A 112609-nucleotide genomic window follows, 5' to 3' on the forward strand; every position below is an offset into this window, starting at 1 on the left:
TGACTTTGTCATGTAAATAATTGACTCAGTCAATAAAACAGATAACCTGTCTCCGACCCATGCTGGAGGTGCCGTGCAGTGAACACGAATGGGTGGCCGACAGGCAACAATCAGGTCGATGCGATACGGGCGTTCAACCGCTTTTACACCCGCCAGCTCGGCTTGCTCGAGGAGAGGCTTCTCGCAAGCGAGTTTTCGTTGACCGAGGCGCGCGTGCTCTACGAGCTGGCACACCGAGAGGGACTGACGGCGGCCGACCTCGTTCGCGACCTTGGTATCGATCCGGGTTATCTGAGCCGCATCGTCAGGAAGTTCAGAACCGAGGGCATCGTCAGCACAAGGCCGGCGCCGTCGGACGGGCGCCAGTTGATCCTTTCGCTCACCGAGACGGGACGTCGTGCCTTCGCTCCCTTGGACCGGGCCTCCCAGGACGAAGTGCTTGCAATGATCGAGCCCCTCCATCCGGGCGACCGCGAGCAACTCGTCAAGGCGATGAAGACCATCATCCGGATCTTGGCGGGAGCGCAGGAAGAAAAGGTGCCTTACGTCCTGCGTCCTCCGGTGCCCGGCGATCTTGGCTGGATCACGCATCGGCAGGGGGTGCTCTATGCCCAGGAATATGGTTGGGACGAGACGTTCGAGGCCCTCGTTGCCGAGATCGCGAGCGAGTTCTTCAAGAAGTTCGATCCGAAGCGAGAACGGTGCTGGATCGCCGAGCGAGGCGGCGAGATCGTCGGCTCGGTGTTCCTGGCCGATGGTGGTGGTGAGACGGCCAAGCTGCGGCTGCTCTATGTCGAGCCCGCCGCGCGCGGCCTCGGCATCGGGAATAGGCTCGTCGCGGAGTGCATCGGCTTTGCACGGAGCCGCGGCTATCGTGAAATCACGCTTTGGACGAACAGCATCCTCACATCCGCCCGCAAGATCTACGAGGCTCACGGCTTTCGGCTGGCCAAGGAGGAGCCGCACCACTCCTTCGGCAAGGACCTCATCGGCCAGACCTGGGTCCTGAAGCTGTGAAGCTCAGCCGTGAGGCGCCGCAGCGATGCCGCGCAGACCCTGGGCGGCCTCTCCGACCGATCCTCTGAATGCCGTGGGGGTCACCCCATAGCGCAGCCTGAACATGCGGCTGAAATGGGCGCAGTCGGCAAAGCCCGCCGCAAGCGATATGGCGGTGACGCTCTGGCCGGTGTTCTTGAGCAGCGAAGCGCCGTAGCGGAGGCGCAGCTCGATGAAATAGGCGCCGGGCGCCATGCCGATGCTGTTCAGGAAGCACCGGTCCAGCTGCCGCAGGCTCAGCCCGACCTCATCGGCGATGTCGGCGATCGTGAGCGGCTGATTGAGCGACTGTTCCATCAGGGCGATGGCGTGACGGACCCGGTGGTCTCTCACATGGCCGAGGTCGTGATACATGTGCGGCTGCGGCGAGCCGGCCGGGCGGCTGGAGCTCAGGATCATGTGACGCACCGCCTGCTGCGCCAGCTCCGGCCCGCAGTGCCTCGCGATCAGGTGCAGGGCGAGGTCGGCCGCGCCGGCCGATCCGGCGCAGGTGATCCGCATGCCCGCATCGAGGAAGATGCGGTCCGAGCAGGCCTCGATGTCGGGGAACTGCTCCTGGAAGGCCTCGATGACGTTCCAGTGAACACAAGCCGGATAGCCGCTCAGCAATCCCGACCGGGCAATGTTGAAGGTGCCGGTGCAGATGCCGATCAACGGCACCTGCTGCTCGGCGGCCCTGTGGAGATAGGCATCGAGCCAGGCCGGATGGTTGGCCTCGAGGTAGCTGTTCCCGCCGCAGATCGCGATATAATGGAACTCCGCAGGATCGCGCAGCTGGCCGGTGAGATGCACCCTGAGGCCGCAGCTCGCGGTAACGTCGGCCGCGCCCATGATCTCCCACCCGCAATGGATCTGGCGCGAGCGCCCGCCGCGGTCGGCCGCCAGCCGCAAAGCGTCGATGAAGCCCGAGAAGGCATTCAGCGTAAATCTTTCCAGCAGCACGAACCCGACTCGGAGCTGCGGCTCGCGCCGCCCGGGGGCCGCGTTCGGGGATGCTGCCGACACTCTCTTGTCCATGGCCCTCACCAAAGGTCCGGATCTTACAAATCAGTGTCCGACTTATTCTAGAACCCCGCCGCGCGCCTTTCTAGGCTGATGCGCAACCGTGAAGAGAACTCGAAAAACAGGTGAGGGAGCGGCAGATGAAAAAGCTATCCAGTTGTATTGTCGCGCTGGCCGCATTGCTCGCAACGAGCGCCGCGGCGCCCGCGCAGGAAGTTTCGCTGCGGGCCGCCACCATCGGCGCGCCGGGCGGCATCCAGGACGTGGCGCTGCAGAAGTTCAAGGAGGTGGCCGAGGAGAGGTCCGGCGGCCGGATCGGCGTGACGATCTATACGGGCGGCGCGCTCGGTGATCAGGACGCCAATATGGAGGCCATGCAGTCGGGCACGCTCGACATCGCCACCATCGAGACGCCGATCACGGTGGTGGATCCGCTGCTCGGCGTGTTCGCGCTGCCCTACATGTTCGCGGATCGGGCCCATGTGGCCGCGGTGCTGAACGGCGAGATCGGCGAAGAGGTGCGCGAGCGTCTGGTGGAGCAAGGGCTGCGTCCCATCGGCTATTACGAAGCCGGGTTCCGGCAGATGACCAACAACGTTCGCCCCATCAACAAGCCGGAGGACCTGAAGGGCATCAAGATGCGCACCCCCGGCAGCAAGCTGCGCATCAAGATCTTCAATGCATGGGGCGCCAATGCCGCGCCGCTTCCCTTCCCGGAGCTCTATACGGCGCTCCAGACCGGCGCCTTCGACGGACAGGAGAACCCGCTGGTCGAGGTGCAGAGCAGCCGGTTCTACGAGGTGCAGAAATATCTCTCGCTGACCAATCACATCTATCAGCCGGGCTTCCTGCTGATGAGCGAGCAGCGCTACCAGCAGCTTCCCGAGGATCTGAAACAGGTCGTGGTTGAAGCCGCCAAGGAAGCGGGGGTGGCATCGGTCGCGTTCGGCGAGAAGGGCGATACGGAAATCGTCGCGCTCGTCCGCGAGAAGGGCATGGAGGTCAACGAGGCCGACATGGAGGCGTTCAAGGCGGCTTCCCAGCAGATCTGGGAAGAGGAGACGGCCGAGCTCGGCGAGGAAGCCGCCGATCTCATCAAGCGCATCCAGGCGGCGCGGCCTCAGTAGCGGCGGTCCGGGCTTAGCACCCCGTCTTTGCGCCAGGAGCCGGCACATGCTCAACCGCCTGCTGGAAGTCATCGTCGCCGTGCTGATGGCCGCTACCGTCGTCATCGGGTTCGCGGCGGTGGTGGCGCGCTATGTGGTGGGCCAGTCGCTGGGCTGGAGCTACGAGGCGATGCAGGCGCTGCTCGTCTACATGACCTTCGTGTCGGCCTATTTGGCGCTGAGACGCGGGGCGCATCTCAAGATCGATGTGCTGGTGCGCATGATGCCGATCTCCGGGCAGACGGTGCTGTTCCTGCTCAACCAGGCGATCATCGCCGCGGTCGGATTCGTGATGTTCTGGTGGGGCGGCGAGCAGGCCCTGCGCTTCTGGAGCCGCGAGACGCTGGTGCTTGAGCTGCCGCTCGGGCCGCTCTACGGCATCATTCCGCTTGCGGGGCTCGGCATCCTCATAGAGGCATTGATCGTGATCCCGGCCGGCTTACGGCGCGCGAGGGCCGGTGAGGCGCCGGACCAAGTTCCTGACGCGTTCGGGTCGGAAAGCGGGGGGTCCCTGTGACGCTCGCGCTCATCCTGCTGTTCCTGCTGGCCTCGATCGGCCTCGGCCTGCCGATCGCCTTCGCGCTGGCCGCCGTGTCCATCGTGGTGCTGCTGATCGGCGGGGTCGACCTGCTGGTGGTGGCGCAGCGGCTCTATGGCGGCGTCAATTCATTCCCGCTGCTGGCCGTTCCGCTGTTCATCCTGGCGGGTCAGATCATGAGCCGCAGCGGCATCTCAGCCCGGCTGGTCGAATTCGCCCGCGCCCTGGTCGGTGCCATGAAAGGCGGGCTTGCGGCCATCAACATCGTGACGTCCATGTTCTTCGCCGGCATGAGCGGCACGTCCATGTCGGATACGGCGGCGGTGGGCGGTGTGCTCATCCCGCAGATGATCAAGCGGGGCTATAGCCGCGCCTTCACCGGCGCGGTCACGGCCTCGTCCTCGACCATCGGCATCATCATCCCGCCTTCGGTGCCAATGGTCATTCTCGGCGCCTTCATGCAGGTCTCGACCGGTGCTCTGTTCGCAGCCGGCCTGCTTGCCGGCGTGCTGCTCGGGCTCGGCCTCATCGCCGTGGCCTGGGCCATTTCGGTAGTGAAGGACTATCCCGCCGAGGATCCGTTCAGCTTCCGCAAATGCGCCCGCACGTTCCTGAGCGCGGCCCCGGCGCTGGCCATGCCGGCGATCATCCTCGGCGGCATATTGGGCGGCGTGTTCACGCCGACGGAGGCCTCCGCCATCGCCGTCGTCTACGGCATCCTGGTGGCCATGCTGTGGTACCGCAGCCTGGATTTCCGCAATCTCTACCTGGCCTTCGCGGAGAGCGCCGTCATGACCGGCGCGGTCATGCTGGTCACCGCGACCGCCCATCTCCTGGGCTTCACCTTCACCTACGAAAACCTCGGCCGCACCGTTCTCGGGCCGATCGTGGATCTCGAGATGACGCCGGTCATCTTCCTGCTCGTGCTGAGCGGCATCCTGATCGTGGCCGGCACGTTCCTCGACGGCATCGCCATGATGTTCATCATCGTGCCGCTGTTCCTGCCCGCGGCCGCGGCGATCGGGGTCGACCCCCTGCAATTCGCCATGGTGGTCATCCTCTGTTGGGGCATAGGCCAGCAGACCCCGCCGGTGGGCGCCGCCCTGTTCATCACCAGCGCCATCGCCAAGGTCGATGTCCTGGCGCTCACCTGGTCGAACCTGCCCTTCATCGGCGTCATGGTGATCGTGCTGCTGCTCACCATCGCCTTTCCCGAAACCATCGTTCTCAGCATTCCCAGGCTGTTCGGCCTGTGACCCGCATCACTCCAGGAGGTTCCCGCCATGATGCGCAACACCCACTACGTCGACTGCATCTATACGCACACCGAGGGTGAGCCCACCTGCATCATCCATAGTGGCATCACCTATCCCGCCGGCCTCGACATTCTCGGCAAGCGCGAGTTCATCCGGAAGCATTACGACCATGTGCGCCTGGCCACCATGCGCGAGCCGCGCGGCCACAAGGACATGTTCGGCGTGTTCGTGACGCCGCCCTCGGAGGAGGATGCTGATGCGGGCATGCTGTGGATGGACAGCGAGCGCTTCGTCGAGATGTGCGGGCACGGCACCATCGCCCTGTCCATGGCGCTGGTCGCCCACCGCATGGTGCACCGGGTGGAAGAGCCTGTCACCACCATCCGCTACGAGACGCCGGCCGGCCGGGTGACGGCTGAGGTGGGGCTGGAGAACGGCGAACCGGCCTGGACCCGGTTCGAGAACGTGCCGGCATTCGTGCTGGCACAGGACGTGCCGGTTGAACTGCCGGGCTATGGCGAGCTCAAGGCCGATATCAGCTTCGGCGGAAACTTCTTCGCGATTGTGCGGTGGCCGGACAAGGAACGGCCGATCGCGCCGGAAAACGCCAAGCTGCTTTCCGAGATGGGGCTGCTGGTCAAGAAGCAGATCAATGAGAAGATGCTGGTGCAGCATCCGGTGAAGACCCATATCAGCGGCCTGCATTTCTGCACGTTCTGGCAGGATCCCGACCGGCCGGATTCCCTCTATCGCAATGTTCACGTCTATAGCGACGGCAAGCTCGACCGCTCGCCGGGGGGCACCGGCACCAGCGCAATGATGGCGCGGTTCGAAGCACGCGGCGAGATCAAGGTCGGCCAGACGATCAAGTCCGAAGGGCTGCTCGGCAGCGGGCAATTCGAGGGCAAGCTGGTGGGCGAAACGACGGTCGGCAACTACCGGGCGGTGGTTCCCACGGTCAAAGGCACCGCGTCGGTGATCGGCTATGCCAAGTGGCTGATCGACCCCAACGATCCCGTGGGCCTGGGCTTCGTGATCGGCTGAAGGCCCCGGCAGCCTTTAGCTCACAGTGAGCGGCGGGCGGCTGCCGGCCCTTTGCCCGCCGGCCTTGCATGCCGCCGGCTCGCGATGCGTTTGAGCGACGCCGCCCTCATGAGCTTCCGGAAGCTCGGGCATTCGAGGTGAGACGGGGCAGGGCAGTCGGCGACATGCCGAAGCGCATCCCGTAACACGCGAAGATCCGCGATTTGCCGCTGCAGAGCGTCCGCCCTGGCATGCAGATCGGCACGAGGAAGGTCGAGCTGGCCATCTTGGCCGAACATTCCAGCGATCTCGCTGAGGCTGAAGCCGGCCGATTTCCCGAGATTGATCAGCGAGAGCTTGAGAAGCACGTCGGCACCGAACTGCCGGCGCAGCCCATGCCTGCCATCGGAGCGGATCAGCCCGATCTCCTCATAGTAGCGCAATGTGGAAGGCGAGACGCCGGAGCGCTCGGCGACGTCGCCGATATCGAGCAGATACATGCTTGACCTCAAGTTGACTTGAAGTGGCAGTCTCTCCCGAGTTGATGGTTTCGGCAAGAGGCAATTCCATGGAAGGCTTGGAGATCGCGAGAAAAAGGGCGGTATGGCGGGATAGGCGGGCCATAGCCCTCCTGATGGCGGCAACGCTGACGACCATGGCGAATGCAACCATCAGTCCGGCCCTCCCGGGGCTCGAGCGCTTGTTCGCGGAAGACCCGAATGCGGCACTCTTGACCCGGCTGCTCGTGCCCGCGCCCTCACTGGCCGTCGCCCTCTGCGCCCCGCTCGCCGGGGTCGCTATGGATCGCTTCGGGCGGCGCCGGCTGCTGCTTGCGGGTGTCGTCCTGTTCGTGATCGCCGGAAGCGGTGGCCTCTTCCTGCCGGACCTCCCGACGATCTTCGTCAGCCGTCTGGTTCTCGGGCTTGCCGTCGGCCTCATCATGACCGCTCAGACCGCGCTGATCGGAGACTATTTCTCGGGCGCCAACCGGAGCGCAATGACCGCTTTGCAGATCTCGGCGCGAAACTTCGGAGGACTGCTCTTTATCGCGCTCGCCGGGTGGGTTGCGCTCGTCTCGCCTCGCATGCCTTTTGCGATCTATGGCCTGGCGGTCCTGTTCCTGCCCGTCATGTGGAAGGTCATCGTCGACACCGCGCGGCCTTCGCTGTCACCGGGAGCCGACGTGGCCGAAGGTGTCGAGGGCGCCCCCGGCTGGCGCCTGCTCTTTGCCGGGCTGGTGTTGCTCCAGGCGCTGACCAACATGTTCTTCTTCATTGTGCCGACCCAATTGCCGTTCTTCTTCGATGCGCATGGCCGTGACAGCGCCCTGATGACTGGAGCGGCGCTCGGCGCAGTCATGCTGGCCGGGGGCTGCTGCGCGCTCCTCTACCCGCGCGTGCGGCAGGCCATCGGCTATGTCGGCGTCTTCGTCCTCGGCTATGCCGCCATGGCTCTCGGTTTTGGCCTTCTGATCGTTTGGCCGGCCACGCCGCTGTCGTTCGTGGCAGTTGCGTCGATCGGTGCGGGCTATGCGATCGTCTCGCCCACCTTCGTCGCTCTCACCCTCGATCTCGCGCCTGCCCGGCGACGGGGGCTGGCCGGCGGTATTCTGACTGCTTCGGTATTCATCGGACAGTTCTGCTCGCCGCTCCTGAGCACCCCGATGATTTCGGCCTTCGGCTATGAAGGGCTGTTTCGGGGCACTGCCGTGCTCCTGGCGACAATGGCCCTCGCCGCAGCGGCATTGCGAGGGCTATGGGGCGGGCCCCGCTCCGCGGGCCGGGCGGCGGGCTCGGTGGGGTCGTGAGGAACCCACGCAGGAGGCTGACGTTTAGCCCTAGTGATGTTCGGCGGATCAGGCATGACATTCAACCGCTCGGAACAGCCGCGCACCGTCATCGTGACGGGGGCGGCAGCAGGAATAGGCCGGGCCATTGCCCACCGGTTCGCATCCGGGGGCGATCGCATAGGGCTCATCGCCCGTGATGCGGACGCCCTCGCAGCTGTCCGCCGCGAAATCCGATCGATGGGGGCGGAAGCCGAGTTCGCGGTGGCCGACGTGGCCGACGCGGAGGCCGTGTTCGCGGCGGCCGAGCAGCTGGAGCAGAAGCTGGGCGACACCGACATCTGGATCAACAATGCCATGGAGACGGTGTTCTCGACCGTGGCCGACATGAGTCCGGAAGAGTTCCGCCGGGTCACCGAGGTCACCTATCTCGGCTTTGTCCACGGGACCATGGCGGCGCTCAAGTCCATGCGCCCGCGGCGGAAGGGTCACATTATGCAGATGGGCTCCGCGCTGGCTTATCGGGGCATACCCCTGCAATCGGCCTATTGCGGCGCCAAGCATGCCATCCGCGGCTTTACGGACTCGCTCCGGGCCGAGCTGATCGCGGAAGACTCGAACATCAAGCTGACCGTGATCGACCTCCCGGCCGTGAACACCCCCCAGTTCGACTGGGCGCGCGCCCATATCGGGCGCCAGCCTCGCCCGATGGGGCGCCCTGTCCAGCCGGAAGTGGTGGCGGATGCGGTATTTCGTGCAGCCGAGGGCCGGTGGCGTGAATACTGGCTCGGCTTTTCCACCATGAAGATGGTGCTCGGCAGTTTCGTCGCACCGGGCTATGTCGACACATATCTCGCTCGCCATGCCTTTGCCGGGCAGCAGAGGCGAAAGCGCATCGCGCCGGACCGCGAGGACAATCTCGACCATCCCATCACCGAGCTCCACCGGACACGAGGGTCGTTCAGCTCGGAAGCGCGGGAATCCGCGCCGCTCATTGCCGGGGAGGTGGTTCGCGCCGGCGCCATCGCCGCGGGCGCGCTCTTCTTCTTCGGGCTCGGCGCAAGCCTCGGCGCCGGGTGGCGGTCTCGCCGGGACGCGTCTCATAGATGAGAAGATGCGGCGTGCACGAGCAGACACAGCGGCACGTCCCTCCGAAGACGCGAACAAGAGCTGCCAAGGTCAACGCCGCCGAGGAAGGCAAGGAGCGCCGCGGCCCATCCGGCCGTTCTGGCCAGTGGGCAGGTGGCGCTGCAACAATCGCGTCGAGCAGTGTGATCGGAGCCGCTCGAGCATCTTGATCTGAGACCGGGAAAGGGGTTTGATCACGGGCGGTCCGCGAGGCACGGACTCAGAGGGGGGTGCGCCTGTGCAAAGGTTCGGTACCCGGTATTCACTCAGGTCCGTTGGCCAAGCGAAATGGCTCAATGCCGCAAAGCTGGCGGTTTTGGCCTATTTCTTCTTCTTTTCTGTCCCTTATGCTGTTGCCGTCACGGAATTCCCGCCCCATGGCGGTCCCGGCGGAGGCGATTTCCGGGAGGAGTGTCCGTCCGGCGAATATTTGGTTGGCGCGCGGTATCGGTCGGGTTTGTGGCTGGATCAGATCTCGATAATTTGTGCCCCGATCGATGCGGCCGGCTTGACCGGCCAACATTCGCACGGTTCGCCTGTTGGTGGAAACGGCGGTGCCCCGGGTGAGAAATGGTGCAACCCCGGCCACACAATCGTTGGCGGGGGGATCTTGTTGCGTTCGGACAATCGCTATGTCCGGATGATCGACTTCAGATGCAAAGCGACCACAAGTGACGCAGGATACCTCTTGGCGAATGTCGGCGCACCCGCAAGCATATTTCCCGAACATCACCAGTCCTGCCCGACTGGAGAAGCGGTTGTCGGTATCCATGGCCGTGCCGGTGCGTTCGTGGATGCAATCGGCCTGATCTGCGGTGAAATCCCCCGGTTCGACCCTTCCCGTCCGGAGCCCCGTCCCGAGGCCTGTCTGGACATTGAGGAAGATCCCGTGCCGGAACAGTGGAAAGACATGCTGAACGCCCATAACGAGCGGCGGGTGACCCATTGCGTTGCGCCGCTCAGCTGGTCGAGAGAGCTTGCCGAGGCAGCCCAAGCCTATGCGGAAAAGTGTATCCTCGACACGCATGGCTCTGACGGCGAGAACATGGCGGATGCGTGGACCGTGAGAAACGGCAATCCCGTCCTGCCCGCGCTTTCCGACAGAGAGGCCTTCGAGAATACATGGTATTGCGAGGTGAACAACTACGACTTCCTCAACCCGCAGTTCCAAGGCGGGTTCACTGCAGGCTGCAGGAACGTCAACGGGCATTTTACCCAGATCGTGTGGAAGGACACATGTCAGCTCGGGTGCGGCAGGGCGACATGCGAGATGACCGACAGCAACGGTATCGTCCGGACCGGGACACATTGGGTGTGCAGGTATAAACCGGCCGGCAACATCAATGTCCACGACCCGGATGTCTTGAAGGAGCAGGTGCGCCCGCCTCTCTGTAAAGCGGACGAGTGAGAGTTTGGCCCGAGCAGCCCTCTAATCGTCCGCTGACAGGTCATAACCGAAACGCGCGGCGACGTCTTCGGTGCGAACACGGATTGTATCGCGATCGGCCCTGGAAAAGGCGGGATGGTAGTATGTAGGGCGGGCGATCATGGCGCGTGCAAGATCAGGAAGGCCTTGATGGTCCAGATCGCAATGATCGAGGATCATCGAAAGTATCGCTCCTGGATCTGCGCAGAGGTCTTCGTAACGGACGATGCGTGCGGCGCGACCAAGTTCGGCAGCTTGGATGCAATCTGCAATATGGCCATAGACCCCTGCCCATAGGGTGGCCCATCCCGCGATTTCTTCGCCATTCCGCCAGAGGCTGCCGATTTCCTCGGCCAGGCTTTGATCGCCGACATTGATCGGCCGGCGATCTAATCCAAACTCGAAATGCCCGCTGCGCCGCATCTGGCGGCGGACACGATCGTCCTCGGCCCCAGCCGCAGAAAACAACCTATGTTGCTTCATCAGGGAGGCGACGTGCCAGACGGGATGGCGGATGGGAATGAGGAAGCGCGCGTCCGGGAAGAGCTTCCTCAAATATCCGATGCGCGTGACGTTGTAATTTCCCTTGGCGAGATATCGCGAGCCGCCGCGCAATATCAGGAGCTTCCGGATGTGGTCTTGATAGAACCGCTCGAAATGAGGATTGCTGGTGCCCATATCCAGAACCGCACTTTTCGCGGGGTCGTGAAGACCCGGAAAGAAGACGCTCCAGATCACCTCTTCAAAAGCTTCTGGACTCTCCGGGGTTACGAGAATGCGGTCTCTATGCGCCCGCTCGGTGGCTTCGTGTTTTTTGCTGCCGGCGCGATCAACAAACCAATTCCAAGCCCAAGGCGTGAGGAGCATCGGAAAATCGCGGTAGCGGTGAGTTGCGGTCTCGGTATGGCGGGAGAGCAGCTCGAGCAGAATCGTGCTGCCTGAGCGCGCAAGCCCCGCGATGTAGATCGGCCGGTCGAGCTTGGCTTTCGCGACGCTCTCGCGCACGAGCCGTGTCTCCCAATCGCCAAGCCTTACCCATAGACGCGGATGCCGCTCGATGAGGCCGCCAAGCAGATCCGTCCATGGATCCACCTTCATGGTCTGTTTGCGAGCCGTCATTCGATGCGGCGAACGGTCTTCAAGATGAGCGCGAAGAGGACCAGGGTGGCAAAAAACGTAACCTCCCAACCCCGCATCCAGCCGGGACCGATTGAAAGAATTTCCTGGCGGGGCAGGGCGAATTCGACCCGGTCGATGGGTAGCGCATCTGCTAGGTAGCCGGCGGGATTGGCGACAAGCGCATTCCACCACCGCCGCTTATGGATGATCGAAACCGGTACGGGGACAGGCACTTCGGCGACAGCGGCGCCGTCCGGATCCAGAACTTCGGCCCTCGGCGGCGCGCCGGTCCCGTCGTCGACCCACCGTGCTTGGAACTCGCCGGGCACTTGCACGCTGATGGGCGTCCCCGGCGGCGGAAAGGTGCCGCCGTAGTTGGCATCGAGCCAGACGATGAAGATGAGCAGCGGCAGCGATGCAATCAGGGTTGCCGGGAGCACGGCCGCGACGCGGCGGAAGGCGAGCGAGAGCATCTGGCGCAGATGAGGCCAGGCCTCGTCCAATTCCCCGTTGAACTCGGCCACGCGCCGGCGCGCCTGATCCAGAGCGCCCTTGAGCTGGGCGATCTGCTTCTGCGGCGAGAGCAGCCGATACGATTCCATGGAGATGATGGCGGCAACCGCTGCCCAGAATACGAGCTTTGCGATTGGGGGCAGAAAATCGGTCATCCACCCGTCGATCCAGGTAAGAAGCGGCGACGGCAGGTCTAGAAGGCCCAACGTTCCCACCTCAGGTGCTGCGATTCTCGTGCGGCAGATCTGACCGGGTGCTCATGGCATCTGTTTGCCGGTCGCTCCCATCCAGCGCCCGGGCGGTACGTCGGCGATGCAGCATCCGGCGGATCGGCCAAGCTAGGACGAACATGAGCGCTGTTGCGATGGCCGCGATCAGAGCCCACAGGGCACCGAGCAGGCTCAGCCCGGCCCCGGGGCCGACATAGGCGAACGCCGCTGTGGGCGATACGAGAGCGGCCGCGATGAAAACGATGAAGAAAACGCGCTTCTGCATGAGGGTCTCTCCGGCTAATTTAGCCTCGGCTCTCGGTCTGGCTTCAGCAGCATAGGATCGAAGCGCGCGGCATCTAGCTTCTCCGCCCACGCGATGATCGGTATCTTGCTGCCTCCTTCGCCAGCGCGGATCGGGTTCATGAACTCCCATGCGATTGAGCCGTCTCGCGTGACCTCGACGATCCGGCCACCATCCGATTCAGTGATCAGCGTATTTCCGTTGGCCAGCCGCTGCTGATCCGAACGTATCCGGCTCTCGAGCGGAGCTTGCGGTGAACCGGTGTACTGCCAGACGATCGCCATTGTTCGCGGATCGAACTCAATCACCCTGGAGGTTCCTCCCGGTCCTTCATATTCGGCAAAATTGTCGAAAAGGAGAATGTTCCCATTCGGCAGGATGTCGGGATCATGTTGACCAATCCACGGACCGCGCGTAGCCCAGACGATATCCTCCTGTTCAAGATCGAGCACCACGATCGCGTGCGTTTCCCGGAACGACAGCAGGATCTGGCCTTCCTTCCCGAAGGGGAAATTGCGGCCATTCTCGCGATCGATATAAGTCACGGAATTGGCGTGCAACGGATCATCGAGCGCGAGGCCGGAGACGGTGTAGAGCATCTGCCGATACCTCGACTTTGCCAGGGAGGTGAGCAGCCGGACCTTCTGCAACTCCTGGCCATCGGGCGACAACACCACGAGGAAATCCTCCAGCCGGGGGCGCTTCAGATGCGGAAATCTGTCGACCTCGTCGTCGATGACCTCGTGGGTGAGAACGTATATCTTGCCGTCCGGACCAACGTCGAACTGATGATGGCTGCGCCCGGGATAGCGCCAGATCACCTCGGAGTTCTTGTCGAGCTTGACGAGGCCATAGCCGTAGGGCGTATCTCCGACCCCCTCATAGAGCGCAAGTAGATCGCCGTTCGGGAACGCATAGGCGTGACGGAAATAGATATGGGAGTCGGGCTGGGGCTTCTTGATAGTGGGATGCCCGGCGGGCCAAACTGTGCTGAATGGGCGTTGCCAGGTATGTAGCACCTGGCCGTCCATATCGATCAGGTAAGCCGCGGGGCCACTCCCCGAGGTATACAGCACCACGCCATCCTGCGCCTTGCCTGCGTCATTGACCGTTACGCCTTTCTCGGCCCGACGCGCGGCGGGCCACAGGTCGCTGGCATAGACGTCCTGAGCCTTGTACTTGTCGTAAAGCGCCTTGCCGCCGTGAACCGCACGGGCGATCTGCGGCCCAGGGAAAATCTCGCTTACGGTCGCAATGGACCCGGCGAGGAATAGGAGCAGGGCTATCGACGCGACGAAGGCTGCGCGAAAGAGGAGATCTGCACTGAAGCGCCGTTCATGGTCCGAACGGCTGCTCTTGCGGACTGCTTCACCCATGTTCGGTTATGGATCGGGACATATCTCGGGAAACTGGAGCGGCGCCGTGACTCCAACATAACGCCCTGGCGGTCCAAAGGTTCCCGAGTCCGAGACCTCTTGTTGCAGAGCCCGCCCGTCAGGGCTCGTAGCGGAACATCCGATAGAGATTCGTCGGGTCGGCGAAGACTTGCACGGCGTGCGAGAACCCGGCCCTGCGGCCCAGGTCGAGCCAGGTCTCGGCAGGCTCGGGCAGATCGCTCGTCTCGATGTGGTGCCAGATCTGCTTGAGCTCCTCAGGCGTCAGGCTGTTCCAACGGTTGGCAATGATTTGTCGGGTCCGATCGAGATAGTCCTTGCGATCCTCGCCTTCACCCAGGGTGGGCTCATAAAGGAGAAACACGCCGGCATCGCCGGTCACGCCGCGCACCTCCTCGATCAGGCGCAGCTTTTGATCGGTCGCCAGATGATGGAGCGAGAGGCCGCACCACACCGCATCTGCCTGCTCCGGCCGCTCGGCCATGGCGGCCACGAAGTCGCGGTGATCGAGATCGACCTCGTAAGGTTCGCCCGCAAGATTTGCCGCCGCGAGCTCAATGGCAGGTCCAGCGAGGTCGATTCCGTGGTAACGCCGGATCGGCGTGCCCGCAAGCGCCGCCTTCGCCAAGCTTGCATCGCCACAGGCGATGTCGAGGAAGCAGAACGGCACCGGAAAGCGCTCGCTCAGGACGCGGTGCAGTATCCGGCTGACTTCGCGATGGCTGAGAACGTCGGTGTCCACCAGCTTTTGGTAGATCGACCACTGCGCCTGGAACACGCGCAGGGCTTCGGCATCGACGACGTCACCGGTTGATGCGAAATGGTGTATATGGACGTTGACCATGCCGGTGCCTGCTGATTGCGCGCGGGTCCCGAAGGCGCGCACGACTTGCGGGGTCTGTCAAGATCTGCTGGCCGCCGGCGCCCCAACGCCGTCGTCCGATTGAACAACAGTTTGAGCACCGTCAAACTCGTTTTCGGGTTGTTGCTATGTTACTCAAAGTTTTTATGTCCTAGCCTCGCTCGAAAGCCAGCATCCGGATTATTCAGGAGGACTGGACGGCATGGAGGACTATTACGGCTGGCGGGCTAGGCTGGGGCTCATCTACATGGCCTCCAGCACGGTCATGGAGCCTGAATTCGCCGCGATGTGTCCACCCGGCGTCTCGTTTCACACCTCGCGGATCCATTTGCCCGCACCGACCGTGGCCGGGCTTGACCGGATGATGGCCGGCGACGAGGTCGAGCGCTGCACGCGGGAACTCGCGAGCGCGCCGCTGCATGCCATCGTGTTCGGCGGCACTAGCGCCACCTTCCTCCATGGCCTCGGCTGGGACCGCGAGGTCTGCAAGCGCATCGCCGCCGCGAGCGGCGGCATGGCGGCGACCACCACTTCGACGGCCAGCCTCAAGGCGCTGAGGGCATGCGGAGCCACGCGGATCGTCCTTGCGACGCCCTATGTGGATGAGGTCACGGCGCGCGGGCGGGCATTCTTCGAGGCCAATGGGCTGAACGTTCTGCACGCGGCCGGGATGGGGCTCGACGAGGACCACGCCATCGGCACCGTTTCGACCGAGCAGGTCTACGAATTCGTCCGCAACGCCGCCGTGCCCGATGCGGATGCGGTGTTCATCAGCTGCACCAATCTCCGCACGATCGGGGCCATTGCGCCGCTCGAGGAGGATTTGGGCATGCCAGTGGTGTCGGCGATCCAGGCCTCGTTCTGGGATGTGCTCCGCCTCGCTGGATGTGGAGCCAAGGTTCATGGGTTCGGGCGCCTGCTGACCCTGTAGGGCGGCGCAACGCTGGATCTCGACGGGCTCGAGGATCGGCCGCCCGCGGGGAAGGTCGGCCGGCCCGCTTCGGAAACGGGAGGGATCATCATGACCTTTAGGCGGATGAGGGCGGTAGCCAGCGCCGTATCGATGTCGATAGCGGCATTGTGGCTTTCGGGCCCGGCCAGCATGGCGCAGACCGTAGACCTGCGGGTCGCCACGGAAGTCGCTGCCGGCGGCGATGTCCACATACTGGTGGAGGCGTTCGGCGCGGCACTCCAGGAGCGCGTGCCGAATGCCAATGTCCGGATCTTTGCCGGCGGCGCGCTGGGCACTCAGCGCCAGCTGCAGGAGCAGGTCGAGCTCGGCACCATCGAGGCGATCGGGACGGCGTCCGATATCGTCGAAATGGCCGGTGAGTTCAGCATCTTCGATCTGCCGTTCCTGTTCACGGACAGCCAGCATGCGTTTCGGGCGATGGACGGCCGGCTGGGCGAGATGCTCAACGAGATCTTGGTCGAACGGCGTGGCGTGCGCGTGATCGGCTATGGGCAGCTCGGCTTCAGGCAGATCACCAACAACCTTCGTCCGATCGATAAGCCCGAGGACCTCGCCGGCCTCAAGATCCGCACGCCGTCAAATCCGCTCCGCATAGAAACCTTCAAGGCGCTCGGCGCGGCACCCACGCCGATCCCTTATTCGGAGCTTTACTCCGCCTTGCAGGCCGGGGTGGTCGACGGGCAGGAAAATCCGCTGCTCACGATCCAAGAGCAGTCGCTGTGGGAGGTCCAGCGCTACGTGGCAATGACCAATCACGTCTTCACACCCGCCTACCTCCTGGTGAACGAGGAATGGTGGCAGGGGCTTGACGACGGTACGCGCGCCGTCCTCGCGGAAGCTGGGCGGCAGGCGGCCCAGCGGCAGCGGCAGAAGATCGACGACACCACCGACTTGCTGATCGAGACGGTGCAGGCCAAGGGCATGCAGGTCACGAGGCCAAATCCTGCACCATTCATCGCGCTGACGCGGCCCTTGTGGGCAGGGTTCGAGCAGAAATATGGGTCTGCGCTCGTCGAGGCTGCAGTGTCCGCCCGCTGACCTCTTGAGAGTTGGTGCGCGCCATGCCGCAGATCGTTGACCGCGCATGCGAGGCCGTCATCGCGCTGCTGATGGCGGTGATCATCGGCCTGGTCGTGCTCGCGGTCGGTTTCCGCTATGTGCTGGCTTCGCCCATCGCCTGGGCCGAGGAGCTGGCCAGACTGTGCCTCGTCTGGGTGAGCTTTCTCGGCGTCTATATCGCGCATCGGCGGGCTCAGCATATCACGGTGACCGCGGTCTTCGCCGCCTTGCCGCCCAGCTTCCGTACTGCCGTCCGCATCCTGCTCGGCGGCCTCATGCTCCTCCTGATCGGCGCGCTGACATGGTTCGGCAGCCGCTTCGCGCTGCGCTTCATGGACAATGCGACCCCGCTCCTCGGCATTCCCACCGGGGTGACTTACGCCGCCATGCCGGTGTCCATGGCGCTCCTCCTGATCGATCTCGTGATCACCCTCGGACGCGATTGGGCACGCTTCCTTCGCGGCGAGGCGGATCAGGGGAAGCCTTCGTGATGGTGCTCGCGGTCGTCGCCACGCTGCTCCTGCTGATCGTCTATGGAATGCCGATCGCCTTCGCGATTGGCCTTTCCGCGCTCGGCTATATGTGGTTGAGCGACGTTCCGCTGATCATCTTCGCCCAGCGCGTCGCAACCGGGCCCGACAGCTGGGTGCTGCTCGCCATGCCCTCTTTCGTGCTGGCGGGTCTGCTCATGAACGACACGGGCATCTCGGACAGGCTGATCAAGTTTGCCGAGACGGCTTTCGGATATCTCCGGGGCGGGCTCGCCATGGTCAATGTCGCGGCGAGCATGCTGTTTGGCGGCATTTCGGGCTCATCGGTGGCGGACACGGCCGCGCTCGGCTCGGTTCTGATCCCGAGCATGAGCCGGCGGGGCTATTCGCCCGAGGTGAGCGCCGCCATCACCTCGAGCTCGGCCAGCATCGGCATTGTCATTCCGCCCTCGATTCCGATGATCCTGTTTGGCGCGGTGAGCAGCGTCTCCGTGGGCACGCTCTTCATCGCCGGAATCCTGCCCGGCATTCTCATCGGCCTCACGCAGATGCTGCTGATCGCCCTCCTGGCACGGCGGCACGGCTGGGGCGCGGTGCAGACATTCTCGCTGCGCCGGCTCGCCCGCACGGCCTTCGAGGCGCTGCCCGCCCTGATCATGCCGATCATCATCATTGGCGGCATCCTGACGGGCGTGTTCACACCCACCGAGGCGGGTGGGGTGGCCGTGCTCTACGGGCTCCTCGCCGCCCTCATATTCTATCGGCCGGTGCAGTGGCGGGCCATCTACCGGGCATTGGTCAATGCCGGCGTGCTCACCGCGGTCGTGATGATCATCATTTCGATGTCTTACGCGCTGGGCTGGGTGATGGCCCACGAGGAGATCCCGCAGCAGATCGCCGCCTGGGCCGGTCAGCTTGCGCTCGGCCCCACGGGCCTGCTGCTCCTGGTCAGCGCCATCTTGATCGTGCTGGGCGCCATCCTGCACGGCGATCCGCTCTTGCTCATCATGACGCCCATTCTGTTGCCCGCAGTCGTCGCAGCGGGCATCGACCCGCTGCAATTCGGCATCGTCATGGTTCTCTGCATCGCGATCGGGCAGCAGACCCCGCCGGTTGGCAGCACCCTGTTCGTGGTCAGCGCCATTGCCGGGCGGGACATCTTTGCCGTCTCCCGCGCCAATATCCCCTTCGTCATGACCTTGGTCTTCGTCCTGCTGGTGGTGATTTTCCTGCCGCAGATCGTGTTCTTCTTGCCCAGGCTGGCCGGCCTGCATTGAAAGCAAAGTCGGCCCGTTCTCTTCCCGGGACGTCGACTTTTGCGCCGCCAGACTGGTGCAACCGGCGGCAGCTTCATCATATAGTGCTCCGCGGAACGTGGCGGCTGGGGCTGCGTTCCTTTTGAGGCCGCGTCTCTCGCGCGGGATGGAGACACTATGATTGTTGCTGATGTGATGAGCCGCGGGATAGATCCCGTTTCACCGGAGGCGACCATCCAGCAGGCGGCCATTCGCATGGCAGAGGACGACGTGGGCGCCGTTCTGGTCGGCAGCGACGATCAGCTTGAGGGGATCCTCACGGATCGAGATATCATTCTGCGGGTGGTGGTGGACGGCCTCGACGTCACCTCGGTGCGCGTCCGTGACGTGATGTCGTCCACCCTGTTCACCTGCAACGAGATGGATCCGGTTGCGGACGCTCTGAAGGAAATGACCGAGCGGCAAGTGCGCAGACTGCCGGTGCTCGACAGCGAAGGCCGTCCGATCGGCCTCGTCACCCTCAGCGACCTTGGCAAGCGGGGCAGGGACCCCGGGCAGGCCACGGAAATTCTGCGCGAAATCGCCGAGCCGCACCGCCGCGAAGCGCGGCCCGACAAAGGCGAAGACGCCGGCACGCCCCAATCATGACGCTCGCCCAGGTTTTCGCCTTCGCCATTGTCATCGGCATGATGGCCCTGTTCGTATGGGGGCGGCTCCGCTACGACCTGGTGGCCCTGCTCGCGCTGCTTGCATCCATCGTCACGGGAATCGTAGCCCCCGAGCGTGCATTCACCGGGTTCAGCGATGAAATCGTGATCATCATCGCCAGTGCGCTGCTGGTGAGCGCGGCCGTTGCCCGCTCGGGCGTGGTTGAAACGGCGCTGCGCTGGCTGGGGCCTTATCTGGTCACGCCGCGGATGCAGATCCTGGTTCTGGTCACCGCGGTCACCGCGCTCGCGGCCTTTGTGAAGAACATCGGCGCGCTCGCCATGCTGATCCCCGTCGCGTTCCAGATCGCCCGGCGGAGCGGAACGCCCGCATCATACTTCCTGATGCCGATGGCCTTCGGGTCCCTGCTCGGCGGGCTCACCACCCTGGTGGGCACCTCGCCAAACATCATCGTCTCGCGCATGCGCGATGATCTCCTGGGCGAGCCTTTCAGGATGTTCGACTTCACGCCGGTCGGCCTCGGCATCGCCGCGACGGGCATCGTCTTTCTCGTGCTGGCCTATCGGCTCCTGCCCGTGCGCAAGGGCGCGGCCTCCATAGACGCTGCCTTCAATATCGAGGGCTATGTCACGGAGGCGCGTCTGCCGGCCGATTCGAGCCTGGTCGGCAAGACCGTTGCCGATCTGGAAGCGCTCAGCGAAGGCGAAGTCAATGTGACGGCCATCATCCGCGAGCGCTTCCGCCGCTACACCCCTGCCGATCACTGGACGCTGCAGGCCGACGACCTTCTCATCCTCGAGGGGGAACCGGCCGCGCTCGAGCAATTGGTGGCCCGGGCGAGGCTGAAGCTGGTGGAGGAGAAAGACGCGCCTGCTGCCGCAGGCGGAAACAGCAGCGACGAAATCGGGGTGATCGAGGCCGTCGTCACCGCGGAGTCTCCGCTCGTCGACCGCTCCCCGGCCCAGGTTCGCCTCGCCGAGCGCTACCAGCTGAAGCTCCTTGCCATCAGCCGCAGCGGCGCGCGGATCACCCATCGCCTGCGCTCGACCAAGTTCAGGCCCGGCGACGTGATCGTCCTGCAGGGCAACCTCAATGACCTGCCGGAGGCCTTGGGCGAGCTGCGCTGTTTGCCTCTGGCCGAGCGGGGCATACGTCTCGGCCGCGGCCGGCAGGGCATTTTGCCGGTGGTCGTCTTGGCCTGTGCCATGGTGCTGGTGGCTCTGCACCTGGTTCCGGTGTCCATCGCGTTCTTCGGTGCCGCGGTCCTGCTCATCCTCTTGGGCTCGCTCACCCTGCGCGAGGCCTACGAGGTGATCGATTGGCCGATTCTCATCCTGGTGGGCGCGCTCATTCCGGTCAGCGAGGCGGTGCGCACCACGGGTGGAACCGATCTGATCGCCGCGTGGCTCTCGGCAGCGGCAAGTGCCCTGCCGCCCATGGGCGCGCTCGCGCTGATCCTGGTTGCCGCCATGGCCGTCACGCCGTTCCTCAACAATGCCGCCACGGTCCTGGTCGTCGCGCCGATCGCCGCCAGCATGGCCACCAATCTCGGCTTCAACCCGGACCCGTTCCTGATGGCCGTCGCGCTCGGCGCCGGATGTGACTTCCTCACCCCCATAGGCCATCAATGCAACACTCTGGTCATGGGCCCGGGTGGATACCGTTTCGAGGATTATTGGCGGCTTGGCCTGCCCTTGTCGGCACTGGTCGTCATCGTCGGCGTGCCGCTGATTGCGCTGGTGTGGCCGATCTCGGGATGAAGCCTGCGCCTGTCGCGATCTTCCCTGAGCCAGCGGAACAGCTCCTTTCTCCGCGCCGCCGAAAGTTGGGCCCAGCTGTCCTTGGCGCGCTCGTGAATATAGGGGTCGGTGGCCGAGCGACTGCGCTCCCCCACGGCGGCCGGTGGCGAAGGCGACCGATCCAGGGTCGGCTGCAAAAAGCTGGCAAATTGGAACATCGTGTCCAGTCCGGCCAAATCGGCCGATTCGATCGGACCCGTAACGCCCAGCCGCCGGCCGATGCTGTTCTTCACGACGGCGTCGATCGCCTCCGCCGATGCCGCGCCGGACGCCCAGAGCGACCACGCTTCCCGCAGGATTGCGAATTGGATGCGATTGCCGATGAAGCCGGGAAGTTCGCGATCGATCACGACCGGCTCCTTGCCGGCCGCACGCAATTGTGCGCAGGTCCAGTCGATTGTCTCGGGCGAGGTTTCGGGCGCGCCGCAGACTTCGACCAGCGGCAGGAGTTGTGGTGGATACCAGAAATGGGTGGCGATCACGCGGCCCTTGTTCTTCACCCGTAGCGCCAGTTCGCTGGCGGGATGGCCGCTCGAGGACGCCAGCACGGCCTCCGGCCGGGTGATCTGATCCAGACGCTCGAAAATGGCGAGCTTGAGCGCCATGTCTTCCGGCACGGCCTCGATCACCAGCTCGGCGGCGGCCGCGTCGTCCAGTTCGGTGCTCGGCCGAATGCGCGTGATCGCCGCCGCAACGGCTCCGGCCTCCAGCAAGCCCTGCTGCACGAATTCTTCCAGGCTGTTCCTGATGCGATCGACGGCCCGCGCCAGGCTCTCCTTGCTGCGGCCGATGAGGATGGTGTCGGTCCCGGCCGATGAGAACACTTCTGCTATGCCATGGCCGATGATGCCGTTGCCGATCACGGCCAATGTCCGCAGGTTCAGATCCAAATGAGCCTCCCCTTCTACTGCTGCCGGAGCTGGATGGACCTGGCTCGCCACAGCCCGCCCGCTCCTGGCGTAACCCGAACGAGGGTGTTGGAAGAACCTTCGCTTGGCCTTGCGCCGCGCGTCAATCAAATCATGGAATGGCGCCGCAGTTGGCAGATCGGGGGGACCATACTATTGCTGATCTCGTGCGGATGAGTGTCGGCGCCCGGTGGGCGGAGAAGGCGGGATCGACGTGAGGGACAGCAAGGTCGGCAGAATCGAGAAGGAGATTGACACGCGCGAGCGTCTGCTCGATGCGGCCCTGCGCGTGTTTGCAGACCGGGGCATCGACGCGGCGACCTTGCGCGAGATCACCGAGGCGGCCGGTGCGAATATCGCGTCCGTAAACTACTACTTCCGCTCGAAGGACGAGTTGACCCGCAGCGTGCTGGAGAAATGCCTAAAGCCAGTCAACGACGCGCGTCTTGCCGCCTTGCAGCAGCGGCTCGCCGAGAGCAAGGGCGGCGCGGCTGCGCTCGAAGACATTGTCGAGGCCCTCGTCCGGCCGATGGTCGAGCACAGCGTCGACAGCCGGGGAGGGCGGGCGCCGGTGCGGCTCCTCCTCCAGGTCAGGGCCTTGCCGCGCCCGTTGACCAACACGATCCTCGCCGAGCAGTTCGATCGTATCCACCGTTCGTTCCTCGACGCATTCGCAAAAGCGCTTCCGGAGCTCAGCCCGGCGGAGATCGCGCTTCGCTACGATTTCGCGCGCGGCGCGATCATGCAGATCCTGGGCGATTTGGATCCGGCCTCGCGGCACCTGCCGGGCCTGACGGTAGGCCATTCCGGACTCGACGACGAGCACGTCATCCAGCACCTCACCCGCTTCATCAGCGAGGGCTTCCGCGCCCCCGCTCTTGAAGCCTGTGCCCATAATGGGGCGGCACGAGGCCGGCCATGAGCCAGCCGCACAAGCTCACGATGTCGTAGACCGGCAAGCCTGTGTGCTCGGCCAGTGACCTGGCATAGGGCGGCATGTTTGCGCATTCGAGCACGAGCGCGCCGACCGAAGGCGCCCGAACCAGCAGTCTCTCTGCTGCGTGCAGCACCTCGGCCTCGAGCACCTGCGCGTCCGTATTGCGGTTGTCGGCGATCATGGCCCAGAAAGCGCCGTCGCGCGGCAGTCCCTCCATCGGCACGTCGCCTTCTATGCCGACCGAGCGGAGGTGGCGAGCGGTCAGCTGCGCCGGGTCCATCGTGAGAACGCCGACCGTGCGCCCGGCCGGCAGGAGCCGCTGCAGAAGCGGAACCTGCAGCAGGCTGGACGTTCCCACCGGAACGGGCAGAGCCGCCGCGAGCTCCCGCTGGAAAATGGCCAGGAATCCGCAGGTCGTCGTGATGGCGCTCGCACCGTGGCGCACGAGGTCGCGGCCGGCGTCGATGAATGCATTCAGGAGGCCGTCGGCCTGCCTGTCGATGACGCGAAGGGGCCGCGCGCCGGCCACGATCCGGTATTGCACCGGAAAGGGCCAGGTCTCCAAATTGCCCGCATCGCCCGGAAAGCGGCGGAAGCCGGTTTCCAGCACCAGAACGCCGAGGCTTTTCCCGTAGACCGTTTGCCTGTCCACTTCACTCTCCATTGCCAAACGATTATTTAAAATATACGATTTACGCAAGACGACGGGGGATCGCATGTGCTCCCAGCTCTATAGCGTGATCGGCAATGGTCCGATACGACCGCCCGCCTTCGCGCCTTATCCGGACACGAAGCGCTTCGGCGGCACCGCATGAGCGACTACGATTACATCATCGTCGGTGGAGGCTCGGCCGGGTGCATTCTCGCCAACCGGCTTTCGGCCGATCCCCGCGCCCGGGTGCTGCTGGTCGAAGCCGGACGGGACACCCCGCCTGATGCGGTCGAAGAGGCCATTCTCGACAGCTATCCGCGCATCGCCTACTTCAATCCGAAGAATATCTGGCCCGATTTGCGCGTTCACTTGGGAACCGTCCCGCACAATCGCCCCGAGGCGGCCGCTCCGCGGCGCTACGAGCAGGCGCGCTTGATGGGCGGCGGTTCGAGCCTCAACGACATGCAGGCAAACCGCGGCACGCCGGCCGATTACGATGCTTGGGCGGCATCCGGGCTTGCCGGCTGGGACTGGGAGAGTGTCCTGCCGTATTTCTGCAGGATCGAGCGCGACGTGGATTTCGGCGGCCCGCTGCACGGCAAGTCCGGCCCGATTCCGATCCGCCGCATCTTTCCTGAGGCATGGCCGAAGTTTTCCCGCGCCGCCGCCGAGGCGTTCGCCGCGCAGGGCTTCCAGGCGCTGAAGGATCAGAACGCGGAGTTCGCCGACGGCTTCTTCCCGGTCGCCATCTCCAATATCTACGACCGGCGCGTTTCCTCGGCGATCGGCTATCTCGACAATGCCACACGGGCGCGCCCGAATCTAAAGATCCTGGCCAACGCCCAGGTCTGCGAGATCGTGATGAACGGCAGGCGCGCCGAAGGGGTGGTGGTCCGCCATGACGGGACGATGCGGCGGTTCGGTGCCCGGGAGGTCGTCCTTTCCGCCGGCGCTCTGCATTCGCCCGCGCTGCTCATGCGGGCCGGCATCGGCCCGGGTCCCGTCCTGCGCGACGCCGGCGTCGAGGTCGTTGCCGATCGCAGGGGCGTCGGCGAGAACCTGCAGGAGCACCCCACTATTTCGGTCTCCGCGCACATCCCGAAGGAGGCGCGCCTCGACCGGACCATGCTCAGGCGCCACATCCATGTCGCGCTCCGCTACAGTTCGGGCTTCGCCGAATGTCCGGTCAGCGACATGTACATGGTCGCGGTGACCAAGACCGGCTGGCATCCGGTCGGGTGCCAGATCGGCTCTCTGATGACCTGGGTCAACAAGGTCGCCTCCCGCGGCCATCTCCGCATCAAGGCGCCCTCGCCCGATCTGGAGCCGCACGTGGAGTTCGCGATGCTTTCGGATCACCGCGATGTCGAGCGTCTCAAGAGCGGCTTCCGCCTGCTTGCCAAGCTGTTCGACACGCCGGCCATGCGTGCGGTCGCCAATGATCCGTTTCCGACGAGCTACAGCGAGCGCATACGGGATCTCGGCATCGTCAGCCGCAAGAACCTGGTGCTGACCTCGGCACTGGCCACGCTGCTCGACGGACCTGGGTGGGTGCGCCGGCAGCTGTTGCGTCGCGTTGTGACCGAGGACGACCCGCTGGAGCGGCTGCTTGCCGACGACATGCTGCTTGAGCAGTTTGTGCGAACCAAGGTTCACGGCGTTTGGCACGCGGCCGGAACCTGCCGGATGGGCCTCGAGAACGATCCCCTGGCGGTCGTGTCCAGGAGCGGAAAGGTGATCGGCGTCGAAGGTCTGCGCGTCGTCGATGCATCGGTGATGCCGGACATACCCAGGGCCAACACCAACCTGCCGACGATGATGATCGCGGAACGGATGAGCGATCTCATCCTCGAAGAGGCGCGTTCCCCTGCGCGTGAGGCGGTCGTCCTGGAAGCATCCGATTGACGGCTCCCTAAGCGGCCGCCACCTTCATCCTTCCGCCCGACAATCCGTATTTCTTGTCGAGCCCGAGCGCACGGAAGATCCGCAGGCCGTTTTCGAGCGCGGGTCCTTCCAGATTGGTGAGCGGCCTTCTCAAATCGCCGCTCGGCAGGCCCACCGCCTTCATCAGCGATTTCACCGCAACCGGATTGATTGCCGAATAGGTATAATGCAGCAGAGGCAGAAGCCTGAGGTAGTTTTCCCGGAACGCCATCGCCGATTGATCGTCCGTCCACGGCTTCGACAGGTCGGCCATCTCCGCCGGCGCCAGGTTTCCCGTCATGTTCGCGGTTCCATGTCCGCCCAGCGCCATTGTCGGCACGACCAGGCCGAGATTGGGCGAGTCGCAGCACATCACCGAGACGTCGGGCTTGCCCGCAATCACCTGAGCCACCTGGCCGACACGGCCGGTGGATTCCTTGTGAACGACATAGTTGGGGTGGCGGAAGATCCGCAGCAGCGCTTCATGGCCGAGATCGGTCTTCACGCGAGGCGGATTGTTGTAGACGCCCAAGGGCAGCTCCACGGCGTCCGCCACCTCGAGGAAGAAGGATTCGATATCCGCTTCGGATGCGCAGATATAGGCAGGCGCCGCAAGGATCGCCCCGTCGCCGCCCTCGGCCTTGGCGAATTTCACCATGTCTATGGTGGCTGCGGTGTTTGCGCCTGTGCAGCCGTAGAAGAGCTTCATTTGGCCCTTCTTCATCCTGGCCGTGCGGGCGATGATCTCGCGGCGCTCCTCTTGGCTCAGCATCGAGACCTCGCCGGTCGAGCCCATGATCAGGACCGCATTGGTCCCGTTCGCCGCCTGGAAGCTCAAAAGCTCCTGGAATGCCTCGAAATCGGGCGAGCCGTCTCGATTGAACGGGGTGATCAAGGCGACGAAGGAGCCGTGAATGCGCATCTTTTCCGACATTGAAAAGACCCGAGGTTTGTCTGCCGCGTGCTTGGAAAACGCGTGATTAAACATATGTTTCAAAAATGTGTTTGTCAAACTGCCTTCGCCGCCTGCGGGGGCTCGCCGCCTCAGCCGCGGCTCCATTTGCCCATGGACGCGCTAATGGCGTAAGTTGGAGGTCCTTTTCATCCGGGAGCCAAGCCGATGGCGGGAAGCACGGAGAACGGTCAGAGGCAGCTTGGGCGCTCTTGGCGGGTAGCAGCCTGGACCAGTGCAGCGCTCCTCCTGCTGCTGCCGTTGGTGGCGATGCAGTTCACCGATGAAGTGAACTGGACCATGGCCGATTTCGCCTTCGCCGGCGCCCTGATCGTCGGCACGGGCCTCACTTTTGAGCTGGCAACGAGGATGACGGGCAGCAATGCGTATCGAGCCGCTGCTGGTGTTGCGCTCGCGGCGGCATTCCTGCTGGTCTGGATCAATGCTGCCGTTGGCATCATCGGGTCTGAGGACAACCCCGCCAATCTAATGTATGGCGGCGTGCTGGCCATCGCCGTCATCGGCGCCCTCATCGCCCGCTTCAAGCCGGACGGCATGGCGCGCGCGCTGTTTGCGACTGCGCTCGCTCAAGCCTTGGTCGGCGTCATCGCGTTGGCTGCGAGGTTTGGATCCACAGCGCCCAGCTTTCCGGAAGCGATCGTATTCCTGACTGGGTTCTTCGCCGCGTTGTGGCTCATCTCGGCTTGGCTGTTCCACAAGGCAGCGCGGCAGCAAACGTCCGCCGCCGACCGCCGCTTCCGCTGACGCTCGTTCGGGACATCAGGCATCCGCCATTCCGAGTCAGGCGCTCAGCACGTCTTCGATCCGGATCGGCAGTGCGCGCACCCGTCTACCCGTCGCGTGAAACACGGCATTCGCGATGGCGGGCGCCATGCCGACCAGCGCGATCTCGCCCAAGCCCTTTACGCCGAGAGGATTGACATGCTGGTCTACCTCGTCGACGCAATACGCCTCTAGGTGCGGAATGTCGAGATTGACCGGCACGAGATAGTCGGCCATATGCGCGTTGACCGGACGGCCGTCGCGCCGATCGAGCGTGGTGCGCTCCATCAGTGCCATGCCGATGCCACCGACCATCCCGCCGATGCATTGGCTTCTGGCGAGGTGGGGATTGATGACACGGCCGATTCCGTAGGCACCCAGGGCACGGCGCACCCGGATGGTGCCGACGTCGGGGTCGATGGCCACCTCCACCATCACGGCGCCGAAGGCATGCATGGAGAAGCGCCGCGCCGCCTCGGGATCGCGCGAAGCCGAGGCCTCCGCCTCGATCGATCGCCCGGCGCCCGCCACAAGATCTCCGTAAGCCTGCCCCGGGGCCGTATCGCCACGGCGGCGCAGGCGCCCCTCAGCCCATTCAACGCCATCGAGCGTGGCGCCGAAAACGGGTGAGCGCTGGTCGGCGATCGCCAGCTTGGCCGCTTCCTGCTGTGCCGCGATGCAGGCCGCGCGGACGGCAGTCCCAACCGAGGCCATGGTCCATGAGCCGCCATGGGACGGTGCTGGAGGATAATCCGAGCGGCCGAGCTGGAACCGCACCTGCTCGACCGGCAGCCCCAATGTCTCGGCGGCCACCTGGGTCATTGAGGTATAGGTGCCAGGCCCCATATCGCTTGCCGCGACCTCGACCTCGGCCGTGCCGTCGGGGTTCAGGCGCACCCGTGCGCTCGACTGTGCGTGATAGGCGGGATAGGTCGCCGAAGCGGCACCCATGCCGATGAGAAGCCGCCCATCGCGCATCGATCGCGGGCGCGGGTCGCGGTTGGACCAGCCGAAGCGCTCCGCCGCAAGGTCGTAGCACTGCATGAGCGAGCGGCTGGAGAAGGGCTTGCCTTCGGCCTCGTCGATCGCCGGCTCGTTGCGGCGGCGCAAGTCGATGGGGTCGATGCCGAGGGCGTAAGACAGTTCATCCATGGCGCATTCGAGCGCGAGAATGCCGCTTGCCTCGCCTGGGCCGCGCATATAGGTCGGGGTGCCGGTATCCAGCGGCTTCAGCCGATAGCGCGTGCGGACATTCGGGCAGGAATACATGTAGCCCGTGGCGTTGATCAGGGCCTCGATGAACTGTTCGTAGCGGCTCGTCTCGGCGACCCCCTCATGCACGACGCCGGTCAGCTTGCCGTCGCGTGTTGCGCCGAGGGCAACCCGTTGCAGGGTGCGCGGTCGATGGCCGGTCGTGAAGAACATCTGCTTTCGGGTGAGCACCAGCTTCACCGGCCGTCCGACCTGCCGCGCCGCCAGGGCGGCGAGGGTGACATGCGGCCAAGTCCTCAGGCTCGTGCCGAACGCGCCGCCGATGAACGGGCAGATCACCTGCACCTGTTCGGCCGGAATGCCGAATACGGCCGCGATCTCGGCCTGTTCATTGACCACGAACTGGCTCTTGCTCCACAAAGTCAGCCGATCGCCGTTCCAGGCGGCAACGGTCGCGTGCGGCTCCATCGGGTTGTGGTTTTCGCGAGCGATGTCGTAGGTCTCATCCACCTTCACCTGGGCACTCGCAAGCGCCGTATCCGCATCGCCGCGCGCGCTGTCTGCGGGAATGCGCGCATCCGGCTCGGCGGCAGCCTCCGGGATAATCGCCTCGGCATTGGCGTCGGCGGGGTCGACGACGGGCTGCTCTCTGTCATAGGTGACCTGCAGCGCAGTGGCGGCGCGTTCGGCCTCGTCGAGGGTTTCCGCGACCACAACGGCCACGGGCTGGCCATAAAAGCGAACCCGGTCATCCTGCAAAACGTGCAGCCGTTCCCCAATGGCAGGATCGATGTAGCCCCTATGAGCACCGTAAGCGAGCCGCGGGGCGTTTTTATGAGTAATGACGTCAACCACGCCAGGCATTTTCTCGACAGGCGCGGCATCGATGCCGGTCACCCGGCCGAGACCAACGGTCGCGCTGACGATCACCGCGTAGAGCTGGCCGTCCTGATTGAAATCGGCCGCATAGCGGGCGCTGCCGGTAACCTTGGCGCGGCCATCGACACGGGGCAGCGGTTGTCCAACGACAGTGCCGGTCATGCCACCTCTCCCGCCATTTCGAGGGCCCGGACGATTGTCCGTGGCAGCAGCTCGACCTTGTAATGGTTGTGCTGTAAAGGCCGGGCCCCTTGCGTCGCCAGCCGGGCGGTCTCCTCGAAGGTCTGCCGCGTCGCTTGGCGCCCGATGAGCGCCGCCTCGCAGTCTCGCAGGCGCCAAGGGCGCGTGGCCACCCCGCCGGCCGCAAGCCGCGCCTCCCGGATCACGTCGCCCTCGATGGACAGCGCCGCTGCAACCGAGACCAGCGCGAATTCGTAGGAGGCACGGTCGCGCACCTTGAGGTATCGGGCGCGGCGACTATAGGCTCCGTTGGGAATCCGCAATTCAAGGATAAGCTCGCCCGGCCGCAACGTGTGTTCGAGATGCGGGGTGTCGCCCGGCAGCCGGAAAAGCTGCTCGATCGGGAAGCTGCGCTCGCCTTCCGGTCCGCGAACCCGCATCGTCGCATCCAGCGCAACGAGAGCGACGGCCACGTCGGAGGGGTGTGTGGCGACGCAGTATTCGCTCGTGCCGAAGATTGCATGGCCGGCATTGAGGCCGTCGAGTGCCGAGCAGCCGGAGCCGGGCGTTCGCTTGTTGCAGGCAGCATCGAGCATCCGGAAATAGGGACAGCGCACACGCTGCAACAGGTTGCCGCCCATGGAGGCCATGTTGCGCAATTGCGGCGACGCGCCCTCGATCAGGCTTTCGGCGATGATCGGCTGAAGGCGCCGGACTTCAGGATGGGCAGCGACATCAGCCATGCGGGCAAGCGCGCCGATGACGAGATCACCACCCTCGACACGGATATCATTCATCGGCAAGGCATTGATGTCGATGAGCCGGTCCGGACGCTCGACCTCTTCGCGCATGAGATCGACAAGGGTGGTGCCGCCGGCGATATAGCGCCATCCTGCTGCGCCGGCCGTTACCGCCTCCTCGACGCTTCCAGCCTTTTGCAAGGCGAAGGGCAGCATGATCAGGTCCTCCCGGCCGCGTCCGCAATAGCCGCCACGATGCCCGGATAGGCACCGCAGCGGCAGATATTGCCGCTCATCCAGAACTGGATCTCCTCGGGCGACCCGGCGTGCCCCTCCGCGATGCAGCCGAGGCCCGACATGATCTGGCCTGGAGTGCAGAAGCCGCATTGCAGGCCATCATGCGCGATGAAAGCGGCCTGAAGTGGATGCAGGTCGCCGCCCGCCGCGACGCCCTCTATGGTCTCGATGCTGGCGCCGTCATGCATTGCCGCCAGGGTGAGGCAGGAGAGCACCCGCTTGCCGTTCACCAGCACGGTACAGGCGCCACAGGCACCCTGATTGCAGCCCTTCTTGGTGCCGGTCAAGCCAAGTCTCTCGCGGAGCGCGTCAAGCAAAGATTGCCGCGGGTCGAGTTCTAGCTGGTGGACTTGGCCGTTCACGGTCAATTGCGCGCTCGTCATGGGGAACGTCTCCTCGGCGTTGGTCTCGACGGCTCCTATGGCGCCGCTGGGCAACGCGACAACCGTGGCTGCCCCGCCGGCGAGCTGCAGAATCTGACGGCGTGAGATAGCATTGGCTGAACAACGGCCTCGTAAAGGCTCCACCGGACCCTCGTGCTCGCTCGCCGTCATGGCGCCCGTTCTCCACAGCGTCAGCACGTGAGGATTGCATCACGCCCCACTAATTGGGCGGGAAAGCCGATCCACCAGCTCATCGTAAATGCAAAACCGCCGAGGCGTCCAAGGCTTCCTGTCCGTAGGATTAAGAGCAGTTTCCGCATGTATAGCTCGACTCAAGCACCCTGGGGCGTGCCGAGCGAAGTGGATGCCGGTTCGCATAGAGACCGTCAGGGGGCTTTATCGCCGGCATCTGGCGAATAATGCTTGTGTGGAACGACCACGATGTTTCCGACAAAAGACTTGGAGACGAACAGCTTCTGCGCGTCGTGAAGCTGCGACAGCGGGAAGGTCGCTGCAATCACCGGTTTTATGGCGCCACTCTCGATATGTCCGACGACCCGCCGGAAGGCGGCCCGCGTTCCTTGCGAGGAGCCATGAAGCTGCAGATGCTTGAGATACATCGTACGAAGATCGAGCTGAACCACCGGGGCCCGCGATTGCACCCGCCGGTGTATCGTCCCTCGAGCCGAAGCACATTGAGCAGCTTGCTAAACAGCGGACCTCCGACGAGATCGGCCACGACATCCACCGGTCGGCCCTTGGTCATTGACAAGAGGTCGCCATGGAAGTTGTCGCTGTCGCGGAACACGATGTCCTCCGCGCCAAGCGCCTTCACCGCCTGCTCCTTCCCCCGTCCAACCACGGCATAGGGGATCGCGCCCTGCGCGCGGCACAGCTGGATGAGCCCGGAGCCTACGCCGCCCGAGCTCCAGTGATCAGCACGGTTTCGCCTCGTCGGACGCCTGCCCGGTCTAGCATTTGCTCGCCCGTGTGATACGCGCACCAGAACGTCGCCAGTTCTGCATCGCTATAGCCGGCGCTCAATAGATAGGCATTTTCAGAGGGCACGGCCGCATATTCCGCATAACCGCCGTCACGCCCATGCCCGATATAATCGATGTCTGCCAGGCTGTTGTCGTCGCGGTTGTAGATCGAGGCATCTACGATGACCCGCTGCCCGATACGTTCCGCGGAAACGCCGGCCCCGACAGCGATGATCTTTGCCGACGATGTCGGCGCCCTAAACGCGGGGAAATGTCAGGGTCGAACGTCCCCGCCGCCAGGTAGACACCGCCTCCCTCCGGATCATCTTCGGTGCCATAGGCGCCTTCCCGGACCCAGACATCGGTATTGTTCAAGCCGCAAGCCGTGACCTCCAGGAGAACGTCCCCCGGCTAGCAGGTCGGGACGGGCATATCGCGATAGACCAGTTTGTCCACCGCCCCCGTGGCCGGTCAGAACAATGGCCTTCATGGTTTTCGGGATCATCCGTCCTCATCGCTCTGCTTTCGGGCTGTCGGCACCGGGTAAGCCGCGCCACCTTGTGACGAGCAATGTCTCGTGTCAACGCGGGTCCGGTGCTACGCCGCGCCTGTGCCGGTTTGAATCCCCGCGCTGAAACCGTCGCATGCCTTGGCGGCATGCGGTCCATAGCCACAAGGTATTTGTCTCGGGGCCTGCTTCGGGCTGATGATTGCACCGAGAATTGCGAGGCGTGCCGTGACAATGCATCAGGAAGAAGCCGACCGGACCAAGCCCAGCGGGGCCGCGTCTCCCACCATTGCCCGTCCCGGGGAATATTTCTTCGAAATGGCTGGGCTCGACGAAGTTCAAGGCGGGCCGGACTATTCTTCCGCCGTCGGAACGGCGGTCGTCGGAGAGCGGATGATGACCGCGCTGATGCGCATGCCGGCGGGGACCGGCTCGGACCCTCATTCCCATCCCAACGAGCAATGGATCTTCGTCCTGCAGGGAACCCTCGAGATGTTCGTCGGCGAGACCTCTCGGCTGGCGACCCCGGGAATGGCGATCTACATTCCGGCTGACATCGTCCACCACGCCAGGGTGTCCGGAGATGATGACGTGGTGTTCTTCACGGTAAAGGACACCTCCCACGGTCTTCATGGGACCAGGCAAGGTTGACGATGGCAAGAACGCCAGAAGATTACGCCCAACGCGGAATTGCCGAGCTGATCTCGCTCCGCGGCCGGAATGCAGTGATCACCGGCGGCGCCCGCGGCCTGGGCTACGCCATTGCGCGGCGGTTCGCCGAAGCCGGGGCCAATATTCTTGTCGGCGACAAGAACGCTGAGGGTGCGGCGGAAGCGGCGGGCAATCTCGCCTCGGCGTTCGGCGTTAAAGCATTCTCGTCACAGCTGGACGTTGCCGATTCAGCCTCCATGGCGCAATTCGCGGACGAGGCCGACAGCGCGTTCGAAACAGTCGACATATGGGTGAACAATGCCGGGATCTTTCCGGCAGCCGTCCTGGCAGACACGACCGACGACGAGTGGGATCTCGTGCAGGACGTCAATCTGCGCGGGACGTTTCTGGGGTGCCGAGCCGCCGCGCGGCGGATGAGGGAAACCGGCCGCGGCGTCATCATCAACATCACGTCGGTCAGCGGCTATCGCGGCAGGCCCTCGATCGCCCATTACGTTGCGGCAAAGCACGGTGTGGTCGGGCTCACCAAGGCACTGGCCATGGAGCTCGGCCCGCTCGGCGTGCGCGTGCTTGCCGTCGCGCCGGCCATGACAGAGACGCCAGGGTTGCAGGAGCAGCGGGCACGCTACCGCGAGAACAGCGAAGCGGCCCAGGGTTTCAAGGAGATGGAGCAGAAGATCTTGGCCAACTTTCCGCTCCGCCGCTTCGGGCATCCGGACGATATTGCCCGCGTGGTTCTGTTCGCGGCCAGTGATCTCGCGGCCTACGTGACCGCGACCACGATCTTCTGCGACGGCGGCATCAGCGCCTTTTGAACCGATCGCCTCGAGGCGAGTGCTATTGCGCGGCCACCGGCGTGCCGATCGCAGCATTGACGGCCGGCAGCACCTTTTCGGCCATCAGGATCATGGACCGGCGTGCAATCTGGGGATCGGCCCAGTCATGGCCTGCATAGACGATATGGCCGAACTCGCCGATCTCGTCGCGCAACGCCAGGATCTGGTCGGCAACCTTGTCGGCTGTCCCGTAAGTGATGAGGCGGTCGCACACATAGTCGAGCGTGATCGCATCGTCCGGCATGGACGGGTCTTCCTTGAACAGCCCAAGCCGGTTTCCCGCCCGCATCTTGGTGAGGATCTGCCGGTAGTAGAACACATATGGCCCGTTGGGATCACGGGCATATCGCTCTGCCGTGGCCTGATCGTCGGCAACCAGAATGGAGCGCGCCACGCGCCAATTCGAAGGATCTGCCAACCTGCCGGCCTGGGCGCAACCCTCCGCATAGTTCGGCCAGTGGGTCGCAACCCATTTCGGCAGTAGGAAGTTTGCCGAGATGGGATCCCAGCCACGGGCCGCCATGGCCGTCACCCCTTTGGAGTAGGGCGCAACGATCGTCCCGATGATCGGCGGGTGGGGGCGCTGATAAGGCTTGATGATCGACCCCTGCCCGATCTCGCGGATCGTGGTCTTGCGCGTGGAGATGTTCCAGAACTGGCCGGTGAGCTCGTAGGGCGCCTCGCTCGCCCACAGCGACAGCACCATGTTGATCGCTTCCAGGAACATGGCGTTCCGGTCGTTCTCGAGATTGCCGAAGATCTCGGCGTCGGACATCAGGCCACCGGGGCTGATCCCGAACATGAGCCGGCCTTCGAGCATATGATCGAGCATGGCGACCTGCGCCGCGATGGCGGCCGGGTGGCTGTTGGGAAGGTTTACCGTGCCCGTTCCCAGACGAATGCGTTTCGTCTCATAGGCCAGACTTGCAAGGAAAGCGATACAGGAGGTGATGTTTTCAGCAAGATCGGTCGTGTGCTCTCCACAATAAGCTTCCGCAAACCCAAGTTCATCGGCGAGAATAAATGCCCCTCTGTCCTCCCTCAGCGTGACCGATTGCGGCTTTTCTAGAGGGTGGACCGGCATCGTGAAGAAAGATACTTCCATCATCGCCTCTGAACATCGCTATTCAAAGAGATGTTTAGCAGGTCGCTCTGGGTATCAGAAATTATATTGCCTTATATGCGCTCCAACATCTCCTGATATCCCGCCTTGGGTGATGGCCCCACAGCTTCTAAAGCGTGTTCTCCGAAATGAGGCGTTCCAGTTCTTCTGCGAGGGCGTCGGCGAACAGCCGTGCGACGGGCGAGAGGGAGCGCGTCGCCGGCTCGATCAGCACGTACCCGACATCGAGCACCGGATCGACCAGCGGATGCAGCTTCCGCACCCGGCCGTCCTGATCCGGAGCGCACAGGACGCCGGGCAGGATGGTCACCCACTCCGACTTGGCCACCAGTTCCAGCGTGCCCATCATGGCGTCCATTTCCAGCAGGGCCGAGACGCGAGCGCCTATGCTTTGGAGATAGTTTTCTATTCTGATGCGCCGCGCATTGGCTTGGCTCGGCACGATCAGCCGCAAAGGACGCTTCTCTTCCGCAAGCCGGACGGGTGAGAGATGCTCGCGATCGGTTGCCACACTGGTGAGCAGATATTCGCGGTCGGTCCCCAGATAGCGCGAGGCGATGCCCGGCACCGTCTGCCCCGCCGGAACCATGGCGAAATCCAGCGTCCTGTCGGCCACGCGTTCGGAAAGCACGCCGCTATAGGCCTCGGTTATGCGCACATTCACATGGGGATACTGGGTGGTGAAGCGGAGCAGTGCCGGTGCAAGCACCGCTCGCGTGAAGGTCGGCATCAGCCCCACGTGGACCTGGCCGGTCACGGCCCCAGCCATCGTGGAGATGTCCTGCTTTATGTCGCTGACCTGGCGGAGAAGCTGGGTTGCGTGCTCGTAGAGGCGATTGCCGATCCTCGTGGGCACGACACCTGACGACTGGCGGATGAAGAGTACAGCGCCCATGGCGGCCTCCAGCTCCTTGATCTGCATGGACAGGCCGGACTGTGTCGCGTTCTCGCGGCGCGCCGCCGCAGTGAAGGAGCCTTCTTCGTAAACCGCGACGAAATAGCGGATCTGGCTCAGCTTCATCGGCGACCTCCCCATCAGCTAATCTGATAGCCTTTATGAAGCAAGACAATTTGCAATGATAGACCCGGTCGGTCATATTTCTCGCATGAGCTTGCGGGTTTTCCATCGAGCAGATGATGCAGGGGCAGAGGCCATCCCGCTGAGCCCGGACGCCCAGGGCCTGCGCAAGGTGCTCGGCTGCTTCACCACCGGTGTCGTCGTTGCGACCACGCTCGGGCCTTCCGAGATGCCGGTCGGGTTGACCATCAACTCGTTCAACTCGGTTTCTCTGAACCCGCCGCTCATCCTGTGGAGCCTGTCGCTTTCGGCACCGAGCCTTGCGGCCTTTCGCGGGCACCCCGCATTTGCCATCAACATCCTGTCGGCGGATCAGGCGGATCTTTGCCATCGCTTCGCCAGGCCGGCCCGCGACAAGTTCGCCGGAATCCCCTGGTCGCGAGGGTTGATGAACGTTCCGCTGCTCAGCGATGCTCTCGCCTCTCTCGAATGTGCCGTCTGGAGACGCCATGAAGGCGGCGATCACGAGATCATCATCGGCGAGGTCAGGCACCTTAGGGCGACCGACAAGGCCCCGCTCGTCTATCACCGGGGCCGCCTCACGCAGCTGCCAGCCGACGACAAGTCAGGTTCCATGTCCGCCATGGGAGGATTGGCTTGACCTTCACCGTCGCCATTGCCGGTTTCGGATGGTGGGGCAAGCACATCGCCACGCGGCTGAGCGGCAACGAGCGGATCCGGGTCGTCTCCATTGTCGAGCCGGCGCGGCAACGTCACCCGGAAATACAGGCGCTCGGCTATCAGATCGACCTCGACCTCGCGGAGGCCCTCGCCCGCGATGATGTTCAGGCCGTCATTCTGACCACGCCAAATCCACTGCACGAGGAGCAGGTGATTGCCTGCGCAGCCGCGCGCAAGCACGTGTTTTGCGAAAAGCCCCTTGGCCTGACCGGGGAGAGCGCGCGCCGGTCGGTGGCGGCATGCAAAAGAGCCGGCGTCACGCTCGGCATCGGCCATGAGCGTCGCTTCGAGCCGGCCATGCAGGCTCTGATGGCCATGGTCGCACAGGGCGATTTCGGCACGGTCATGCATGCCGAGGCAGCGTTCAGCCACGACAAGCTGATCGGCGTGCCGCCCGGCGATTGGCGGCGGTCGAAGGCCGTATCGCCCGCGGCCGGCATGACCGCGATGGGCATCCACCTCACCGATCTCTATATCGCCATGTTCGGCCGGGTGAGCACCGTGCAGGCGATGACGGCCGATCGCATTCTCGGCTGGGAAACGGGCGATGTGGTCACGGTCCAGCTGGGCTTCGAGGCCGGCATGACGGCGAGTTTGAGCGCGGTGCTCTACACCCCCCATTTCATGCGCATGCATGTTTTCGGTAGCGCACAATGGGTCGAGATCCGCAATGACACCCATCCGGATACGCCCGGGGGCTTCGCGGAACTGGTGCTTGCCCGGACGGGTGAGCCGCACGTGACCCGCCGCTTCGGCTGGACCGATTCGGTCGTGGCCAATCTGGAGGCTTTCGCGGAGGCGGCGCTGGGCCGCGCCGACTATCCGAACACCCATGAGGAGATGATCCACAATATCGAGGTTCTCGAGGCGATTGCGCTGTCGGCGGCGCATCGGGAAACGGTGCATCTCGCCGCGCCGGCCGCCGCGAGAATGGTCTCGTGACCGGCCAGGCGGTGCAACGGATCGGCAATCGGATCCGCCGGTCTTGGGTGTGGCGACAACGACCCGTGGCATCCGACCTGCTGAAGGATGCCCGAAACAAAAAGATGGGAGGAAAACGTGAAGCTTGCTTACGCTCTATGTTCGGCTTTGCTCCTGGCGGTCGGCATTTCGGCCGCCTCGGCTGAAAACTATCCGACCAAGCCGATCAGGATGATCGTTCCGTTTGCTGCCGGTGGGTCGACGGATACGACCGCCCGCATCATCGCTGAAGGCATGACCGAGATCCTCGGCCAGCCGGTCGTGGTTGAAAACAAGCCGGGCGGCCTGGGTATCGTTGCCATCGAGGAAATGGCCCGGTCCAAGCCCGACGGTTACACGGTGATGATGGGTAGCGGCATGGTGAACGGCGCCACCGTGGCCATTCACCCCGGCAAGTTCAGCATCGACTACGACAAGGACGTCACGGTCGTCTCCCGCGTGGCGGACGTGCCGGCCGTCTATGTCGCCACGTCGAAGAATTTCCCGCCCAGCAACATCGAAGAGTTCCGCAAATACGCCAAGGAGAACCCCGGCAAGGTCCGCTACTGCTCGACCGGGGTCGGAAGCGCTCTTCACATCGAGATGTCGATCTTCATGAAGAAGGAAGGTCTCGATCTGGTTCATGTGCCCTATGCGGACGGCAATACGGCTCCGGACCTCATCAACGGCGACCTGCACTTCTGCTCGCTCAACATCATCCAGGCAAGGCCGCTGATCAAAGCGGGCCATATGAAGCCCATCGTGGTCACCACGAACGAGCGCCTGCCCGACTTTCCCGACACGCCGACAATGAAGGAGCTCGGTTATCCCGAACTGTCGGCCAATTACTGGGGCGCTCTCTACGTGCCCGCGGCCACGCCGCCGGAAGTGATCGACAAGCTGTTCAACGCGACCGTCCAGGCTCAAGCCATTCCCAAGGTTCGCGAGAAATTCCTGTCGAACCAGATGATTCCGGTCGTGTCCAAGTCGCTCGAGGAAGCCAAGGCGTGGAATGCGAGCGAGCTGGAGCGCTGGCGGAAGAATCTCGCCGAATCGGGCGTCCAGGTCTCGGAATAGCTCGAGACAGCAAGATTTGACGGTCGCGCCGTCCGGCGCGGCCGGATCTGACAATCCGCCCCGTTCGGCGGCCGACGCCTGGGATCCGGCCACATGAAGTTCTCCCTTGGAAAATTCCTCACCAGCGATGACTTCATCGCAGGCTCCGCGCTGATGGGGATCGCCGCGTTCTTCCTTTGGGCATCCCGGCGCTACCCCGTGGGCACCGCCGCGAACATGGGCCCGGGCTATTTCCCACGGGCACTTTGCTGGATTCTGCTCGCTATCGGCCTTGCCGTAATCATCAACGGTCTGCGCCATGGGCCGGTCAATGCACCGGCGGATGAGAGGCTCAGGCTGACACCGATCATCCTCATTCCGCTCTCCTACGTCATCTTTGCCTGGATCGTCGAAAGCGTCGGCCTGCTGATTGCCAGCACCGTTCTGATCCTCGTATCGGCGGCGGCCGTGCCCAACCGCAAAATCCTCGAGACGGTCATGGTCACCGTGGCGCTCCTGATCATGGCCTTTGCGCTCTGGTATGTCGTCGGCGTGCAGCTGCCTCTGCTTCCGGGGGGCAACTGATGGACCTTTTCGCCAACCTGGCGCTCGGCGCATCGGTCGCCTTTACCATCAATAACCTGGGCTATTCGCTGTTGGGCTGTCTCATCGGCACGGTGATCGGGGTTCTGCCCGGTCTGGGGCCGGTGTCGACGATCGCGATGCTGATCCCTCTGACCTTCTATCTGGAGCCCGTGTCCGGGTTGATCATGCTCGCCGGCATCTATTACGGCGCCCAATATGGCGGCTCGACCACAGCCATCCTGCTGAACCTGCCGGGCGAGGCGTCGAATGTGGTGACCTGCCTCGACGGGCATCAGATGGCCCGAAAGGGGAGGGCGGGTCCTGCGCTCGTCATCGCAGCGCTCGGCTCGTTCTTCGCCGGCAGCCTGGCCACTCTCCTCATTGCCCTCTTGGCGACGCCGCTCGCACTGGCGGGTATGTCCTTCGGCTCCCCCGAATATTTCTCGCTCATGGTGCTCGGGTTGCTCGGCGCGGTGGTGCTCGCCCAGGGCTCGGTCCTGAAGGCAACCGCCATGGTGACGCTCGGCGTCCTCTTGGGCCTGGTCGGAATGGATGTCGACAGCGCCGTCTGGCGCTTCACCTTCGGATTCAATCAGCTCGCGGATGGCATCAACATCGTGCCGGTCGCCGTCGGCTTGTTCGGGGTGGCCGACGTCATCAGGGAGTTGCGGCATCGCAGTGGAAGTTCCGGAACCCTGATGAAGGTGGGCACCTGGATGCCATCGCGCACCGAGATACGGCAGGCCATCCCGGCCACCCTGCGGGGAACGACGATCGGCTCGGCGCTCGGCATTCTGCCGGGCGGTGGCGCGGTTCTCAGCTCGTTCACGGCCTATATCGCGGAGAAGAAGCTCTCCCGCGATCCCTCGCGCTTCGGTCAGGGTGCGGTCGAGGGTGTGGCGGGGCCAGAAAGCGCCAACAACGCGGCGGCCCAGACGTCCTTCATTCCCATGCTGTCGCTGGGCATTCCCAGCAACGTGCTGATGGCCATGATGATGGGGGCGATGATCATTCACGGCATTCAGCCCGGGCCCCAGGTCATGACCGAAAAGCCCGACCTGTTCTGGGGGCTGATCGTGAGCATGTGGATCGGCAATGCCATGCTGGTCATTCTGAACCTGCCGCTTGTCGGCATCTGGATCCAGCTGCTGCGCACCCCCTACCGGATCATCTATATCGCCATCCTGCTGTTTGCGGTCATCGGCGTGTACACCGTCAACAACAGCTACCTCGACGTGATGATCGCGGCCCTGTTCGGCCTGTTCGGCGTTTTCCTGCTCCGCTACGGCTTCGAGCCTGCGCCGCTGCTGCTCGGCTTTGTCCTCGGCCGGCTGCTGGAGACCAATTTCAGGCGCTCGATGGTTCAGTCCGGCGGCGATCTGACCGTTTTTATCGACCGGCCGATCAGCCTTGCCCTCCTGCTGATCGCGCTCGGTTTCATCCTGCTGCTGCTGCTTCCATCTTTCCGAGCCAAGCGCGAGGAGGCTTTCTGTGAGTGACCATGCGGGCCTTGCTTTGTGCTTAGTGATGACGGGGCGGCTGGAATGCAGATGAACGGCAAGGTCGCGATCGTAACCGGCGGGGCCCAGGGGCTGGGCGCTGCCGAAGCCGAGATCCTGCTCGATCATGGCGCAAGTGTCGTTGCTTGCGACATTCGCGACGACGAGGGCGAGGCCTTTGCCGCTGCCATGGAAGCGGCCGGGCATGGTGGCCGCATCGCCTACCAGAGGCTGGACGTGACCAGCGCAGACGATTGGGCGCGGGTGGTGGCTTTCGCGGAACGGCGCTTCGGTCCGCTCACCTCGCTGGTGAACAATGCCGGCATACCCGGGCGCGCGGGTGTCGAAAACACCACGGAAGAGGGATGGCAAAGAACGATCGATGTCGACCTGAAGGGTAGCTGGCTCGGCATGAAGGCCTGCATACCCTCGTTCCGCCGCGCGGGTGGTGGCGCGGTCGTCAATACGTCATCGACCTACGGCCTTGTTGCGTCCGGTCATGGCAGCACCGCCTATAGCGCCGCGAAGGGGGCGGTCGTCATGCTCACGAAGGCCGCGGCCGCCGAATACGCCCGAGAGAATATCCGGGTGAATTGCATCCATCCGGGGGTCGTCGACACGCCGCGCAATCAGACTCTGCCGCCGGACTGGCTGGAAGGGCTCCTGCGGAAAACACCGCTCGGGCGCATGGCCGCCCCGCGCGAGATCGCCTCCGCCGTGCTCTTCCTCCTGTCGAACGAAGCCTCCTACGTCACCGGCACGTCCCTGGTGGTCGATGGCGGCTACACAGCAATTTAGCCGTTCCCGCTCCGCATTGGCGGGCGGATCGTGGACGTGAACAGGGAGCGTGCAATGCCCTTTTTCGACTTCAACGACATTCCCGAGGAGCTCGTCACGCCCGAGAAATCCACGGCCATGGCGAAGCTCATCACCGGGACGCAGGTGGAGCTGGCGATCCTGCGGTTCAACGCCGGCGAAGGCGCCAAGATGCATGCCCATCCCCAGGAGCAGATCGTCTATATGCTCAAGGGGCGGATGAAGGTCATGACCGAAGGAAGCGAAACCATCATCGGGCCCGGCGAGGCGGCGCTGTTCGCCCCCAATGTTCCGCACGGCACTGTGATGCTCGACGATGTGGAATGCGTGAGCGTGAAGGGCGTGATCGGCGGCCTTGGCCACCGGCCCGCTTAGGGACGCACAGATATCGCCAAATCAACCCGCCCGCAAACCTGGACCTTGCCCATGAACCGGAACCGCCTCTCCTTCAATACCGGTAATCTCGCCGGAACGCTCAGCGAGAAGCTGGCGGCGCTCGAGGCGGCCGGGTTCACCGCCACCACCATGTGGCCAGCGGATTTCTTCGGCCGCTTCGAGGATATCGGCACGAATTTCGACGCCGCGCGCTCGAGCCGGCTCCGGCCGACTTGCTACATGATGATGCGGACCTTTGAAGGCATACCGGCCGCGATGAAGCCGCAGAAACTGGAGCTGGCGCGCCAAATGATGGATCAGATGGCGCTGATCGGTGCAACCACGCTCGTGCAGACGTCCAATGTCAGCGCGCATGTGGAGAAGGACTGGGCGCGCGCGGTGGAGGATTTTCAGGCGCTCGCCGAGATCGCCCGTGCCAGGAACGTTCGCGTGGCTTTCGAGCCCCTCAGCCAGGGGCCTTGGATCAACACCTACATGCTCGGCTGGCAGCTGGTGAAGGATGTTGATCATCCGAATTTCGGCCTCGTCTTGGATGCGTCCCACGTCTTCCTTGCGGAGTCTCCGCTCGACGAGATCGACCAGATCCCGGGCGACAGGATCTTCCTCTGCGAGGTGTCGGATTTTCCGGCCGCGAATCTCCCCCCGCGGGAGATGCTGCGGAACTACAGGCTGTTCCCGGGCGAAGGGGTGAAGCCGGTCCGCAGCTTCGTCGAACGCGTGATGGGGACGGGGTACGAGGGCGATTTCTCGGCCGAAGTCTTCAACGCCTACTACAGAACGCTCGACCCCGCGGTCGTCGCGCGGCGTGGCTTCGACTCCCTGGAAAAGCTCTTTGCGAAGGAACTTGGGCTGTGATGGGCCGGCGCCCGGCCGCCATGCGTGGTCTTGCAATGGAGGATCGTTGAAGAGTGTCCACAGCGTCTTCAGGAAGCCGTTCCCCCGGGGCGATGGATCTCACCGGCAAGGTTGTCATCGTCACCGGCGCGGCTCACGGTATCGGGGCGGCGGAAGCCGAAGGGTGTCTGGCGCGCGGGGCCTGCGTCCTGATGGGAGACATCCTGGATGACGAAGGCACCACCTTCGCCGCGCAGATGAATGAACGATACGGCCCGGGGCGGGTGATCTACCGGCATATCGATGTGCGCGACCCGCAATCATGGCAGGATGCTGTCGCCGAAGCGGAAGCGACCTTCGGGCGGCTGACCGGGCTCATCAACAATGCGGGGGCGCCCGGCCGGCCGGGCATCGAGGACACCTCGGAGGCGCAGTGGGACCTCACCATCGACACCGACCTCAAGGGCAGCTGGCTCGGCATGAAGGCCTGCATCCCCGCCATTCGCCGCGCGGGGGGCGGCGCGATCGTTAACACGTCATCGACCTACGGAATGGTCGCTTCGGGAAGGGCTGCAGCTTATCACAGCGCAAAGGGTGGCATCATCATGCTGACCAAGGCTGCCGCCGTGGAATACGCGAGGCAAGGCATCCGGGTGAATTGTATCCATCCCGGAATAACGGAAACCGCCCGGTCGGCGACCCTCAATACCGACTGGCTCGCCTCGCTCCTGGCAAACACCCCGATGCGGCGGATCGCAAAGGCAGAGGAGATCGCGGCCGGAGCCGTTTTCCTTCTGTCGGATGCCGCGTCCTACATCACCGGCGCATCGCTGGTCATCGATGGCGGGTTCACCGCGATCTAGTGCAACGGGGCGCAGGGAGATCCGTCGGTGAACTGGAAGGGAATGGAATATTTTCTCCATGTCGCGGATGTCGGCAGCATCACCATGGCCGCGCGCGATCTCGGCATCGCCCAGCCCGCGCTCAGCAGGCACATCCGGCGCCTGGAAGTGGAGATCGGCGCGGAGATGTTTCACCGGCTGCCGCAAGGGGTGCAACTGACCGAGGCCGGACGGCAGTTTCACGAGCGCTGCCGGCGCATCATGCATGAATTCGCCTTGGCAAAACAGGACATATCGGGCCGCCGCGGAAGTTTGCACGGGAACGTCGCATTCGGCCTTCCCGACACGCTCGCGGCCTTGCTGGCACCATCGCTGGTCAGGCGGCTGCGCGTGGAGGCGCCGAACATCTCGCTCCGCATCGTCGAGGGCGACGGTCCGTTCCTGACCGAGGCGCTGCTTGCCGGCCGGCTGCAGGCGGCCATCCTCCCGGCGCCGGTCAACACACCCATGCTGGACGTGCTGCCGCTTGGTCCGGAAGCGATCGCGGTGTTCGATGCGCGAAACTTGCAGGACGCGCGCGAATACTACACGCTTGCGGAAATTTGTAACCTGCCCCTCATGATGACCACTGCCCTGAGACGTTTCGTCGAGGCGCAGATTTCCGGATTTGGAAAGCGGCTGAACGTTCAGGTGGAAGTGGATTCGATCAGCGCGATCCGGCGAATGGTGGTGGCCGGGATGGGGCCGAGCATCCTGCCGGTTGCCACCCTGCGCGAGGAGGTGGAAAGCGGGGTGGTCCGCGCTTTCCCTATATCCGGCATCGAGCTGAAGCGCGTCTTGGCCATCGTGCAGCCGAAAGGTGCTCCAGCTCCCGCGCCTGCCCTGGTGGTGCGGATTGCGCGTGACGAGATGGCGCTGCCCCGTAACGAGGGGGCGCTCACCATGATCCCGGGCCAGCAGCGCCCGCTCGATTATCCCGGTGCTGCCGAGCCTCGGCTAGGCAGTCGGGCATCAATGCGCGTGAGGGAGGAGACGTCCTGTGCCTAGCGAATTTCCAAGCGGGCGGGCCTGGGCCCACAACATCACCGCCACGGGCTACACCGATCTCGACGGCCGGCCCGGGTTCAAGATGGCGATTCATGAAACCGGCGGCAGATGGTATCTCTATGTGGCGCATCTCTGGCATAGCGGGCTGTCGGTCGTCGACATCACCGATGCCAGCGAGCCGCGCATGGTCCGCTTCATCCCCGGCCCGCCGAACACCTGGACCCTGCAGGTTCAGGTGGCGGACGGCCTGATGATCACGTCGCAGGAGCGCATTCTCCAAGGCTGGGGCGAGGATCCGAATGCGCCCTTCGGCGAGGGTTTCGTCATCTGGGATCTCGCGGATCCGGAGAACCCGGTCCAGCTCGGTCACTACAAGACCGGCGGCAAGGGTACCCATCGCAACTACTATGCGGGTGGGCGCTATGTGCATGCCACCGCGCTTCCCGAAGGCTATGACGGCCACATCTATCAGATCGTCGACATCCAGGACCCTTCGCGGCCCGTGGAAGTCTCCCGCTGGTGGCGCTATGGACAATGGACGGCCGGGGGAGAGCCGGGGGTGCCCCACGGCACGCTGCTGCACGGGGGAGCCTATGTGAAAGGCGATCGCGCCTATCTTCCGTATAGTGCCGGCGGTTTCGTCATCCTCGATATTTCGGACGTCACCCGGCCGAAGCTGGTCAGCGATCTGCCGTTCTCGCCACCGTTCCAGGCCTTCATCTGCGTTCATACGGCGGTGCCGCTCAACGACCGCCCGCTGGTGGTGGTCAATTCCGAGGCGATCGAGGAGCAGGGCAACGAGCCGCTCGGCTATGCCGGCATCGTCGACATCAGCAGGGAGGAAGCGCCCCGCCTGATCTCCTTGTTTCCTCAGCCGATCCCGCCGGAGGGCATGGGCGTGAGGAACTTCTACGAGCGGCCGGGACGCTTTGGGCCCCATAACCAGCACCAGCCGCAGTTTCAGAAGGTGCTCTACCAGAACGAGAACGTCGTCTTCCTGACCTACTTCAACGCCGGCTTGCGCGTCTATGATATCTCCGACGAGCGGACCCCGCGCGAGATCGCCTATTTCATCGCGCCCGATCCCGTGGAAAGACGAGGGCTGCTTCCCAAGACCGGCCTGGTCACACAGTCCGAAGACGTGCTGGTGGACCGGCGTGGCAACATCTTCGTCACCGACAAGAATCACGGAATTTATGTCCTGAACTGTTCCTGCCTGTAACAGGGGCCGGCTGCCTCCGCTCGCCTGCGCCATCTGGCGCGTGGGCCGCGCGTCTGCGAAAAGATCCGGTGCGGCATGTCATCAACCGGAGGACCAAGGCATGGTGGACAGGAGGGTCTGCTTCGACTTCGAAGTGGTGTTTTCCAATGGCGGCGGCTTGCAGGGCCAGGGTTTCCGGTTGGATATCGAGGGCGACGACATCGAGGACGATTCGCTGGCCGCCTATATCATTCGCGACCTGCGCCTCCTTATGGTGGGTGAGGTGCGCATCCTCAACAAGCGCATCATCGAGGAACGGCACAAGCGCGCAGCGCATGGCGCGGAAGCGCCTGGCGGAAACGCCGAGGCCCCTCGCCTTGTCGACCTCAGCCACACGATCGAAAATGGCATGATCACGTATAAGGGGCTGCCGGCGCCGCTCATCTGCGATCATCTCTCGCGCCAGCAGTCACGCGAGATCTACGCGGAAGGCACGGAATTCCAGATCGGCCGGATCGACATGGTCGCCAATACCGGCACCTATATCGACATGCCCTTTCATCGCTATGCGGATGGCCACGATCTCGCCGGCCTTCCGCTCCAGCGGGTGTCAGGCGTTCCAGGCGTGGTGGTCAGGGTGGAGGGTGCCGCGGAGCGCGCCATCGACTGGCAGCATTTCGTGCCGGTGGAGTGTCGCGGCAAGGCCGTGCTGGTCCATACCGGCTGGGACCGCCACTGGCGCACCGACCGCTATTTCGAAGGCCATCCCTTCCTGACGGAAAAGGCGGCGCGCTATCTCCGCGATGAGGGTGCGGCGCTCGTCGGCATCGACTCCCTCAACATCGACGACACCGCGGATGGCGCGCGCCCCGTGCACTCGATCCTGCTGGCAGCAGGCATCCCGATCGTCGAGCATCTGACCGGCCTCGGCGCGCTGCCGGCATCCGGCTTCCGCTTCTCCGCGGTCCCGCCCAAGATCAGCGGCATGGGCACTTTTCCCGTGCGCGCCCATGCCTGCCTGGGTTTTACATGCGGGTGAGCTTGTAGCCGCTCTGCTCGAGGTCCCAGGCGGCGGCCGTACCGGCCGGCAGTTCGTCCTTGCGGATTCGTTGTGTCGGCCCCCTCGGGAAGTCGTCGACGAAGTCGATGTAGCGGGGGATCTGGTAATAGGCGAGGTGCTTCTCGCACCAACGAACGAGGTCGAGCGGCGCTGCGGCCATGCCGTCGGCCAGCTTGACGAAGGCGCGGATGTCCTGTTCTCCCATTTCGGAGGGAACGCCGATCACCGCCGATTCCGAAACCGCGGGGTGGGCGTTGATGACCCGCTCGACCTCCCAGGCCGAAACGTTCTCGCCGCGTCGCCGCAGCGAATCCTTCTTGCGGCCGGCATAGTAGAAATAGCCCTCTCGATCCACATAGCCGAGATCCCCGGTATGGACGCACCCGTCCCGCAGGACCTCTCCCGTCTTCGCGTCATCGCGAAAATAGCCGCGCATGATCACCCTGGGGTCTTTCGGCTTCACGACGATTTCGCCGATCTCGTCCGGGCCTGCGCGCCGGCCGGCCTCATCTGCGATCCAGGCGTCGAATTCCTCAACCGGCACGCCGATCGAGCCGACGCGGCCCTCCAGGTTCATATGCGTGAAGTTCTGAGCCTCCGAAATGCCGTAGCCTTCGCGGACCGTGACCCCGAACCGGCGCTCGAATGCGCGCCAGCTGCCGGCCGGTGCCGCGGCGCCCCAGGCGATGCGAACCGGGTTGTCGGCATCGTCAGGTCGCGGCGGCTGCTTCAAAAGAAGGTTCATCGCGCCGCCCAGATAGTGAAAGAGCGTGGCGCCGCTCTCGCGGATCTGCTGCCAGCATTGCGTGGCGCTGAATCGCTCGACCATGGCGATCGGAACGCCATGCTGCAGGCTGATGAGAACGCTCATCCAGCCCGCAACATGGTAGAAGGGCTCCCACAGGAACAGGATGTCGGACGGGCGGACGTCGGCGAGGATGCCGGCATTCTTGGCGCCCACCTGGAAAAAGCGTTCGGTCATCACCACGCCTTTGGGCCGGCCCGTAGTGCCCGACGTATAGGAAATCGCATGGACGGCATCCAAGGAGCGCTCTTCCGGATGCTCCGGCCGGCCGCGCCCATTGGTGATATCGAGAGCGCTGTCGTGGGAGCGCAGGCCGGGCTCGGCGTCCCGCACCAATACCGGCAGCCGTACGCCGGCCATGGCGAGCGCCGATTGCGTTTCGGTAAGGAACGCCTGGTCGACGATGATGGCATGCGGTTTTGCGTCTTCGATCTGCAGCTGAATCCCGCTGCGCTTGAGATGGATACTGACCTCGATGATGACACATCCGATCCATGCCAGCGCGAGGTAGACGACGACATGCTCCGGATGGTTCGGCATCATCACGAGAACGCGCTGGTGCGGCTCCAGTCCCCTGGCGCGCAAGGCTGCGGCTGCGGTGCGCACCCGTTCAGCCAGGGAACCATAGGTCAGCTCCCGCCCGGCGAATCGCAGAAACACCGCGTTGCCGCGCAGGGCCGATTGGTGCTCGATCAGCTGCCAAATGGGACGGGCCTCGGGGGCGGCAGAGAGCATCGTTTTTCTTCCAATAGTAGCGTATTGCAATACATTATATCGCATAACGCCATAAACGAGGGATTGTCAACCCGTGAAGCGGGAAACAAGTGCTTTTGGTTGGAAGGCGATGGTATATGCTGCGTTGCGATATGCTTGAGCATGCGCAGGCTCGTTCCCGATGGGAAGTTCTGATATGAAAAAGGGTGGAATGTCTGCCGGTCGAGGAAAGCAGCCGAGGGCAAAGCTGGCAGCGCATCCCGAGCCGGCAAGGTCGCTGTTCGTGAATTCGCTGCAGAAGGGCTTCGCCGTCCTCAAGGCGTTCAGCCGCGAGCGGCCCCGGCTGACCCTGGCTCAAATCACCAAGATCACCGGTCTGGACAAGAGCGCTGCCCAGCGATTTCTCTACACGTTGCATGAACTGGGTTTCATAACGAAGGACGAGGAGACCAAGCAATATTCCTTGTCCGCAAAGATCCTCGAATTTGCTTATACCTATCTCTATAGCGACCCCATCATCGAGCGCGCCCAGCCCTTTTTGGTGGAGGTGCACGAAAAAACGGGTGAGACCGTCAATCTGGCCGTGCTCGACGGCAGCGACATCATTCTCATTTCCCGCATCCCCAGCAGGCATGTGCTTTCAACCAATATTCAGATCGGATTTCGGCTCCCGGCCATCTACAGTGCGTCGGGGCGGGTGATTGCTGCACTGCTGCCTCAGGCCGAACGGGAGCGGCTGCTCGATGAATCGGCCTATGTGGCCTATACGCCGAATACGGTGATCGACCGTAAGCGTATTCGCCAGCTCATTCAGCAAGCGGCCGCCGACGGCTACGCGATGGTCGAATCCCAGGTCATTTCTGCCGATATTTCCGCCGCGGCGCCGGTGATCGACGGGTCGGGGCGCGTGGTCGCTGCGGTCAGCATGTCCGTTCCGAACACACGGATGAAGTTCGCCGAGGCAAAGCGCCTGTTCGTGCCCGCCGTGGTCGAGGCGGCGCGCAAGATTTCCGTGGCGCTCGGCGCGTTCTAGAGCATTTTCGAGCGAGGTGGATGCCGGTTCGCGTGAAGAAAATGCGACCAAGCAAGAACTTGAGACGCGGTTTCGCGATTTAGAGAAAAGCGGAAACGCTCTAAGCGGTTTCCCCTCGAATCCCGGAACCGTTTTCTGAAGCCGAGGGCTGGCCGGCTTGCCTCGCCCCTAGCGGCTGGCTCGTGCGGTCCGTGTTGCAGAAAAGTAAAAAGTATTGCAATGCGCTACATCGATGCGTATGATGACCTTGGTTGAGGGCAACGAGAACAGAGCCCCATCCTCGACAAGGCCATGTTCCAAAGGGGAGCCGCGAGAATGGAAGCGCAGAGGACATCCCGCCGCAGCGCTGCGATTGCAGCCATATTGATGCTGACCGCCAAAGCTGGACATGCCTATGCGGAGCAGCCGTCGCCGCTGATTGCCGCCATACAGGCGGCGGGGAAAGCGCAAGTCGCCATCGCGTCGGCGCCGCCCTATGCCTACATGTCGCCGAACGGAGACCCGCAGGGCTATCTGATAGATCTGAGCAAGGCGGTGCTTCAGGGGCTGGAGGTTGAGGGCCTGGCAGCAACGGTGACCACCTGGGACGCGATGATCCCGGGGCTGAACGCCAAGCAGTTCGACTTCATCCCGGCCGGGCTCAATATCACCAAGGCGCGCTGCGAGGTCGTGTTGTTCACCGCGCCGGTCACCGCCCAGCAGGATGCCCTCTACGTCAAGCCGGGCAATCCGAAGCAGTTGCAGGGCTACACGTCCGTCGCCGGCAAAGGCGACGTCACCCTCGCCGTGCTGTCGGGCTCTTCCCAGGAAGCGTTCGCGCGGCAATCCGGCATTCAGCGCCGCCAGCTGGTCATCGTGCCCGATATCCAGGCGGGCGTCGCGGCGGTGCTCGGGGGCCGCGCAGACGCCTTCGCCGTCGGCGAGTTCAGCGTGCCCAAGCCCGAGCAGCGCGGGGTGGAGCGCATCGCCGACCCGGCGTCTCCTCTGGTGGGCATCGGCATCGTCTTCAGAAAAAGCGATATGCAGGCCCGTGATGCATTCGATGCGGAGCTGGCGAAGCTGCGCGCAAACGGAACCATGCAGAAGCTCTACGCCGGCAAGTACGGCTTCACCAATTGGGAGGTCCTCGCCGGACTTTCCAAGGCGTCCGACCTGGCGCCCGGCTGCGAATAGTCCCGGCGGTCGTCATGACGGTGCTGCTCGATTACCTTCCGGCACTTCTCCAGGGCTTGAAGACGACACTGGCCGTAGCCGTGCTGAGCATCGTCGGTTGCGCCATAACCTCGGTTCTTCTCGGCATTTTTCGCAGCGCCCGCCGGCTGCCTCGGAGAGTCGCGGCCGGCGCGGTGGTCGAGCTTCTACGCGGCGCCTCCGCCCTGGTCTACCTGTTCTGGGCCTACTACGCCCTGCCGCTGATTCCGGGAATGCCGCAGCTCAGCCCCTTTGCCGCCGCGGTTCTCGTCCTTTCGCTGGTCGGCGGCGCCTATGGCGCGGAGATCGTGAGGGCCGGGATCGAGTCGGTCCCCCGGGGCCAAACGGATGCAAGCCGCGCGCTTGGCTTGTCGCCGTTTGAAACCCTGCGGCTGGTGATCTTGCCGCAGGCCCTGTCGCAAATCGTGCCGTCCTTCGGCAGCCTGGCGGTCGATCTCGTCAAGTGGACCACGATTGTGAGCTTCGTCGGCGTCCAGGACGTTTTCTACGTCGCCAACAACATTCGCAACATCACCTACGACACCGTCAAGATCTACTTGATGCTGGCGATCCTCTACTGGGTGTTGTGCTTTGTCACCAGCGTCATTTTCCGCGCCGTCGAATGGTGCTTGCCGCTCAACCGGGCGCTCAGGGCGGGCCAGCCGAAGGCCCTGTCCGTCTTCTCGAGCTGGCGTGCTGGTCGCCAACCGGCGGAGTTGCTGCAATGATCTGGGACTGGTCCTACGCAGCCGAGATCATGCCGGAGCTGTTATGGGGCGTATGGATCACGCTCCTCGTCACGGCGGCGAGCGCGGCCATCTCACTGTTCGGCGGCCTTCTACTCGCCGTCTTCGCCAGTGTGTCCGGCCGCGCCGGGCAGTTCGCGGTGCGCTTCTTGATCGAGGCGCTGCGTGGCGTGCCTATCCTGGTGCTGCTGTTTTTCGGCTTCTACGCCTTGCCGCAAATTGGGCTCACGCTCTCCTCCTATACGGTCGGGATTCTGGTGCTGGGCATCGTCTACGCGGCCTATTGCTCGGAAGTCTATCGCGGTGCCCTGCTCACCATACCCTCGGGCCTGCGCGATGCCTGCAGCGCTCTCGGCTTGCCCAAGCTGGTGACTTGGCGAGATGTGCTGATCCCGCTGGCGGTGAGCAAAAGCATCCCTTCGCTCGTGAACTACGTGCTGCTGCTCTATCGGCAATCGGCACTGCTGTTCGCGATCGGAATACCGGTGCTGATGGGGCAGGCCCAGACCGTGGGCTACGAGCGGTTCCGTTATCTCGAGCCCTATACTTTGGCCGGCGTCCTATACCTCGCTCTCAATCTGCCGTTTGTCTACGTTCTCTACCGCTATAAGGCCAAGCACGATGAAAAGCACATATGACGTCATGCCCCTTTTGGCCGAGGGGGACAGGACCATGCCCGGGGCGGCATCGGCCTCGATCGGCGCAAACAAGGTCGAAGCGCGCCCCGCAGCCCACAAAGGTGTTCCCGCCATCACATTCGCCGGCGTGTCGAAGTCGTACGGCCCCAACCCCGTGCTCGTCGATTTCGATCTCGCGGTGCAGCCAGGGGAAAAGGTCACCCTCATCGGACCGAGCGGCTCGGGCAAGACCACCGTGCTTCGGCTTGCCATGACCCTGGAGAAGCCGAGCGCGGGCGATATCCTGCTGTTCGGCGAAAGCATGTTCTTCGATCGCGCCGGCCGGCCGAAATCGCCACGGGAAGAGGCCGCGATCCGGCGCCAGTGCGGAATGGTGTTCCAGCAGTTCAACCTGTTTCCGCACATGACCGTGCTGGACAATCTGCTGCTCGCGCCACGCACCGTACTCAAGCTGCCGAAGGCGGAGAGCGAGGCCCTGGCGCTCGAGCACCTGCGCCTCGTGGGGCTCTCCGAAAAGACCAGGGCCTATCCCGGGCAACTCTCCGGCGGGCAGCAGCAGCGCATCGCGATCGCGCGGGCTCTGGTGTTGCGCCCCAAGATCCTGCTCTTGGACGAGATCACCTCGGCGCTCGATCCGGAGCTGGCTGGCGAGGTGCTCGACGTGGTGCGCAACGTCGCCCGCGAGATGAACATCTCGCTGCTCATCGTCACCCACGAGATGCGGTTCGCCCGCGAGGTGTCCGATCGCATCGTGATGTTCGATGCCGGCCGGGTGGTCGAACAGGGGCCGCCGGAGCAGATCTTCGGGGCGCCGCGCTCGGAGCGGACCAGAGCCTTTCTACAATCGGTCTTGAACCACTAAGGAGATGGCAGTGGGGTGCGTCACGCTTGAAACGGCCGGCGATATCGCGGTCATTCGCTTCGATAATCCTGGAAAACTCAACGCCTTCACGCGGGCCATGCGGGCGGAGGCCGTGCGGCTGCTGGCCGAAATCGGTGGCGATGCCCAACATGCCGGCGCGGTGCTGACCGGGGCCGGCGAGGCATTTTGCGCCGGCCAGGATCTGAACGAAGCCGCGCAATGGGACGAGAATACGCCTTGGGTCGAGGAGTTCGAGGCCTTCGCCCGCGGGCTGCTCTCGTTCAGGAAGCCGCTGGTGGCGGCCGTGAACGGGGTCGCCGCCGGTGGCGGCTTTCAGATGGCGCTGATGTGCGACAGCCGCATCGGCCATCCCGGCGTTCGCATGGGCCAGACCGAGGTGCGCCGGGGACTGGCATCAGTCACCGGGACGTGGCTGCTGCAGCGAAGCGTGGGGGATGCGCGGGCGCGAGAGCTGGCACTCAGCGCGCGCCTGATGGACGCCGACGAGCTGCACGGCCTCGGGCTGCTCAACCTCGTCGTGCCCCCCGAGCAGGTGCTGGAGGTAGCGCTTTCGGCGTGCAGGCGATTGGCCGAGAGTCCGGCGGGAAGCTTCGCGCTGACCAAGGGCTGGCTTTACGACAGCCTATCCGACGAGCTCGGCCAGGTTTTCGCGGATGCCGTGCGCCAGCACCGCCGCGCTTTCGAAAGCGGCATATCCCAAGCCGGCGCACGGGCCTTCTTGGGCGGGGACCACCGCGCGTCGCCCTGAGCGGCGGGGCGAGAACCACCATCGCGTTCACCAACAACTACCCAGGGAGGGAAAAATGCGAGGGTTGTACTTGGGCTGCTTCATGGGCCTGGCCGGATTCGCCTTGGCTCACGCGAGTGGCGATGACGTTTTTCCGGAGAACGATCTGCTGAATGACACGGTCATGTCGGAAAGCGCGTGCGCGGCCAAGGGCAATGCCGTCTGGATAGAGATCGCAGGACGGGGCGACTGCATCCGGTATTATCACAGCAATCTTGCCGGTGCGGAGGGGGCTGTCGCCTATATTCGCGGCGACAGGCTGTTCAAAGACAAGCCCATCAACTACACCGATAACGCCGCAAAGGCACAACAGGCGTTCGTCGAGGCGGCGGCCAGCGAGTTGAACTACCCCGTGATCTTCGTCGCGCGGCCGGGCACCTATGGCTCGTCCGGCGACCACAGACGCCGCCGCGAGCTGCGGGAAGCGCAGCTGTTGGACGAAGCGCTCCGCAAAATTCAGGAACGGCATCATCTGAAGCAGGTCGCTCTCGCCGCGCAGTCAGGCGGAGCTTCCATGGCGGCATATGTGGTGACCCGCCGGCCGGACATCGAATGCGTAGCGCTCACCGGCGCGTCGCTTTCCATGGCGGCAATCCAGAACGCCATCGACGATGGGACTGCCTTGGCCCAATACATGAACCCGATGTTTTATGATCCCGTAAGGCACGTCTCCGAAATCGATGCCAACGAACGGCGCAGAATATTCGTGATCTACGACAAGCAAGACCGGTTTGTGCCGGAAGTGAATCAGAAGGCCTATGCCGACGCCGTGCGAGAGGCGGGACATCAGGTCTGGCTGGTGGAGGGACAGGCCGTCGGTTCGGCCAACCACACCCTCGATCGGACCGGGCGGCATGTTGCGGCCTGGTGCGCGCGGGGCGTTCCCACCGACGTGATCCTGGATCGGATCAAGCGTGGCGAGATCACGGGCTGATGGGCCGGCAGCCAGCCGGCAGCGAACTCAGCGGCCAAGGAGCTTGGCCGCCATCGCAACGTCGAGCACGCCGAGGCCGGTGAACGAAGCAACGGTAAGGTGCGGGTGGGCGCGGCCAGCGAGCTTGCCCGCCACCCACTCCGCCAGGCTCGCATCCAACCGTTCGGGCGTCAGTCGCCCGGCTTTGATCAGGGGCGCCAGGTTGCCGCGCTTGGTCGCGGCTTGCCAGTCGTCGACGATCAAGGTGTCGGCGGCGAGGATGAGGTCGTCAGCCAGCTCTTGGTAGGAGCCCAAGCCGCAGATGAAGGCAGGCGTCTTCACCATCGAGCGGCTGAGAAACGGCGCGTCGGCGGAAAGGCCCGTTGCCGTGACGATGATGGAGGCTCGGTCCACGGCCTGTTCAACGCGCGCGGCAGGCGTTACGCGAATGCCGGTCTCCTCCAGCAGCGCCTGGGCATCCGCATCCGTCTTGCGCTGGTCTCTGCTCCAGACGCGGATTTCGGCCTGCGGAAAGCCATGGGCGAGCAGAGCTGCAAGTGCCTTGCCGATGGCGCCAAATCCCAGCACGGCGATCCGTGCAGGCGAAGCAAGTCCCGCGTGCCTTGCCGCGACCGTGGCCATTGCCGCTGTGCGCCAGGCGGTGAGCCCCGTGGCCTCGACGATCCCCAGCAGCGTGCCGTTGGTGAAGTCCGTCAGAACCACCGTTGCCGGCGCGCGAGGAAGACCCGCCTGAGCGTTCCGGTCGAAGGTGCCGACCCATTTCACGCCCGCCACGTTCTGCTCCGGCAACGCGCCCGGCATGGCTTTGAAGGCTCGCCGCCCCCGCGCATCTTCGACGGCAATCATCGATGGGGTGGCCACCGTCGCGCGCTCTGCGGCAAGCTGCCGGAGTGTCGTTTCGACCGTTTCCAGGAGCAGTGCCGGCGTCAGCCGCTTGGCTGCCTCAGCTTCGGACAGGAATATGGGGGCATCCGCATTGGACCCGGGCTCGCAGCACGTTGTTTTCATCCGATGGTCGTGCTCCGGATTGCATTCGGCTATAGTGTTTCGCGATGCGATCTAGGTCAACCCGGAAGCGTACATGAGCCGATCCGGCATTGCCGTGACGCTGCACGCTGACCCCACCCAGGCCTATTGGTCCTTGCAGACGTCCACCCATTTGGCCTGGACGAGTTCGGCAAAGCGCTCCGGCGGGATGCGTATGGCCGCATGGGTCGAGCCGGCTGCCGTGACGACCTCGTCGAAACGCTTCAATTGAATGTCGAAATACACGGGCAGCGGCGCGGCAAGGCAAAGCGGCGTGATGCCGCCCACGGGATGGCCGGTGATCGCGGACGCCTCGGGCCCGGGCAACATCCGGCCTTTGCCGCCGAGCGCTTCCTTGACCTTGCGGTTGTCGAGCCGCGAGTCACCGCAGGTGACGACGATGACTGCATCGTCGGCCACGCGCAATGTCAGCGTCTTGGCCACCTGAGCGGGCAGAACGTTCCACGCGCGCGAGATGTAGTCAGTCGTATGCGCTTCGCCCAATTCGACGATTTTCAAGTCGGGCGCATATTCGGCCAGATATTTCCGCATGGCTTCGGGTGTCATGGCTCGTCTCTGGCGGTTAGGCGGCAACCGAGTTGCAGAGGCGGCCGACACCTTCGATCTCGATTTCGATCGTGTCACCGTGTGTCACCGCCCGCGTCTTGCCGGGGGTCCCGGTAAAGATCACGTCGCCCGGCATCAGCGTCACGAACTGAGAGACGTAGCTGAGCAGCTTGTCTGGCGAATAGACCAGTTCGCTTGTGGACGAATCCTGCCACAATTCGCCGTTGACCCAGGTCCGCAAGCGCAGGTTGGAGTAGTCCAGCCCCGTCACGATCGCCGGCCCGATCGGGCCGAAGCCGTCGGCACCCTTGGCGCGGAACCATTGCAGGTCGTTCAACAGCCATTCGCGGTCGACGAGATCGTTGCAAATCGAAACGCCGAAGACGTAGTTCCTGGCTTCGGCTTCGCTCACGCGCGTTGCCTTCTTTCCGATCACGAGCGCCAACTCGCCCTCGAAATGCACGTTGCTTGCGCCTTCCGGAAAGACGATCTCCGCGCCGTCGGGGATCAGGCTCGAGGGAAACTTGGCAAAGATCACGGGCTTCGTCATATCCATGGGCTTGCCGCCCGGCAAAGTGAAGCCGCCCTCTGCGGACTTCACGAATGTCTGGTGGCTCGCGTAATTCAGGCCCACCGCGACGACCTTGGATGGCTCGCAAGGCACCAGCAAGCGCACATCCTCGGAGCGGAAAGTGGCGCCGGTCGGTCTGGCTCCCTCGTAGATCGAGCCCTCCAGTTCCTCGATCACGCCGTCCTTCCACCGGCCATAGGCGATGCGACCGGCGCTCTCGAACCGGACATATTTCTGAATTTCGGTTTGTGGCGTCATGCCCCTTCCTTTCACATCGGTTGCACCGCGGGAAGTCCAGCGGCAAAGGATGAACCCTAGGAAAAAGGGCGGCGGGCAATCTTGAATGGTTGTGCGTCGGGTCAGGCGCCGAACGTGGCTCGCTTCCACTGGCGCGGCGACATGCCGAACGCCTCGCGAAACCGCCTCGTCATGTGGCTCTGGTCGGCAAAGCCGGCATCCAGGGCCGCCTCAGCCAGCGGCATGCCGGCTTCGAGGCGCTCGCGCGCGCGTTCCAGTTGCCGCATCGTGCGGAACCGGCTCGGGCTGGTTCCGAAAGCCGCGCGAAAGCTGCGCGCGATGCTCCACCGGTCCATATCGGCCAGACGTTCGAGAGCGGCGGCGTCAAGGCGTCGGGCCGGATCCTGAATGATTGCTTCGCGCACCTTGCACAGACGCTCGAACGCAATAGACCCGGGACGCCCGGCAGACCGGCTTCCGGCGGCGGTTTCCAAGCAATCGACCGCATCGGCGACGAATTCGGTCCGCAAGAACTCGTCTTCGCAAAGGTCCGGCTCCCAGAGCTTGTCAAGCAACGACGCCCATGCGCTGTCGGCTGTCAGCACCGGGTTCCGAACGAAAGGCAATGCCCGCCCGCCCAAAGCCTGTTGCAGGAGGCATGGATCGATATAGGCGATGCGATAGGCGAAACCGTCTTGCGTTCCCGCCCCGCCATCGTGCAGTTCATCGGGAAAAAGGATGTGAACCTGCCCAGGCCGTGCCCGATACCGGCGTCCCCGGTAGAAGAAGCACTGAAGCCCGAAGAGTGTGATACCGATCGCATAGCTGTCATGCCGGTGCAGCGAATAGGGCGTGCCATGGAAGAACGCCTCCATGCGCCGGATGCCGGCTTGTCCGTCATCCAGAGTACGCACCCTGTCCCGGGAAAGCTTATCGAAGTCCACGTCCATCGCACCGCGGTCGGTTTCCCGGACACTCGCTAGGTCTAGCCAGGCCTGTCAACCCAAAAGGGCGCATAACGTTATCGGACATTATTCCTTGCAATCGGAGCGCTCGGCATTTGGTATTTTCGAATCTCGCTGGCTGCGTCGGCTCGCAGCTGGAACGATTTGGCCCGTTCGGGTCTCGGCAACCATGAGCTTGGCAGGAGCTTCACGTGGCGATCGGCAAGACAATCGCGACCTACTACGAAGGCCGATGGATCGATGGCAACGTTCCGATCATACGGGCGGCGGACCATGCAGCCTGGCTTGGAACCCAGGTTTTCGACGGCGCGCGCTTTTTCGAGGGTGCAGCGCCGGACCTCGATCGTCATTGCGCGCGAGTGGTCAGGTCGGCCGAAGTCATGGGCATGGTCGCGCCTGTCACGGCCGAGGAAATCGAGTCACTGGTCCGGGCGGAACTTAGGAGGTTCTCGCCCGAAGCCACGCTTTACATTAGGCCGATGATGTGGTCGCGGGATGGGGGACCCGGCGTGATCGATCTCAATCCCGATTCCACCGGCTTTGCAATCTGCCTCGAAGACATGCCTTTCCCACCGATCGGCGCTTACTCCCTGACCGTGTCGCCCTACCGGCGGCCGCGCCAGGATATGGCGGTTACCGAAGCCAAGACAGGATCGCTCTATCCCAATAATGGGCGAATCCTGACCGAAGCCCGGTCGCGCGGCTTTTCCAATGCATTGTCGCTCGATGCGGACGGCAATGTGGCGGAGACGGCCAGCATGAATGCCTTTGCTGTCAAGGACGGCGTCGTCTTCACGCCGGTTCCGAACGGCTGTTTCCTCAACGGAATAACCCGGCAGCGGGTGATGAAGCTGCTTCGCGACGACGGTGTCGAAGTGGTCGAAACGACGATGTCCCTCGACGATTTCGCCGAAGCGGATGAGATTTTCCTGACCGGCAACATTTCGAAGGTCATGCCTGTCACCCGCTACCAGGATCGGGAGTTGCAAATCGGTCCCGTGGCAAAGAGAGCCCGGTCGCTTTACCGGGAGTTTGCGAAGTCCGCTGCAGCGCTGGTTTGAACGGGCCCAGCGCCTACGGTTAGCTCGCCTGGCCCCTGTCATAGGGGCGAAATACTTCGCGCGCGATCCGCAACAGCGTCTTGAGAGATCGGTTTGGCTTGGTGTTGCGGTTGATGCTCACCGAATAGCGGTAGCTCAGTCTCGGACGGAACGGCCGGGTTACGACGCCGTTGGCTTCCCAGAAGCTCGCCGAGAACGGCTCGAGCAGCGCAATCCCCAACCCTCGCCGCACGAGCGCATAAGCGGTGGCGGAATTCTGTGTTTGGATGGATGTCCTGCCGGTATATTGCCCGGCGGCGAGTAGCCGATCATGCTGCCGAAATATATTTTCGTTGAGCTCCGATAGGGATATCAGCGGCTCCTTACGGATCTCTTCGAGCGTCACATGCTCACGTTCTGCGAGCCTGTGGCCCTGCGGCAGGGCGCAGATATAATCGACAGTTGCCAGCGTTTCCTGCTCGATCCCGGGCTGATCGCCGATCTGATTTCCAAAGCCTGCATCCACATGCGCCTCCCTGACCATCCGGAAATAGGTCGGGACATCCACGGTCATGAGTCTCACCGTTGCCTCCGGTACCCGCGCCAGGAACCGGTCGATGATCTGCGGCACCACGGTCATGGACAGGGCCGGCATTGAAATGATCGTAAGGGTGCGAAAGCTCTCCTTGCGCATAGCTTCGCTGCGCGACTTCAGGCGAGTCAGCGCATCGAAGACTTCCTGCAGGCTGTGATAGAAGTCCATCCCTTGCTCGGTCGGCACAATCCGCCCCTTGCGCCGCACGAACAACGGAAACCCCAGCGAGTGCTCCAGATCGGACAGCAAGCGGCTGATGGTCGGTTGGCTGATGCCGAGATAGGCGGCAGCAGACGAGACGGTTCCGTGGAGAACCGTGGCCCGAAAGGCTTCTAGCTCGCGGAACTCCAACAGCAGACCTCCAAAGAATATGAATAATGATAGGCATCATTATTCATTGAGGCTCGTGGGTTGTCGAGGCTTAATCGTTGCAGGAGCCTCGCAGATGAGCACACTCGAAATCCTGGAAAAACTCGTCGGATTCGACACGACCAGCAGCAAGTCGAATCGTGAGATGACGCTGTGGATCCGGGACTATCTCATGGGCTTCGGCGTGCAGAGCGCTCTTGCTCCGAACGCCGAAGGCACCAAGTTCAACTTGGCCGCGCGCATCGGGCCGAACGCGCCCGACGGCATCGCGCTCAGCAGCCATTCGGATGTGGTGCCGGTCGAGGATCAGAACTGGGACACACCACCGTTCCGACTTACCCGTCGCGGGTCGCGGCTCTACGGCCGCGGCGCCTGCGACATGAAGGGATTTCTCGCCTGCACGCTTGCGGCGGTGCCGCGCCTCATGGCAGCGGAGCTGAAGCGGCCGGTCGACATCATCGTCAGTTATGACGAAGAGATCGGCTGTCTCGGAACCCGACCGCTCCTCGATACGCTGCAGCGGCAGGCCCTCCCTCCTTCCATGGTCATCGTCGGGGAACCGACCGCGATGGCGATTGTCGACAGCCATCCTGGCGCCCATGCCGAGATCGTACGCTTTTTCGGACGCGCCGGCCATTCCAGCCGCCCGGAACGTGCGGTCAGTGCTGTCGAAATGGGTCTCGATTTCCTCTGGCGGCTGCGCGAGCTGGCAAGAGGCGAGGATGTTGCCAAGACAGGGCTGCTTCTGAATCTTGCCCGGTTCCGCGGCGGCACGGCGCATAACATCATCGCGGGCGAAGCAGAGGTTGAATGGTCGGCCCGTTTCGATGCACGGGACGCGTTGGACAAGGTGGTAGTCGGCGCGGCGCGGCTGGCCCGCGAACTCGAAATCCGCATGAAAAGCATCGATCCGGCCTGTCGAGTCGAAACCGAAGAGCGTCTTGACATCCCGGCTCTGCTGCCCGTGAGGGACAATCCCGCTTTCGCGCTCTGTGCCCGCCTGACCGGGCGCAATGCGGCGGAGCGTGCGGCATACGGTACGGAGGCGGGTTTCTTTCAGCAGGCGGGACTCTCAACCGTGGTCTGCGGGCCCGGCGACATCGCTCAGGCACATGCCCCAAACGAATTCATCGAAGAATCGCAGCTCGCAAGTTGCGACGCTTTCCTAGCGCGGCTGGCAGAGGAACTCTCCGCGCCCTAGCAAAAGGGGGGACATCAATGGCAGCGGAACACTTCGACAAAGGTATTCGGACCGGCATGCCCCCGGCAGGACCGGGATCACGTCGTGCCGTCATAGCAGCAACGATAGGCAACCTGCTCGAAACCTATGATTTTGCGGTCTATGGCTTCTTCGCCATCACCATATCGAAACTGTTTTTCCCGGCGGAGAACGACACCGCGGCATTGCTTCTGACGGTGGGCACCTTCGGCGTCGGCTTTTTCATGCGCCCGATAGGCGCTGTCATCCTTGGCAGTATGGCGGACCACAAGGGCCGCAAATTCACCCTTTCGGTGACCATCCTGCTTATGGCGCTTGGAACGGCCATGATTGGCTTGGCCCCCACCTATGACAGCATTGGGTTGTGGGCCCCCGCCATCATTGTCGTGGCCCGGCTCATCCAAGGATTTTCTGCGGGTGGGGAAATCGGGACGGCCACGGCTTTCATGGTCGAGCATGCACCGGCGGGCCGGCGTGGCTTGTTCGCGAGTTTTCAGCAGGCGAGCCAGGCATGTGCACTTCTGCTGGGGTCTCTCGTCGGTGTAGCCGTGACCGGACTCCTTTCTCAGGAAGCACTGGAAAGCTGGGGATGGCGCGTGCCGTTCCTGCTTGGCCTTCTCATCGGGCCCGTCGGCTTCTATATCCGCGCAAAGACCGGGGAGACGGGGGAATTCATCCAGGCAGCCAGCCAGAGGAAGGAGTCCGCGCTCAGCGAAGCCCTGCGCCTTCACAAGCGCAGCATCGTGATCGGCTTCGGAATTACTGTTACCTGGACCGTCTGCACCTACTTCTTTCTCGTTTACATGCCCACCTATGCGGTTCGCGAGCTTGCACTTCCGCAGAGCACGGCGTTTCTCGCCAATAGCATCAGTCTGGCGATCATCTTGGTGCTCGCGCCGATGTTCGGTGCTCTCTCCGACCGTATCGGCCGCAGGCCGTTGCTGCTCTGGCCGGCAATCGCGATCGCTCTTCTGACCTATCCGCTCCTTGCCTTCCTGACGGGATCGCCGGGAACCGGGTCATTGATCGCCTTTCAAGCAATATTTGCGGTTCTGATCGCCGCCTTCACCGGGACCGCACCGTCCGCGATTGCGGAGATTTGCCCGCCAGCAGTGAGATCCACAGGAACGTCGATCGCCTACAATCTGGCCGTCACCATATTCGGTGGATTTGCACCGTTCATTGCAACCTGGCTGATCGCCAGCACCGGAAGCAGCCTGTCGCCTGCAGCCTATGTGACAGCGGCCGTGACCTTAGGCACGACATTGGTTTTTCTTCTGCACCCAGCCAGGCTGGAAACGGCAGCTCGCGTCGAGGCGAGCGGAACGGCGCTTTTCAGCCGGATGACGCGGCGGTGAAAACCGCCAACTGAGCGTCGAAAGCACGCTTGTAGGCGGCCCTCGCTTCACCGCGGGCGACATAGGCGGCGAGGTTCGGATATTCCTCCAGAATGCCCGATCCGTTCAGCCTGCGCAGCACGGTTACCATCAGCAGGTCACCGGCGCTGAACGCGCCATCGAGCCAGTCGGCATCGCCAAGGCGACAGGAAAGGTCGCCCAGCCGCTTCCGGATGCTGTCCTCGAGGAAACGCAGCCGCTGCTCGTACCAGGGCTCGTCCCGCTCGAGGATCCTGACGAGATCGCGGTCGAAGATCGGCGGCTCTACCGTGTTGAGCGCGGCAAACATCCACGCGATCGCGCGTGCCCGGCCGTTCGCGTCCTCTGGCAGCAGCCCCCCATGGCGCTCGGCGATATGGAGCACGATCGCCCCCGACTCGAACAGGACGAGATCGCCGTCTTCATAGGTCGGAATCTGCCCGAAAGGATGAAGCGCGCGATGCGCGGGTTCCTTCATCGCTTTGAAGGAAACAAGACGAACGTCGTAAGGCTGGCCCACTTCTTCGAGCGCCCAGCGAACGCGCATGTCACGCGCCAGCCCCTTGCCGCGATCGGGCGACCGTTCAAAAGCGGTGATGGTGGGGGTCACGGGAACGCTCCTGGTGGTTGCATGACGCATCGTGCGTCCGTGTTGATCCCGATGGCAGCGCCGTCAAGTCATAGCCCACCGGTTACCCAGGGGCTATCGCGAACGACGCCCCGGGCGCTCGCTTCGTTACCGACGACCTTGCATCCGCAATGGCCGCGACAACCCGGTGCCACACACAGCGACCGCTCGATGACTCTCTTTAAACTCCGCGAGAAGCGGAACGGCAAGTGAACGTTCCATGAAGAACGTGAGGGACGCCAGATCCGTGGTAGGCCGTCAACCGATTGGAGCTGCTCGGGAATTTGGAGCGGGCGATCGGGATCGAACCGACGACATTCAGCTTGGGAAGCTGACGTTCTACCACTGAACTACGCCCGCAGATCTTGATGAAAATCATTGATTTTCAAGTGCTTAGCTCAAAACGCCTCCGTCTGTCAAGCGCATTTTTCCCTAAGGAGGCTCGCGGCGAGTATGACTGCGAATAATGACGGCCTGATCGCGGTCGGCCAAGCTGCAAACGCAACGGAAGTTTGGTTGACACGCCCGGGCCGGATCAGTAACATCGTTACCAACTCGAGGAGGGCTATGGTTGAAATGGTCTCCAAGTCATTGCCAGACCAGCGGGATCCGACGTCGGGCTTTCAGATCGTTGAGCTGAGTGATCGGCCGGATTTTGCCGAAGAGGTGGCGCAGATCAATTTCCGGCAGTGGGCAGAGTTTTCCGATCTTAGCTTGGACGAGATGCGCAAGCAATTTGCGCCGAGGCCGCAAGGCGAAGTGCTTCCAGTCACCTTTCTCGCCATGTCACAGGGCGAGGTGAAGGCCCTCGTCAGCCTGCGTCAAACGTCTCTTGGCGCAGTCGCTCATCCCAACGTTTACTTGCCCGGCGTGGAGCCGTGGCTCAGCAACATGTGGGTGGCTGAATCGGCGCGCGGGCATAAGCTGGCCACGCGGCTCAGTATCATGGTGGAGAACAGGGCCCGGGAACTCGGCTATACGCTTCTCTATTCTTCGACGGCTATGGAGAACTCGCTTTATCACGCTATAGGTTTTCGAACCATAGCTGTGCGGGAACACAAGGGTGCGCCCGTCTACATCATAAGAAAAGAGATATAGATCCGGACTGCCGCAGAAGAAATCGAAACAATCTGCGCATCTGTTCGGGCTGGTCCTGCGAACAAGAACGAGAGAAATGGGGATCGATCGACGAATTCGGTCGTGTCGAATGGGAGATACAAGCATGGCCAAAACCTGGATCATAGCTGGTCTGTTGCTTGCGTTCGCTGTGGCGCCAGGGCAGGCGGCTGATAGGCTGTTCACCATCGGCTCCTGGGGCGGCGACTACACGGAAGCACAACGCAAAGCGCTCTTCGATCCCTTCGCCGAAAAGCACGGAATCAAATACGACGTCGCCACCTACAGCGGCGGGACGGCCGAGTTCAAGGCGATGAAGCAAACTGGCCAGGCCCTGTGGGATGCGGTCACGGTCGAGACCCCCGATCTGGTCGCCGGCTGTGACGACGGATTGTTTGAAAGGCTCGACTGGGCGCGTCTTGGCGGCAAGGACCGGTTGGTTCCTGGCGCGGCGAGCGAATGTGGCGCAGGGGCGCTCGTGCTCGGCCTTGTGCTGGGCTACCGTGCCGGCGGCGGCGCGCAGCCGAAGAGTTGGGCCGATTTCTGGGACGTTGAGGCGTTTCCCGGCAAGCGTGGCATGCGGAAGTCGCCCCGCAGCACGCTCGAGGCTGCGCTGATGGCGGACGGCGTCTCTCCGGACAAGGTTTACGAGGTGCTCTCCACCCCAGAAGGTGTCGACCGGGCGTTCCACAAGCTCGCCGAATTGAAGCCCAACATTCTTTGGTGGGAGGCAACCGCCCAGTCGGCGGAGTGGCTTGCGACTGGTGAGGTCGTCATGTCCATGTCGCCCTCGACCCGCATCTGGAGCCGGGTCCAGAACGGAGCCAATCTGGGCATCGTGTGGAACGAGGCAATCTATCTGATGGATTCATGGGTCATTCCGGCCAACTCCCCTTATCTCGACACGGCGTATGCGTTTCTCAAATGGGTCACGTCCCCGGAGGCACAAGCCGCGATGATCAACATTTATCCGCTCGGGCCTACCGCGGTTGGAGCCGACAAGCTGATACGCGACGATCTCAAGCCCTACGTAACGGACGAAGCGCGCTTGAAGCAAGGCTTGATTGATAGCGAGACGTTCTGGGTCGACCATCTTGAAGAACTGAACAAGCGTTTCAATGCCTGGCTCAGCCGGTAGCATTTCGCCGGGGCTGGTGTGTGGAAGGATCAAAATGCATCGTGTTGCGGCGCTTTCCTCAACCGCACTGCTAGCGCTCCCCGGACTGATCTTCGTATTTGTGTTGTTGATAGCGCCGGTCGCCTGGATCTTTCTCCAGGCGTTCCATGAGCCGAGTTTCGTCAGTGTCTTTCCCAAAGCATCTGCGGCCCTGCGCGAATGGGAGGGAAAGTCTCGGCTGCCCGACATGGAGACCATGCGGGTGTTCGAGGACGAGCTCGTTGCAGCGGACCGGTCCGGAAAGCTCGGCCAGGTGCTCCCGATCCTGAATTCGGACGTGGCCGGCTTCAGGAGCCTCATACGCAACACGCTCCGTTATCTGCATGACAGCCGGGATCAGCCGGCGGAGGGGAGCCTCCTGGAAGCCGACGAGCGATGGCAGGACATTCGCTTCTGGCGAGCTCTGAAGAGGAATTCGCACAGATTTACCGCGAGGAATCTCCTGTCGGCGCTTGATCTGGAACGAGATGAGAGGGACGCCATTGCAGCCGTGGATGCGTCACGGAGGGTGTTCATTCCCACGATCGTGACGACCATTGAGATAAGCCTGGTCGTCACGTTCGTGTCGGTCGCGCTGGCCTACCCGCTCGCGTATCTGATTTCCCGCAGCAGTCCTTCTGTCCAGCGGTTTTGTCTGATCCTGCTGATGATCCCGTTCTGGACGTCGTTTCTCGTGCGAATACAGGCCTGGATCGTTGTTCTGCGAGAGGACGGCATTCTGAACAAGATGCTCTTAACAACCGGCGCGGTCGACCAGCCGCTGGTCATGCTGCACAACCGGTTCGCCGTCTACGTCGCGATGGTTCACGTCAGTCTCCCCCTGGCAGTTCTGCCCATATTCAGCTCGGTAAAAGGTGTGGACCCGAAGGCCATGCGAGCGGCCATGTCGCTTGGCGCCGCCTGGCCGCGGGCCTTCTTGACGGTGTTCTTCCCGCAGACGATCAGGGGCGTGTATTGGGCCATGGTGATGAGCTTTGTGCTGGCCATGGGCTACTACCTGACCCCTGCGCTGCTCGGCGGCGTGCACGAGCAGATGATCAGTTATTGGATCGCCCACTATGCCCTGCAATCCGGTAACTGGGGCATGGCGGCAATGCTCAGCATTCAGTTGCTGGTCATCACTGCCGTGTTCCTGGTCGCCTTCTTGTTCCTGACAAAGATCATGGAACGGATGAAGTATGTCTGAGGGGTGAGCATGAAAGCGGTGGTCAGCATAGCCTCATACGCATATGTCGTTGCAATTTACGTTTTCTTGCTGGCGCCGCTGCTGTTCTTGATTCCCATATCTTTTACCTCCTCGACCTTTATCACCTATCCGGTCGAGGCGTTTTCGTTGCGCTGGTACGATCAATTGTTTTCCAGCGACACGTGGCTTGCCGCTGGCCGGGCGACCCTGCAGGTCGCGGCGGTCGCTGTGCTGTTGGCCACCGTTCTCGGAACGGCATTCGCGGTCGGTGCTCACCGGCTGCCGGCCAAGGCGCGTATGGCTGCAATCGCCGTCATCCTGCTTCCCATGGGCGTGCCCCTCGTGGTGACGGGTATCGCCCTGTTCTTCTCCATGTTCACTTTGGGGCTGCTCGCATCTTATACGGCGGTCACTCTTGCGCACGCATTGTTGGGGCTGCCATTCGTCGCAATAACCGTGGGCGTCAGCTTGCAGCACTACGACGAGACCCTCACGCGGGCAGCGCTGAGTCTGGGGGCGAACCGTTGGCGCGTGTTCCGCACGGTGACCGCGCCTCTCATCGCACCGGGCGTGCTGGCCGGGGCGATTATTGCTGCGGCGGTTTCACTGGACGAGGTCATTGCCACACGCTTCGTCGGGGGGCCGGGACAGACGACCGTTCCGCTTCAGTTTTACGCCAGCCTCAAGTTTGACATCACTCCGGTGATGATTGCCGCGTCGGTGATCCTGATGGCAATCACATTGATCATTGCACTGACTCTGTTCCGGTTGCAGCGCGCAGTTCGGTAGCCTGCGTGGCGAAAGTTGTCTCACGGTTGGGGAGGCGAGTTTGAGCCGCTCTCAGAACCCTCACATCGAATTCATCGATGTCGTAAAGCGTTACGGCGCCTCGACCACGGCGGTGGCGGGCGTCAATCTGAGCATCGATCGCGGATCCTTCGTCAGCCTGTTGGGGCCGTCCGGTTCCGGCAAGACCACTTGCCTGATGATGCTGGCCGGGTTTGAGCCGTTATCGTCGGGAATGTTGAAGGTGGATGGCGCCGACGTTCGAAACGTCCCGGTGCACAAGCGCAATATCGGATTCGTGTTTCAAGGATATGCTCTCTTTCCACATATGACGGTCGCTGAGAATGTGGCCTATCCTCTCCGCGCGCGGCGCGTTTCTCGCTCACGGATGCAGGAGCTAGTAAGACAGTCCCTGGCGGCCGTCAGGCTGTCCGGCCTGGAAGACCGCTTTCCCAATCAATTGTCCGGTGGGCAGCAGCAGCGGGTGGCCCTCGCCCGCGCGCTGGTCTTTTCACCGGAGCTCATCTTGATGGACGAGCCCCTGGGCGCGCTGGACAAGAATCTTCGGGAGGAGATGCAGCTGGAGATCAAGCGGCTTCATCTCAGCCTGGACGCAACGATCGTTTATGTCACGCACGATCAGGGCGAGGCGCTCACTATGTCTGATCGGATAGCCGTGTTTCGCGACGGGCGTATTCAGCAGTACGATGCCCCCTATGCGCTCTATACGCGGCCGAAAAATCGTTATGTCGCGGGTTTCATCGGCGAATCGAATTTTATCGACGGCGTGGTCAATATAGCCCGGACCGGGAACAAGGTTCTCGAGGTCGGACAGTTCGGACTTTCGATCCCGCTGGAAACTCACGCAGCGCGAGGCACAAAGGCGACGCTTTCCGTGCGGCCAGAGCAGATTGAAATAAGCCGGTCTCCGCGTGCGGACGATGGCTGCTGTGTTTTGAATGGCAATGTGGTCGAGAACATTTTCGTCGGCGATGTTTTTAGGGTTCTCGTCGACTGCGGCGGGGTTGAAATCGTCGCGAAAGCCAGCGCGAGCAGCGGTGTCAGCAGCCTCGCGAAGGGAGATGCCGTTTGGGTGCGCTGGCCGGCGGACAGCGTGAACAGGTTCGATGAAGAGGGAAATGCGCTTGTTTGAGCTCTCCGCTCACCTGTCGGCTCATTGGATGAAAAGATCTGACCAGCGAGAAACCTAAGCCGTATCTGAGCTGCCGGCAGCATTTCTCCGATCACTGATGGACTCTCCGGTCCAGCGTCTCTCGTCGCGTTTGCGTGTATTTCAAGCGGCCACTTTCCCCGGCTTGACGCGACCAATGAGACGTTGGTAACATCGTTACTAAATCGATCGCCGGCCAAGGCTCCGCTATCGGCTGCGATCATTCGAACAACAAGAACGAGCCAAGCATTCGTGGGAGGAAATATGATCACGAGACGCAAATTGGTCATGGGCGGCCTTGGCGTGGCGCTCTCGGCGCTCGCATCACTGGCCATCCCGACCCTGAGCCAGAGCGCGGAAAAGCCATACATCTTGGGAGCGCTTTTCCCGCTGTCCGGCCCCGCCGCCTATGGCGGCGAGATGTATGCGAGGGGCGCGATGCTGGCGCTCGAGCATCTCGAGGCGGACAAGATGCTCCGCAACCCTGTCGAAATACGGCTGGAAGACAGCCTTGGAACCCCGCAAGGCGGTGCCGTGGGGATGAATAAGCTGGTCAATGTGGAAGAGGCGATCTGGGTTCTCATGTCGATGACCGGCGTCTCCAAGGCCGCAGCCCCTCTCGGCGAGCGGGGGAAGGTCGTGATGGTTAATGGCGGTGCCGTCGGGCCGGATATGAGTGGGCTTTCGCCGTATTTCTTCAACGTCCTTCCGCTCCTCACCCGGGAAATCGGCGCCGCTGTCAAATGGATGGAGAAGGAGGGCTATAAGAAGCTCGGCTTGATCTACATCGACGACCCGGCCGGCCAAGGCGCCAAGCGGCTGTTCGAAGAGGAACTGCCGAAGATCGGAGCAGCCCTCGTGAGCGCTTATCCGGTGGCGACGACGGTGCAGCAGTTTGGCAGCATCGCCGCCAAGTTCCGCGCGGATGGTGCGGATGCGGTATATCTCATGGCCTATGGTGTGCAACTGGCCCAGATGGTCAAGCAGCTGCGCGAGAACGGCATCGATGTGCCGCTGTTGGGCACCTCGGCCGTCGGCATCACGCCCCCGGTCCTGGAACTGCCTGAATCGGAGGGGCTGGTCTATACCAGCCAGGTCACCGATTGGAATTCGGACGACCCCGTCACGCGGCGCTTCGTGGAGGACTGGCGAAGCAAATACGGCGGCGATCCAACCTTCGCCCCTCTCAACTACTACAACGCGGTTCGCCTGTTCGGGCTGGTCGCGGGCGCTCTGGAGAAAACCGGAACACCGGTCAATGGCGAGAATCTGCGCGCGGAAATACTGCGCCAGCGAACCTTCCAGCTCGTGGGCGGCACCGGGACCTTTGACGACTCCGGAGATATCTCCCTTCCGATTCAATTCAATCGCGTAACGGGTGGGAAGACCATAGCGCTGGGCTTGTCCGAGAGTCAGTGATTCCTCGGGACCCGTGGCAACCTAGCAACGGCTGCTGCGCCGGCGTTGCACAATCACGAGACGCCTTGGTTCGATGCTCTATCTCCAGCTCTTTGTCGTGGGCATCCAGACAGGAGCGCTTTATGCGCTCGCTGCGGCCGGCTTTGCGCTCATCTTCGGCGCGACGAGAACGTTTCATATCGCCCATGGCGCCACCTATGTGCTCGCCGGCTACAGCTTTCTCGCCGGGCTGGCCATGGGCTGGCACTGGCTTCTCGCAGTGCTGCTCGCCTTGCTGGTCGCAACCCTCTTCGGGATTCTCATCGAAAAATACGTCTACAAGCCGATACAGCGGCACCGCGGCGGCTTTTTCACGGTCTTCGTCGCCTCCTTCGGGGTCCTCATTGCCGTGCAGAGCATCATCGAGCTGACCTTCGGCCGCGGCTTTCAGTCCATCAGCTCCCCGCTCACACGCTCGCAGGAGCTGTTGCCCGGCCTGTTCGTTGCGCCAGTGTTCTGGGTCGTCTCGCTGCTTGCGATCCTGTGCTTCCTGGCCTTCGGATTTATCCTCGGACGGACCCGCCCGGGCATAGCGCTGCGCGCCCTATCCGATAATCCGGAGCTGCTCCGCAGTTTCGGCCTGTCCGCCAATCGCCTTTCGCTATTGGCGTTCGGTCTTGGGTCGGCATTGGTCGCGCCGGCCGCCGTGCTCGGCATCGCGACCACCGGCCTGCAGGCGAGTTCGGGGACTCACATCATGCTGATCAGTTCGGCTGCGACGATTGTCGGCGGCATCGGCAGCGTGCGCGGCGCGATTGTCGCGGGGCTGTTGCTGGGTGTGGCCGAGAGCCTGGTCGTCGCGCTGGTCAACACCCAGTGGTCGGAGGCCGCGGCATTCATCGTGCTGTTCGCCTTTCTCCTCGTGAAACCCAGCGGGCTTTTCGGTGTGAGGGTTGCGCGGTGATCCCCTATCTCGTCAATCTGGCCACCCTCATCGCTATCTTTGGCATTCTTGCATCGAGCATGAACGTGCTGCTCGGATATGGCGGCATCTTCAGCGTTGCCCACGCCACGTTCATGGGACTTGGGGCCTATGCCGCCGCGCAGATAGCGCTCCTGATCACACCGGACCTTCTGCTCGCGTGCCTCGCCGCGGTGATCGTGACTTCCGTCTTCTCCGTGTGCCTCGCCCTGCCGTCGCTCCGGGTCCGCAACGAATATTTCATTGTCGCCAGCCTCGGTCTGCAAATGGTCGCCGTTGCAGTCTTTACCGACGCGCACGCCATCACCGGCGGCATGGGCGGATTGGTGGGCATTCCCCAAGCCGAACTGTTCGGGATTCCCGTCGGCGGCGGCTTCGCGTTTCTGATCGTCTGTCTCGCCATCCTCGTCCTCAATCTACTGATCGTATTCGTCCTTATGCGGGGCAGTTTTGGACGTTCTCTGATGGCAATGCGGGATAACGAATCCGCAGCTCAGGCGCTCGGCAAGAACATCCCGATGCTGAAGACATTCGCCACCTTGCTCGGCTGCTCGATGGCCGGCATCGCCGGTGCGCTCTTTGCGTTCTACTTGCAGTTCGTCAATGTCGAGAGCTTCACGATCCAGCAGTCCATTCTCATCGTGGCAATGGTTGTGATCGGTGGCATCGGCACGTTCAGCGGACCGCTGGTCGGGGCGGTCCTGCTGCTCCTCCTGCCCTCCGCTCTGTCCTTTATTCCCGGGCTTCCGGCCGAAGACATCGGTGCGGTCCAGCAGCTCATCTACGGCTTGCTGATGGTTCTTCTCATGATGTTCCGTCCGAGTGGAATTGCGGGGCGGCACTGATGAATGCTTTTCTTTCTCTAGAAAGACTAACCAAGCGTTTCGGGGGCCTCACCGCCAACGAGGATGTCAGCTTCGATTTGCGGCCGGGCGTGATCACCGCGTTGGTGGGACCAAACGGGGCCGGCAAGACCACCCTGTTCAACCTGATCACCGGAAATCTGCGCATGGACGCCGGCCGCGTGTTGTACCGGGGCCGGGATATCTCCGGCTGGAGGCCCCATCGCATCGCCCGGCTGGGCATCGCCCGCAGCTTTCAGGATCTGCGCCTCTTCGACCACATGAGTGTCGGTGACAACGTGCGCACCGCGACTGAACCGGACGTTTGGTTCTGGCAGCGGGGTAGTGGTGCCGAGCGCAACAGGCGCGTCGAGCAAGCCATGCAGCAGACCGGGCTGGTGCCCTATGCCGACAAGCTTGCCGTGGAACTCGGCTATGCCGCGCGGAAGTTTCTCTCGATGGCGCGGATCATCGCTTCCGGTTCCGATATCTGGCTGCTCGACGAGCCGGCATCGGGGCTGGATCCGTCCTCGCGAGACCAGTTCAAGACGCTGCTGCGGGATGCGGCGCGTCGCGGCGTGGCCGTCTGCCTAATCGAGCACAACCTCGACATCGTGATCGATCTGGCGGACCGCATCGTCTTTCTCCACCAAGGCCGGGTCCTGGCCGAGGGTGAGCCGAACGAGATCCTCAAGAATCCTGACCTGACGGCCATCTACTTTGGAGACGCGCGATGAGTGCGGCATTGTCTGCCGAGGCGATCACGGTGGGGTATGGCGATCGCAACGTGCTGTCCAAGCTCGATTTCGCGATGCGGGAGAACGAGGTGCTCTGCCTGGTCGGGCACAATGGTGCCGGAAAGTCGACGCTGCTCAAAGCGCTATTCGGCCTGGTGCCGGTGCGTGCTGGCCGGATCAGGATGTTCGGAGAGGTCGTCGACCCGTCGCCTTCCGTCATGGCTGGCGCCGGCATTGCCTATCTGCCCGAGGGCCGCGGTGTGTTCCCAGGCCTCACCGTGTCGGAGACGTTCACCCTGGCAGCCTGGTCAGCCGGCATGACCAGGAGCAAGGCAGCAGCGCGGATAGACGACGTGATGGAAATCCTGCCCCCACTCAAGAATTTTTGGACGCGCCGCGCCGGCACGCTTTCCGGTGGGCAGCAGCAGATGGTGTCGCTGGGCCGCGCGTTGCTGTCGAACCCGAAGATTCTGCTGTTAGACGAGCCTTCAGTGGGGCTTGCGCCGAAGCTGTTTCAGGATCTGCTGGTGCCGATCCGCGTACTGCAACGCGAGCGCAAGCTCTCGATACTCCTGGTCGAGCAGAATATTCGGGAAGCATTCGGAATCTCGGATCGGGTTCTGGTCATGAAGTCCGGTGAGATTGTCTTCACAGGCCTGCCGGCAGAACTCGACGACCGGTCCAAACTATTGGAACTCTTTTGACCCGGAAGCGTCGGCAGCGGGAGAGGCAGCTGCGCGAAGCCAGGCCTTCCCCGCCACCGACCGCCGCTACCGAATGGCCAGCGCGTTCGCCGGCGAGCCCGCGCCCCCGGTCAGGTTCAGCGGGCTTGAAACGAGCAGGCAGTCCCAGCGGCCGTCTTCGGCGCAGCGCGCAGCAAGATCATCCAGGTTCCAGAGCTCGCCGAGCACGAAGCCCAGCAGCGGGATCAGCACGTTGTGCATGACGCCGCTATACAATGTTCTGGGAGCCTCGCCCCGGCGCTCGGCCTCGGTGAGGAAGGGTGAATCCTCCTGCGCCGGAAATGCCTCAACGCTGAAGTTGTCGACCGCTATCATCGAGAACTGGTTGTCCCACAGCCAGGCCACGGTTTCCTCGCTTGCCAGAAGACCGGTAACGCGAAGGGGTTGCGTCGCGGCGAGGCGCTGCTCGGGTGTCAGTTCGCGAAGATGATGGTGCACCCAGCCGATCCGGAGGAGCAGGATGTCGCCAGAGCGAAATTCGACCCCCTGGTCGGCGGCGGCGGCGGCGACGTCGGTGATTGGAATGCGCTCCGCCCCCGCGTGGTCGATAGGTCTGCCCTGGGTCTTGCGAAAGCGATCCACATCGACCAGGACGCCACGGCCCACGATGCCGCGTTCGGCGAAGCGGTTGACCCCGATAAGCGGCTCCCCCGGCTGGAATTTCGCGGGATCTGCGCCGTTGTAGAACCCGAAATCCGGGTGCCCGATGTGACGCAGTCCGTCAATGTGGCTACTCGCTTGCGGATAGAAATTGTCCAGATATTCGTCCCTGTGAGACGGGTTATTCGCGAATATGTTGTGCCGAAAGTTCTTCCGGGTCGGGCTCAGCGGTGATGCGAACGCCTCGAGCGGCAGATTGAGGTTGATCACCTCGCCTGTCTTGACCGAGGCGATAGCGTCCAGCACGCGCTGAGGCGTCAGGAAATTCAGGGTTCCGAGCTCGTCCTCGGCGCCGAATACCCCCCATGCCGATCTCGGCGGGGCGTCATTGCGGTCGCGAAGTTCGGCGTAGCTCGGAAAGCGCTTGTTCTCCCTGTGCATGACCGTGTCTCCCGCAAGCTGTTGTGAGCCGCGAACGCTCACGGCGGGGCGGGGAAAGGGGAACGCCGTCCGTGGCTTCGTCGTTTGGTAACATCGCTACCAAACTTCACTCTGCCGCGTCAAGCGAGACCGGGGTCTATGACCGCCCGTTGCGCCGTGGCGCTCGCGGGCGCGCCATTTTGTCTTCTCGCTCCGTGCTGATTGCGCGCCAAGCGAGATGGAAGACGTCGGGCGCCTTGTCCGAGAGCTTCTTTGGTGTCCCGCGATACAGCCAGGACAGGATCGCGCGGTCCATGACGCCGACGACGGCGTCGGCCAGGTTCACCATATCCATGTCTTTGAGGATGGTGCCTTCCGCGCGACCCAGCTCGATGGTTCTCAACAGCTGGCGGAACCCCGGGGCATTGAAGCTCGGATCGCGAATCCAAACGCCGCGCGGCAGTGTCAGGAACAGGGCGCGGGCCAGACGGGGATCGTGATCATAGAAAGCAAACTCGACATGGATCGCCGCCCGCAGGCGCTCTTTGGCGTCAGGTTTGCTTGCCATGCCCTCATCGACCACCCGCGCGACCCGGGCAACCCATCGTGAAACGAAATGAAAAAAGACCTCGTCCTTGGTCGAGCCCAGGGCATAGAGCTTGGACAGGCTGGTTTTCGCGCGGGCCGCGATGTCGCGCGTGGTGGCACGATGGAAATCGTTGGTGGAAAACACATCCAGCACAGCCTCTTCGATCCGGCGCGCCAAATCTTCGCTCAATTCCAATCTCTTAGCCCTCCGCACGCGTGAACCGCCCGCCTTCCGAGCTCGTTTGTCTCGGTCCCCTACGAAGCAATTGCGGGCAGAACAGAGCGTATATACAAGCGAATCTCAAACCGAGTTCAACTATGTGGCTGAAACGAGCGAGGCGCACCGCATTTCGTGGTTCGCCCGACAGCCCTGGAGCAGCGCCGGCTTGACAGGTCGTTCCCGGTTGGTAACAATGATACCAGAAGGTGAGGACCTGCCTGTGAACACCAGACCCCTGAATTTCGAAAACAGAGTTGCGGTCATAACCGGCGCCGGTTCCGGGCTTGGCAGAGCCCACGCGATGATGCTCGCCGCCTATGGCGCCAAAGTCGTCGTCAATGATCTGCCGCGCGCCGAAGGGCCCTCCTATGCCGATGATGTTGTGGCAGCGATTGAGAGCGCCGGCGGCGAGGCCGTGGCCTGCGCCGAAAGCGTGGAACACGGCGCACGCATCATCGAAGCGGCGATGGACACGTTCAAGCGGATCGACATCGTCATCAACAACGCGGGCGTCCTCCAGGACCGTACGTTTCACAAAATGACGGACGAGGAGTGGGACCAAGTCTATCGCGTGCACCTCCTGGGCACCTACCGGGTGACCCATGCGGCATGGCCATTCCTGCGCCGCCAGAACTATGGACGGATCGTGTGCACGTCCTCCAGTTCCGGTCTGTACGGCAGCTTCGGCCAGGCGAACTATGCGGCCGCGAAGATGGGCACGCTCGGGCTCGTCAACGCCCTGGCCCTGGAGGGAAAGGGCAGGAATATTCACGTCAATGCTATTGCACCGGCCGCCGGCTCGCGGTTCACGTCCACCGTCTGGCCAGCGGGCGTCGTCGAATTCCTGAAACCGGAGCTGGTCGCCCCTCTGGTGGTGTTCCTGGCGAGCGAGCAGTGCCGGGACACCGGTGGATTGTTCGAGGTGGGCGGGGGCTGGATCAGTCGGCTGCGCTGGCAGAGAACCGAGGGCCACTGTTTCCCCGCGCCCGGCGACCACTCCGCCGAGGACGTGGCGGACCATTGGCAGGCCATCAACGACTTCTCGCGTTGCGATAATCCGCGCAGCATCACCGACGTCTATCTCCCCACCTCGAGGCACATGCCGGTAGAACTCAGAAACCAGTGGCTTGATTTGGCAGCGAACGCCGAAGGAACTCTGCGATGATCGATATCGCAGAGCTGAAGGAGCCGGGTGAGGACGCCTTCCTGCGCCGCATCGCGCTTCACGCAAGCCAGCGTCCCTCCGCCATTGCATTCACATGCAATGGCGCTGATGTCACCTGGGGCGAGTTCCACGCCGAGGTCCTCCGTATCGGCGCGAGGCTGCGCAGGGCGGGCCTCCGCCTTGGCGAGCGGGTTGCCTTCTTGGCGGAGAACTCCGCCAGCTATGCCGTCGCGTTCGTTGGAGCCGCTGCTTCGGGCGTCAGCGCCGTCACCCTGCCGACGTCGCTGACGCCGCACTCTATCGCCGCCATGCTTGACGACAGTCGCCCCAGGCTGCTGATCGCGTCCAGAGCGTGCCGGGCACTTGCCGAGCGCGCACTGGAAGCAAGGAAGAACAGCGCAGCAATCGAAAAGGTTGGCCTCGATTTCGCGGCGGGCCCGTGGCAGGGCTACGTCCAGTGGCTGGGTAGTGCAGCGCCCGAACCCGCCCATGACGACGTCCCCGGCGATACGGAATTCAATGTGGTTTATAGCTCGGGCACGACCGGCATCCCCAAGGGCATCGCCCACACGCATCTTTCGCGCCTGGCCTTCTCGAAGGCTTTCGCGGGCCTCGGCTTCGACGAGGCCGCGACGAACGTGATCGCGACCCCGCTCTATTCGAACATGAGCATCCCGCCGCTCTTGTCCCAGGTCTGGGCCGGCGCGCGCTCGCTCATCCTCGAGAAATTCGATCCGGAATCGTTCATCGCGGCCGCGGACAAGTATGACGTCACCCACTTCGTCCTGGTGCCCACCATGGCCGAGCGCGTGCTGGCATCGCCCGCGTTCCGCTCGGAGGCATTCCGCGCCACCCGCATGATCTACGTCGGTGGCTCGCCGGTGACGCCTCAGCTTAAGACCGCCCTCACAAGCCGATGGCCCGGAATGCTGATCGTCGCCTACGGGCAGACCGAAGGCGGCCTTTGGACGCTTCAGTTCGAATATGGCGAGGAAGCCAAGCTGGGCTCTGTCGGCAGAGCGGTGAAGGGCTGCGAGATCGTCATTGTGGACGAGGACGGCAGGGTGTTGGGGCCGGACGCAATCGGCGAGATCGTCGGCCGCATGCCCTATATGATGACGGGCTACATCAATAAGCCGGAAGAGACCGAAAAGATCACCTGGCGCGACGGCCGAGGCAGGCTGTTTTACAAGACCGGCGATGTGGGCCGCCTGGACAGGGACGGCTATCTCTACGTCCTCGACCGGAAGAAGGACATCATCATCTCCGGCGGGTTCAACATCTATGCTTCCGACCTCGAGGAGGTGGTGCGGACCCACGCCGCGGTGTTCGATGCGGCCGTCATCGGTATTCCCAGCCAGCGGTGGGGAGAAACACCGATCGCGCTGGTGACGCTTCGGCCCGGCGCCCGGGCCACCCCGGAAGCCATCCGCGCGTGGTCGAACGAAAGGCTCGGCAAAGTCCAACGCCTCAGCGCAGTCGTCATCGTTGAAGACCTCCCCCGGAACCCGACCGGCAAGATCCTGAAGGCCGAGCTCCGCAACAAGTACAAAGACTATGAACTCGAGTGAGCCAGCACAGCCGCGGCGCAAGCACGTGCCGACGCCCACGCCCGAGACCAGGCATTTCTGGGACAGCGCCAAGCGAGGTGAGCTCGTGCTGCAGAAATGCCGCGCGTGTACAACCGTCTATTTCCCGCCGCGGCCCTTCTGCCCGAAGTGTTCCTCACGCAGCGTGGAGGCATTCCCGGCCTCGGGCCGCGCCACACTTTACAGCTTCGTCATCAATCACCGCCCACGTCCCGATTGGCCGCAAGAGCCTCACGTCATTGCCATCGTGCAGCTGGAAGAGGGGCCGCGCATGGTCACCAGCATCGTGAACGTTGCGCAGACGCCGGAAGCACTACGACTGGACCAGCCACTGGAAGTGGTGTTCGAGCGGCTGAGCGATGACATTCATCTGCCGGTGTTCCAGCCACGGGAGAAACGGCGATGAAGACACGGCCGGTCGCGATCGTCGGCGCAGCGGAAACGACGCAGCTGGGGCGCATCCCCAACATGTCGAACCTGATGCTGCACGCTGATGCCGCCTTGAACGCGATGACGGATGCCTGCCTCCAGGCCTCCGACATCGACGGAGTGGCAAGCGGCTACGAGTTGCCGACCGACGTCGCCCAATATCTCGGCGTCAGGCCCCAGTGGGTGGACGGGACCAGTGTCGGCGGCTGCTCATGGGTGATCCTCCTGCGCCACGCGGCGGCGGCCATCCATGCCGGCCTGTGCAGCACCGTGTTGATCACCCATGGAGAAAGCGGACGCTCGCGGGTCGGCGGTCCGCATTACGAATTCTACCCTCCCGGGAGCCTTGCCGAGCAATTCGAATGGGCATACGGGGCCTCGGGCCCGGCCTCGTTGCTGGGCATTCCGGTGCTGCGGTACATGCGCGAGCACGGTGTCACGATGGAGCACCTGGCCAATGTGGCGGTCGTGCAACGGCAATGGGCGGGGCTGCACCCGCGCGCCGGCCAGCGGCAGCCCATCACCGTCTCCGATGTGCTTGCCTCGCCCCCTGTGGCTTGGCCCCTCCATAAGCTCATGTGCTGCCTGGTGAGCGACGGAGGGGGCGCCTTGATCGTGTGCTCGACCGAGCGCGTCGACGACTTCCCGACCAAACCTGTCTTTCTGCTTGGCAGCGGCGAGGCCACCGAGACGCGCCTCACCGGGATCGCTGAGATTTCCGACCTCATGCGGCTGGAAGCACCGCGGCGGTCCGCCCGCCTGGCTTTCGCGGAAGCTGGCATCAAACACGAGGATGTCGATCACCTGATGATCTACGACGCCTTCGCGCACCATCCCATCTGGGGGCTCGAAGCGCTTGGATTCGCGGGAGACGGCGGCGAAGCGGCCGAGTTCATCGCCGAGGGCCACACCGGGATTGGCGGCCGATTGCCCATGAACACCAATGGCGGTGGTCTGAGCTACGCGCACTCCGGCTCGTACGGCATGTTCCTGCTGCAGGAGAGCATCCGCCAGCTTCGAGGCACATCCCCCGCCCAGGTCCCGGGCGTTAGGGTTTCCGTCTGCCATGGTTGGGGAGGCGTCCAGGCTGCCAGTGCCACCGCGGTCCTCTCGAACGAATTACCCTCCTAGAGCACGAAGATCATGAACGCCATTGAAATGGAAACGGCCTCTATGGTGGCCCTGCGCCGCGACATCCACGCGCATCCAGAGCTGTGCTTCGAGGAGAACCGCACCGCGAATCTCGTGGCGGCCAAGCTCACCGAATGGGGCATCCCGGTCCGCCGCGGCCTGGGCAGGACCGGCGTGGTCGGCATCGTGAAGAACGGCACGAGCGACCGCGCCATCGGCCTGCGCGCTGACATGGATGCGCTCCCTATCCAGGAGGCCAACACCTTCGGGCATGCCAGCAAGGCCACGGGCAGGATGCACGCCTGTGGCCACGACGGCCATGTCGCAATGCTGCTGGCGGCGGCGCGCCACCTCGCCAGCCACCGAAATTTCGATGGCACGGTCTACCTGATCTTCCAGCCGGCCGAGGAAGCCGGCATCGGCGGGCGCGAGATGATTGCCGACGGCCTCTTCGAGGAATTCCCGATGGAGGCGGTGTTCGGCATGCACAACTGGCCGGGCCAGGGGGTGGGCACCTTCGCTGTGAGTCCCGGGCCGGTGATGGCCTCCCACAGTGTGTTCAAGATCACCGTCCGCGGCCGCGGTTCCCACGCGGCCATGCCTCATAACGGCATCGATCCGGTGCCGGTCGCCTGCGAGATGGTCAATGCCTTCCAGCTGATCGTCAGCCGGAACAAGCGGCCGATCGATGCGGCCGTCGTGTCCGTGACGATGGTCCGCGCGGGCGAGGCGATCAATGTGGTGCCCGACAGCTGCGAGCTGCAGGGCACGGTCCGAACGTTCACGACCGGCGTGCTGGACTTGATCGAGCGGCGCATGAAGCAGATTGCCGAGCATATCTGCGCCGCGCACGAGGCCAGGTGCGTGTTCGAGTTCTCTCGCAACTGCCCGCCCACCGTCAACAGCGAGGCAGAGACCGCGTTCGCCCGTCAGGTGATGGCCTCCATCGTCGGTGAGGAGAATGTGTTGAAGCAGGAACCCACCATGGCCGGCGAGGACTTCGCCTTCATGCTGCAGGCCAGGCCGGGGGCGTACTGCTTTATCGGCAACGGCGACGGCTCGCACCGCGAGACGGGGCGCAGCGCGGGGCCCTGCCTGCTGCACAACCCGAGCTACGACTTCAACGACGCCCTCATCCCGCTGGGCGCCACCTACTGGGTACGCCTGGCTGAGGGGTGGCTGCGGCCGCCTGCTTCGGCAGCTTGACGCCGGCTCCCGGGCTCTACAGTCTTGAGGCCAACCGCCACTGCGAAGAGCGCGAATTTCAATGAGCGAATTGATCCTCTATCACAGCCCGGGAACCTGTTCCTCCGCGGCCCACGTTCTCCTGGAAGAAACCGGCGAACCCTACCGCCTCGACCTGCGCCTCGTCAGGAATGGCGAGACCTCAAGCGAAGCCTATCTGCGCATCAATCCGAAAGGGCGGGTTCCCGCCCTGCATATCCCGGGGCAGGAGCGCGTCCTGACGGAACTGCCCGCGGTCTGCTGGTACATCACGCGCAACACGCCCGAGCTGCGCCCGCAAGGCCACATCGCGGAAGCGCGCGCGCTGGAATGGTTCAACTACCTGTCGGGAACCCTGCATACTGCGGGTTACGGGCTGCTCTGGCGCACCCAGCGATTTGCCGAGAATGCCGCCTTCCATGACGAGATGCAGCAGAAGGCGCGCAAGAACGTGCAGGAATGCAACGATCATATCGAGGCGAGCCTCGCGGGCAGACCTTGGGCGCTCGGCGATAGCTATAGCCTTATCGATCCCTTCCTGCTGGTCTTCTACACTTGGGGATTGTTGATCGGCATGGACATGCGCCGGCACGCCGCATGGACCGATCACACAGGTCGCATCGTTCTACGCCCAGCCGTGCAACGCGCATACGCCCAGGGGGGCCTGCAGACGCGCCTGGACGACGTGGGCGCCTATCTCGACGGGCGTCTGGCCGAGCCGAAGATTCGCTGATTCGCAAGGGGCGCCGGCCCGCCACGGCTCCCGCATCGCGGCAGCCGCCTCACCCCGCGCGGAAATGCTTCGAGAGCTTCAGGCCCTGGCTCTGGTAGTGCGACCCGATGCCTTGCCCGTAGACCTGCTCCGGAGGCTCGGTGAGCGGCTCGTAGATCAGCCGGCCAACGATTTGTCCGTCCTCGAGGATGAACGGCACCTCGTGGCTGCGCACCTCCAGCACCGCGCGGCTGCCTTCCCCGTGTCCGGCAGCATGCCCGAAGCCCGGATCGAAGAAGCCCGCATAATGAACCCTGAATTCGCCCACCAGCGGATTGAACGGCACCATCTCGGCCGCATGTGTGGGAGGCACCTTCACCGCTTCCTTGGACGCCAGGATATAGAACTCGTTCGGGTCGAGGATGAGGCTGCCGCGGCGGGGCAGGGGGTCCCAGTAGTCCGCGATGTCCAGCGCGGCCTTCTTGTCCACGTCGATCAGCGCCGAATGCCGCTTGGCGCGAAAGCCCACGGGCGCATCGTCCCCCGCACCGACCAGATCCACAGACAGGGCGATGCCGTTGTCGATGTCCACCCGTTCCGCCGAAACCAGCCGCTCCTGCTCGTTCAGCAGCATGGTTGCCGCATCCGACCAGGCCGGCGGCCCGGAGCGGAACCGGATCTGCGGCAGCCGCGAGCCCGTGCGCACCAGCACCGGGAAGGTGCGCGGCGAGATCTCTGCATAGAGCGGCCCCGCATAGTCCGCGGCGATCTTGTCGAACTCGCGTGCGTAGTCGGCGATCACCCGCGTGAACACGTCGATCCGGCCGGTCGAGCTCTTCGGGTTCGCCAGCCCATGAATGCCCGGCGGCAAGGCCAGGCTCTCCAGCAGCGGCACGATGTAGACGCAGCCGGTCTCCAGCACCGCGCCGCCATCCAGCGGCATCGTGTGAAGGGCGAGCTCCCTCAGTCGGTCCGCCACTGTTGCTTCCGGCCCGGGCAGGAAGCTCGCGCGCACCCTGTAGGCAACCTGCCCAAGCCGCAGGTCGAGGCTGGCCGGCTGGATCTGGTCGACATCCAGCGGCGCGGCCGCAATCACCGCCCCGACCTCCACCAGCTGCCGGATGCCGTGGGCGGGCAGAATGCCTCTCTTGGAGGTGAGCACGCTGGCGGTCACGTAAGGCTGCTCCTGTCGAGTGATCATCCAAGGCCGGCCCTTTCGTAGCGCAATCACGCCAGAGCGCAACCATTTGCTGAACCATGACGCGCCACCCGCGACGCGGGACGCACTTGACGGCAGGGCGGCGCGCGCCACACAGTGCGGCAAAGGTCCCGGGCCCCACAGGATGCCATGTACGACAAGACCACGCGAGCCATACGTGTAACCGTGACCCCCACCTTCCTCGAGGACCAGTCCACGCCGGAGGAGCACTACTTCGTCTGGGCCTACACCATTGTCATCGAAAATCTCGGGCAGGAAGTGGTCCAGCTGATGACCCGCTACTGGAAGATCACCGATGCGCTCGGCCGCCACCAGGAGGTCAGGGGCGAGGGCGTCGTCGGCGAGCAGCCGGTCCTGCACCCCGGCGAGCGCTTCGAATACACGAGCGGCGCGCCCTTGCCCACTCCATCCGGCATCATGGTGGGCAGCTATCAGATGGAGACCTCGTCCGGCGAGATGTTCAATGTGGAAATCCCGGCCTTCGCCTTGGAGAGCCCTTATGCCAAGACGAGGCTGCATTGACCGGAAGCGTTGAGGCCCGTGCCCGCCCGCAGCGGCTGAGCCCCGTGGAAATGCTGGAGCGCCTGGTTGCCTTCGATACCACCAGCCGGCTCAGCAACCTGCCATTGATCCACTTCGTGCGCGACTATCTCGCGAGCTGGGGCGTGGAAAGCCTGCTCATCCCCAGCGACGACGGCAGCAAGGCCTCGCTCTACGCCACCATCGGGCCTAGAGACCGCGGCGGCATCGCGCTCTCCGGTCACACGGACGTCGTGCCGGTCGACAACCAGGCCTGGAGCACCGACCCCTGGCGGCTTACCGCGCGCGACGGCAAGCTCTACGGCCGCGGCAGCTGCGACATGAAGGGCTTCGTGGCCACCGCGCTCGCCCATGTGCCGGATTTCCTCGCCCGTCCGCTCAGGCAGCCGATCCACCTGGCCCTCTCCTACGACGAGGAGGTCGGCTGTCTCGGCGTGCGGCCGATGATCGCCGAATTGCGCGCCAATCACCCCTTGCCCAGGGCCGTGATCGTGGGCGAGCCGACCATGATGGCGGTGGTCGACGCCCACAAGGGCACCCGCCGCTATCGCACCGAGATCAACGGCAAGGAAGCCCATTCCAGCATGCCGCAGATCGCCGCCAACGCGGCCATGGCGGCGGGCGAGCTCATCGCCGAGCTTGCGCGCCTCAGCCGCGAGTTCATGCAGCGTGGCGATCCCTCGGGGCGGTTCGAGCCGCCCTACACGTCGCTCCAGGTCACGCGGATCGAAAGCGGCGGCGCCTTGAACATCATCCCCCGCCACGCGCGCTTCTACTGGGAAACCCGGCTCCTGCCGGACGCCGACCCGGACGAGCCGCTAGACCGGCTTGCAGCCTTTGCCGAACAGCTCCTGCCCGGGCTGCGCGCCGTAGAGCGCACCGCAAGCATCGCCACCACCGTCATAGCCGGCGTGGTGGGCCTGAAGCCCGCCCCCGGCTCGGCGGCCGAGCAGCTGGCCATGCGGCTCACCGGCGCCAATCGGACCTTCGCCGTGCCCTATGCCACCGAGGGCGGTCTGTTCCAGGAGGCGGAGATGCCGGCCATCGTCTGCGGCCCCGGCGATATCGCCCAGGCCCACCAGCCGGATGAATTCATCACCCTGGCCCAGATCGAGGAGTGCTCGCGGTTCATGCTGCGCCTGGCCGATCACGCGGCGCAGGGCTGATCGCGGCCGGCCACGGCGCCTGTGCCGGTCCCGTCAGCGCTTGGCCTCGATCGCGTCCCAGATCAGGCTGGCGATGTCCGCGCCGCCGAAGCGCTTGATCTCACGGATGCCGGTCGGCGAGGTCACGTTGATCTCGGTCAGCCAGTCGCCGATCACGTCGATGCCGACGAACAGCAACCCGCGCGCCTTGAGCTCTGGGCCGATCGCCTCGCAGATCTCCATGTCGCGCGCTGTGAGCTCGGCCGGTTCCGGCCGCCCGCCCACATGCATGTTGGAGCGCGCCTCGCCCAGCGCCGGCACCCGGTTGATGGCGCCCACCGCCTTGCCATCCACCAGGATGATGCGCTTGTCGCCCTTGCGCACCTCCGGCAGGTATTTCTGCACGATGAACGGCTCGCGGAACGACTGCTCGAACAGCTCGACCAGCGCCGCCAGGTTCTCGTCCCCATGGCTCAGCCGGAACACCCCGGCCCCCCCATTGCCGAACAGGGGCTTCAGGATGATGTCGCCGAACTCGTCCTTGAACGCCCGGATGGCGTTGCGGTCGCGGGTGATGAGCGTCGGCGGCATGAATTGTGGAAAGCGGGTGACGAAGATCTTCTCCGGCGCGTTGCGCACCTCCGCCGGGTCGTTCACCACCAGGGTGCGCGGCTGCAGGGCCTCCAGCAGGTGTGTGGTGGTGATATAGGACATGTCGAACGGCGGATCCTGGCGCAGCAGCACCACGTCCCATTCGTCCAGAGTCTCGACCCGCTGGTCGGAGAGGGTGAAATGGTCGCCTTCCTGGTCACGCACGGCAAGGCTTGCGCCCCAGGCGCTCAGCCGGCCATCGCGCAGGCTGAGATGCTTGGGGAGATAATAGAAGATCTCATGGCCCCGTCGTTGCGCTTCCAGAAGCATGGCAAAGGTGGAATCGCCCCGAATCGTGATCTGCTCGATCGGGTCCATCTGAACGGCAATCTTCAACGGCATGAGCGCTGGTCCCCGAGCGCGGCGCCCGATCAGCTCTCGCCGGCAATGGCGGCGGGAAAGGCATCCGCGATGTGCAGGGGCCATAGGTAGGGCGGCACGATCACCATGTCAAAGCGGTAGTTCCAGTCGGAAAGGGAGGGGTGCCGCGGCAGCCAGAATCGGGCGGCGCGCACGATCCGCGCCTGTTGCCGTTCGCGTAGGGCAAGCATGGCGCTGTCTCGCCGCGCCCGCTGCTTCACCTCCACGAACACCACGAGCCTGCCGCGGCAGGCGATGATGTCGATCTCGCCCACCGGCGTGCGGGCGCGCCGCTCGAGGATGCGGAAACCCTTGAGCCGCAGCAGAAGCGCGGCCATTGTCTCGGCCCGAATGCCGCGCCGGTGTGCCGCGCGCCGCCCCTGCTCAGTCCTGCCGCCGCCCTTCATCGCCGCCGCCCCGCAACGTCAGCGCCCGAGCATAGACGCGCTTGCGCGGCAGCCGCAACGCCTCGGCCACATGGGCGGCGGCCCGGCTGGCCGACATGGTGCGCAGCGCTGCCGCAAGTTCGGCATCCAGCGCCGCATCGCTCACCATGGTTTGCATATCGCTCGCGGGCGGCGCGATCAGCAGCGTAATCTCGCCCCTCACGCTGTCGCGGCCGGAGAGGGCAGTGGCAATCTCTTCCGCCGTGCCGGCGATCACCTCCTCGTGCAGCTTGGTGAGCTCGCGGGTCACCGCGACCTTTCGTCCGCCCATCGCCTCGGCGACATCTGTAAGGGTCGAGAGCACCCGTTGCGGTGATTCGAACAGGACCAGCGTGGCCGGCACGTCCTTGAGCTCCGCCAGGCGCCGCTTCCGCTCGCCCGCCTTGGCCGGCAGGAATCCGGCAAACAGGAAGCTGTCGCTGGGCAGGCCCGATATGGTGAGCCCGGCCAGCACCGCGCTTGCCCCGGGAACCGCATGCACGCGCAGGCCCTTGTCCCGGGCCTCCTGCACCAGCTTGTAGCCGGGGTCGGACACCAGCGGCGTTCCCGCATCGCTCACCAGGGCGATCGCCGCGCCCTCGCCTAGGCGCTGGAGAATGCCGGGCCTGACTTTTGCCGCATTGTGCTCGTGATAAGGCGCAAGCGGGGTCGCTATCCCATAGCGCTGCGTGAGCTTGCGGGTCACTCGGGTGTCCTCGCACAGAATCACATCCACGCCGGCAAGCGTATGCAGCGCGCGCAGAGTGATGTCGCCGAGATTGCCGATGGGCGTTGCGGTCACATGTAGTCCGGGCTCGGCCCTCGCGGTGGCAAAGCTTTGTCCGTCCACGGTGAAGCGCCGGGGCTTGGCTTCCGCTTCCGGATTGTCGGTATCGATGTTCAGTGCGCGGGACAAGTGGGGCTTTCCATTGTGGAACGGTTTGTTTAGCTTAAGGGCCGTATGCGCCGGTAGAGCGGACCGGCGCCGCCCTTCGAGGATATACAGCAGCCAGCAGGATATACAGTGGCGTTATCTGCCGTAGCTTCTCGTGTAGCCCGTTTGTCGTGGCCGTCTTTCGCGCGGCTCAAGGTGGTGCTTGTCGGCCTTGCGGCCTTGGGCCTGGCGGGCTGCAGCATGAATGCCAGCAGCCTGTGGGGCGATTCGAAGCCGGCAGCCCCCGTGCCACAGCAGCCCGCTGCGCCGCAGACCGTCAACATCAACCGCGAGGGCATCAAGGTCGCCCTGCTGGTGCCTCTGTCCGGGCCCGGTGACACCGCCAATGTCGGCCGGGCGCTGAAACAGGCCGGCGAGCTGGCCATGTTCGATTCGGGTAATCCCGGCATCGTGCTCATCACCAAAGACACGCGCGGCAATCCGCAAGGTGCCCAGGCCGCTGCCCAGGAAGCGCTGGATGAAGGTGCACAGCTCATCCTCGGGCCGCTCCTGTCCAGCGAGGTTCAGGCGGTGTCTCCCTTGGCGCGCCAGCGCAACGTGTCGATGATCGCCTTTTCCTCCTCCAGCAATGTCGCGGGGCCGGGCACCTATCTCATGAGCTTCCTACCGGAGCAGGAGGTGGCGAGCGTTGCCGGCTATGCGGTGCGGCAGGGGCGCCGGAACATCCTCGCCATGATTCCGAAGGATCAATACGGCGCGACGGTGGAGCGCAGCCTGGTCGACGCCGCCGGCACCGCCGGGGGCCAGGTCGTGCAGACGGTGCGCTATGCCCGCGCGCCCACCGGCATCCCGGACGCGATCAGGGACGTCGCGGCGGCCGTGAACGATCCCTCGAAGAACGTGCAGGCCATCATGCTGCCGGAGGGGAGCGACTATCTGCGCCAGATCGGCGCCAGCCTGCAGCAGGCGGGGGTGGATCCGCAGCGGGTGAAGATGCTGGGCACCGGCCAGTGGGACAGCACGATCGCCCGCACCACGCCCATTTCTCTGGGCGGCTGGTATGCGGGCGTGGCACCGCAGATGGTCACCCGCTTCGAGCAGCGCTACCAGTCGACCTATGGCAACACGCCGCCGCGGCTGGCAAGCCTCGCCTATGATGCGGTGAGCCTGTCCATTGCCCTGGCCAAGGCGCCGGAAGGGCAACGGTTCAGCCAGGCCCAGATCACCAACCCCGAGGGCTTTCAGGGCGTCAACGGCCTGTTCCGGTTCCGCGACGATGGGCGGATCGAGCGGGGCCTTGCCATCCTGGAGGTCACGGCCGCCGGGCCGCAGGTCATCGAAAACCCGCCGGCCCGCTTCGACGGCCCTTCGTTCTAAAAGAAGAACCAGGCGCCGAACTGGCCGCGCCAGGCCTCGTCGGTCTGCTTCTCGTCCGGGTTGCCGGTCGTATGCTCGCGCTGGCCCCACATGACCTCCGCCCCGAGCCGCAGCTGCTGCACTGGCTGCCAGATCACGTTGGCGTGGACCGACATCAGGTCCACCGTCGCGTTGCGAGCGCCCGATGCGACGATGTCCGCGTCCTTCTGGTCAAGATAGCCCCAGCCGAGGTTGAGCGTGGTCGTGTCGCTGAGCAAGATGGACGTGCCGGCGAACAGGCCCAGCTGCGGGACAAGCTGGATCTTGCCGTTGCGGGTGAAGGCGCCGAAAGGCGCGCCCAGCACGTAATTGCCGAGGCCCTCGCCGTACATCACCGAGGCGGTCAGAAGAACGGGGTCGGCAACGCTGACATTGACGGCGCCCTGGACACCCCAGCCCAGGGCATCATCGGCCTGCTGATCGCCGATGCGGGCGACATGGTAGTTTCGCATCATGCCCGAGGCCAGAAGCTGGTGGCCGCCCGGGAGGTCGTATTGCAGTCGCGCGGCAATGTCGGGCAGCGTATCGGCCGCGCCGGCCGGCTTCTGCCGCTTTGCATCCGGGCTGAAATCGCTCCCGTAAGCGGCGAGGTCCTTCGCGCCGGTCGGGTTCTCCACCGACAGGGCAGCCGTCGCCGGGCCGCTTTGCCAGGTCAGCCTCAGCTGAGGGCTGCGCGCCCAGCCGATCAGGCCTGCATCGCCGTTGAAATCGACCGTGCTTATGCCCGTGAAGGGCGACATGAAGTTGCGCCAATGCTGGCCCGCGCCGAAGGTCAGCTGCGGGGTCGCGTCCCACTCGCCCCAGGCGTGCCGCAACCGGAAATCCGTCTCGTCCTTGCCGAAGAAGTCGCCTTCGATCAGGGTTCTGATCACTCCGACCGACGTCTCCGAGTTCGATTTGATCGAGAAGCGGGTCTGCCGCGCGTGCAGCCGCGCATGCCCGCGCTGCCGCGACCGCGTGATGCGGCCATAGTCGAATTCGTCGCCGAGATCTTCGTCGAAGTCGTAGATCACGTCGCCCTTCACATAGCCTGACAGGGTGACCTCGTGCAGGGGCGAGGGCAGGTCGGCGCTGGGCGTCACCAGTATGGTGAGGCCGCCCTCGTCGGGTGCGATGTCGCCGGCCCGATCCGTCTTCCAGGCGCCGGAGACGCCGCGGCCGCGAATGACCGAGACGCTGCCGGCTGGCGCGGCTGACCCATGTCCCTCTTGCGATCCATTGGGTTCGAGGCGGTTTTGCAGGCGGGTGATCTCATCCTTGAGCGCGGAGAGCTCGTCTGCTTTGGCTGAAGGGGGGAAACAGGCAAGGAGGGCCATGCTGCCGAGCAGCGCGGCCCGAGAACGCCGACTGAACATGTTACGCAAATCCAAACCGTTAAACAATTTACACGTGAATAAAATGAATATGCTCTTATAGAGAGCATTATGGAAAATGACAGCCCCTACGCAGCCGTCTCGGGGAAAAGGCCTGCAGCTGTCACATATTCGCTACAGGGGAAAAGCGCGCGTTGGGCCCGCTACTGATCTGTCGCCAAGAGCTCCCCGCGCACCGGTGCTCAGTTCGCATCCATTTTGAGCGCGGCGATGAAGGCTTCCTGCGGAATGTCGACCTTGCCGAACTGGCGCATGCGTTTCTTGCCGGCCTTCTGCTTCTCCAGCAGCTTGCGCTTGCGGGTGATGTCACCCCCATAGCATTTGGCGGTCACGTCCTTGCGCAGGGCCGAGATGGTCTCGCGCGCGATGATCTTGCCGCCGATCGCCGCCTGGATCGGGATCTTGAACAGGTGCTGCGGGATCAGCTCCTTGAGCTTTTCGCACATCACCCGGCCGCGCTGCTCGGCACGGGCGCGGTGCACGATCATCGAAAGGGCATCCACCGGCTCGCCATTGACCAGGATCGACATCTTGACCAGCTGGCCTTCCTCGTAGCCCTTGATGTGGTAGTCGAAGCTGGCATAGCCGCGGCTCACCGATTTCAGCCGGTCGTAGAAATCGAACACCACCTCGTTCAGGGGCAGCTCGTAAACCAGCATGGCGCGCGAGCCCGCATAGGTGAGCTGCTTCTGCCGGCCGCGCCGGTCTTCGCACAGCTTCAGCACCGCGCCCAAATGCTCGTCGGGCACCAGAATGGTGGCCTCGATCCAGGGCTCCTCGACCTTGGCGATCTTCATCGTATCCGGCATGTCGGCCGGATTGTGCAGTTCGGTCACGGTGCCGTCGGTGAGATGCAGATGGTAGACCACCGAAGGCGCGGTGGTGATGATCTCGATCCCGAACTCGCGCTCGATGCGCTCCTGGATGATCTCAAGATGCAGGAGGCCGAGGAAGCCGCAGCGATAGCCGAAGCCGAGCGCGGCCGAGGTCTCCATCTCGAAGGAGAAGCTGGCATCGTTGAGCGCGAGCTTGCCCATGGCATCGCGCAGGGCCTCGAAATCCGAGGTGTCGACCGGGAAAAAGCCGCAGAACACCACCGGCTGGGCCGGGCGGAAGCCCTTCACCGGCGCCTCGGCACGCCGCTTCTCGTCGGTCACCGTATCGCCCACACGGGTGTCGGCGACCTGCTTGATCGCGGCGGTGAAGAAGCCGAGCTCGCCGGGGCCGAGCTTGTCCACCATCTCCTGTTTCGGTCGGAAGAAGCCGACGCGCTCCACCTGATAGCTGGCGCCGGTGCTCATCAGCAGGATGCGCTGGCCCTTGCGCAGCTCGCCGTCGATGACCCGGACCAGCACGACGACCCCGAGATACGGGTCATACCAGCTGTCGACCAGCAGCGCCTTGAGCGGCGCATCGAGCGAGCCCCTGGGCGCCGGCAGGCGGTGGACGATGGCTTCCAGCACGTCGGGGATGCCTTGGCCGGTCTTGGCCGAGACCTCCACCGCGTTCGAGGCGTCGATGCCGATGACGTCCTCGATCTGGGCCCGGATCCGGTCGGGCTCGGCGGCGGGCAGGTCGATCTTGTTGAGCACGGGCACGATCTCGTGATCGACCTCGATCGCCTGGTACACATTGGCCAGGGTCTGCGCCTCGACACCCTGGCTTGCATCCACCACCAGCAGCGAGCCCTCGCAGGCGGCAAGCGAACGGTTCACCTCATAGGCGAAGTCCACGTGGCCCGGCGTGTCGATCAGGTTGAGAACGTAGCTTTCCCCGTTCCGGGCTTTGTAATCCAGGCGGACGGTCTGCGCCTTGATGGTGATGCCGCGCTCGCGCTCGATTTCCATGGAGTCGAGCACCTGCTCCTTCATCTCGCGCGAGGAAAGGCCGCCACAGGCCTGGATGAGCCTGTCGGCGAGCGTGGACTTGCCATGGTCGATATGGGCGATGATGGCGAAGTTGCGGATATGCGCGAGATCGGTCATGGGAGGGCTAGATAGCATTCCGCTGTCCGCGGTCAAGCGCCGAACACTTGGCCGATGAGACGCGTGCGCCGCCATGTGTTCCTCGCATGCCGTTGCCGCATGCAACCTGATCGATTAGAACCGACGACGGCACGGGGCCATCTCCCATGCCTTCAAACCAGGAGCCATGATGCGACCTTCCCGACGCGAAGCCCATGAACTGCGTGCGATCAGCCTTGAGCGCGGCGTTTCCAAGCATGCGGAAGGCTCCTGCCTGGTCCGGTTCGGCGACACCCATGTGCTGTGTACCGCCAGCTTGGAAGCGCGGGTGCCGGGCTGGCTGCGGGGCACCGGCAAAGGGTGGGTATCGGCCGAATATGGCATGCTGCCCCGGGCGACCACCGAGCGGACGCAACGGGAGGCCGCAACCGGCAAGCGCGGCGGCCGCACGCTGGAGATCCAGCGGCTGATCGGGCGCTCCCTGCGGGCTGCCGTTGACTTGACGAAGCTTGGGGAGATGCAGATCACCATCGACTGTGACGTCATCCAGGCGGATGGCGGCACACGCACCGCCGCCATCACCGGCGGCTGGGTTGCCCTGCATGACTGCCTCCAGTGGATGATGGCGCGCAACATGCTGCGCGAGATGCCGCTCGTCGGCCAGGTCGCGGCGATTTCCTGCGGCATCTATCGGGGAACCCCCGTCTGCGATCTCGATTATGCAGAGGATTCGGACGCCGAGGCGGATGCCAATTTTGTCATGAACGGCAGTGGTCAGCTGATCGAGGTGCAGGGCACGGCGGAAAAGGCGCCGTTCTCCGAGGATCAGTTCGTCGAGCTCTTGCGGCTGGCACGCCAAGGCATCAATCGCGTGCTGGACTTGCAGAAGACGGCGGTGAGCTGAATGAGGCCAGCCGGCATTCTGGAAACGGTGCTCTATGCGGCGGATCTCGATGCCGCCGAGGCTTTCTATGAGAAAGTGCTCGGGCTCGAGCGCGTGGCGCGGGTGGACGACCGGCACGTGTTCTTTGCCTGCGGAAACCAGATGCTGCTGATCTTCAACCCGGCCGTGACGCGTCAGCCGCCGAAGCCGGGGATGCTGCCGGTACCGCCCCATGGCGCGGAGGGGCAATGCCACATGTGCTTCCGGGCCAGTCGAGACGAGCTCGCGCAATGGCAGGCGCATCTCGAAGCCCATGGGGTGGCCATCGAATCGGTGGTGGACTGGCCACAGGGCGGCCGCTCCATCTATTTCCGCGACCCCGCCGGCAACTCTATCGAATTCGCGGAGCCGCGCATCTGGGGCTTCTCGTGACGGCGCGGGTGCTGCGGGACGGCCGCCTCGTCGTGGCGACCCACAACCCCGGCAAGCTCCGGGAGATTGCCGATCTGGTGAGGCCGCTCGGGATCGGCACGGTGTCTGCCGGCGAGCTCGGCCTGCCCGAGCCGGAGGAGACCGGCGACAGCTTCACCGCCAATGCGGTGCTGAAGGCGCGCGCCGCGGCGGGCGCGGCGGCGTTGCCGGCCCTCGCGGATGACAGCGGGCTGAGCGTGGACGCGTTGGGCGGTGCGCCCGGCATCTACTCCGCCCGCTGGGCTGGTCCGGCCAAGGACTTCGCCATGGCCATGCGCAACGTGGAGGAGCAGCTGCAGGCGCAGGGCGCCCTCGACCCCGAGCAGCGCCGCGCCCGCTTCGTGTGCGCGCTTGCACTGGCCTGGCCCGATGACCATGTGCAGGTGTTCGAAGGCCGGGTGGAGGGCACGCTGGTGTGGCCGCCGCGCGGCGATCGCGGTTTCGGCTATGATCCGATGTTCCTGCCGGATGGCCACGTGCTGACCTTCGGCGAGATGGACCCGGACGAGAAGCACATGATTTCGCACCGGGCGCGGGCGTTCAAGGCGTTGACGGAGCACGTGCTCAAGGCGCACAGGGATGAGTGACCTCGGCGAGACATCGTTCGGCGTTTATGTGCATTGGCCGTTTTGCCGGGCCAAATGCCCGTATTGCGATTTCAACTCCCATGTGCGTCCCGGGGCGGATGCCATGGCCTATGGTGCGGCGCTCGCACGGGAGATTGCCCACTATGGCGCGCTGCTGCCGGGCCGGCTGGTGACCAGCATCTTCTTCGGCGGCGGCACCCCGTCGCTCATGCCGCCCGCGGCGGTCGCGCTGGTGCTCGATGCCATCGCCGGGCACTGGCCGGTGGCGCCGGATGCGGAAATCACCCTGGAAGCCAACCCCACCAGTGTGGAGGCCGGCAATTTCCGCGGCTATGGCCAAGCCGGCGTCAACCGCCTGTCGCTCGGGGTGCAGGCCCTCGATGATGCTTCGCTAAGAGAGCTCGGCCGCGAGCACACGGTGGAGGAGGCGCTGGCCGCCCTCGACCTGGCGCAGTGCACCTTCGGACGGGTGTCCTTCGATCTGATCTATGCGCGCCCCGGCCAGACGGCGGAGGCCTGGCGGGGCGAGCTCGCGCGGGCGCTTGGCCGCCGCACCGAGCATCTCTCCCTCTACCAGCTGACGATCGAGCCGGGCACGCCTTTTGCCGCGCGGCACAAGCGCGGCACCCTGATCATTCCTGAGGATGAGGCGGCGCTCGAGCTTTACGAGATGACGCAAGCCTTGTGTAGCGCGGCCGGGCTGCCCGCCTATGAGGTGTCGAACCACGCGCGGCCGGGTGCGGAGTCCCGTCACAACCTGACCTATTGGCGCTACGGGGAATATGTGGGCGTAGGCCCCGGCGCCCATGGCCGGCTGGTGCTTGGCGATGGCCGGCATGCCTTGCAGGCGATACGCGCGCCGGCAGCTTGGCTGGCCGCTGTCCGCCGCGACGGCCACGGCATCGCAGACGATGTCCGCCTCACCCCGGAGGAAGCGGGCGAGGAATTCCTGCTCATGGGGCTGCGTCTCGGCGAGGGCGTTTCGCTCGACTGCTTCGAGGCGCTGAGCGGCCGGTATGTGCCGACGCAGGATCTAGCGCTGCTGGGCAATGAGGGCCTGATTACCTACGACCCGGCGCGCCGCCACGTGGCGGCCACTGCGCGCGGGCGGCAGGTGCTGAATGCCGTGATCGCGGCCATGATCGCCTCCGCCGCACGAGCCGAGGCTGCCTGAGCACCGTGGAGCGCGACCCGCTTTAGAGCGTCTCCGCCTTTCTTCGAATCGCGGAACCGCTCTAATTCTCGCTTGGTCGCATTTTCTTCACGCGAACCGATATCCACTTCGCGCGAAAATGCTCGAGATCGACCGCGAACCGCGCCGGACATGTCGCATAACGAAAACGCGGCCCCACGAGGAGGCCGCGTTCCCCAACTCGAAATTCTATCGAGCTCAGTAGCCGCCGAACCGGAAGGTCAGGCCAGCCTGCACCGTGTGGATGAACAGGTCGTCCTTCGTCTGAGCAGCATAGGCGTCCACGCCGCCCGGATAGACATAGGCACCGCTGTCCTTCAGCTTGGCATCGAGCGCGCCCTTGAAGCGGTAGCCGAGATCGAGATCGATGGCCTCGGACAGCGCCCACTTGATGCCGCCGCCAGCCTGGAAGGCAAAGTTGGTCGTGCTGTCGTCGATCCACTTCACGCCACCGACCTTGAGGCTCTGGTCGACGAAGGCCACACCGACACCACCGCCGATATAGGGCTTGAACAGGCCGCCCATGTTGAAGTCGTACCACAGGTTGGCCAGCACGAACGTGGCGCTGAGGTCGTCCTTCGCCTTGGCGCTTACGCCGAATTCGTCAACGAAGGTGTCGCCATCCACGTCGACGATCTCGTAGAAGGTGCCTTTCAGCTTGTCGTTGCCGGCCTGCATGTAGGACACTTCGATTTCGCCGCGCAGACCGTTGCCCATCTCGTAGCCGATGTTGCCGCCCACCAGCCAGCCCGTGTCGAAATGGGTCTTGCCGTCGAAGCCGTACAGCGCCGTGACAGGGCCGCTCTCGTCGTAGAACGCGCCTTCCGTGTCCATGCTGAGCGGGAAAGCCGCGCCACCGAACACGCCCACATACCAACCCCCGACAGGCACCGGCGCAGGAGCGATCACCTGTTCCGGCGGCGGGGGCGTATAAAGATCAGCAGCGAAGGCGCCACTCGCGCCCAAAATCATCGCAGCGCCAGCGACGCCAGCATATAACATGTTACGCATATTTAGCTTCCTCTCTCCCGAAGGACGACTGGCTGAACCCTATACGGGTGAAAGATAAGAGTCCGCAGAAAAGATGCGTACGGTCCGCAAAATGATCTCGAAGTAACGGTGATGTTGCAGAACGGCAACGAAAATTCCTACCAAAAAGAGCAATGAGGAAAACTGTACGCTATGGTAGCAACACGAGTGGACGGAATTTCACCAAAGATTTACCAAAAACGGCCGAAAAGCAAAGGATTCCTTGCCGAATTCGGGCGATACTGTGGCGCGATTCGCAGGCCGGGAACGGGTGCCGCCACAGGGGCGTCCGGCGTCATCCGGCGTTCGATGGAAAGCGTCAGCATTTGCCCTGTTTAAGTAACCTTGATGAACCGTTAAGGTAAGCACGACCATGTATTCCTAGAGAACCGCTCGCGCGCATATGCATTAGACAGGATATACGCGAGTAGAGGCGCAGATTAACCAAAGTATAACCATGGCGTGGCCGGCCCGTCCTTGCGCATCCATTTAACTGGCCATTAAAGGCTCTCCGATACGGTCGGCAATGGATCCGGCGACGGCGCGCGAGCGCACAAGACCGGAATGCGTCAAACGGTGGATGAGACGAATGGAAAGGAAGCGGGGCGCATGCGCAAAGGGCGGATCCGATGCGGTCGCCCTTGAATACGGCCTTATCGCAGCTGGTATCACGATGGCGATCATCGCCGTGATTGTCTCGATCACGATAGGCTGAAAATCCGAGGTCTGATCAGGGAGAATGCGGCCGTGGAGCGGGGCTCTGCGGCCGTATTGCTTTTGAGGGGGACGGCAGCGGCGTTCCGGGATCGGTTTGCGGCCTGGAGAAGGTCGGGCTATCGTGCGGTCCCGTCGACCACGAGGCCGCTCATGACCGATTACCAAAATCTGCTGCTTGAGGCGAACGTCGCCGGGGTGGGCGAACCCATCCCGGTGAAGGCTGTCGCGAAGGAGGGCGCCGAGGCCTTCCTGGCCGCGCTCGGTGAGCCCGCGCGATCTTGGGCCAAGGCACAGGATTTCGGCGGCAAGGCGGGCCAGCTGGTTCTCGTGCCAAACCGGGTGGGCGGCATGGAAGCGGTTCTCTACGGCCTGGGATCCACCGCCGACGGATACGATCCGTTCGCGCCGGGCAAGCTGGCCAGCCAGCTGCCACCCGGGGTGTACCGCTTCGCCGATGACCTGCCCGAGCAAAGGCTCGCCGCGCTTGCCTGGCTGCTCGAGAGCTATCGCTTTACCGGCTATAAGTCGCAGCCCGAGCCCAAGGCGAAGCTGGTCGCGCCCGAGGAGTGCGACCGCGATGGACTGATCCGTGAGGCCCGGGCCGTCGCTCTGGCCCGCGACCTGATCAACACCCCATCCAACGACATGGGGCCGGCCGAGCTTGCCGAGGCCGCCCGCACCGTCGCCGAGACCGGCGGCGCGCGCTTTTCAGTGATCGATGATCAGCAGGTACTGAAGCGCGATTTCCCGATGGTCCATGCGGTAGGCAAGGCCAGCGCGCGCGAGCCGCGGCTGATCGACTTCACCTGGGGCGAGGAGAGCGCCCCCAAGCTCACCCTGGTCGGCAAGGGCGTCTGCTTCGATACCGGCGGCCTCGACGTGAAGCCGGCCTCGGGCATGTTGCTGATGAAGAAGGACATGGGCGGTGCCGCCAACGTGCTGGGGCTGGCGAGCCTTGTCATGGCGGCGAAGCTGCCCGTGCGGCTGCGCGTGCTGATCCCCGCAGTCGAGAACAGCATTTCCGGCGCTGCCTTCCGGCCCGGCGACGTGCTGAGGAGCCGTAAGGGCCTGACGGTGGAAATCGGCAACACCGATGCGGAGGGCCGTCTGATCCTGGCCGACGCGCTCGCGCTGGCCGAGGAGGAGCAGCCGGATCTGATCATCGACATGGCCACCCTCACCGGCGCGGCGCGGGTCGCCTTGGGGCCCGATCTTCCGGCCTTCTTTTGCAGCGACGACGCCCTGGCGGGGGATCTCGCCCGCCACGGCACCGAGCACAACGATCCGCTGTGGCGCTTGCCCTTCCACCAGGCCTACAGCGCCTGGCTCGACAGCAAGGTGGCGGATATGAACAACGTGTCTGACGGCAGCTTCGCCGGCGCGATCACCGCGGCCCTGTTCCTCAGGAAGTTCGTCGGCGGCAACCGGCGCTATATCCATGTCGATCTGATGGCCTGGAACCAGAAGGCGCGCCCGGGCCGGCCCATTGGCGGCGAAGCCCAGGGCATGCGCGCGCTCTATGCTCTGATCGCCCAGCGCTACCGGTTATAGGGCGCCATCTTGCATCCAAAGCCCATCGGGCCATAATATAACGGGTCCGAAACATTTGTCGCACGGGGACGCGCGGCGCGGCATGACCCACACCTTGACCATGAACCAGGCGCTGAAGCTCTGGCAGACGATCCATCTCGACCTGGTCAAGGATGGCCAGCCGGATCTCTCCGCGCGGCAGACCGCCATCCTGTTGTCGGTCTATCTGGAGCCTCCGCCTCACACGATCCGTGCCTTGGCCGCCAGGCTTTCAGTAACCAAGCCGGTGATCACAAGAGCACTCGACAGCATGGGCAAAGAAGGGTTGATTAGCCGGAGGCGTGACCAAAATGATCGCCGCAACGTGCTGGTTCAGCGTACAGTAAAGGGATCGCTCTTCTTGGAGCATCTTGGCGATCTGATCATTGCGCATGCACAGAGGGCGACATCATGACCGTTCTTGACCGCCGCATCACCCCTTTCCGGAGCGACTTGGCGGCCGACTGGTTGAAGGGCACGGTCGAGGCGGCGCGCTTCGTCGCGCCCACGCTCATGCGGGTCTCGGTGCCGGCGCTCGGCATGCGGGCCTCGCCCCGTTTCGATGCGCCCCACACGACCGAAGCGCTCATGGGCGAGGCGGTCCGTGTCTTCGAAATCACCGAAGGTTGGGCCTGGGCGCAGCTCGTGGACGACGGCTATGTCGGCTATCTTCCGTCGGAGGGATTGGCCGCGGACGAGGGGGAGCCCACGCACCGGGTCACCGCGCCGTGCACCACCCTCTACCCCGCGCCGAACATCAAGACCCAGCCGACCCTCACCGTCAGCCTCGGCGCCAGGCTCAGGGCCACCGGCGAGGCCGACGGCTTCGTGCGCACGGCGAGCGGGATGTTCGCCTTCGCCAAGCATGTCAGGCCGGTCGGCGAAACCGTCAGCGACTTTGTTTCGGTTGCAGAACGGTTCTTGGGCGCGCCATACGTGTGGGGCGGACGGCAATGGACGGGCATAGACTGTTCCGGCCTGGTGCAGGTCGCGCTGCAGGCGCAGGGTGCGCCATGCCCGCGCGACAGCGACATGCAGGAAGCCAGCCTAGGTCGCCCGCTTGATCCCCGCGACCTCGCAAAGCTGCGGCGGGGCGACCTGGTGTTCTGGCCCGGGCATGTGGGCATCATGGCCGACGCCGAAACGCTGCTGCACGCCACCGGCCATTACATGCAGGTGGTGCTGGAGCCGTTGCGCGAAGCGGTCGAGCGCATCCGTCAGCAGGGCACTGAGGTCCGCAGCATCAGGCGGCTCTGACCTCAGCTACGCAGGCTGGCGCCGGTCGCCTTCGTTGCCTGGGCCACGATGCGGGCCGATATGGCCTCGATCTCCTCGTCGGTGAGGGTCTTGGTCTGCGGCTGCAGCATGACCTCGATGCCGATCGATTTCTTGCCCGGCCCGAGCGCCCGCTCCGCCGCCTCGCCTTCGAACAGATCGAACACCGACACCGCGGCGATGAACTGCTTGTCCGCACCCTTCACCGCCCGCACCAGCTTGTCCGCCGGCACGTCCCGGTCGAGCACGAAGGCGAAGTCGCGGGTCAGCGGCATCAGGTCCGACTGGACCAGCGCCGGCCGAGCCGTGCCCTTGGCCCGCCGGTCGGGAATGGCATTCAGCACGACCTCGAAGCCGACCAGTGGCCCCTTCACGTCCATGGCCTCCAGCACGCGCGGGTGCAGTTCGCCGAACCAGCCGAGCTGGTTCTTGGGGCCGAGCTGCAGCGTGCCGCAACGCCCCGGGTGGAACCAGGCCGGTCCACCTTGCACCACTTGCAGCGAGTCCATCGGCGCGCCCGCCGCTTCGAGCAGCGCCAGCGCGTCCGCCTTGGCGTCGAACAGATCCACCGCCGCCGGCTGGCCGGACCAATGGCGCCCGCTCTTGCGTCCGCGGCGCACGCCGGTCGCCCGCAGGGTTTCGTCCGCCGGCGCATCGCCCGCATAGGCCGGTCCCACCTCGAACAGGCCCACATCGCCGAAGCCGCGCGCCATGTTCCGCCCCACCGCGGCGATCAGCGTGGGCAGGATCGACGGGCGCATATCCGACAGTTCCGACGAGATCGGGTTGGCAAGCTCGAGCTCCGGGGTGCCGCCGCCGAACAGCTCCGCCTGCCGCTTGGACACGAACGACCAGGTCACCGCCTCGTTGAGGCCGCGCGCCGCCAGCACCCGCTCGGCGATCGCGGCGCGGCGCTGCAAGGGCGTCAGCACCAGGCGCGCCACCGGGTGCGGCCGGTCCATGGGCGCAGGCGGGATGTTGTCGAGGCCGACGATACGGCAGACCTCCTCCACCAGGTCGGCTTCGCCATGCACATCCGGCCGCCATGAGGGCACACGGCAGACCAGGCCCTCATCCGTCTCCGTCACCCCGAAGCCCAGGGCTTCCAGAATGCGCCTCTGCTCAGGAACGGTCACGTCGGCCCCGCCCAGGGTGCGCACCCGGTCCTTGCGCAGGGTGTAGCTGCGCTCGTGGTCGGGCACCTTGCCGGCAACGACCAGCTCGGATGCCTCGCCCCCACACAGCTCCAGGATCATGGCCGTGCCGAGCTCGGCACCCGCTTGCACGAAGCATGGGTCGGCCCCGCGCTCGAACCGGTAGCGGGCATCGCTCTGGATGCCTAGCTTGCGTCCGGTTTGCGCCGTGCGCACCGCATCGAAATAGGCGGACTCGAGGAACACCGTGGTGGTCTCATCCGTGCAGCCGGAATGCTCCCCGCCCATGATGCCGCCGATCCCCTCCGGGCCCGCATCGTCGGCAATGACCACCATGCCCGGCTCGAGCCGGTAGGTCCTGCCGTCCAGCGCCAGGATCTCCTCGCCCGCCCGTGCCGAGCGCGCGACGATGTTGCCCTTCACCTTGTCGGCGTCGAACACGTGCAGCGGCCGGCCATAGCCGTAGGTGATGTAGTTGGTGATGTCGACCAGCGCCGAGATGGGCCGCAGCCCGATGGCACGCAGGCGCCGCTGCAGCCAGGCCGGCGAGGGGCCGTTCTTCACCCCGCGAATGGTGCGGCCCACGAACAGCGGACAGCCCTCCGGGTCCTCGGTGCGCACCGAAATGGGCGAGGCGAAGCGGCCCGGTATCTCCGGCACGGCGAGCGGCTTGAGCTTGCCCAGCCCTTTGGCGGCAAGGTCGCGGGCGATTCCGTACACGCCCAAGGCATCTGGCCGGTTGGGCGTCACCGAAATATCGACTACCGGGTCGTCCAGCCCGAGCGCCGTCGCCGCCGGTGTGCCCACCGGGAAGTCCTCCGCAAGGTCGATAATGCCCTCGTGCTCGTCGGAGATCAGGAGCTCCCGTTCCGAGCAGAGCATGCCGTTCGATTCGACGCCCCGGATGCTTGCCTTGGTCAGGTCGAGCCCGGTACCCGGGATATGCGTGCCCACGGGCGCAAAGATGCCGCGCAGGCCGGTGCGCGCGTTGGGCGCGCCGCACACCACCTGCAGCACGCCCGCATCGGTTTCGACCGTGCACACCCTGAGCCGCTCCGCATTGGGATGCTGCACTGCCTCGCGCACATAGGCCACCCTGAACGGCGCCAGCGCTTCGCGCAGATCGGTCACGCTCTCCACCTCGAAGCCGCAGCCGACGAGCCCGTCGAGAATGGCTTCCAGCGGCGCGTCGGTCTCCAGATGCTCCTTGAGCCAGCCAAGGGTGAATTTCATGACAGTCCTCCCGCCAGGGTGGGCAGGTCCAGCGCGCTGAAGCCATAGTGGCGCAGCCAGCGCAGATCGGCCTCGAAGAAGGCGCGCAAATCCGGGATGCCGTATTTGAGCATGGCGATGCGGTCGAGCCCCATGCCGAAGGCGAAGCCCTGATAGCGCGCGGGATCGACACCGGACGCTATGAGCACATTGGGGTGCACCATGCCGGAGCCGAGGATCTCCAGCCAGCTGTCCCCTTCGCCGATGCGGATCTGCCCGCCCTCCCGCCGGTAGCCGATGTCCACCTCCATGGACGGCTCGGTGAACGGGAAATGGGAGGCGCGGAACCGCATCTTCACCTTGTCCACCTCGAAGAAGGCCTTGCAGAACTCCTCCAGCACCCATTTCAGGTGGCCGAGATGGGTGGTCTCGTCGATCACCAGCCCCTCGATCTGGTGGAACATCGGCGTGTGCGTCTGGTCGCTGTCCGAGCGGAAGGTGCGCCCGGGCGCGATGATGCGGATGGGCGGCTCTTGCGCCAGCATGGTGCGGATCTGCACCGGCGACGTGTGGGTGCGCAGCACCTTGCGCGTCCCGTCCGGCTTTTCCCTCAGATAGAACGTATCGTGCTCCTGCCGCGCCGGATGCTCCGGCGGAATGTTCAGGGCGGTGAAGTTGTAGAAATCGTCCTCGATATGCGGCCCCTCGGCCACCGCGAAACCGAGATCGCCGAAAATCTGGATCACCTCGTCATAGACGTGCCGCACCGGGTGGATCGTGCCGCGCGCCTCGGGCCGGACGGGCAGGGTGACATCCACGGTCTCGGTGGCAAGCCGCGCCTCGAGCGCCTGCTCCTTCAGAGCCTCGCGCCGCGCCGCGATCGCGTCCGTCACCCGGTCCTTCAGGCTGTTGAGCAGCGGGCCCTGCTGCTTGCGCTCCTCCGGCGTCATCGCGCCGAGCCCTTTCATGAGCTCGGGGATGACCCCCTTCTTGCCCAGGGCTGCAACTCGCGCCGCTTCCAGCGACGGCTCGTCGGCCGCGGCGGCGATTCCATCGAGGAGCTCGCGCTCCAGGGTGTCGATCCGGTTCATCGTCTCAAATCCGTCAGCGGTAATGGCAGAAAACACGGAAAGGCCGAGCTCACGCGCCCCGCATGAGCTGCGGCGTGGGCTCGGCCAAAGACCGGATAACCATCGTGTCCGCGAGAGAGGCGCGGGCAGCGGCCGAGAGGGCTCCCGGCCGCGAGACGTGGGCTGAGCCTACAGGGCCGCCTTCGCCGTCTCGACCAGCGCCTTGAATGCCGCGGGCTCACGCACGGCGAGATCGGCAAGAACCTTGCGGTCCACCTGCACACCGGCCTTGTCGAGCCCGTTGATAAATCGGCCATAGGTCAGGCCGAGCTCGCGCGCCGCCGCGTTGATCCGCTGGATCCACAGCGCACGGAAGTTGCGCTTGCGCACCCGGCGGTCGCGATAGGCATATTGGTTGGCTCTCTCCACCGCCTGCTTGGCCACGCGGAAGATGTTCTTCCGGCGGCCGTAATAGCCGGCGGCCTGCTTGACCACCTTGCGGTGGCGGGCGTGTGCGGTGACCCCGCGCTTGACGCGTGCCATGGCTGCTCTCCTCTATGTCCGATCAACGCCCATACGGCAGGAAGTGCCGCACGATCTGAGCATCGCTCTCGTTGAGGATGGTGGTGCCGCGCTGGTCGCGGATCTGGCGGTTGGTGCGCTTGATCATGCCATGGCGCTTGCCGGACTGGTTCGCCCGCACCTTGCCGGTGCCGGTGAAGCTGAAGCGCTTCTTCACCGCCGACTTGTTCTTCATCTTGGGCATTTTGCTTCCTTTCGTGAAACAGCATAAGGACGCCTCTGCCGCTCCCCTTGCGCCGCAAGAGCAGGGTGAAAGACGCCGCTTCGGATTGAAGCCTTCGGAGCCGACACGGCATGCCCTTGTGAAGCCGGCCAGCTCGATGCGAGCAGCTTATAGGACGAGCGCGCCCGAGATGCAACCATGCGCGTGACGCAAGCCTGACCTGCTCTGGCCAGTTTGCCCTTGCAGCGCGCCTGGCCGACTGGGAAAGATGAGGGTGCGCATCCACCAAATCGGGGCCCCAGGTTCGTGCTGAACGGCGGCCCCAGGAACTCCCGCCGTGTCATCCCGCCTCTACGGCAATCTCGCCGGCGTCTTTTCCATGCTGGTCTGGTCGACTGGCCTGCCCGCCGCCGCGGAGGTCCTGAAGACCTGGCACCCGCTGCTGGTCATGCCGGTTCGCATGGCGCTGGCCGGCGTCGTTCTCTCCCTCGTGGTGCTTGCCTGGAACAGCCTGCCCAGGCTCACCCTTCAGCTCGGCAAGGACATCATGCTGGCCGGGTCGGCCATGGGCATCTCAGGCTTGTTCCTGGTCTGGGGCCAGGCCTTTGCCCACCCGGTGAACGTGGCGATCATCGTTGCCTCCATGCCGGCGATTTCCGCGGCCGTCGGCATGCTCACCGGGCGCGAGCGGTTGACCGTCACCATTGCGCTTGGCGTCGCCCTGGCCATGGCCGGCGGCATCGTCACCATCGCTGGCCGGGAGCATGGCGGGCCGGAGCGCGTCGCCCTCGGCCTGGGCGAGCTGCTCGTGTTCATCTCCACCGTGCTGTTCGTGTTGTTCACGCGCATCTCGGTCGACCGCCTTGGCAACATGTCGGACCTTGCGCGGGCCGCCGTCACCACCACCGCCTCGAGCCTGGTCACCGCGCCGATCGCCGTGATCGCCGGCCTCCTGGGCCTGGCTGAGCTGAACTATGCTCTCGATGCGAAATCTGTCGGGCTGCTGGTCTGGCTTGGCTGCATCGGGATCGGGCTGTCTTCGGTGTTCTGGATGGCGGCCTGCCGGATGCTGGGCGTCACGGTGGCCTCCATGCACAACAACATGATCCCCTTCTATACCATGCTGTTCGCGCTGCTGCTGGGGCAGGCGGTCTCGCTGGTCCAGGCGCTGGGCGGCGTGCTTGTCATTTGCGGAGCCGTGCTCGCGCAACTGCAATTTCGGTCACTCAAGTTCCGACCGAAAGGCGGGCAGGGCGTTTAGAGCATTTCCTAGGGCGTCAGGCCCCTCCCGCCGGGAGAGGCCCCGGACGGCAATATCAGCGCGGTGCCAGAACCATGATCATCTGCCGGCCTTCGAGCCGCGGTTCCAGCTCGACTTTGGCACGGTCGATGATGTCCGCACGCACCCGCTCCAGCAGCTTCATACCGAGATCCTGATGCGCCATCTCGCGGCCACGGAAGCGCAAGGTCACCTTGACCTTGTCGCCCTCGTCGAAGAACCGCTGCATGGACCGCATCTTCACGTCATAGTCGTGCGTGTCGATGTTCGGACGCATCTTGATCTCCTTGATCTCGATGGTCTTCTGCTTCTTGCGGGCTTCGTTCGTGCGCTTTTGGGTCTGGTATTTGAGCTTGCCGTAATCCAGGATCTTGCAGACCGGCGGTTGCGCGTTCGGTGAGACCTCCACGAGGTCGAGGCCTGCGTCCATGGCAAGCTCGATCGCGTCCTCGGTTCTCATGATGCCGCGCTTCTCGCCATCCTGGTCGATGACCAGAACCTCGCGAGCCTGGATACGGTCGTTGGCGCGTGGACCATCGTCTCGGGTCGGCGGCGCTTTGAAGGGTCTGCGGACGATCTTGATATCTCCTATGCTGTTGATCCGAAGGGCTGCCTGTCAGCCTGACGATCAGGTATCGCTCGGCTGCAGATATTTGCGAGCCAAGGCCACATATCAATCTTGAACTCAAAGCGGCAAGTCAAGCACAGGCTTCACCTTACACCACTAAAAGCTTTAGACCTGGTTAGGTAACGCCCCATGAGCACACCCGTCGCCTATCACCGCGCATGCTCCACCCGCCTGGCCTTCCTCCACGACGGGCCGAACCACCCGCACCGATGCGGCCTGTTTTGGCTCGGCGGCTTCAAGTCGGTCATGACCGGCGAGAAGGCCACCCGCCTTGCGCAATGGGCCGTATCCCAAGGGCGCAGCATGCTGCGATTCGACTATTCCGGCCATGGCGCGTCGGGCGGAGAATTCAGGCAAGGCACAATCTCGCGCTGGCTCGACGAGGCGGTCGTCATCTTCCGCGAGGTGGCGCCGGGCCCGCGCATCATCCTCGGCTCCAGCATGGGCGGCTGGTTGGCCCTGCTCTTGGCCAAGCGGCTCAACGAGCATTTTCCGGACGACGTGGGGCGGGTGCATGGCCTGGTGCTGCTTGCGCCCGCTACAGATATGACCGCGCAGCTCATCCGACAAGGGATGACCGCCGAGGAGCGGGAATGCCTTGCGCGCGAGGGCGTCGTGGCGCGGCCGTCCATCTATGGCGACGGCCCCTACGAATTCACGCGACAGCTGCTCGATGACGGCGATCTTCATCAGCTTTTGAACGCCGCTTATCCGGCCGCAGTTCCCGTCCGCATCCTGCATGGTGAGCAGGACGAGGCGGTACCCTGGCAGCACGGGCTCGCCACCTACAGCATGATCGAGGGAGACGACGTGACCTTCACCTTGGTCAAGGGCGGCGACCACCGCTTGTCCGACGAGCGCTCGCTGGATCTGCTGGTCACCACGGCCGCCGCGCTCTGCACCAGGGCGGATGCCGTCATTGCGCAGCGGCAACCAGCGCCTGCAGACCCTCCCGATAGGTCGGATACTTGAAGCTGTAGTCCAGCTCTTCACGCACCCGGGCATTGCAAACCCGCTTGCTCCCCGCAAAGAAGCCGCGCGCCACCGCCGAAAGCTCCGCCTCTTCGAACGGAATGGCGGGTGGCGTCTCCACCCCGAGCAGGCGGGCGGCGTAGGCGATGACCTCTTCGGGCGGGGAAGGCTCGTTGTCTGCCACGTTGTACACGCGGCCGGGGTTGGGCTTAGCGACCGAGGCCGCCAAGATGCCGACGATATCGTCGCGATGGACACGCCCCACGAAGTGATTCGGCTTGATGATCCTGCGGGCTTTGCCCTGCCGCACCGCTTCGATCTGGTTGCGGCCATCCGGCCCGTAGATCCCCGCCAGGCGAAAGATGTGCACGGGAAGTCCGGAACGGGCGCCGAGCGCCTGCCACTGCCCTTCGGCCAGCACCCGCCGGCCGCCGCGGTCGGTGCTCGGCACGGTGGGCGCGTCCTCGTCCACCCACGCCCCGGCGTGGTCGCCATAAACGCCGGTGGTCGAAAGGTAGCCCGCCCAGTCCATAGGCCCGGCATGGCGGGCGAGATCTTCGCCATGCAGCTTCAGGAACGGGTCGCCGTCATCGTCCGGCGGAATGGACGCCAGCACGTGAGTGACGCCGGCGAGCAGCCCGTCGATATCGACCAGCGGCCCTTCGCCGTCGAACACCACCATGCGAAAGCCTTGCCCCTCCAGCTGCTTCGCCTTCTCTGCACTGCGTGTGGTGCCGGCAACCGTCCAGCCCAAATCGCGCATCCGCCGCGCGAATTCGCGCGCGCAATAACCCATCCCCAGGCAAAGCAGGCTCTTGCTCATTCCAGTCTCCACTCGGCCGCAACCTCTAGATCCGTCTCCGCCGGGGCCAGCGCCGCGGCCAGGGCGGCGAATTCATCTGGCGGAACCAGCTTACGGAGCGCCCATATAGCCATCGCGCGCACCAGTGGCGATGGGTCTTGCAAGCGTTCCCGCACTGTGGGAACCAGCGCCGGATCACCGGAATTGCCGATCGCGATCAGCACGTTGCGGATGAAGCGGTTGCGCCCGGCTCGGCGCACCGGCGTCCCGGCGAACATGGCGCGGAAGCCGGCATCGTCCAGCTCGGCGAGCACCTTCAGTCGCGGATTGCGTAAATGGGGACGGGCCTGCAGCTTGGCATCGCTCGCCTGCCGGGCGAACTTGTTCCATGGACACACCGCCAGGCAGTCGTCGCAGCCGAAGATCCGGTTGCCGATGGGCGCGCGGAATTCCAGCGGAATGTGCCCCTTATGCTCGATGGTGAGGTAGGAGATGCAGCGCCGGGCATCGAGCTGGTAAGGCGCCGGGAATGCCCGTGTCGGGCAGATGTCGAGGCACGCGCGGCACGAGCCGCAGCGGTCCTCCCCGGCCGTATCGGGCGCAATCTCCGCCGTCGTTGCGATGGCGCCGAGAAACAGCCAGGAGCCGAACTCCCGCGAAACCAGGTTCGTGTGCTTGCCCTGCCAGCCTAGCCCGGCCGCTTCGGCCAGCGGCTTCTCCATGAGCGGAGCGGTATCCACGAACACCTTCACCTCGGCGCCCGTCTCGCGGACCAGTGTGCGCGCCACCGCCTTCAGGCGCTTCTTGATCAGCTCGTGATAGTCGCTGCCCAGCGCATAGACGGAGATGACACCGCCGCCGTGATCGTCGAGCCGCGCCAGTGGCGACTCGTCCGGACCGTAATTCTTGCCGAGCATGATGATGCTGCGCATCTCGGGCCACAGCCGGCGCGGGTCGCCCCGGCGTTCGGCCGTATCCCGCATCCACGCCATGTCGCCCTGGCGATCATCGGCGATGAAGGCGGCAAGCCGGGCAGAGGCTTCCGGGATGGCATCGGGCGTGGTGAAGCCCACGGCATCGAAGCCCTCCGCTTCGGCCCAGCGCCGTATCCTTTCTTTCAATTCCGCAGCCGCCATGCCCCGAGATAGGGAGCAAGGGGCTCAGAAGTCCAGATCCGCGTAGATCCGTGGCGGCGGCATGCCGCGGATGTGGTCGGCCAGCAGCGGCCGGAAGGAGGGTCGCGATTTGATGCGCTGGTACCATGCCTTGGCGGAGGCGCTCACGCCCCAGGGCACGTCGCCGAGATAGTCGAGGCAGGAGAGGTGGGCCGCGGCCGCGAGATCGGCTTGGGTCAGGTCGTCGCCAGCCAGCCAGTTCCGGTGCTCCGCCAGGGTGCCGATATAGTCGAGGTGAGCGCGGATATTGTGCAGGGCTGCCCGCACAGCGTTCATGTTGGTGGGCCCGCCGCCCTTGCCCGGTGGCGCGAGGCGGCGTTCCACCTTCTCCGTGAGGATCAGCCGGCTCACCTCCCGGTGGAACTTCACGTCGAACCACGCCACCAGCCGCCTGGTCTCCGCGCGCTGAGCCGGCGTGTTACCGAGCAGCGTGCGCCCGCGTTGCCCATCGGCCGAACCGCCGCGGGTTTCTTCCAGATAGTCGGCCAGGGCCTCCACCCCGGGGATCACCGTCTGGTCGTCCTCGATGAAGATCGGCAGCGTGCCGGCAGGGTTGAGCAGCAGAAGCTCGTCCGGGTTGTCCCACGGCTTCTCCTCGATGACCTCGGCCTCGATCCCCAGCTCGCCGAGCATGAGCCTGATCCGGCGCGAAAACGGGTCGAGCATATAGTGGATCAGCTGAGGCATTCAGGTCCGTGGCGTCCCGTTGAGCTGAGATGGGAAAGGGCCGAAGGGCGGGCTCAACCGTGCAGTCCGCGATCATAGCTACCGGTCGGCCGGAAGCGCTCTAGATATTGCGGCACGATGGCCTCGAGCGCCTGCGGCACGATGCCGAGCCCGGCGAAGGTGCGCTTGTCGCGCGCCGCGTCTGCGCTCACCACATTGTCATATTGCAGCTGCGTCACCTGGTCCGTGGTCAGCAGCGGCTTCGGCAGCATCTGCAGGAAGGTAGCCTGCAGCTTTGCGGCCGAGAACGGAATGGGCATCAGCAGCCGGCGCCGGTGCGTCGTCTTCAGCACATATTCGAAGATCTCGCGCAGGGTGAGGATTTCCGGTCCGCCCAACTCGTAGATAGTGCCGGCCCCGATCTTCCGGTCGACAAGCTCGCCCACAGCCCGAGCGATATCGCCCACATAGACCGGCTGCATGCGCGTGCGCCCGCCGCCGATCAGTGGCAACACCGGCATCACCCGCGCCATGGCGGCGAACAGGTTCAGGAACTGGTCCTCAGGACCGAAGACCACCGACGGCCGCAGGATGGTGGCCTCGGGAAAGGCGGCGCGGACGCGCACTTCCCCCTCGGCCTTGGTGCGGGCATAGGCCGATGGAGAGGCGGGGTCGGCGCCGATGGCAGAGACATGGATCAGCTGGGTGGCGCCTGCCACGTGCGCGACCTTTGCCACCGCTTCGGCCCCCAGCACGTGAATGGCCTCGAAGGTCTGCCGTCCGGTCTCGTAAAGAATGCCGGTGAGATTGATCACCGTCTGCGCGCCCTTGCACGCAGCCGCTATGGACGCGGGATAGCGCACATTGCCCTGCACCGCCTGGATCTGGCCCACCATGCCCAGCGGCTGCAGGTGCCCGGCAAGTTCGGGGTGGCGGACCGCGGCCCTGATCCTGTAGCCGCGCTTGGCCAGGACCTGTACGATGTGGCGCCCGAGAAAGCCCGATCCGCCAACGATCGTGACCAGAGTGTTGGATGTGGACGTCACGGTGCCTCGCTCTGCTGCCGCATGCCAGGCCGCCCCGCGGCGGCGGCATGCTCCCCGTCAGACTGCCTTTTACCGTTCCCGCCCGAGAATGCAACGGGGCCGTGAAGCGATATCCGCGCCCCGGCGTCTCCCGTTCGAACGAAATCACGATCGATCAGTTGACAATGCGCCCCTTGAGATCCTATGTCATCGGCCGTTGCCCAGGTGGCGGAATTGGTAGACGCACTAGCTTCAGGTGCTAGCGAGGGAAACCTCGTGGAAGTTCGAGTCTTCTCCTGGGCACCATTTCCCCTATGTGCCGATCCACGTGAGGGCGCCTGCCCGGACGTGAGTGCCGTAGCCATTCGGTGCCTGGCTCCCGGCAAGAAGGACGTTGGATGATAACCCTCCATCGTGGCGACCTTGGTCCTGATGTCCGGTTCGACGGGTCAGTGGCGGTCGATACGGAAACGCTTGGCCTCAACCCATACCGCGACCGACTGTGCCTCGTGCAGCTTTCCGCCGGCGACGGCACGGCGCACCTGGTGCAGATCGACCCGGCCAGCTTCCACGCGCCGAACCTCAAGGCGCTGCTGAGCGACCCTGGTCTGCTCAAGATCTTCCATTATGCACGCTTCGACGTGGCCGTCCTCAAGTACTATCTCGGCATCGAGGCTACCCCGGTCTATTGCACCAAGATCGCATCGAAGCTGACGCGCACCTACACGGATCGCCATGGGCTGAAGGATCTCTGCCGTGAGCTCCTGGGCATCGAGCTCTCCAAGCAGCAGCAGAGCTCCGACTGGGGCGCGGCCGAGCTGGCCGACGCGCAGCTGCAATACGCGGCCGCCGATGTCCTCTATCTCCACCAGCTGAAGGCCCAGCTCGACCAGCTGCTGGCGCGCGAGGGGCGCACCCAGCTCGCCGAGGCCTGCTTCCGCTTCATTCCCGCCAGAGCCGCGCTTGACCTTGCAGGCTGGGCGGAAGAGGACATATTTGCCCATTGAGCGTCGGCCGCGGCGCTCGGGAAGCGGACTGTGCCGGATCCGGTTCCGGGTCCTGGGAGCATGATTTTCCGATGGTGATGCCCACGCCTCACGGTGCCAACCCGGCGGCGCAGCCCGGTGCGAGAGAAGCCGTTCCGCATCGGCGCCGGACCCGCTTCACGCCCGCGCGCATCATCATGTGGGGCTTGACGGTCGTGCTGGTCGCGCTGGTGGCGGCATTCGTCATCCAGATCGGCATGTTCCCCTCCGTTTATGCGCCCCAGGTCACCGAGCAGCCCGTCCAGGATCCGGAAGTGGCCGTCGCACGGGAGGTTCAATTCACCGGCTTCGACCGCGACGGGCAACCCTTCTCCGTGCAGGCGCAGCGCGCCGCCCAGGACAAGGACCGACCGTTCCGCGTCCACCTCGAGGCCGTGAAGGTCGAGATGAAGCTCAAGGCCAGCGGCGAGCTGCTGCTGGTCACCGCGCGCCAGGGGCTTTACGACGACAAGGCCAAGACGCTCGATCTCGCCGGCCAGGTCCATATCGTGAACAGCGCCAACTACTCGGCGAACCTGCAGACCGCTCGCGTGTTCCTGAGCGAAAAGAGACTTCTCAGCGAAGATCCGGTAGAGGTTAGGTTTCCCGACGGCACCATAACGGCCGGGGGAATGGAGATGCGCGATGACGGCCAGCAAGTATATTTCACAAGGAATGTTCGCACCAATTTCTCCCAGAGATCTGAGCGCGACGACGCGCAGCCGGGGCCGCGGCCCTAGAGCATTTTCGAGCGAAGTGGATGCCGGTTCGCGTGAAGAAAATGCGACCGGGCAAACACCTAGAGCATTTTCGAGCGAAGTGGATACCGGTTCGCGTGAAGAAAATGCGACCGGGCAAACACCTAGAGTGCTTCCGCGATTCGAAGAAAAGCGGAAGCGCTCTAAGTCGCGCGCCGGACTGGCGCTGTTCTGCGCCGCCGCTATCAGCCTGGTCTCCTCCATGGCCGCCGCCCAGTCGGTCGACGCATCCAAGCTCAAGGATGCGAGCGGTACCTCCAACAGTGGCGCGGTCGATATCCTCGCTGAGAAGGTCGAGCTCAATCAGGAGCGGCAGCAGGCGGTTTTCACCGGCAGCGTGGACGCAACGCGCGGCAATGTTCGCCTCAAGAGCCAAAAGCTGGTCGTGGATTACGAGGAGGTGAAGACGGGCGACCGCACCGAGCGCAAGTTCAAGTCGCTGCAGGCGGACGGCAACGTGGTGGTGACCAGCCGCGGCCAGGTGATCAATGCGGACTGGGCGAAGATGGACGTCCCCAGCAACAAGATCGTCATGGGGGGCAATGTGGTCGTGACCCAGGGGCAGACGGTCCTGCGCGGCAACCAGCTCAACATCGACCTCAATACCGGCCAAAGCCAGCTCTCCGGCGGGCGGGTGCGCGGCCGCTTCGTGCCTTGAGCAGAGTCTGTAGGCGCCCCCCAGAGCTTCATAGAAAATTAATGGAAACCGACGGTAATTGGGTGGAACGGAACGACGTGGACAGACCTGCAGCACCGCCCAGGAAGCGATCTATCTCGTTGGAGAACTCCGGTAGG

112 protein-coding genes, 2 tRNA genes and 1 pseudogene are annotated in these 112609 nt (G+C 64.1%); 73 read left to right on the forward strand and 42 right to left on the reverse strand.

The window, feature by feature from the left end:
* Nucleotides 1-78: 78 nt before the first annotated feature.
* Nucleotides 79-1017 (forward strand): bifunctional helix-turn-helix transcriptional regulator/GNAT family N-acetyltransferase, encoded by a 939-nt coding sequence (locus tag E4P09_RS08375; protein ID WP_137389029.1) that lies wholly within the window; start codon nt 79-81, stop codon nt 1015-1017.
* Between the two features lie 3 nt (nt 1018-1020).
* Here E4P09_RS08375 and E4P09_RS08380 read toward each other — a convergent pair whose 3' ends face one another.
* A complete protein-coding gene (locus E4P09_RS08380; protein WP_137389030.1) occupies nt 1021-2073 on the reverse strand; it encodes a GlxA family transcriptional regulator in 1053 nt (350 codons plus the stop codon).
* A 125-nt stretch (nt 2074-2198) separates the two neighbouring features.
* Here E4P09_RS08380 and E4P09_RS08385 point away from each other — a divergent pair, with 125 nt between their 5' ends.
* From E4P09_RS08385 to E4P09_RS08400, 4 genes are read left to right on the forward strand one after another with little or no spacing between them, the layout of a single operon-like run.
* Entirely contained in the window at nt 2199-3185 is a 987-nt protein-coding gene (locus E4P09_RS08385; RefSeq protein ID WP_137389031.1) for a TRAP transporter substrate-binding protein, read from the forward strand.
* Between the two features lie 46 nt (nt 3186-3231).
* Nucleotides 3232-3741, forward strand: a complete 510-nt coding sequence (locus tag E4P09_RS08390; RefSeq protein ID WP_137389032.1) for a TRAP transporter small permease — start codon at nt 3232-3234, stop codon at nt 3739-3741.
* Nucleotides 3738-5018, forward strand: coding sequence for a TRAP transporter large permease (locus E4P09_RS08395; RefSeq protein ID WP_137389033.1), 1281 nt, complete (start codon nt 3738-3740; stop codon nt 5016-5018). Before E4P09_RS08390 ends, E4P09_RS08395 begins: the two co-directional genes overlap by 4 nt.
* A gap of 27 nt (nt 5019-5045) precedes the next feature.
* Nucleotides 5046-6062, forward strand: a complete 1017-nt coding sequence (locus E4P09_RS08400) for a proline racemase family protein (protein WP_239025063.1) — start codon at nt 5046-5048, stop codon at nt 6060-6062.
* 20 nt (nt 6063-6082) lie between these two features.
* Here E4P09_RS08400 and E4P09_RS08405 read toward each other — a convergent pair whose 3' ends face one another.
* The gene (locus E4P09_RS08405) at nt 6083-6541 is read right to left on the reverse strand and encodes a helix-turn-helix domain-containing protein (protein WP_137389034.1); all 459 of its coding nucleotides are present in this window, start codon (nt 6539-6541) and stop codon (nt 6083-6085) included.
* 68 nt (nt 6542-6609) lie between these two features.
* Here E4P09_RS08405 and E4P09_RS08410 point away from each other — a divergent pair, with 68 nt between their 5' ends.
* From E4P09_RS08410 to E4P09_RS08420, 3 genes are all read left to right on the forward strand, one after another.
* Nucleotides 6610-7848 (forward strand): MFS transporter, encoded by a 1239-nt coding sequence (locus E4P09_RS08410; protein WP_137389035.1) that lies wholly within the window; start codon nt 6610-6612, stop codon nt 7846-7848.
* A gap of 54 nt (nt 7849-7902) precedes the next feature.
* Nucleotides 7903-8937 (forward strand): SDR family oxidoreductase, encoded by a 1035-nt coding sequence (locus E4P09_RS08415; protein ID WP_137389036.1) that lies wholly within the window; start codon nt 7903-7905, stop codon nt 8935-8937.
* 256 nt (nt 8938-9193) lie between these two features.
* Complete coding sequence (locus E4P09_RS08420) at nt 9194-10363, forward strand: CAP domain-containing protein (protein WP_205042042.1); 1170 nt, start codon at nt 9194-9196, stop codon at nt 10361-10363.
* Nucleotides 10364-10384: 21 nt separating this feature from the next.
* Here the strand turns inward: E4P09_RS08420 and E4P09_RS08425 are convergent, their stop codons facing one another.
* The 5 genes from E4P09_RS08425 to E4P09_RS08445 form a co-directional block, all read right to left on the reverse strand.
* Nucleotides 10385-11479 (reverse strand): sulfotransferase, encoded by a 1095-nt coding sequence (locus tag E4P09_RS08425; RefSeq protein ID WP_205042043.1) that lies wholly within the window; start codon nt 11477-11479, stop codon nt 10385-10387.
* 17 nt (nt 11480-11496) lie between these two features.
* The gene (locus tag E4P09_RS08430; RefSeq protein WP_137389039.1) at nt 11497-12168 is read right to left on the reverse strand and encodes a hypothetical protein; all 672 of its coding nucleotides are present in this window, start codon (nt 12166-12168) and stop codon (nt 11497-11499) included.
* A 61-nt stretch (nt 12169-12229) separates the two neighbouring features.
* On the reverse strand, nt 12230-12508 hold the full coding sequence (locus E4P09_RS08435) for a hypothetical protein (protein ID WP_205042044.1): 279 nt from the start codon (nt 12506-12508) through the stop codon (nt 12230-12232).
* Nucleotides 12509-12522: 14 nt separating this feature from the next.
* Nucleotides 12523-13902: an arylsulfotransferase family protein gene (locus E4P09_RS08440; protein WP_137389040.1), complete on the reverse strand. Its 1380-nt coding sequence runs from the start codon at nt 13900-13902 to the stop codon at nt 12523-12525.
* A gap of 118 nt (nt 13903-14020) precedes the next feature.
* A complete protein-coding gene (locus E4P09_RS08445) occupies nt 14021-14764 on the reverse strand; it encodes a class I SAM-dependent methyltransferase (protein WP_137389041.1) in 744 nt (247 codons plus the stop codon).
* A 220-nt stretch (nt 14765-14984) separates the two neighbouring features.
* Here E4P09_RS08445 and E4P09_RS08450 point away from each other — a divergent pair, with 220 nt between their 5' ends.
* The 6 genes from E4P09_RS08450 to E4P09_RS08475 all read left to right on the forward strand — a co-directional run bounded on the left by E4P09_RS08450 (nt 14985) and on the right by E4P09_RS08475 (nt 20990).
* Nucleotides 14985-15713, forward strand: coding sequence for a maleate cis-trans isomerase family protein (locus E4P09_RS08450; protein ID WP_137389042.1), 729 nt, complete (start codon nt 14985-14987; stop codon nt 15711-15713).
* 90 nt (nt 15714-15803) lie between these two features.
* Nucleotides 15804-16793, forward strand: a complete 990-nt coding sequence (locus E4P09_RS08455) for a TRAP transporter substrate-binding protein (RefSeq protein ID WP_137389043.1) — start codon at nt 15804-15806, stop codon at nt 16791-16793.
* 23 nt (nt 16794-16816) lie between these two features.
* Nucleotides 16817-17305, forward strand: a complete 489-nt coding sequence (locus E4P09_RS08460) for a TRAP transporter small permease (protein WP_137389044.1) — start codon at nt 16817-16819, stop codon at nt 17303-17305.
* Nucleotides 17305-18582 carry a TRAP transporter large permease gene (locus E4P09_RS08465; RefSeq protein WP_239025101.1) on the forward strand — a complete coding sequence of 426 codons (1278 nt, stop codon included), beginning with the start codon at nt 17305-17307 and terminating at the stop codon, nt 18580-18582. The genes E4P09_RS08460 and E4P09_RS08465 overlap by 1 nt, the downstream gene beginning before the upstream one ends.
* A gap of 156 nt (nt 18583-18738) precedes the next feature.
* A complete protein-coding gene (locus E4P09_RS08470; protein ID WP_137389046.1) occupies nt 18739-19209 on the forward strand; it encodes a CBS domain-containing protein in 471 nt (156 codons plus the stop codon).
* Nucleotides 19206-20990: an SLC13 family permease gene (locus E4P09_RS08475; RefSeq protein ID WP_137389047.1), complete on the forward strand. Its 1785-nt coding sequence runs from the start codon at nt 19206-19208 to the stop codon at nt 20988-20990. The genes E4P09_RS08470 and E4P09_RS08475 overlap by 4 nt, the downstream gene beginning before the upstream one ends.
* On the opposite strand, the gene E4P09_RS08480 is transcribed toward E4P09_RS08475, so the two are convergent.
* The gene (locus tag E4P09_RS08480) at nt 20903-21919 is read right to left on the reverse strand and encodes a 3-hydroxyacyl-CoA dehydrogenase family protein (RefSeq protein ID WP_137389048.1); all 1017 of its coding nucleotides are present in this window, start codon (nt 21917-21919) and stop codon (nt 20903-20905) included. The genes E4P09_RS08475 and E4P09_RS08480 overlap by 88 nt on opposite strands.
* A gap of 232 nt (nt 21920-22151) precedes the next feature.
* On the opposite strand from E4P09_RS08480, the gene E4P09_RS08485 reads away from it, so the two are divergent.
* On the forward strand, nt 22152-22859 hold the full coding sequence (locus E4P09_RS08485) for a TetR/AcrR family transcriptional regulator (protein WP_137389049.1): 708 nt from the start codon (nt 22152-22154) through the stop codon (nt 22857-22859).
* Here the strand turns inward: E4P09_RS08485 and E4P09_RS08490 are convergent.
* The gene (locus tag E4P09_RS08490) at nt 22789-23526 is read right to left on the reverse strand and encodes an aspartate/glutamate racemase family protein (RefSeq protein ID WP_239025064.1); all 738 of its coding nucleotides are present in this window, start codon (nt 23524-23526) and stop codon (nt 22789-22791) included. The two genes, E4P09_RS08485 and E4P09_RS08490, sit on opposite strands and share 71 nt — an antisense overlap.
* A 159-nt stretch (nt 23527-23685) precedes the next feature.
* Between E4P09_RS08490 and E4P09_RS08495 the strand changes: the two genes are divergently transcribed.
* A complete protein-coding gene (locus tag E4P09_RS08495; RefSeq protein ID WP_137389051.1) occupies nt 23686-25431 on the forward strand; it encodes a GMC family oxidoreductase in 1746 nt (581 codons plus the stop codon).
* Nucleotides 25432-25438: 7 nt separating this feature from the next.
* Here E4P09_RS08495 and E4P09_RS08500 read toward each other — a convergent pair whose 3' ends face one another.
* Nucleotides 25439-26383 (reverse strand): 4-hydroxy-tetrahydrodipicolinate synthase family protein, encoded by a 945-nt coding sequence (locus E4P09_RS08500; RefSeq protein WP_205042045.1) that lies wholly within the window; start codon nt 26381-26383, stop codon nt 25439-25441.
* 186 nt (nt 26384-26569) lie between these two features.
* Between E4P09_RS08500 and E4P09_RS08505 the strand changes: the two genes are divergently transcribed.
* The gene (locus tag E4P09_RS08505; protein WP_137389052.1) at nt 26570-27166 is read left to right on the forward strand and encodes a hypothetical protein; all 597 of its coding nucleotides are present in this window, start codon (nt 26570-26572) and stop codon (nt 27164-27166) included.
* 36 nt (nt 27167-27202) lie between these two features.
* On the opposite strand, the gene E4P09_RS08510 is transcribed toward E4P09_RS08505, so the two are convergent.
* The 4 genes and pseudogenes from E4P09_RS08510 to E4P09_RS08525 form a co-directional block, all read right to left on the reverse strand.
* The gene (locus E4P09_RS08510) at nt 27203-29437 is read right to left on the reverse strand and encodes a xanthine dehydrogenase family protein molybdopterin-binding subunit (protein WP_137389053.1); all 2235 of its coding nucleotides are present in this window, start codon (nt 29435-29437) and stop codon (nt 27203-27205) included.
* Entirely contained in the window at nt 29434-30411 is a 978-nt protein-coding gene (locus E4P09_RS08515; protein ID WP_137389054.1) for an FAD binding domain-containing protein, read from the reverse strand. The genes E4P09_RS08510 and E4P09_RS08515 overlap by 4 nt, the downstream gene beginning before the upstream one ends.
* A 2-nt stretch (nt 30412-30413) precedes the next feature.
* On the reverse strand, nt 30414-31046 hold the full coding sequence (locus E4P09_RS08520) for a (2Fe-2S)-binding protein (protein WP_338048993.1): 633 nt from the start codon (nt 31044-31046) through the stop codon (nt 30414-30416).
* Nucleotides 31047-31261: 215 nt separating this feature from the next.
* A pseudogene (locus tag E4P09_RS08525) lies at nt 31262-32363 on the reverse strand (alcohol dehydrogenase family protein).
* 237 nt (nt 32364-32600) lie between these two features.
* Here E4P09_RS08525 and E4P09_RS08530 point away from each other — a divergent pair.
* Nucleotides 32601-33017, forward strand: coding sequence for a cupin domain-containing protein (locus tag E4P09_RS08530; RefSeq protein WP_239025102.1), 417 nt, complete (start codon nt 32601-32603; stop codon nt 33015-33017).
* A gap of 2 nt (nt 33018-33019) precedes the next feature.
* Nucleotides 33020-33853 (forward strand): SDR family NAD(P)-dependent oxidoreductase, encoded by an 834-nt coding sequence (locus E4P09_RS08535; protein ID WP_137389056.1) that lies wholly within the window; start codon nt 33020-33022, stop codon nt 33851-33853.
* A gap of 22 nt (nt 33854-33875) precedes the next feature.
* Here E4P09_RS08535 and E4P09_RS08540 read toward each other — a convergent pair whose 3' ends face one another.
* Nucleotides 33876-34982: an LLM class flavin-dependent oxidoreductase gene (locus tag E4P09_RS08540; RefSeq protein WP_338048994.1), complete on the reverse strand. Its 1107-nt coding sequence runs from the start codon at nt 34980-34982 to the stop codon at nt 33876-33878.
* A 124-nt stretch (nt 34983-35106) separates the two neighbouring features.
* Nucleotides 35107-36018, reverse strand: a complete 912-nt coding sequence (locus E4P09_RS08545) for a LysR family transcriptional regulator (protein WP_170984301.1) — start codon at nt 36016-36018, stop codon at nt 35107-35109.
* 85 nt (nt 36019-36103) lie between these two features.
* Between E4P09_RS08545 and E4P09_RS08550 the strand changes: the two genes are divergently transcribed.
* From E4P09_RS08550 to E4P09_RS08605, 12 genes are all read left to right on the forward strand, one after another.
* Nucleotides 36104-36676, forward strand: coding sequence for a flavin reductase family protein (locus E4P09_RS08550; protein WP_137389058.1), 573 nt, complete (start codon nt 36104-36106; stop codon nt 36674-36676).
* Complete coding sequence (locus E4P09_RS08555) at nt 36673-37698, forward strand: Gfo/Idh/MocA family protein (protein ID WP_170984302.1); 1026 nt, start codon at nt 36673-36675, stop codon at nt 37696-37698. The genes E4P09_RS08550 and E4P09_RS08555 overlap by 4 nt, the downstream gene beginning before the upstream one ends.
* A gap of 117 nt (nt 37699-37815) precedes the next feature.
* Nucleotides 37816-38793, forward strand: a complete 978-nt coding sequence (locus tag E4P09_RS08560; protein ID WP_170984303.1) for a Bug family tripartite tricarboxylate transporter substrate binding protein — start codon at nt 37816-37818, stop codon at nt 38791-38793.
* Between the two features lie 93 nt (nt 38794-38886).
* Entirely contained in the window at nt 38887-39357 is a 471-nt protein-coding gene (locus E4P09_RS08565; RefSeq protein ID WP_137389061.1) for a tripartite tricarboxylate transporter TctB family protein, read from the forward strand.
* Nucleotides 39357-40856: a tripartite tricarboxylate transporter permease gene (locus E4P09_RS08570; protein WP_137389062.1), complete on the forward strand. Its 1500-nt coding sequence runs from the start codon at nt 39357-39359 to the stop codon at nt 40854-40856. Before E4P09_RS08565 ends, E4P09_RS08570 begins: the two co-directional genes overlap by 1 nt.
* Nucleotides 40857-40907: 51 nt before the next feature.
* Nucleotides 40908-41654 (forward strand): SDR family NAD(P)-dependent oxidoreductase, encoded by a 747-nt coding sequence (locus E4P09_RS08575; protein WP_239025065.1) that lies wholly within the window; start codon nt 40908-40910, stop codon nt 41652-41654.
* A 54-nt stretch (nt 41655-41708) separates the two neighbouring features.
* On the forward strand, nt 41709-42047 hold the full coding sequence (locus E4P09_RS08580) for a cupin domain-containing protein (protein WP_137389064.1): 339 nt from the start codon (nt 41709-41711) through the stop codon (nt 42045-42047).
* A gap of 51 nt (nt 42048-42098) precedes the next feature.
* Complete coding sequence (locus tag E4P09_RS08585) at nt 42099-42923, forward strand: sugar phosphate isomerase/epimerase family protein (protein ID WP_137389065.1); 825 nt, start codon at nt 42099-42101, stop codon at nt 42921-42923.
* Between the two features lie 53 nt (nt 42924-42976).
* The gene (locus E4P09_RS08590; RefSeq protein WP_137389066.1) at nt 42977-43765 is read left to right on the forward strand and encodes an SDR family NAD(P)-dependent oxidoreductase; all 789 of its coding nucleotides are present in this window, start codon (nt 42977-42979) and stop codon (nt 43763-43765) included.
* Nucleotides 43766-43792: 27 nt separating this feature from the next.
* Nucleotides 43793-44791, forward strand: coding sequence for a LysR family transcriptional regulator (locus tag E4P09_RS08595; protein WP_137389067.1), 999 nt, complete (start codon nt 43793-43795; stop codon nt 44789-44791).
* On the forward strand, nt 44784-46013 hold the full coding sequence (locus E4P09_RS08600) for an LVIVD repeat-containing protein (protein ID WP_137389068.1): 1230 nt from the start codon (nt 44784-44786) through the stop codon (nt 46011-46013). Before E4P09_RS08595 ends, E4P09_RS08600 begins: the two co-directional genes overlap by 8 nt.
* Before the next feature lie 100 nt (nt 46014-46113).
* Complete coding sequence (locus E4P09_RS08605) at nt 46114-47031, forward strand: cyclase family protein (RefSeq protein ID WP_137389069.1); 918 nt, start codon at nt 46114-46116, stop codon at nt 47029-47031.
* Here the strand turns inward: E4P09_RS08605 and E4P09_RS08610 are convergent.
* A complete protein-coding gene (locus tag E4P09_RS08610; RefSeq protein WP_170984304.1) occupies nt 47018-48592 on the reverse strand; it encodes an AMP-binding protein in 1575 nt (524 codons plus the stop codon). The two genes, E4P09_RS08605 and E4P09_RS08610, sit on opposite strands and share 14 nt — an antisense overlap.
* A 190-nt stretch (nt 48593-48782) precedes the next feature.
* Here E4P09_RS08610 and E4P09_RS08615 point away from each other — a divergent pair, with 190 nt between their 5' ends.
* The 7 genes from E4P09_RS08615 (at nt 48783) to E4P09_RS08645 (ending at nt 54783) form a co-directional block, all read left to right on the forward strand.
* Nucleotides 48783-49604 (forward strand): IclR family transcriptional regulator, encoded by an 822-nt coding sequence (locus E4P09_RS08615; protein ID WP_170984305.1) that lies wholly within the window; start codon nt 48783-48785, stop codon nt 49602-49604.
* A gap of 315 nt (nt 49605-49919) precedes the next feature.
* Nucleotides 49920-50777 (forward strand): ectoine/hydroxyectoine ABC transporter substrate-binding protein EhuB, encoded by an 858-nt coding sequence (gene ehuB, locus E4P09_RS08620; RefSeq protein WP_170984306.1) that lies wholly within the window; start codon nt 49920-49922, stop codon nt 50775-50777.
* A gap of 14 nt (nt 50778-50791) precedes the next feature.
* Nucleotides 50792-51523 (forward strand): amino acid ABC transporter permease, encoded by a 732-nt coding sequence (locus E4P09_RS08625; protein ID WP_137389073.1) that lies wholly within the window; start codon nt 50792-50794, stop codon nt 51521-51523.
* The gene (locus E4P09_RS08630) at nt 51520-52179 is read left to right on the forward strand and encodes an amino acid ABC transporter permease (RefSeq protein WP_170984307.1); all 660 of its coding nucleotides are present in this window, start codon (nt 51520-51522) and stop codon (nt 52177-52179) included. Before E4P09_RS08625 ends, E4P09_RS08630 begins: the two co-directional genes overlap by 4 nt.
* Complete coding sequence (locus tag E4P09_RS08635; protein ID WP_239025066.1) at nt 52163-53041, forward strand: amino acid ABC transporter ATP-binding protein; 879 nt, start codon at nt 52163-52165, stop codon at nt 53039-53041. Before E4P09_RS08630 ends, E4P09_RS08635 begins: the two co-directional genes overlap by 17 nt.
* A gap of 10 nt (nt 53042-53051) precedes the next feature.
* Nucleotides 53052-53810 carry an enoyl-CoA hydratase/isomerase family protein gene (locus E4P09_RS08640; RefSeq protein WP_170984308.1) on the forward strand — a complete coding sequence of 253 codons (759 nt, stop codon included), beginning with the start codon at nt 53052-53054 and terminating at the stop codon, nt 53808-53810.
* 55 nt (nt 53811-53865) lie between these two features.
* The gene (locus tag E4P09_RS08645; RefSeq protein WP_137389076.1) at nt 53866-54783 is read left to right on the forward strand and encodes an alpha/beta hydrolase family protein; all 918 of its coding nucleotides are present in this window, start codon (nt 53866-53868) and stop codon (nt 54781-54783) included.
* 27 nt (nt 54784-54810) lie between these two features.
* Here E4P09_RS08645 and E4P09_RS08650 read toward each other — a convergent pair whose 3' ends face one another.
* From E4P09_RS08650 to E4P09_RS08665, 4 genes are all read right to left on the reverse strand, one after another.
* Entirely contained in the window at nt 54811-55791 is a 981-nt protein-coding gene (locus E4P09_RS08650; protein WP_137389077.1) for an ornithine cyclodeaminase family protein, read from the reverse strand.
* Between the two features lie 123 nt (nt 55792-55914).
* Entirely contained in the window at nt 55915-56376 is a 462-nt protein-coding gene (locus E4P09_RS08655) for a YbaK/EbsC family protein (RefSeq protein WP_137389311.1), read from the reverse strand.
* A 16-nt stretch (nt 56377-56392) separates the two neighbouring features.
* Entirely contained in the window at nt 56393-57205 is an 813-nt protein-coding gene (locus E4P09_RS08660) for a fumarylacetoacetate hydrolase family protein (RefSeq protein WP_137389078.1), read from the reverse strand.
* A 101-nt stretch (nt 57206-57306) separates the two neighbouring features.
* A complete protein-coding gene (locus tag E4P09_RS08665; protein WP_205042046.1) occupies nt 57307-58128 on the reverse strand; it encodes an AraC family transcriptional regulator in 822 nt (273 codons plus the stop codon).
* A 212-nt stretch (nt 58129-58340) separates the two neighbouring features.
* On the opposite strand from E4P09_RS08665, the gene E4P09_RS08670 reads away from it, so the two are divergent.
* Entirely contained in the window at nt 58341-59210 is an 870-nt protein-coding gene (locus E4P09_RS08670; protein ID WP_137389080.1) for a branched-chain amino acid aminotransferase, read from the forward strand.
* 19 nt (nt 59211-59229) lie between these two features.
* Here E4P09_RS08670 and E4P09_RS08675 read toward each other — a convergent pair whose 3' ends face one another.
* Nucleotides 59230-60135: a LysR family transcriptional regulator gene (locus tag E4P09_RS08675; RefSeq protein WP_137389081.1), complete on the reverse strand. Its 906-nt coding sequence runs from the start codon at nt 60133-60135 to the stop codon at nt 59230-59232.
* Nucleotides 60136-60229: 94 nt separating this feature from the next.
* Between E4P09_RS08675 and argE (E4P09_RS08680) the strand changes: the two genes are divergently transcribed.
* On the forward strand, nt 60230-61354 hold the full coding sequence (gene argE / locus E4P09_RS08680; RefSeq protein ID WP_170984309.1) for an acetylornithine deacetylase: 1125 nt from the start codon (nt 60230-60232) through the stop codon (nt 61352-61354).
* A 17-nt stretch (nt 61355-61371) separates the two neighbouring features.
* Nucleotides 61372-62730, forward strand: a complete 1359-nt coding sequence (locus tag E4P09_RS08685) for an MFS transporter (RefSeq protein WP_137389083.1) — start codon at nt 61372-61374, stop codon at nt 62728-62730.
* Here E4P09_RS08685 and E4P09_RS08690 read toward each other — a convergent pair.
* Both E4P09_RS08690 and E4P09_RS08695 read right to left on the reverse strand, forming a co-directional pair.
* On the reverse strand, nt 62708-63358 hold the full coding sequence (locus tag E4P09_RS08690; protein WP_137389084.1) for a glutathione S-transferase family protein: 651 nt from the start codon (nt 63356-63358) through the stop codon (nt 62708-62710). The two genes, E4P09_RS08685 and E4P09_RS08690, sit on opposite strands and share 23 nt — an antisense overlap.
* A 303-nt stretch (nt 63359-63661) precedes the next feature.
* Nucleotides 63662-63736: transfer RNA gene (locus tag E4P09_RS08695), tRNA-Gly, on the reverse strand.
* A gap of 93 nt (nt 63737-63829) precedes the next feature.
* On the opposite strand from E4P09_RS08695, the gene E4P09_RS08700 reads away from it, so the two are divergent.
* The 10 genes from E4P09_RS08700 (at nt 63830) to E4P09_RS08745 (ending at nt 73475) form a co-directional block, all read left to right on the forward strand.
* Nucleotides 63830-64474 carry a GNAT family N-acetyltransferase gene (locus E4P09_RS08700; protein ID WP_137389085.1) on the forward strand — a complete coding sequence of 215 codons (645 nt, stop codon included), beginning with the start codon at nt 63830-63832 and terminating at the stop codon, nt 64472-64474.
* Between the two features lie 124 nt (nt 64475-64598).
* Nucleotides 64599-65630 carry an ABC transporter substrate-binding protein gene (locus E4P09_RS08705; RefSeq protein WP_170984310.1) on the forward strand — a complete coding sequence of 344 codons (1032 nt, stop codon included), beginning with the start codon at nt 64599-64601 and terminating at the stop codon, nt 65628-65630.
* Between the two features lie 34 nt (nt 65631-65664).
* Complete coding sequence (locus E4P09_RS08710) at nt 65665-66855, forward strand: ABC transporter permease (RefSeq protein WP_137389087.1); 1191 nt, start codon at nt 65665-65667, stop codon at nt 66853-66855.
* A gap of 9 nt (nt 66856-66864) precedes the next feature.
* Complete coding sequence (locus E4P09_RS08715) at nt 66865-67644, forward strand: ABC transporter permease (protein WP_137389088.1); 780 nt, start codon at nt 66865-66867, stop codon at nt 67642-67644.
* Nucleotides 67645-67684: 40 nt separating this feature from the next.
* Nucleotides 67685-68794, forward strand: a complete 1110-nt coding sequence (locus tag E4P09_RS08720) for an ABC transporter ATP-binding protein (RefSeq protein WP_137389089.1) — start codon at nt 67685-67687, stop codon at nt 68792-68794.
* Between the two features lie 306 nt (nt 68795-69100).
* Nucleotides 69101-70231, forward strand: coding sequence for an ABC transporter substrate-binding protein (locus tag E4P09_RS08725; RefSeq protein WP_137389312.1), 1131 nt, complete (start codon nt 69101-69103; stop codon nt 70229-70231).
* A 73-nt stretch (nt 70232-70304) separates the two neighbouring features.
* The gene (locus tag E4P09_RS08730; RefSeq protein WP_137389090.1) at nt 70305-71174 is read left to right on the forward strand and encodes a branched-chain amino acid ABC transporter permease; all 870 of its coding nucleotides are present in this window, start codon (nt 70305-70307) and stop codon (nt 71172-71174) included.
* Nucleotides 71087-72037, forward strand: coding sequence for a branched-chain amino acid ABC transporter permease (locus E4P09_RS08735; protein ID WP_239025068.1), 951 nt, complete (start codon nt 71087-71089; stop codon nt 72035-72037). The genes E4P09_RS08730 and E4P09_RS08735 overlap by 88 nt, the downstream gene beginning before the upstream one ends.
* A complete protein-coding gene (locus E4P09_RS08740) occupies nt 72037-72771 on the forward strand; it encodes an ABC transporter ATP-binding protein (protein WP_205042048.1) in 735 nt (244 codons plus the stop codon). Before E4P09_RS08735 ends, E4P09_RS08740 begins: the two co-directional genes overlap by 1 nt.
* Before the next feature lie 50 nt (nt 72772-72821).
* Nucleotides 72822-73475, forward strand: a complete 654-nt coding sequence (locus E4P09_RS08745) for an ABC transporter ATP-binding protein (protein ID WP_239025069.1) — start codon at nt 72822-72824, stop codon at nt 73473-73475.
* A gap of 66 nt (nt 73476-73541) precedes the next feature.
* On the opposite strand, the gene E4P09_RS08750 is transcribed toward E4P09_RS08745, so the two are convergent.
* Together E4P09_RS08750 and E4P09_RS08755 are read right to left on the reverse strand one after the other, a co-directional pair.
* Nucleotides 73542-74555 carry a cyclase family protein gene (locus E4P09_RS08750; protein ID WP_137389093.1) on the reverse strand — a complete coding sequence of 338 codons (1014 nt, stop codon included), beginning with the start codon at nt 74553-74555 and terminating at the stop codon, nt 73542-73544.
* Between the two features lie 136 nt (nt 74556-74691).
* Nucleotides 74692-75300 carry a TetR/AcrR family transcriptional regulator gene (locus tag E4P09_RS08755; RefSeq protein ID WP_137389094.1) on the reverse strand — a complete coding sequence of 203 codons (609 nt, stop codon included), beginning with the start codon at nt 75298-75300 and terminating at the stop codon, nt 74692-74694.
* Between the two features lie 235 nt (nt 75301-75535).
* On the opposite strand from E4P09_RS08755, the gene E4P09_RS08760 reads away from it, so the two are divergent.
* The 6 genes from E4P09_RS08760 to E4P09_RS08785 all read left to right on the forward strand — a co-directional run bounded on the left by E4P09_RS08760 (nt 75536) and on the right by E4P09_RS08785 (nt 81613).
* Nucleotides 75536-76507 (forward strand): SDR family oxidoreductase, encoded by a 972-nt coding sequence (locus E4P09_RS08760; RefSeq protein ID WP_137389314.1) that lies wholly within the window; start codon nt 75536-75538, stop codon nt 76505-76507.
* A complete protein-coding gene (locus E4P09_RS08765; protein WP_137389095.1) occupies nt 76504-78078 on the forward strand; it encodes a class I adenylate-forming enzyme family protein in 1575 nt (524 codons plus the stop codon). Before E4P09_RS08760 ends, E4P09_RS08765 begins: the two co-directional genes overlap by 4 nt.
* A complete protein-coding gene (locus E4P09_RS08770) occupies nt 78065-78502 on the forward strand; it encodes a Zn-ribbon domain-containing OB-fold protein (protein ID WP_137389096.1) in 438 nt (145 codons plus the stop codon). Before E4P09_RS08765 ends, E4P09_RS08770 begins: the two co-directional genes overlap by 14 nt.
* Nucleotides 78499-79656: a thiolase C-terminal domain-containing protein gene (locus tag E4P09_RS08775; protein WP_137389097.1), complete on the forward strand. Its 1158-nt coding sequence runs from the start codon at nt 78499-78501 to the stop codon at nt 79654-79656. Before E4P09_RS08770 ends, E4P09_RS08775 begins: the two co-directional genes overlap by 4 nt.
* 12 nt (nt 79657-79668) lie before the next feature.
* On the forward strand, nt 79669-80862 hold the full coding sequence (locus tag E4P09_RS08780; RefSeq protein ID WP_137389098.1) for a M20 aminoacylase family protein: 1194 nt from the start codon (nt 79669-79671) through the stop codon (nt 80860-80862).
* Between the two features lie 61 nt (nt 80863-80923).
* Nucleotides 80924-81613: a glutathione S-transferase family protein gene (locus E4P09_RS08785; protein ID WP_137389099.1), complete on the forward strand. Its 690-nt coding sequence runs from the start codon at nt 80924-80926 to the stop codon at nt 81611-81613.
* Between the two features lie 49 nt (nt 81614-81662).
* Here E4P09_RS08785 and E4P09_RS08790 read toward each other — a convergent pair whose 3' ends face one another.
* Nucleotides 81663-82793 carry a 2'-deoxycytidine 5'-triphosphate deaminase gene (locus E4P09_RS08790; RefSeq protein ID WP_137389100.1) on the reverse strand — a complete coding sequence of 377 codons (1131 nt, stop codon included), beginning with the start codon at nt 82791-82793 and terminating at the stop codon, nt 81663-81665.
* A gap of 147 nt (nt 82794-82940) precedes the next feature.
* Between E4P09_RS08790 and apaG the strand changes: the two genes are divergently transcribed.
* Together apaG and argE (E4P09_RS08800) are read left to right on the forward strand one after the other, a co-directional pair.
* Nucleotides 82941-83333, forward strand: coding sequence for a Co2+/Mg2+ efflux protein ApaG (gene apaG, locus E4P09_RS08795; protein ID WP_137389101.1), 393 nt, complete (start codon nt 82941-82943; stop codon nt 83331-83333).
* Nucleotides 83330-84517, forward strand: a complete 1188-nt coding sequence (gene argE, locus E4P09_RS08800) for an acetylornithine deacetylase (protein ID WP_275406453.1) — start codon at nt 83330-83332, stop codon at nt 84515-84517. The genes apaG and argE (E4P09_RS08800) overlap by 4 nt, the downstream gene beginning before the upstream one ends.
* 33 nt (nt 84518-84550) lie before the next feature.
* Here argE (E4P09_RS08800) and gshB read toward each other — a convergent pair whose 3' ends face one another.
* From gshB to rsmI, 3 genes are read right to left on the reverse strand one after another with little or no spacing between them, the layout of a single operon-like run.
* Entirely contained in the window at nt 84551-85489 is a 939-nt protein-coding gene (gene gshB / locus E4P09_RS08805; protein WP_137389102.1) for a glutathione synthase, read from the reverse strand.
* A gap of 29 nt (nt 85490-85518) precedes the next feature.
* Entirely contained in the window at nt 85519-85914 is a 396-nt protein-coding gene (locus tag E4P09_RS08810) for a YraN family protein (protein WP_137389103.1), read from the reverse strand.
* Nucleotides 85892-86848, reverse strand: coding sequence for a 16S rRNA (cytidine(1402)-2'-O)-methyltransferase (gene rsmI / locus E4P09_RS08815; protein ID WP_428977690.1), 957 nt, complete (start codon nt 86846-86848; stop codon nt 85892-85894). The genes E4P09_RS08810 and rsmI overlap by 23 nt, the downstream gene beginning before the upstream one ends.
* A gap of 144 nt (nt 86849-86992) precedes the next feature.
* Here rsmI and E4P09_RS08820 point away from each other — a divergent pair, with 144 nt between their 5' ends.
* Nucleotides 86993-88204 carry a penicillin-binding protein activator gene (locus E4P09_RS08820; RefSeq protein ID WP_137389104.1) on the forward strand — a complete coding sequence of 404 codons (1212 nt, stop codon included), beginning with the start codon at nt 86993-86995 and terminating at the stop codon, nt 88202-88204.
* Here E4P09_RS08820 and E4P09_RS08825 read toward each other — a convergent pair.
* Entirely contained in the window at nt 88201-89598 is a 1398-nt protein-coding gene (locus E4P09_RS08825; protein WP_137389105.1) for a porin, read from the reverse strand. The two genes, E4P09_RS08820 and E4P09_RS08825, sit on opposite strands and share 4 nt — an antisense overlap.
* Before the next feature lie 200 nt (nt 89599-89798).
* The gene (gene lepA, locus E4P09_RS08830; RefSeq protein WP_137389317.1) at nt 89799-91601 is read right to left on the reverse strand and encodes a translation elongation factor 4; all 1803 of its coding nucleotides are present in this window, start codon (nt 91599-91601) and stop codon (nt 89799-89801) included.
* Nucleotides 91602-91770: 169 nt separating this feature from the next.
* Between lepA and rph the strand changes: the two genes are divergently transcribed.
* The 4 genes from rph to hemW are packed head-to-tail and all read left to right on the forward strand — an operon-like array spanning nt 91771 to nt 94695.
* On the forward strand, nt 91771-92484 hold the full coding sequence (gene rph, locus E4P09_RS08835) for a ribonuclease PH (protein WP_137389318.1): 714 nt from the start codon (nt 91771-91773) through the stop codon (nt 92482-92484).
* Nucleotides 92485-92895: a VOC family protein gene (locus E4P09_RS26455; protein WP_137389106.1), complete on the forward strand. Its 411-nt coding sequence runs from the start codon at nt 92485-92487 to the stop codon at nt 92893-92895.
* Nucleotides 92892-93521, forward strand: coding sequence for an RdgB/HAM1 family non-canonical purine NTP pyrophosphatase (rdgB, locus tag E4P09_RS08845; protein ID WP_170984311.1), 630 nt, complete (start codon nt 92892-92894; stop codon nt 93519-93521). Before E4P09_RS26455 ends, rdgB begins: the two co-directional genes overlap by 4 nt.
* Nucleotides 93514-94695, forward strand: a complete 1182-nt coding sequence (gene hemW / locus E4P09_RS08850; RefSeq protein ID WP_137389108.1) for a radical SAM family heme chaperone HemW — start codon at nt 93514-93516, stop codon at nt 94693-94695. Before rdgB ends, hemW begins: the two co-directional genes overlap by 8 nt.
* A 216-nt stretch (nt 94696-94911) precedes the next feature.
* On the opposite strand, the gene E4P09_RS08855 is transcribed toward hemW, so the two are convergent.
* The gene (locus E4P09_RS08855) at nt 94912-95724 is read right to left on the reverse strand and encodes an outer membrane protein (RefSeq protein ID WP_137389109.1); all 813 of its coding nucleotides are present in this window, start codon (nt 95722-95724) and stop codon (nt 94912-94914) included.
* 885 nt (nt 95725-96609) lie between these two features.
* On the opposite strand from E4P09_RS08855, the gene E4P09_RS08860 reads away from it, so the two are divergent.
* From E4P09_RS08860 to E4P09_RS08870, 3 genes are all read left to right on the forward strand, one after another.
* Nucleotides 96610-98010 carry a leucyl aminopeptidase family protein gene (locus tag E4P09_RS08860; protein WP_137389110.1) on the forward strand — a complete coding sequence of 467 codons (1401 nt, stop codon included), beginning with the start codon at nt 96610-96612 and terminating at the stop codon, nt 98008-98010.
* Nucleotides 98011-98092: 82 nt separating this feature from the next.
* The gene (locus tag E4P09_RS08865; protein ID WP_137389111.1) at nt 98093-98443 is read left to right on the forward strand and encodes a MarR family winged helix-turn-helix transcriptional regulator; all 351 of its coding nucleotides are present in this window, start codon (nt 98093-98095) and stop codon (nt 98441-98443) included.
* Nucleotides 98440-99285, forward strand: coding sequence for a C40 family peptidase (locus E4P09_RS08870; protein WP_137389112.1), 846 nt, complete (start codon nt 98440-98442; stop codon nt 99283-99285). The genes E4P09_RS08865 and E4P09_RS08870 overlap by 4 nt, the downstream gene beginning before the upstream one ends.
* A gap of 2 nt (nt 99286-99287) precedes the next feature.
* Here the strand turns inward: E4P09_RS08870 and pheT are convergent, their stop codons facing one another.
* From pheT to rpmI, 4 genes are all read right to left on the reverse strand, one after another.
* Nucleotides 99288-101690 (reverse strand): phenylalanine--tRNA ligase subunit beta, encoded by a 2403-nt coding sequence (gene pheT / locus E4P09_RS08875; protein WP_137389113.1) that lies wholly within the window; start codon nt 101688-101690, stop codon nt 99288-99290.
* Nucleotides 101687-102760 (reverse strand): phenylalanine--tRNA ligase subunit alpha, encoded by a 1074-nt coding sequence (gene pheS / locus E4P09_RS08880; protein WP_137389114.1) that lies wholly within the window; start codon nt 102758-102760, stop codon nt 101687-101689. The genes pheT and pheS overlap by 4 nt, the downstream gene beginning before the upstream one ends.
* 168 nt (nt 102761-102928) lie before the next feature.
* Nucleotides 102929-103282: a 50S ribosomal protein L20 gene (gene rplT / locus E4P09_RS08885; protein WP_137389115.1), complete on the reverse strand. Its 354-nt coding sequence runs from the start codon at nt 103280-103282 to the stop codon at nt 102929-102931.
* A 22-nt stretch (nt 103283-103304) separates the two neighbouring features.
* Nucleotides 103305-103505, reverse strand: coding sequence for a 50S ribosomal protein L35 (gene rpmI / locus E4P09_RS08890; protein WP_137389116.1), 201 nt, complete (start codon nt 103503-103505; stop codon nt 103305-103307).
* Between the two features lie 316 nt (nt 103506-103821).
* Here rpmI and E4P09_RS08895 point away from each other — a divergent pair, with 316 nt between their 5' ends.
* Nucleotides 103822-104745: a DMT family transporter gene (locus tag E4P09_RS08895; protein WP_137389117.1), complete on the forward strand. Its 924-nt coding sequence runs from the start codon at nt 103822-103824 to the stop codon at nt 104743-104745.
* A gap of 55 nt (nt 104746-104800) precedes the next feature.
* Here the strand turns inward: E4P09_RS08895 and infC are convergent, their stop codons facing one another.
* Entirely contained in the window at nt 104801-105340 is a 540-nt protein-coding gene (gene infC / locus E4P09_RS08900; RefSeq protein ID WP_239025105.1) for a translation initiation factor IF-3, read from the reverse strand.
* A 180-nt stretch (nt 105341-105520) separates the two neighbouring features.
* Here infC and E4P09_RS08905 point away from each other — a divergent pair, with 180 nt between their 5' ends.
* Nucleotides 105521-106363: an alpha/beta hydrolase gene (locus E4P09_RS08905; RefSeq protein ID WP_137389119.1), complete on the forward strand. Its 843-nt coding sequence runs from the start codon at nt 105521-105523 to the stop codon at nt 106361-106363.
* Here the strand turns inward: E4P09_RS08905 and E4P09_RS08910 are convergent.
* The 4 genes from E4P09_RS08910 to E4P09_RS08925 are packed head-to-tail and all read right to left on the reverse strand — an operon-like array spanning nt 106308 to nt 110052.
* The gene (locus E4P09_RS08910) at nt 106308-107186 is read right to left on the reverse strand and encodes an SDR family oxidoreductase (protein ID WP_137389120.1); all 879 of its coding nucleotides are present in this window, start codon (nt 107184-107186) and stop codon (nt 106308-106310) included. The genes E4P09_RS08905 and E4P09_RS08910 overlap by 56 nt on opposite strands.
* Nucleotides 107183-108301, reverse strand: coding sequence for a tRNA epoxyqueuosine(34) reductase QueG (gene queG / locus E4P09_RS08915; protein ID WP_137389121.1), 1119 nt, complete (start codon nt 108299-108301; stop codon nt 107183-107185). Before queG ends, E4P09_RS08910 begins: the two co-directional genes overlap by 4 nt.
* A gap of 24 nt (nt 108302-108325) precedes the next feature.
* Complete coding sequence (locus tag E4P09_RS08920) at nt 108326-109027, reverse strand: glutathione S-transferase family protein (RefSeq protein ID WP_137389122.1); 702 nt, start codon at nt 109025-109027, stop codon at nt 108326-108328.
* A 53-nt stretch (nt 109028-109080) separates the two neighbouring features.
* Nucleotides 109081-110052: a complex I NDUFA9 subunit family protein gene (locus tag E4P09_RS08925; RefSeq protein ID WP_137389123.1), complete on the reverse strand. Its 972-nt coding sequence runs from the start codon at nt 110050-110052 to the stop codon at nt 109081-109083.
* 198 nt (nt 110053-110250) lie between these two features.
* On the opposite strand from E4P09_RS08925, the gene E4P09_RS08930 reads away from it, so the two are divergent.
* From E4P09_RS08930 to E4P09_RS08945, 4 genes are all read left to right on the forward strand, one after another.
* Nucleotides 110251-110337: transfer RNA gene (locus tag E4P09_RS08930), tRNA-Leu, on the forward strand.
* Nucleotides 110338-110429: 92 nt separating this feature from the next.
* A complete protein-coding gene (locus tag E4P09_RS08935) occupies nt 110430-111038 on the forward strand; it encodes a ribonuclease D (protein WP_137389124.1) in 609 nt (202 codons plus the stop codon).
* A 71-nt stretch (nt 111039-111109) separates the two neighbouring features.
* Nucleotides 111110-111796, forward strand: coding sequence for an LPS export ABC transporter periplasmic protein LptC (lptC, locus tag E4P09_RS08940; RefSeq protein WP_137389125.1), 687 nt, complete (start codon nt 111110-111112; stop codon nt 111794-111796).
* 127 nt (nt 111797-111923) lie between these two features.
* Nucleotides 111924-112472: an LptA/OstA family protein gene (locus E4P09_RS08945; RefSeq protein WP_137389126.1), complete on the forward strand. Its 549-nt coding sequence runs from the start codon at nt 111924-111926 to the stop codon at nt 112470-112472.
* Nucleotides 112473-112609: the final 137 nt, after the last annotated feature.

This window comes from Rhodoligotrophos defluvii, assembly GCF_005281615.1.
Classification (GTDB): Bacteria; Pseudomonadota; Alphaproteobacteria; order Rhizobiales; family Im1; genus Rhodoligotrophos; species Rhodoligotrophos defluvii.

Coding starts and splice junctions, on each gene's coding strand:
- gshB (WP_137389102.1), bottom strand. CDS start 85,489: ATGCCGTTGAAGATTGCCGTTCAGATGGACCCGATCGAGCAGATCACG.
- E4P09_RS08570 (WP_137389062.1), top strand. CDS start 39,357: ATGGACCTTTTCGCCAACCTGGCGCTCGGCGCATCGGTCGCCTTTACC.
- E4P09_RS08625 (WP_137389073.1), top strand. CDS start 50,792: ATGACGGTGCTGCTCGATTACCTTCCGGCACTTCTCCAGGGCTTGAAG.
- E4P09_RS08685 (WP_137389083.1), top strand. CDS start 61,372: ATGGCAGCGGAACACTTCGACAAAGGTATTCGGACCGGCATGCCCCCG.
- E4P09_RS08630 (WP_170984307.1), top strand. CDS start 51,520: ATGATCTGGGACTGGTCCTACGCAGCCGAGATCATGCCGGAGCTGTTA.
- E4P09_RS08510 (WP_137389053.1), bottom strand. CDS start 29,437: ATGACCGGCACTGTCGTTGGACAACCGCTGCCCCGTGTCGATGGCCGC.
- E4P09_RS08585 (WP_137389065.1), top strand. CDS start 42,099: ATGAACCGGAACCGCCTCTCCTTCAATACCGGTAATCTCGCCGGAACG.
- E4P09_RS26455 (WP_137389106.1), top strand. CDS start 92,485: ATGAGGCCAGCCGGCATTCTGGAAACGGTGCTCTATGCGGCGGATCTC.
- E4P09_RS08505 (WP_137389052.1), top strand. CDS start 26,570: ATGGCGGGAAGCACGGAGAACGGTCAGAGGCAGCTTGGGCGCTCTTGG.
- E4P09_RS08565 (WP_137389061.1), top strand. CDS start 38,887: ATGAAGTTCTCCCTTGGAAAATTCCTCACCAGCGATGACTTCATCGCA.
- E4P09_RS08455 (WP_137389043.1), top strand. CDS start 15,804: ATGACCTTTAGGCGGATGAGGGCGGTAGCCAGCGCCGTATCGATGTCG.
- E4P09_RS08430 (WP_137389039.1), bottom strand. CDS start 12,168: ATGACCGATTTTCTGCCCCCAATCGCAAAGCTCGTATTCTGGGCAGCG.
- E4P09_RS08825 (WP_137389105.1), bottom strand. CDS start 89,598: ATGTTCAGTCGGCGTTCTCGGGCCGCGCTGCTCGGCAGCATGGCCCTC.
- argE (WP_170984309.1), top strand. CDS start 60,230: ATGAGCACACTCGAAATCCTGGAAAAACTCGTCGGATTCGACACGACC.
- E4P09_RS08405 (WP_137389034.1), bottom strand. CDS start 6,541: ATGTATCTGCTCGATATCGGCGACGTCGCCGAGCGCTCCGGCGTCTCG.
- E4P09_RS08870 (WP_137389112.1), top strand. CDS start 98,440: ATGACCGTTCTTGACCGCCGCATCACCCCTTTCCGGAGCGACTTGGCG.
- hemW (WP_137389108.1), top strand. CDS start 93,514: ATGAGTGACCTCGGCGAGACATCGTTCGGCGTTTATGTGCATTGGCCG.
- E4P09_RS08495 (WP_137389051.1), top strand. CDS start 23,686: ATGAGCGACTACGATTACATCATCGTCGGTGGAGGCTCGGCCGGGTGC.
- lptC (WP_137389125.1), top strand. CDS start 111,110: ATGGTGATGCCCACGCCTCACGGTGCCAACCCGGCGGCGCAGCCCGGT.
- E4P09_RS08750 (WP_137389093.1), bottom strand. CDS start 74,555: ATGCACAGGGAGAACAAGCGCTTTCCGAGCTACGCCGAACTTCGCGAC.
- E4P09_RS08655 (WP_137389311.1), bottom strand. CDS start 56,376: ATGACACCCGAAGCCATGCGGAAATATCTGGCCGAATATGCGCCCGAC.
- E4P09_RS08425 (WP_205042043.1), bottom strand. CDS start 11,479: ATGAAGGTGGATCCATGGACGGATCTGCTTGGCGGCCTCATCGAGCGG.
- E4P09_RS08450 (WP_137389042.1), top strand. CDS start 14,985: ATGGAGGACTATTACGGCTGGCGGGCTAGGCTGGGGCTCATCTACATG.
- E4P09_RS08545 (WP_170984301.1), bottom strand. CDS start 36,018: ATGAAGCTGAGCCAGATCCGCTATTTCGTCGCGGTTTACGAAGAAGGC.
- E4P09_RS08550 (WP_137389058.1), top strand. CDS start 36,104: ATGAGCTTGCGGGTTTTCCATCGAGCAGATGATGCAGGGGCAGAGGCC.
- E4P09_RS08500 (WP_205042045.1), bottom strand. CDS start 26,383: ATGTCGGAAAAGATGCGCATTCACGGCTCCTTCGTCGCCTTGATCACC.
- E4P09_RS08725 (WP_137389312.1), top strand. CDS start 69,101: ATGGGCGGCCTTGGCGTGGCGCTCTCGGCGCTCGCATCACTGGCCATC.
- E4P09_RS08865 (WP_137389111.1), top strand. CDS start 98,093: ATGACCCACACCTTGACCATGAACCAGGCGCTGAAGCTCTGGCAGACG.
- E4P09_RS08765 (WP_137389095.1), top strand. CDS start 76,504: ATGATCGATATCGCAGAGCTGAAGGAGCCGGGTGAGGACGCCTTCCTG.
- apaG (WP_137389101.1), top strand. CDS start 82,941: ATGTACGACAAGACCACGCGAGCCATACGTGTAACCGTGACCCCCACC.
- E4P09_RS08775 (WP_137389097.1), top strand. CDS start 78,499: ATGAAGACACGGCCGGTCGCGATCGTCGGCGCAGCGGAAACGACGCAG.
- E4P09_RS08615 (WP_170984305.1), top strand. CDS start 48,783: ATGTCTGCCGGTCGAGGAAAGCAGCCGAGGGCAAAGCTGGCAGCGCAT.
- E4P09_RS08730 (WP_137389090.1), top strand. CDS start 70,305: ATGCTCTATCTCCAGCTCTTTGTCGTGGGCATCCAGACAGGAGCGCTT.
- E4P09_RS08810 (WP_137389103.1), bottom strand. CDS start 85,914: ATGAAGGGCGGCGGCAGGACTGAGCAGGGGCGGCGCGCGGCACACCGG.
- E4P09_RS08715 (WP_137389088.1), top strand. CDS start 66,865: ATGAAAGCGGTGGTCAGCATAGCCTCATACGCATATGTCGTTGCAATT.
- pheT (WP_137389113.1), bottom strand. CDS start 101,690: ATGAAATTCACCCTTGGCTGGCTCAAGGAGCATCTGGAGACCGACGCG.
- E4P09_RS08400 (WP_239025063.1), top strand. CDS start 5,046: ATGATGCGCAACACCCACTACGTCGACTGCATCTATACGCACACCGAG.
- pheS (WP_137389114.1), bottom strand. CDS start 102,760: ATGAACCGGATCGACACCCTGGAGCGCGAGCTCCTCGATGGAATCGCC.
- E4P09_RS08635 (WP_239025066.1), top strand. CDS start 52,163: ATGAAAAGCACATATGACGTCATGCCCCTTTTGGCCGAGGGGGACAGG.
- E4P09_RS08470 (WP_137389046.1), top strand. CDS start 18,739: ATGATTGTTGCTGATGTGATGAGCCGCGGGATAGATCCCGTTTCACCG.
- lepA (WP_137389317.1), bottom strand. CDS start 91,601: ATGACCGATCTCGCGCATATCCGCAACTTCGCCATCATCGCCCATATC.
- E4P09_RS08935 (WP_137389124.1), top strand. CDS start 110,430: ATGATAACCCTCCATCGTGGCGACCTTGGTCCTGATGTCCGGTTCGAC.
- E4P09_RS08435 (WP_205042044.1), bottom strand. CDS start 12,508: ATGCAGAAGCGCGTTTTCTTCATCGTTTTCATCGCGGCCGCTCTCGTA.
- queG (WP_137389121.1), bottom strand. CDS start 108,301: ATGGCGGCTGCGGAATTGAAAGAAAGGATACGGCGCTGGGCCGAAGCG.
- E4P09_RS08535 (WP_137389056.1), top strand. CDS start 33,020: ATGGCAAGAACGCCAGAAGATTACGCCCAACGCGGAATTGCCGAGCTG.
- E4P09_RS08445 (WP_137389041.1), bottom strand. CDS start 14,764: ATGGTCAACGTCCATATACACCATTTCGCATCAACCGGTGACGTCGTC.
- E4P09_RS08515 (WP_137389054.1), bottom strand. CDS start 30,411: ATGCTGCCCTTCGCCTTGCAAAAGGCTGGAAGCGTCGAGGAGGCGGTA.
- E4P09_RS08385 (WP_137389031.1), top strand. CDS start 2,199: ATGAAAAAGCTATCCAGTTGTATTGTCGCGCTGGCCGCATTGCTCGCA.
- E4P09_RS08390 (WP_137389032.1), top strand. CDS start 3,232: ATGCTCAACCGCCTGCTGGAAGTCATCGTCGCCGTGCTGATGGCCGCT.
- E4P09_RS08910 (WP_137389120.1), bottom strand. CDS start 107,186: ATGAGCAAGAGCCTGCTTTGCCTGGGGATGGGTTATTGCGCGCGCGAA.
- E4P09_RS08575 (WP_239025065.1), top strand. CDS start 40,908: ATGAACGGCAAGGTCGCGATCGTAACCGGCGGGGCCCAGGGGCTGGGC.
- E4P09_RS08645 (WP_137389076.1), top strand. CDS start 53,866: ATGCGAGGGTTGTACTTGGGCTGCTTCATGGGCCTGGCCGGATTCGCC.
- E4P09_RS08700 (WP_137389085.1), top strand. CDS start 63,830: ATGACTGCGAATAATGACGGCCTGATCGCGGTCGGCCAAGCTGCAAAC.
- E4P09_RS08475 (WP_137389047.1), top strand. CDS start 19,206: ATGACGCTCGCCCAGGTTTTCGCCTTCGCCATTGTCATCGGCATGATG.
- E4P09_RS08770 (WP_137389096.1), top strand. CDS start 78,065: ATGAACTCGAGTGAGCCAGCACAGCCGCGGCGCAAGCACGTGCCGACG.
- rpmI (WP_137389116.1), bottom strand. CDS start 103,505: ATGCCCAAGATGAAGAACAAGTCGGCGGTGAAGAAGCGCTTCAGCTTC.
- E4P09_RS08660 (WP_137389078.1), bottom strand. CDS start 57,205: ATGACGCCACAAACCGAAATTCAGAAATATGTCCGGTTCGAGAGCGCC.
- E4P09_RS08580 (WP_137389064.1), top strand. CDS start 41,709: ATGCCCTTTTTCGACTTCAACGACATTCCCGAGGAGCTCGTCACGCCC.
- E4P09_RS08440 (WP_137389040.1), bottom strand. CDS start 13,902: ATGGGTGAAGCAGTCCGCAAGAGCAGCCGTTCGGACCATGAACGGCGC.
- E4P09_RS08605 (WP_137389069.1), top strand. CDS start 46,114: ATGGTGGACAGGAGGGTCTGCTTCGACTTCGAAGTGGTGTTTTCCAAT.
- E4P09_RS08855 (WP_137389109.1), bottom strand. CDS start 95,724: ATGCGTAACATGTTATATGCTGGCGTCGCTGGCGCTGCGATGATTTTG.
- E4P09_RS08860 (WP_137389110.1), top strand. CDS start 96,610: ATGACCGATTACCAAAATCTGCTGCTTGAGGCGAACGTCGCCGGGGTG.
- E4P09_RS08790 (WP_137389100.1), bottom strand. CDS start 82,793: ATGATCACTCGACAGGAGCAGCCTTACGTGACCGCCAGCGTGCTCACC.
- E4P09_RS08530 (WP_239025102.1), top strand. CDS start 32,601: ATGCATCAGGAAGAAGCCGACCGGACCAAGCCCAGCGGGGCCGCGTCT.
- E4P09_RS08380 (WP_137389030.1), bottom strand. CDS start 2,073: ATGGACAAGAGAGTGTCGGCAGCATCCCCGAACGCGGCCCCCGGGCGG.
- E4P09_RS08610 (WP_170984304.1), bottom strand. CDS start 48,592: ATGCTCTCTGCCGCCCCCGAGGCCCGTCCCATTTGGCAGCTGATCGAG.
- E4P09_RS08650 (WP_137389077.1), bottom strand. CDS start 55,791: ATGAAAACAACGTGCTGCGAGCCCGGGTCCAATGCGGATGCCCCCATA.
- E4P09_RS08785 (WP_137389099.1), top strand. CDS start 80,924: ATGAGCGAATTGATCCTCTATCACAGCCCGGGAACCTGTTCCTCCGCG.
- E4P09_RS08705 (WP_170984310.1), top strand. CDS start 64,599: ATGGCCAAAACCTGGATCATAGCTGGTCTGTTGCTTGCGTTCGCTGTG.
- E4P09_RS08710 (WP_137389087.1), top strand. CDS start 65,665: ATGCATCGTGTTGCGGCGCTTTCCTCAACCGCACTGCTAGCGCTCCCC.
- E4P09_RS08905 (WP_137389119.1), top strand. CDS start 105,521: ATGAGCACACCCGTCGCCTATCACCGCGCATGCTCCACCCGCCTGGCC.
- E4P09_RS08780 (WP_137389098.1), top strand. CDS start 79,669: ATGAACGCCATTGAAATGGAAACGGCCTCTATGGTGGCCCTGCGCCGC.
- E4P09_RS08460 (WP_137389044.1), top strand. CDS start 16,817: ATGCCGCAGATCGTTGACCGCGCATGCGAGGCCGTCATCGCGCTGCTG.
- E4P09_RS08760 (WP_137389314.1), top strand. CDS start 75,536: ATGATACCAGAAGGTGAGGACCTGCCTGTGAACACCAGACCCCTGAAT.
- E4P09_RS08415 (WP_137389036.1), top strand. CDS start 7,903: ATGACATTCAACCGCTCGGAACAGCCGCGCACCGTCATCGTGACGGGG.
- E4P09_RS08740 (WP_205042048.1), top strand. CDS start 72,037: ATGAATGCTTTTCTTTCTCTAGAAAGACTAACCAAGCGTTTCGGGGGC.
- rph (WP_137389318.1), top strand. CDS start 91,771: ATGCGACCTTCCCGACGCGAAGCCCATGAACTGCGTGCGATCAGCCTT.
- ehuB (WP_170984306.1), top strand. CDS start 49,920: ATGGAAGCGCAGAGGACATCCCGCCGCAGCGCTGCGATTGCAGCCATA.
- E4P09_RS08920 (WP_137389122.1), bottom strand. CDS start 109,027: ATGCCTCAGCTGATCCACTATATGCTCGACCCGTTTTCGCGCCGGATC.
- E4P09_RS08410 (WP_137389035.1), top strand. CDS start 6,610: ATGGAAGGCTTGGAGATCGCGAGAAAAAGGGCGGTATGGCGGGATAGG.
- E4P09_RS08465 (WP_239025101.1), top strand. CDS start 17,305: ATGGTGCTCGCGGTCGTCGCCACGCTGCTCCTGCTGATCGTCTATGGA.
- E4P09_RS08520 (WP_338048993.1), bottom strand. CDS start 31,046: ATGACGGCGAGCGAGCACGAGGGTCCGGTGGAGCCTTTACGAGGCCGT.
- E4P09_RS08540 (WP_338048994.1), bottom strand. CDS start 34,982: ATGATGGAAGTATCTTTCTTCACGATGCCGGTCCACCCTCTAGAAAAG.
- rplT (WP_137389115.1), bottom strand. CDS start 103,282: ATGGCACGCGTCAAGCGCGGGGTCACCGCACACGCCCGCCACCGCAAG.